The organism is Streptomyces sp. NPDC037100, from assembly GCF_055606225.1.
In genome coordinates, this window is sequence record NZ_JBVJSX010000002.1 from 952,186 (window position 1) to 1,050,120 (window position 97,935).

The following is a 97,935-nucleotide window of genomic DNA, read 5'->3' on the forward strand; positions in this document are numbered from 1 at the left end:
GCTAACCAAGAGCGATGACGAAAGCGGCAAAAGCCCGACCCGCAGGGTTGAGAGGTACAGTTCGATGCCGCCGGCCTGATAGGCGTCCTTCGCTGTCCTCTGCAGCTCACGCATCACTTGCTCCTTGAGCTGAGGAGCGTTGTCGATGCCGCGGAACTGTTGCTCAGCCAGAGCGATAATGCTGCGGTCACGGTGGTCCGGGTCGAGGGACAACTTGAACCAGCCGTCGGGGACGACCAGGTTGTAGTCCTTCGGCGGCGTGGTGGTGTCTGCGTCCACCCAGGATTCAGGCATCCGGGGTGTCTCCGTCCGGGATCGGATTACCTGCTGCGTCGAGTGGCACGAAGCGCAGAGTCGGCATCAACGCATCCATCTCCTCGGAGAGTTGATCGCTGTGCTCCATGGCGCTCCAGTTCATCGTCGCCAGAAGCACGTCGGAGGTCTGGGGGACCAGAAGGGCATACGAGACGGCCTCTGAAAGCTTCTTACCGAACCCCAGTACACCCTTGGACTGATACATCGCCTGCAACCGCACTGCCGTCCCTGCGGGCAGGTCGACCCTGCTCGCCTCCGGCTCCCCAGCGATCTCCTTGTGGCCTCGCAGCCTGCTCTCCACCTCGTCCAGGGAAAGAGTGACCCCGTCCTCACCGAAGATCTGGACATCGAAGGTGGCGTAGTGGGCTCCGCCCAATGCAAAGAAGGCAGCAGCGAGAACTGCCTGGTTCTTCTCCGCCGCTCGCGCAAGGTGAACCAAGTCCTTCTCGATGGACTCTTTCGAGGCAACCAGGTCTAGCGGGTTGAAGGACTCCACGACCTCCCGAGCCCAGGCAGCCTTCCCCTCGGGGTCCAGTCCAGTACCCTGCGTCAGGTCTACCCAACCGTCAGTGAATTCCAGCCGACAGGTCCAGTCGTCGATTTCAACTGTCATGCCGATCTCCTAAAACGCCGGTCGGGTATTTTCATCGAGGTAGATGTTCCCCCCGGTCACAGCATATCCGATGCCCGTCAGAACATTGACCGTGGTTTTGACACCGTTAAGTCCAGGGATATTGGGGAAGTTGGCTGCCATGGGCTTGATCGACTTGAGGCTGGCGGCCACTTCGGCGTCCACGAGCGACACCGACTTACCCAGTCCGCCGTTAGCGGAAATTGCTTCCTTCGCCCCCCGCCAACTGTTCATATTGAAGACGGTCTTGGCGTTGTCGGCGAACCCCTTCCATCCACTCTTGGTGAACAACTCGGTAAAGGGACTGGCCATCGTCTTACCGAGCTCCTTAGGTGTCATCGAGAACACCTTTGTGAAGCCCTGCGAGCCGAGCTTGTTCAGTTTCTGACGGTCACGCTTGAAAGCTCTACCGATCCCCGGCGTCTTGCTCGACTTCATCCTGGTGAGACGCTTGAGCACAGACCCGGCATACTTGCCGGCAAGCTTCGAGAACGCCTTGCCGACCCCGATCATCATGAAGCCCAGCGCCGCCTCCCCTAGGTCCATTAGGTCGGCGTTCCCGCGCATGTAGAGCACTGCCGTACAGATGAAACCGACCAACGACATGACCAGGGCGATGGTGCCGAGAATGCCGGCCAGCGCCTGTCCGATCACCGGAATCCAGCCGACCATCAGGGAGAGAACTCCGCAGACTGTCGCGATAAGACCGGTGATGTTTGCGATGTCGTCCAGGAGGCTGTCCCAGAACCCATCCTTGAGGGCATCGTCGGAAATGACTTCGTCAATCGCGTCGCATGCCCGCTTGGCTGCCGCGTCGCGGATGCGCTGCGCCTCTTCTATCTTCTCCTGGGCAGCCTTGACCACGTCTTCGGCTGCTTTCTGCTGATCTTCGAGCTCCTTCTTCTTCGAGTCGTCTTCCGCGTCCGCGAGCTTTGTCCCGGCAGAACGTTTGTCGTCTTCCGCCGACTGAGCCTCCTTGAGGGCCTGGTCGGCGATTTGTTGTGCGCGGTTCAGGTCAGAGGCGTAGTCCTTCGCTGATGCGTGGACTTTGTCCGCATAACCACCCCCGACGTCAACGACCTTGTCTCCAAGTGCAGCCGCTGCTGTGGCGTAGCGCTTTCGTGCCGCTTCCAGCTTTCCAGTGGAACCTTCGGCCCGCTTCCGGAATTCCCTGCCCGCGTCACTGTCCCAGGAATCGACTTCAGAGATCGCCTTGAGGTTCTTTACCTGACGCTCAAGCTCCTCAGCAGTCTTTTTTAGTTTCTTCCCCAGGCTCGCCACCCTGTCGGGATCTCCGGGAACAGGGTCGAACCAGCACAGTGGCGACCAGTCGCGCGGTCGTCCCCCCACAGTGACTCACTTACCCTTCTTGCCGGAGGCCTGGGCGTCTCGGATCGCCTTTGCCAACTCATGATCCATTTTGTTGTATGCCTTCGCCGCAGCCAGGGCGTACTCCGAAAGGAACTTGAGCTCTTCCTGGAGTTTGTCCCGATTCAGGTTCCAGTTCGACTCGAAGTCCTCAAACTTGTCAGACAGGTCATCATGCCCGAAGTCTTCACCGTACGATTCAACGATGTCAGGCAGGCCTTCGAATGCCTTATGGATCCTTCCGAGCCCCTTGCCCATCTCCCGGATGACCTCAAGGTCGTCGATTCGCGCACGGTCAGCCATGAGCCACCACCGCAAGCAAATTCAACATCACGTCAATCCCCCGATTAGGCTGTTCCACACTCTGCCATCTGAAGCGCCGATACTTTACTAAGCCTTGACACTTCGTGCCAGTCTCTCCTTCGGCAGTCGCGGGCAGGGGGTACAGCAGCTTCTGGACGCAGCGACCGCTCATTGGTCGCGGCACAGCTCACGACAGACGCTTGTCTGATGCGCGCTGTCGCGGCCGGCGCGCATCAACCTCATGGGGTCGGGCGGCGCAGCGGCGTCGCACGCCACCTCGCCGCACCGCCCCGCGACCTCAACGGGAGGTCACTTGCTCCGAGCCTGCTTCGCCAGCTCCTCGTCGATCTGCTCGAACTTGTCCGCAGCCATGGTCAGGTAGTCACCCATGCCGTCCAGACCGTCCAGCGTGTCCTTCATGCCGCGCACGAACTCGTCGAAGTTCTCGTCGAACGCCTTCGAAGAGCTCTTCGTGACGTAGCCGCCCTGGACGAGGTTGTTGATGTACTTCTTCAGGCCCTCGAGCTTCTCCTGGAGCTTTTCCTTCTCCTTCACGACATGCTTCGCCGCATCCCGCATGTCCTGATATGTGACATCAAGGTCCTTGGCCATGAAGCCGCTCCCTCTCACAACGCCGCAGGGCCAACCCCCGTGGCTCCCTGTTTGCGGACTCGTCGGCCCTGAAGCCGAGTTGCCGATCGCACGTGGCAACCGGTGTGATCGTCCGCTCTTGCGTCAGCAGCTTACGGGTGCGGCCTGTGGTGCCCCATACCCGCCTTGTGAACGAGCCGTCATGAAAGCGTGTACGACGTTGCCATCGGGAACGTCACGGCGCCTCCCCATTGCCCCGCCGTCGTACCGAGCGGATATCGTCCCTGTACCACTGTGACCCGCGTGACTGAAGCGAGCCGGACAGCGAGCGAAAAGTCCCGGCAAGCGATCAGCACAGCGGCAACCAGCGACACACACCACAGCGGCCACACCGGCCCAGTGGCACGGGGAGGACAAGTCGTGCGCCTGACTCTGACCGTCGTCGACCCGTACGGCGGTGGCACCGCCGACGTCGTGCTCGATGCCGATCCTGAGTCCACCGTGGGGGACATTGCGCAGGAGCTGGCCAAGCAGGTGGGGCACAGCGGGGCGCAGGTCATCCCGCTCGGGCAGCACCGGCACGCGCCGGCCAACAACGCGCCCCTCGTCTACGTGGACGGGTACGCCGTCGACCCCAGCGCCACTGTCGTGGGCTCGCCCCTGCGTGAGGGCGCCGTCGTCAGTCTTCAGGATCCCTCCGGGTGTCTGCCCGGCGAGCCCACCGGGTTGGTCGAGTTGCGGGTGGTCGGCGGGCCCGCGGCCGGCTTCGTGCACCGGCTCGGGGTCGGGCGGTACGACATCGGCAGCGGGGCGGCGTCGTACGTCCGCGTCGACGATCCCGAGGTCGACGCCCGGGCCCTCACCCTCTCCGTGGCCACGGACGGCACCTGCCAGGTCGCCGTGCACATGGACAAGGAGCACGTCACCCTCGACGGCACGTCCCTCGCCGAGAACGACGCAGCGGACCAGGGCAAGAAGAGCGACAAGAAGAGCGACAAGAAGGGCGACAGGAAGAGCGGCAGGCGGAACGGCAGGAAGAAGGACCAGGAGAAGGCGGACGAGAAGAAGAACGGTCCCACCGAGTGGCCCCTCGGCGCTCAGATCGGGCTCGGGAACACCCTTCTCGAACTCACCCGTTACACACCCCCGAACGCCGCCCTCAAGTGGTCCGACGACGGCGTCGGTCTCGACTACAACCGGCCCCCGCGGCTGCGGCCGCCCGAGCGTCAGACCAGTTTCCGGCTGCCGTCGCGGCCCCGTGACTACGAGGCCAGGCCACTGCCCTGGCTGATGGCGCTGACCCCGCTGGTCGGTGCCGTCGTGTCGGTGATGATCTTCCAGCGCTGGTACTACCTGATCATGGCGGCCCTCAGCCCGATCCTGCTCTTCGCCAACTACTACAACGACAAGAAGCACGGGCGTAAGTCGCACGCCAAGCAGGTCGAGGAGTACCAGGAGCAGAAGGAGCGGATCGAGAAGGACGCCCAGGACGCGCTCGTCGCCGAGCGGAACGACCGGCGGCAGGCCATACCCGACCCGGCGACCGTCCTCGCCCTCGGGACCGGGCCGCGTACCCGTCTGTGGGAGCGGCGGCGCACCGACCGCGACCACCTTCTGATCCGTTTCGGCACGGGGCAGTTGCCCTCCGAGGTGGTGCTCGACGACCCCGAGCAGGACGACCACCGCCGCCAGGTGACGTGGAAGATCGAGGACGCCCCGGTCGCGTTGCACCTCCGTACGCTCGGTGTCGTCGGCATGGCCGGGCCCGGCGACTCCGCCCGTGCCCTCGGGCGCTGGGCCGTCGCGCAGACGGCGGCGCTGCACAGCCCGATGGACGTGCAGTTCTACGTGCTCAGCGACAACGCCGCGCGGGAGTCCTGGGACTGGGTGCGCTGGCTGCCGCACGCCCGGCCGTCGGGCGGGCAGGACGTCAACGCGCTCGTCGGAACGGACGCCGAGACCGTCGGCGCCCGCATCGGCGAGCTGACGCAGATCCTCGACGCGCGCAAGAAGGCCGCCGAGGAGAACAAGTCACAGGGCAATTCGAGCTTCAGCGACCCCGACATCGTCGTCGTGTGGGACGGGTCGCGGCGGCTGCGGTCCCTTCCCGGCGTGGTACGGCTGCTGCGCGAAGGGCCGTCCGTGTCGATGTTCGCCATGTGCCTGGACGCCGAGGAGCGGTTCCTGCCCGGCGAGTGCCAGGCGTACGTCGTGGCCGAGCCGAAGGCCGAGGAGTACCAGCCGGCCGCCCAGCAGGTGCAGCAGCAGTCCCAGCAGGCCGCCGGCGCCTTCCCTTCTTTCCAGGCCTGGCACACCACCGCGCAGCAGTCCGAACAGGCCGAGCGCACCGAGCAGTTGCGGCTGCGCGTCGAGGAGGCCGGTGCGGAGCGTCTGAAGGACGTACGGCCCGACTTCGTCTCCGCCGCCTGGTGTCTGCGCCTGGCGCGGTCGCTGTCGCCGCTGCGGGACATCAGCGGCGAGACCGAGGACTCGGCGCTGCCCGGGTCGAGCCGGCTGCTCGACGTGCTGCAGCTGGAGCCGCCGACCAGTGACGCGATCGTGGCCCGGTGGAGGATGGGTGGGCAGTCGACGCTGGCCGTCATCGGTGAGTCGTACGACGGGCCGTTCGGCATCGACATCCGCAAGGACGGTCCGCACGGTCTGATCGCCGGTACGACCGGTTCGGGTAAGTCGGAGCTGCTGCAGACCATCGTGGCGGCGCTGGCGGTGGCGAACACGCCCGAGAACATGACGTTCGTGCTGGTCGACTACAAGGGTGGTGCGGCCTTCAAGGACTGTGTGCATCTGCCGCACACGGTCGGCATGGTGACCGACCTCGACGCCCACCTGGTGGAGCGCGCCCTGGAGTCGCTGGGTGCGGAGCTGCACCGGCGCGAGCACATCCTGGCCGCCGCCGACGCCAAGGACATCGAGGACTACCAGGATCTCGTACGCCGTGATCCGTCGCACCAGCCGGTGCCCCGACTGCTCATCGTCATCGACGAGTTCGCCTCGATGGTGCGTGACCTGCCCGACTTCGTGACGGGCCTGGTGAACATCGCCCAGCGTGGTCGTTCCCTCGGTATCCATCTGCTGCTGGCCACTCAGCGGCCGAGCGGTGTCGTGTCTCCCGAGATCCGCGCCAACACCAACCTCCGTATCGCGCTGCGGGTGACGGACGGCGGCGAGTCGTCCGATGTCATCGACTCGCCCGAGGCGGGGCACATCTCCAAGAACACTCCGGGTCGCGCGTATGCCCGGCTCGGGCACGCCTCGCTTGTGCCGTTCCAGTCCGGCCGCGTCGGCGGCCGCCGGCCCGGTGCCGCCGACCCTGCCGTGCTGATGCCCTGGGTGGGCCCGCTGACCTGGGAGGATCTGGGCCGGGCGGCGTTGGTCAAGCCGAAGGCCGAGTCCCGTGAGGACGAGGAGATCACCGACCTGAAGGTCCTCGTCGACACCATCCGTGACGCCAACAGCTCACTCGGCATCCCTCCGCAGCACAGCCCGTGGCTGCCCGCTCTGGACGAGACGCTGCTGCTGGACGACGTCGAGTCGCCCGCGTTCGCCGGCGGCCCCGGCAGGCTGCCGCCTGCGCCGTACGGCATCGAGGACCTTCCCGCGAGCCAGTCGCGCCGCCCGGTCGCCGTGGACTTCTCGTCCTTCGGCCACCTCATGATCGGCGGCGCCCCGCGCAGCGGCCGCTCCCAGGTGCTGCGCACCCTGGCGGGTTCGATCGCCCGTACGCACTCGGTCGCCGACGTGCACCTCTACGGCATCGACTGCGGCAACGGCGCGCTCAACGCCCTGACGCGGCTGCCGCATTGCGGTGCGGTCGTGAGCCGTAACCAGACCGAGCGGGTCGTACGGCTGGTCAACCGGCTCAAGGGCGAGATGAGCCGCCGCCAGGACGTGCTGGCGGACAAGGGCTTCGCGGACATCGGTGAGCAGCGGGCCTCGGTCGCCGAGGACGAGCGGCTGCCGCACATCGTGGTGCTGCTGGACCGCTGGGAGGGCTGGGTGCCCACGCTCGGGGAGGTCGACCACGGGTCGCTGACCGACGAGTTGCAGACGATGATGCGCGAGGGCGCGAGCGTCGGCATCCACCTGGTCCTCACGGGTGACCGCACCCTCCTGGTGGGCCGTATCGCGACGCTCACCGAGGACAAGTACGGGCTGCGGCTCGCCGACCGCAGCGACTTCTCCGCCCTCGGCATCCCGGCGCGCAAGGTGCCCGAGGAGATTCCTCCGGGTCGTGCGTTCCGCAACGAGTTCGGTACGGAGACGCAGTTCGCGCTGCTCGCGGCGGACACGACCGGTCAGGGGCAGGCCGCGGCGCTGGCGGCGATCGGTGAGGCGGCCACGGCCCGCGATGCCTCCGTCCCGCGCTCGCGCCGTCCCTTCCGGGTGGACAGCCTGCCCAGCCGCATCTCCTTCCCGGAGGCGTGGGAGATGCGCGACCCGGAGGCGTCCCGTTCACGGCTGTGGGGTCTGGTCGGGATCGGCGGCGACGAGATCGTCGGCTTCGGCCCCGATCTGGCGCAGGGCGTACCGGCGTTCGTCATCGCGGGTCCGGCCAAGTCGGGCCGCTCGACGGTCCTGCTGAACTTCGCGCACTCGTTCCTGTCCCAGGGCACCCGCCTGGTCATCGCGGCCCCGCGCCAGTCCCCGCTCCGCCAACTCGACGGTACGGACGGCGTGCTGAAGGTCTTCACCGGTGACGACATCGACGAGGACGAGTTCGAGGAGCTGATCGACCAGGCGTCCCTGGAGGAGCCGATCGCGGTCCTCGTCGACGACGGCGAGCTCCTGGAGGACTGCGACGCCGAGAGCCAGATGAAGAAGCTGGTCTCGCGCGGCGCCGAACGCGGGCTCGCGCTGGTCATCGCCGGTGACGAGGAGGACGTGTGCAGCGGCTTCTCGGGCTGGCAGGTCGACGCGAAGAAGGCCCGCCGCGGCATCCTCCTCTCCCCCCAGGAGTCGTCCAGCGGCGACCTCGTCGGCGTCCGCCTCAACCGCGGCATGGTCGGCGGCCAGGTCGCCCCGGGCAAGGGCATGCTGCATCTCGGCGACGGGGAGCTGCGTACGGTGGTCATTCCGGGGTGAGGCGGTGAGCGGGGGTTCGGCGTCTCGTCCCTCGCGGCGGCCGCACTGCTGATCGCCTTGTTCGTCAAGCTCAGCCGCAAGGCACCTCCTACCGAACCCTCGACATCCGGGCCTGAGGCCGCCCCGACTCCTCGCTCTCCGACCGGTACTGGAGGTCGTCGCCCACCGGCTTGAGGTGAACGGTCGTCCTCGCCGGGTTGCAGCCGCTGTGGTTGGTCGTCGCGCCGACCGACGTCGCGACGAGTTCCGTCTTCGTCACCTGCTTCAGGGTGAGTACGTCGACGCAGACGCCGCCGATCTGGTCGGTCTGGCGGAGCTTGCCCAGCTCGCCGCCGACGGCGGCCTGTCCGACGGTGATGCGGAACGTGCCGAGGGGCAGTCTGCCGTCGAGGGCGACGCCCTGGCCCTCCCAGGTGCCGAGGTAGGCGGCGGGCACCGTTCCGGAAGGGGCGGTGCTCGCGCTCGCCGCGGGGGGCGAGTCGGAGCCGCTGCCCGAGTCCGCGTCGTCCTGGCCGCCCCGGCCCGGCAGCAGGTCGAACACGAACACCAATCCGATCGTCACGGCCGCCATCGCCCCCGCGACCGCCAGTGCCACGGAGCAGCTCAGCCGCCGCACCCGCCCGCCGCCCTCCGGCGCGGAGGTCGCCGTGACGGAGACGGAGACTTTGCCGGGGCGTCGCCCGGAGGCCGGGGCGGTGTCTTGCGGGTGGCCGCCGTCCCGCGGTTCGGGTACGGCGGCGAAGGGGGGAGCGGGTGACGTCGCCTCGGAAGGGGGCAGGACCGACGGCGTCACCCCGTGCGGTGTCGCCGCCGACGGCATCACGGGCGGCGGTCCGAACACGCCGAGCCCCTCGCTCCCGTCCGCTTCCGGCACCCCCACCGACGGGCTGCTGAACCCCACCGGGCCCGAAGGCGCCCCGGCCGCCGCCCCCTGCCCCGCTCCCGCCCCCGTCACCTCCAGGTTCAGCAGGTGCACAGCACTGCGGCTCACCTGCTCCACCAGTGCCCCCGGCAGCCATCCGCCCGCCACCAGCCGGGCCGCGCCCTCGGGGGCCAGTCGGCGGGCCAGCTGCGCGGGGGCGGGCCGTGTGTCCGGGTCCTTCGCGAGGCACTCCGTTGTCAGGCTCCGCAACTCCCCGTCCAGCAGGCCGAGCTCCGGCTCCTCGTGGACGACCTTGTAGAGCAGGGCGGCGGAGGAGTCGCCGGGGAAGGGCGGTTCACCGGTCGCCGCGTACGCGAGGACCGCGCCCAGGGAGAAGACGTCGGCCGCGCCCGTGACGCCCTTGCCCAGGATCTGCTCGGGGGACATGTAGCCGGGCGAGCCGATGGACACGCCGGTGGAGGTGAGGGACGCCGTGCCGTCCGTGGCCCGGGCGATCCCGAAGTCGATCAGCAGGGGTCCGTCCAGGGTCAGCAGCACGTTCGACGGCTTCACGTCCCGGTGCACCAGCCCCAGCTCGTGCACCGCCGCCAGCGCCTCGGCGAGTCCCGCCCCGAGGGCCCGAACGGTGTGGGCCGGCAGGGGCCCGCCGTCGGCGATCGCGGCCGACAGCGACGGACCGGCCGCGTACGCCGACGCCACCCACGGCACCCGCGCCTGCGGGTCGGCGTCGAGGACGGGTGCCGTCCAGGCGCCGCCCACCCGGCGCGCGGCCTCGACCTCGCGCCGGAAACGGGCCCGGAACTCCTCGTCCAGCGCGAGGTGCGGATGCACGATCTTCACGGCGACCGTGCGGCCGCCGGCGCTGCGGCCCAGGTAGACCCGGCCCATGCCGCCGGAGCCCAGCCGGCCCAGCAGCCGGTAGGGCCCCACGACGGTGGGTTCGTCGACGTCGAGCGGCCGCATGGGCGTCACCCCTCCCCCGAAGGCAAGCGGGGACGTCCCCGGTCCCGGTGCGCCTGCACTCTCCAGCAGAGTAGTGCGGGAGCACCGCCCGGCTCACGGCTGGAGCAGATCCACCTTCACGTCCGCCGGGAAACCGGTCGTCGGGCCGACCCGTCGTGCGAACTCGGCGACCGCGGCCAGCTGCGGGCCGCCGAAACGGAAGTCGAGGGTCGTGAAGTAGCGGGCCAGGGTCTCCTCGTCGAAGGCCTCCCAGCGGGCGGCCTGCTCGGCGACCTTGCCGACCTCCTCCAGGGAGAGGTTGCGGGAGTCGAGGAAGGCCTCGTGCACCCGGCGGGTGATGACCGGCTCGCGCTCCAGGTAGTCGCGGCGGGCCGCCCAGACCGCGAAGACGAACGGCAGGCCCGTCCACTCCTTCCACAGCGCGCCCAGGTCGTGCACTTCCAGGCCGAAGCGGGGCCCGTCGAGCATGTTCGCGCGCAGTGCCGCGTCGCCGATGAGGACGGCGGCGTCGGCCTCCTGCATCATCAGGCTGAGGTCGGGCGGGCAGGTGTAGTAGTCCGGCTCGACGCCGTAGCGCTCGGCGAGGAGCAGCTGGGCGAGGCGGACGGAGGTGCGGGAGGTCGACCCGAGGGCGACGCGGGCGCCGTCCAGACGGTCCAGCGGGACCTGCGAGACGATCACGCAGGACATGACCGGGCCGTCGCAGCCGACGGCGATGTCGGGGAAGGCGACCAGATCGTCGGCGTGCCGGAGAAACTCGACGAGGGTGATCGGACCGATGTCGAGTTCGCCCTGCACCAGCTTCTCGCTGAGCTTCTCCGGGGTGTCCTTGGAGAGCTCGAAGTCGAGGAGCGTGCCCGTTCTCGCGAGCCCCCAGTACAAGGGCAGGCAGTTCAGGAACTGGATGTGGCCGACGCGCGGCCGGGTGCGAGGATTGTCCACATCGTGAGGCTAGCCCTCACGGCGTACGGACCGGCGCGCGACCCCGCCGTCGGGGTGCGGGCCCGTTGGGGGCGCCCCCTCCGCCAGTCGGCGGAGGGATGTTCAAACATTCGGGTGACGTGATCTTGACCCCTATTGCATTCCACGGCCTGCGTGCTAGGCTCGTCGCAAGTTGCAGTTTGGTTTCCCTTGCAGTACAGAGCCTGCGGAGCATGTGACCGCGGGCTCTCGTCATTCTCAGACATATGCACTTGTGCGGAATTCATCTTCACACTTGCTGGTTCTGGAGCAGGGCAACCCTTTTGAAGCCCAAGGAGGGCTTATGGCTACCGGAACCGTGAAGTGGTTCAACGCCGAAAAGGGCTTTGGTTTCATCGCCCAGGAGGGCGGCGGCCCCGACGTCTTCGTCCACTACTCCGCGATCAACGCGAGCGGCTTCCGCTCGCTCGAGGAGAACCAGCAGGTGTCTTTCGACGTCACGCAGGGTCCGAAGGGCCCGCAGGCTGAGAACGTCACGCCGGTCTGATTTGTAGTACCCAAGGAGCCCCGCGCCTCAAGGCGACGGGGCTCCTGCCCTTTCCGGGCCCGGGCGGCCGATGAATTCACGGTGAATTCCGGCCGTGGAAGGATGGGCGGGTGCAGAACGATCCGGAGAACAGCGGGGAGGCCGGCGGCACGCCCGCCGACAAGGCCCTGGCCACCGGCCTGTCGGTCGGCCTGTCCCTCGGCACGGCCATAGGGCTCGTGCTCGGCCTGACCGTCTTCGACAATGTCGCCCTGGGCCTGGCCCTGGGCCTCGGTTTCGGCACGGCGATCGGAGCGGGGGCGGGAATCGGCGCCAGGCGGGGCCGCCCCTGAGGGACGGCGCCGCGCTAGGGTCTGCGGCCATGACCGAGCCCGCCGACTTCGTGACCGAGACCCGCACCTTCTACGACACCGTCGCCGAGGACTACGCCGTTCACTTCGACGACCTGCGGCCCGGGTCGCCACTCGACCGGGGCGTGCTGTACGGCTTCGCGGAGCTCGTGGGTGCGGGCGGCGAGGTCGCGGACCTGGGGTGCGGGCCCGGGCGGGTGACGGCGTACCTGGCGTCGCGGGGGCTGTCGGTGTTCGGGCTCGACCTGTCGGAGTCGATGCTCGCGATCGCCCGCCGTGAGCACCCGGGCCTGCGGTTCGTGCAGGGCTCGATGCTGGAGCTGGACCTGCCGGACGGCTCGCTCGACGGTCTCGTGTCCTGGTACTCGATCATCCACACGCCCGAGGAGCACCTGCCGGCCCTCTTCGCCGGTTTCCACCGCGTCCTGCGGCCCGGCGGCCATCTGCTCCTCGGCTTCCAGTGCGGTGACGAGCCCCGCCGCTACGAGGAGGCCTTCGGCCACCCGGTCTCCCTGACCTTCCGCCGCCGCCGGCCGGAGCACGTCGCCGCCCTGCTGGGCAATGCCGGCTTCACCGTCCGTGCCACGACGGTACGGGAGCCGGACGAGGCACAGGGCGAGCCGGTCGCCCAGGCGAGCCTCGTGGCCCGCAAGCCGGTGGAGTAAGCCGGTGGAGTAAGCCGCCTGGCGCATCGCCGCAGCCCCACGCGCGACGCCCCCGGGCGGCTCCGTGACCGGCCCCGGCTGCCCCCAGGCGCACCGCGGCCGGCTCACGCTCAGACCTCGAAACGCCCTCCGGCCAAGAAACACACGGCTAGAGCACCCCCGCGGCATCCCTCGCCGCGATGTACCCGAACGTCATCGCCGGGCCGATCGTCGACCCCGCGCCCGCGTAGCTGCGGCCCATCACGGCCGCGCTCGCGTTTCCCGCCGCGTACAGGCCCGGGATCACCGAGCCGTCCTCCCGCAGCACCCGGGCCCGGGCGTCCGTGCGGAGGCCGCCTTTGGTGCCGAGGTCGCCGGGGACGATGCGGAAGGCGTGGTACGGGGGGAGCCAGAGGGGCGCCAGACAGGAGTTGGGACGGACCGACGGGTCCGTGTAGTAGTGGTCGTAGGCGCTGTCGCCCCGGTGGAAGTCGGGGTCCTCGCCCTGGAGGGCCTGGGCGTTGAAGCGGTTCACGCTGGTGCGCAGGGCCGCCGCCGGGACGCCGATCGAGGCCGCCAGCGCATCCAGGGTCCACTCCTTGTGCGCGGCCCCTGAGTCGTACCAGGCGTCGGGGAAGGGCAGGGTCGGCAGGACGTCCTTGAAGAGGTACCGGTTGCGGTAGTTCTGGTCGGTGATCAGCCAGGACGGGATCGCCTCGTGCTCGTCGTACATGGTGTGCACGACGTCGCTGTAGGGCGCGGCCTCGTTGACGAAGCGCCGGCCCGAGCCGTTCACCAAAAGTCCGCCGGGCAGGGTGCGTTCGGCGAGGCAGAAGTAGGGCTGTCCGGGGATCGGGATCGCCGGGCCCCACCAGGCGTCGTCCATCAGGTCGAGCGCCGCGCCCAGCCGCTCCCCCGCCCGGATGCCGTCGCCGGTGTTCTCCTTCGCCCCGACGGTCCACTCCGTGCCGATGGGCTGCCGCTGGAAGCGCTGCCGCATCGCCGCGTTGTGCTCGAAGCCGCCCGATCCGACGATCACGCCGCGGCGGGCGCGGAGCAGTCCGGGTGCGCCGTCGCGGGTGACGACGGCTCCCGTCACCGTGCCGTTCTCGACGTGCAGGTCCGTCAGCGGCGTGTTCAGCCAGACCGGGACGCCGGCCGAGCGCAGGCCCGCCCGCAGGCCCGCGGCCAGTGCCTGGCCCATCGTCAGGGGCTTCTGGCCGAGCGTCGCCGCCTTGGCTCCGCGCGCGAGGCACTGGGCGGCGACGGCCGCGCCCCGGGCGTTCACGGCGGCCAGGGCGACCCACTTGTAGTCGGCGCTGAAGACGACCATGCCGGCGGGGACGTCCATGTACGGCGGGTTGAGGTGTGCCAGCTCGGCTCCCAGGAGGTTGCCGTCGAGCTGGTCCGGTTCGATGGAGCGGCCGTTCGGCAGGCCGCCGGGCAGCTCGGGGTAGTAGTCGCTGTAGCCCTCCATCCAGCGGAAGCGGAGGGGGCTGTTCGCCATGACGAAGGAGATCGTCGCCGGGCCGTGGGTGAGGAAGGCGCGCTGCCGGTCCGCGGGGACGTCCGGGCCGACGACCGCGGCGAGGTAGGCGGCGGCCTTGGCGGGGGTGTCCGGGACCCCGGCCGCGAGGATCACGGAGTTGTTGGGGATCCAGATCCCGGCACCGGAGCGGGCGGCCGAGCCGCCGAAGGTCGGGGCCTTCTCCACGACGACGCAGCTCAGGCCTTGGCGCGCGGCCGTCAGCGCCGCGGTCATGCCGGCGGCACCGGAGCCGATGACGACGACGTCGTACGTGCCGAGCGGGGGTAAGTCGGCCGCCCGGGCGCCTTGTTGCACTCCCGCGGCGACCGCGAGTCCGGCACCGGCGGCCCCGGCCAGCAGTCGTCTTCGGGAGGGGGCTCCGGCGGTGCCCGGGGTGTCCGTGCGTGTGGTCATGGCCGCTCCAGCCCGACGAGAACGCGAAAGGGGTGGGGAATGTCGCGCGGGGCTCTTGCGAAGTCAAGACCCGTGCGGCACCCACCGCGCGTCCCCGGCGGCGCGGACCGGTCCGCGAAGGCCCCTCCCGCACGACCCGACGGCCGCGCGCCGCCCCCGCCCGGACCCGCCAAGGCCCCTCCTGCACGACCTCGCGGCGGTGTACCGCCGTCGACCGGACCGCGAAGGCCCCTCCCGCACCACCTCGCGGCCGCGCGCCGCCGACCGGACCCCGCCAAGGCCCCTCCCGCACGACCTCGCGGCGGTGTACCGCCATCGACCGGACCGCGAAGGCCCCTCCCCCGCCGCCTCGCAGCCGCGCGCCGCCCCCGACCGGACCCGCGAAAGCCCCTCCCACGCGACCCGGCGGCCGCGACCGCGACCGTCCCGACGAGCGGGAGGCCCGGACGCTAGTCGAGGCCGATGGCCGCGCAGTCCGCCTTGTACTTCGAGGTGCAGATGTCCTTGACGGTGTACACGCCGTCGGTGATCACCGTGTCCTTGATGTTGTCCTTGGTGAGGGCGACCACCGGCACCAGCATGGCCGGGATGTTCTTCTGCGTCGGGCTGTCGACCGTCTCCCGGGTCAGCGCGGCGAACTCGATCGCCCGGCCCTGAACCTTGGCCACCGCGATCTTCGCGGCGTTGGTCGCCTCCAGCAGGAAGGACTTGTACACGGTCATGTACTGCTCGCCGGAGACGACCCGCTGCACCGCGTCGAGGTTGGCGTCCTGCCCGGTGACCGGCGGCATCCTGGTGGCCCCGGCCTCCTGCAGTGCCTCGATGGCGGCGCCGGCCATGCCGTCGTTGGCCGAGTAGACGGCGGCGATGTTGTTCAGCCCGACCTTCTGGATCGCCTTCTTCATGTTGGCCTTGGCGATCGCGGGCTTCCACTCCTTGGTGTCGTACTGCGCGACGATGTCGACCTGGCCCTGGAGTTCGCTGAGCGCGCCGTCCTTGAAGCGTGCGGTGTTGGGGTCCGCGGGGTCGCCGTTCATCATGACGACCTTGCTCTTCTGGGCCTTGTCGCCGAGTTCCCCCATGATGGCGCGGCCCTGCACCTGGCCGACGAGTTCGTTGTCGTGGGAGACGTAGGCGTCGATGGGGCCTTCGGCGAGCCGGTCGTAGGCGATGACGGGGATGCCGGCGTCCTTGGCCTTCTGCACGTCGGGGGCGATGCTCTTGGAGTTCAGCGCGTCGACGAGGATGACGTCCACCTTGTCGTCGATCATCTTCTGGAACTGTTCGCTCTGTCTGGCCACGCTGGCCTCGGCGTTGGCGTAGCGGACCGTGCCCTTGTTCTCGGTGAGGGACGCGACCTCCTGCTTGATCAGCGGGTAGTCGAACTTCTCGAAGCGTGCCGTGTCCCGGTCGGGCAGCAGCAGGCCCACCGTGATGTCGTTGCCCTTCTTGGCGGCGGCGTCGTCACTCCCGCCGTCGCTGCAGGCGGCGAGGGACAGGGCCGATACGGAGACCGCCAGGGCGATGGAGATGCGCCGCACGGCGACCTGACGGGTGTTACGCGGTATCACTGGTGGTGCCTTCCGAGGGGGGAGCATCGTGACGAGATGGTCGAAAGCCAACGGGCAGACGCCGTGCGTCGTCAAGAAAGACGTGTGAAGACATCGCAAAGGTGAATCACGGGGCGTACAGACCCTCCACTTCCGTGGCGAACGCGCGCAGCACGGCCTCCCGGCGGAGCTTCATCGACGGGGTGAGATGGCCGGCCTCCTCCGTGAAGTCCTCGGGGAGGATGACGAAGCGGCGGATCGACTCCGGACGGGAGACCATCTTGTTGGCCTCGTCGACGGCGCGTTGCAGGACGGCGCGCAGTTCCTCGTCGTCGACGAGGAGCGTGGGCGGCACGGGGTGTTTGCCGTTCATCTGGCGCCAGTGGGTGACGCCGTCCGGGTCGAGGGTGATCAGGGCCGAGACGAAGGGGCGGCCGTCGCCCAGGACCAGGCACTGGGAGATCAGCGGGTGCGAGCGCAGCCAGTTCTCCAGCGGGGCCGGGGCGACGGACTTGCCGCCGGCGGTGATCAGCAGTTCCTTCTTGCGGCCGGTGATCGTCAGGTAGCCCTCGTCGTCCAGTTCGCCGAGGTCGCCGGTGGCGAGCCAGCCGTCGGGGGCGGCGGGGACGACGCCGCCGGCCTGCGGGTCCCAGTAGCCGCGCAGCACGTGGTCGCCGCCGACGAGGATCTCCCCGTCGGCGGCGATGCGGACGCGGGTGCCGGGCAGCGGCCAGCCGACGGTGCCGAGCCGGGGCTTCAGGGGCGGGGTGACGGTGCTCGCGCCGGTGGTCTCCGTCAGGCCGTAGCCCTCGAAGATCTCGATGCCGGCACCGGCGTAGAACGCGGCGAGGCGGCGGCCGAGCGGGGAGCCGCCGCAGATGGCGTAGCGGACTCTGCCGCCCATGGCGTTGCGGAGGCGGCGGTAGACCAGGGGGTCGTAGAAGGCCCGGGCGGTCTTGAGGGCGCGGGAGGGGCCGGGTCCGGTGCCCGTCTGCTGGGCCTCCAGGGCCTCTCCGTAGCGCTGTGCCACGGCCACCGCGCGGTCGAACGAGGTGGCCCGGCCGCCCGCCTCGGCTTTGGCGCGGGCCGAGTTGAAGACCTTCTCCAGCATGTACGGGATGGCCAGCAGGCAGGTCGGCCGGAAGGCGGCCAGGTCCGGCAGCAGGTGGTCGGCCTTGATGCTCGGCGTGTGGCCGAGCCGGACGCGGGCGCGGATGCAGGCGATGGCCACCATGCGGCCGAAGACGTGGGACATCGGCAGGAACAGCAGGACGGAGGCCTCTTCGCTGGTCTTGGCCCGGAAGACGGGGTAGAGCAGCTCGATGGCGTTGTCGACCTCGGCGAAGAAGTTGCCGTGGGTGAGCGCGCAGCCCTTGGGGCGGCCCGTGGTGCCCGAGGTGTAGACGAGGGTGGCGAGGGTGTCGGGGCCGAGCATGCCGCGACGCACCTCGACCTCCTGGTCGGGCAGGTGTGCCCCGGTTTCCGCGAGCCGGTTCACGTGGCCCTTCTCCACGACCCACATGTGCCGGAGGTCGGGCAGCCGCTCCCGTTCGGGGCCGAGGGCGGCGGCCTGCGCGGCGGTCTCGGTGACCAGGGCGACCGCGCCGGAGTCCTGGAGGATCCAGCGGGTCTGGAAGACGGAGGAGGTGGGGTAGACGGGGACGGTGACCAGTCCGGCCGCCCAGGCGGCGAAGTCCAGGACGGTCCATTCGTAGATGGTGCGGGCCATCACGGCGATCCGGTCGCCCGGCATCAGGCCCTCGGCGATCAGGCCCTTCGCCACGGCCCTCACCTGGTCGGCGAACTGTGCCGCCGTGACGTCGCTCCAGTTGCCGTCGGCGTCCTTGCGGCTGAGTGCCACGGCGTCCGGGTGCGCGCTCGCGTTGTCGAACGGCAGGTCGGCGAGCGACCCGTGGGCCCACGGCGGGGCCAGCGGCGGCACGGAGGCCTCCCGTACCGCCCCGTCCAGCCGCCGTACCTCGGGCTCGACGAGCCTCGGCCCCCCGTACGCGTCGCCGTAGGCGGAGGAGGGATACGCAGTGGACACGGGCGGCTCCTGGGGCGTGCAGCGAAGGACTGCTTGCTGCATGACGTACGTGCCTCGCACGCCGAGGCGCTCAACCGGCTCAATCCCCCCTGAGTGGTCCTTAAGGGGTTACTGGCGGTAGGAACGGGATCGTACGGCGCCGACGTGGCGGGTTTGTGCGGGTTCGGGGATGGTCCGGAGCCAGGCCTGTGCAATCTCGGGGATTACGTGAGGGGCTTTCAGGTTCTGCGCACCGAGCCTCAGGCGCGCTCCAGGACGGCCGTCACCCCCTGCCCGCCCGCCGCGCAGACGGAGATCAGCCCGCGGGCCGGGGCGTCCCGTTCGGTGAGGAGCTTGGCCAGGGTGGCGACGATCCGGGCGCCGGTGGCGGCGAAGGGGTGGCCGGTGGCGAGGGAGGAGCCGGCGACGTTCAGCCGGGCGCGGTCCACCGTGCCGAGGCCCCGCTTCTCCCAGGCGGCGAGCGTCGCCAGCACCTGGGAGGCGAACGCCTCGTGGATCTCGACGAGGTCGAAGTCGTCCAGGCCCAGCCCGGCCCGCTCCAGCATGCGCGGGACCGCGTACGCGGGCGCCATGAGCAGTCCGTCCTCGCCGCCGGCCACGTCACCGCCGACGAAGTCGACCGCGGCCGTCTCGTACGCGGTGAGGTACGCCAGCGGCTCCAGCCCGCGCTCGCGGGCCCAGTCCTCGCTCGCGAGCAGGACGGTGGCGGCACCGTCCGTCAGCGGGGTGGAGTTCCCGGCCGTCATGGTCGGGTCGGGGTGGCCGAGCCCGAACACCGGTTTCAGGGCGGCCAGTTTCTCCACCGTCGAGCCGGGGCGCAGGTTCTGGTCGCGGGCCAGGCCGCGGAAGGGGACCACGAGGTCCTGGAAGAAGCCGCGTTCGTACGCCGCCGCCAGCCGCCGGTGACTGGTGGCCGCGAGTTCGTCCTGCGCCTCGCGGGGGACGCCCCAGGCGCGGGCGGTGACGGCGGCGTGTTCCCCCATGGACAGGCCGGTGCGCGGCTCGGCGTTGCGGGGGATGTCGGGGACGAGGTGACCCGGGCGCACCTTCGCCAGGGCCTTCAGCCGGGCGCCGGGCGACGTGGCCCGGCGGACCTCCAGCAGGATGCGGCGCAGGGAGTCGTTGACGCCGAGGGGTGCGTCGCTGGCCGTGTCGGCGCCGCCCGCCACGGCCGACTCGGTCTGGCCGAGGGCGATCTTGTTGGCGGCGGCGATGACGGCCTGGAGTCCGGTGCCGCAGGCCTGCTGGATGTCGTAGGCGGGGGTGCGCGGGTGGAGCCCGGAGCCGAGCACGGTCTCGCGGGCGAGGTTGAAGTCGCGGGCGTGCTTGAGCACGGCCCCGGCGACGAACTCACCGACGGCGCCCGGCTCCTGGAGCCCGTACCGCTCGACGAGGCCGTCGAGGGCGGCGGTGAGCATCTGCTGGTTGGAGGCGGTGGCGTAGGGGCCGTCGGAACGGGCGAAGGGGATGCGCGCTCCGCCGACGATCGCCACGCGCCGCACCGACGGCGACGACTGCCGGCGGCTCATCTCGACCAACTCCTCTCGACCAGCCCGTTCGACCAGCTCATCTCGACCAGCCCGCTCAACCAGCTCATCTCGATCAGCCCGTTCAACCAGCTCATCTCGACCAGCCCGCTCAACCAGCTCATTTCCACCAGCTCATCTCGACCTGCTCCTCCTCCGTGACGTAGCCTTACCTCCGGTAACCTTACTCCAGAGTAAGCAGGAGTGGGGCTTCAGCGAACCGTCCTCGGGAACTGGGAGTCGTCCATGGCCGACCGCTATCTGCGCTTCACCGGTACCGCGCCCGGCCGCTTCCTCACGCGTCGGCTGGGACTGCCGCAGCCCGCGGCGCTGACCCGCTGGTCCGCCGAGCGGCCCGTCCTGGACGGCGGGCTGCTGCACCTCACCGCCGGCCGGTCCGCCCTCGGCCCGGCGCCGGTCCCGGCCCGTACGGGACTCGGCCCGGCGGGCTCCGACCGCACGGCCGCCGTCGTCCTGGACGCGACCGGGGTGCGGGACGTCGAAGGCCTGGCGGAGGTGCACGCCGCCCTGCATCCCGTCGTACGGTCGGTCGCCTCGAGCGGACGCGTGGTGGTGCTCGGCGCGCCGCTCGACCCCACCGATCACCATCAGGCCGCGGCCCAGCAGGCCCTGGAGGGATTCACGCGCTCCCTGGGCAAGGAGATCGGCCGGGGCAGGACGGTGAACCTGGTCCGGCTCACGGACGCCGCCGCCGCGGAGTCCACCCTGCGCTTCCTGCTGTCGCCCAAGTCGGCCTATGTGAGCGGGCAGGTCATCGAGGTGGGTCCCACACGGGAAACGACCGCCGCCGACCCGGAACGCCCCCTGACCGGCCGCACCGCCCTGGTCACCGGCGCCGCCCGGGGCATCGGCGAGGCGGTCGCCGAGACCCTCGCGCGGGACGGTGCCCGGGTCGTGGTGCTCGATGTGCCGCAGGCCGAGCAGGACGCCCGGCGGGTCGCCGAGCGGCTCGGCGGCACCGCGCTGGCGCTCGACATGACGGCCGCCGACGCGGGCGCCCGGATCGCCGAGGCCCTGCCCGACGGACTGGACGTGCTGATCCACAACGCGGGCATCACCCGTGACCGGCGCCTGGTGAACATGCCCGCCGAACGCTGGATCTCCGTCCTGGAGGTGAACCTGGCGAGCGTGCTGCGCACCACGGACGCCCTGCTGAAGGACGGCACGCTGAAGCGCGGCGGCCGGATCGTCGCCACCGCCTCGATCGCGGGGATCGCCGGCAACGCCGGCCAGACCAACTACGGCGCGAGCAAGGCGGGCGTCGTCGGCCTGGTCCGCTCCCTCGCGCCGCGCGCGCTCGACGAGCACGGCCTGACGGTCAACGCGGTCGCGCCCGGCTTCATCGAGACCAGGATGACCGCCGCTGTCCCGCTGTTCATCCGCGAGGCGGGCCGCCGGATGAACTCCCTCGTCCAGGGCGGCCTCCCGGCCGACGTCGCCGAGACCACCGCCTGGCTGGCCCACCCGGCCTCGGGCGCGGTCAACGGCCAGGTCGTCCGCGTCTGCGGTCAGAGCCTGCTGGGGGCGTGATGGCCGACTCCCCCGCTCTCACCCTCACCCGGTCCCCCTCCCTCGCCCCGCTCCTGGCCCGCGGTGCCCTGCTGTCCCCCCTCAAACGCCCCGGCCCCGACGCGGAGTTCCCCCGTACCCGGCTCGTCCTGCCCGGCGTGCGCGTCGACCTCGCGCGGCTCGCGGCGTACGAACGGGTCTGCGGGTTCCCCGTCGGGGAGGACGCGCTGCCGGTGACGTATCCGCACGTGCTCGGATTCCCCCTGGCCATGCGGCTGATGAGCGGCCGGGACTTCCCGCTGCCGCTGCTCGGCCTCGTCCACACGTCGATCACCGTCACCCGGCACGAGCGGATGTCGCCCGGCGGTGGGTACGAACTCTCCGTGCACGTCGAGGGGCTGGTCCCCCACCGGCGCGGTACGGAGGCCACGGTCGTCACCGAGGTGCGCCGCGGTGGTGCCGTCGTCTGGGAGTCGAGCAGCACGTACCTGGCCCGGCACCGCACGCACCGGCTGACCGCGGTCCCCCGGGAGCCGGAGGCGCGGGGGCCGCTGCCCCCGGTGGACGAGTGGCGGCTCGCCGGGGACGTCGGGCGCCGCTACGGGGCCGCGTCCGGGGACCGCAACCCGATCCATCTGCACCCGCTCACGGCCCGGCTGTTCGGCTTTCCCCGGGCCATCGCGCACGGCATGTGGACCGTGGCCCGCTGCCTCGCGGCACAAGACGTCCCCCAATGCTGCCATCTGCGCGCGGAGTTCAGGGCTCCGGTCCTGCTGCCCGGGACGGTGACGTACGCGGCACGGGACGGCCGGTTCGAGCTGCGCGGCCCGCGGGACCGGCTCCATGTGACGGGGGAGGTCTACCCGACGTGAGGGCCCGGCGGCTCCTCCGGAGGCGCCCAGGGCCGCCCCTCCATCAGGTCGCCGAGTCCCGCCCAGGCGAAGTTCATCAGGGTGGCCGCGGCCTGGCGGGCCGTGACGCCCGGGGTGGCGTTGGCCCACGCGGCGAGTGACTCGGCGGCGCCGACCAGGGCCTCGGCGAGGCCGGCGACCTCGCGCTCCGGGAGGTCCGGGTCGTGGGGGTACCTCCCTGCTCGAGCGCAGCCGAGAGCTTGGGGGAGGGCCTCCCGGGCACCGGCGAGGATCAGCTGGGTGACGAACGCGACGATCTCCTCGCGCATCGCGGTGACCTCGGCGGCGAACGGCTCGCCGTGCGTACGCGCCTGGAGGTGCAGGACCGACCACGCGTCCGGGTTCTCGCCGGTGTGCGTGAAGAAGGCGCCGAGCCCCTCCCACAGTTGCCGGGCGGCGGGCAGATCGCGGCGGACCCCGGCCCGTACCGCCTCGACGAGGGCGCCCGCCTCGCGGCGGATGCAGGCGGTGAAGAGGTCTTCCTTCGAGTTGAGGTACAGGTACACCAACGGCTTGGACACGCCCGCGAGTTCGGCGATCTCGTCCATCGACGCGGCCATGTAGCCCCGCTGGCCGAAGATCCGCACGGCGGCGTCCAGCATCTGCTGTTCACGGACCGCGCGCGGCATCCGCTTGGTCTTCACGGCACCCATAGCGCTTAGCGTACGGGCCCCCTGGACGGCCCTCTCCCGGGAAACCGGGGAAGGACCGCTCAGGGGGCCCGTGAACGCGTGCGGCAGGTCCGGCCGTCAGGCGCTCGCGGTGACCGGCTCGGTCCGGTCGCGCGGCTCGTCGCGGGGCTCGTCGAGCGGCTCGTCCAGGGAGGAGCCGTCGGCCGTGGCGTACGCCGTGCGGTCGAGCAGGTTCTCGCGGGCCGAGACCAGGACCGGGATCAGTGCCTGTCCGGCGACGTTGGTCGCGGTACGGATCATGTCCAGGATCGGGTCGATCGCGAGGAGCAGACCGACGCCCTCCATCGGCAGGCCGAGGGTGGAGAGGGTGAGGGTCAGCATGACCGTCGCACCGGTGAGACCGGCGGTGGCGGCGGAGCCGACCACCGAGACGAACGCGATCAGCAGGTAGTCGCCGACGCCCAGCTGGATGTCGAAGATCTGGGCGACGAAGATCGCGGCGATGGCCGGGTAGATCGCGGCGCAGCCGTCCATCTTGGTCGTCGCGCCGAACGGCACGGCGAAGGAGGCGTACTCCTTCGGCACGCCGAGCCGCTCGGTGACCTTCTGCGTCAGCGGCATGGTGCCGACGGAGGAGCGGGAGACGAAGGCCAGCTGGATCGCGGGCCAGGCGCCCTTGAAGAACTGGACCGGGTTGACCTTGGCGACGGTCGCGAGCAGCGTCGGGTAGACGCCGAACAGCACGATGAGGCAGCCGGCGTAGATGTCGGCGGTGAACGTCGCGTACTTGCCGATCAGGTCCCAGCCGTAGGTGGCGATGGCGTTGCCGATGAGGCCGACGGTGCCGAGCGGGGCGAGCCGGATGACCCACCACAGCGCCTTCTGGAGGAGGCTGAGGACGGACTCGCTCAGGGTGAGGATCGGCTGGGCCTTCTCACCGAGCTGCAGGGCCGCGATGCCGGCGACGGCGGCCATGAAGACGATCTGCAGCACGTTCAGCTCGGTGAACGGCGTGATGACGTCGGTCGGGACGATGCCCGTCAGGAAGTCGATCCAGGAGCCGGTGTCCTCGGGCTTCGCGCCGTCCTTGGGCGTGAGGCCGGTACCGGCGCCGGGGTTGGTCAGCAGGCCGATGACCAGGCCGATGCTGACCGCGATCAGCGAGGTGATCATGAACCAGAGGAGGGTGCGCGAGGCCAGGCGGGCCGCGTTGTTGACCTTCCGCAGGTTGGTGATCGAGACCAGGATCGCGAAGAAGACGAGCGGGGCGACCGCGAGCTTCAGCAGCCCGATGAAGGTGTCGCCGACCTTTTCCAGTGTCGTGGTCAGCCAGGACAGGTCCTGGTCGCGGGCGAGCCAGCCGAGCAGCACACCCAGGACGAGACCGGCGAGTATCTGGGCCCAGAAGGGCACCTTGAAGGACTTCGTGTGTGAGGACACGGACTGACTCCGTTGGGGGGACGCGTAGGGGAGCTGACGTGGGAGGGGCGGTGGGGGGTTGCGTTACGTCAGGAACGACAGAAAGCGGACGCGCACCGACAGAGATCCACGTGCAGCCGCGCCACGAGCGGAACGCTCGGGGGCAAGGAGGGCGCGACTGCTGACTTCATACCATGACCTTAACACCTGAACTTTGAGGACCCCAAAGCCTTTCTTTGACAGGTGACGACGCACACATGCCCATACAACGCAATGCGCCCCGTTTCCGTGCATGTACGGAAACGGGGCGCTGTGAGCGTGCGAAGGGCCTTACGAGGTCTGCCCCTGGGTGCGGGGCGTGTCGTCGACGGCGTCCTCCTGGCTGCGGTGGGCGTCCAGGTTGGCCTTCATCCGGTCGACGCGCTGCGCGACCTGCACGGACGCCCGGTCCCGCTCCTTGCGCAGCACGACGAAGCTGATCGGCGCGGAGATCAGCAGGGCGAGGAGTACGACCCACAGCCCGTTGCTGTTGCCCAGCCCGCGGGGGGCGATGCCGGAGTAGACGGCGCCCCAGACGACCACGAGGCAGCCCACGAAGACTCCGAGGCGCATCAGTGTGTAGCGGAGCATCTCAATCCACTCTTCCGTTTCGAACGGCCGGAACGCACCCAAAGGGGCACCGTCCAGTGAAGCACGCCGAGCGGCCGATCTTGCAGGGGGGTCTTCGACGGTCAGACGAGGGGCAGCAGCATGATGATGTCCTCACGGTCCTCCCCCGGGGCCACCCGGATCGCGCCGGGGATCCGCCCGACCTCCTTGTACCCGCAGGACGCGTAGAACCGCTCCAGCCCGAGACCGCCCCGGCAGGTCAGCCGGATCGCCTCGATCCCGTCCATCTCCCGGGCCGCGGCCGCGGCGGCGCCCAGCAGGTCCCGCCCCCAGCCCTTGCCGTGATGCCTCGGGTGCACCATCACCGTGTACAGCCACAGCCAGTGCGTCATCAGATGGTGCGTGTTGAAGGTCAGGAACGCGGTCGCCGCGACCCGCCCCTCCGCGTCGTGCCCGACGAGCAGTTTGGCCCGCCCCTCCGCCATCGACGCGAAGTGCTGCACGAGCGCGGGGCGGATCTCCTCCCGCGTCACCGGCGGCACGTATCCGACGGCTCCGCCGGCGTTGGAGACATCGGTCCACAGGTCGAGCAGGCCGTCACGCAACTCCGGGGTGACGGCGGGACCGAGCGTGAAGGTAAGGGGCATGGCTGGATTGTAGCTATTACGACAGCGCGTCGGCCGCCACCTTCAGGTCCGACACCAGCCCCCGGTACGCCGCCTCCCGGTCGTCGGACCGCAGCACCGACGACGGATGCACGGTCGGCACCAGCCGCTCCGGCCGCCCGTGGATCTCCTCCTCCAGAACCGTCCCCCGCACCTGCGTGACCCGGAACGAGGACCCGAGCAGCGCCTTCCCCGCGGTTGCCCCCAGGACGACGATCAACTCGGGCTCCACGACGGCGAGCTCAGCGGCCAGCCAGGGCCCGCACGCGGTCATCTCGCGCAGGTTCGGCGCCTTGTGGATCCGCCGCTTCCGGGGCTCGGCCTGCGTGAACTTGAAGTGCTTCACGGCATTGGTGACGTAGGCCTCGGAGGGGTCGATGCCGGCCTCCCCCAGGGCCCGGTCCAGCAGCTTCCCGGCAGGCCCGACGAAGGGCTTCCCCTGCCGGTCCTCCTGATCCCCGGGCTGCTCCCCCACGAGCATGACCCGGGCGTCCTGGCTCCCGGCCCCGAACACGGTCCGGGTGGCGTCCCGGTGCAAGGGACACCCCCGGCAGCCGGCGGCGGCCTCCCGCAGAGCGGCAAGCCCGCCGCGACCAGGAACAAAAGGCTCAGCGGTGTAGGCGTCCTCGGACGCCTCGGTCCTGACCATGCCCCCCGGGTACCCCACCCGGGGGCGCGGGGAACTGCGCGAGCAACCCCCGCGCACCCGCACGCGCCATCACACCCGCATAGGCTGCGGCGACTCGCGAAGCAAGGGGTCGGGCCCCTCGTACTCCCGGATGATCTCGTACCGGGTGTTCCGCTCCACGGGCCGGAACCCGGCATCACGGATCAGATCCAGCAGATCCTCACGCGTCAGCTTGTTCGGCGTCCCGTAGTTGTCCGCGTCATGGGTGATCTTGTACTCGACGACCGACCCGTCCATGTCGTCCGCACCGTGCTGCAAGGCGAGCTGAGCCGTCTGCACGCCGTGCATCACCCAGAACACCTTCACGTGCGGCACGTTGTCGAACAGCAGCCGCGACACGGCGAAGGTCTTCAACGCCTCGGCCCCCGTCGCCATCTGCGTCCGCGCCTGAAGGCGATTGCGCACCTTGCCGTCCTGCAGGTCGACGAAGTCGTGCTGGTACCGCAGCGGGATGAAGACCTGGAAGCCGCCGGTCTCGTCCTGCAGCTCACGCAGCCGCAGCACGTGGTCGACGCGGTGACGGGGCTCCTCGATGTGCCCGTACAGCATCGTGCACGGGGTCTTCAGACCCTTCTCGTGCGCGAGCCGGTGGATCCGGGACCAGTCCTCCCAGTGGGTGCGGTGGTCCACGATGTGCTGCCGGACCTCCCAGTCGAAGATCTCGGCGCCGCCACCGGTGAGGGACTCGAGCCCGGCGTCGATGAGCTCGTCGAGGATCTCCGACGCGCTCATCCCCGAGATGGTCTCGAAGTGGTGGATCTCCGTGGCCGTGAACGCCTTCAGCGAGACGTCCGGCAGCGCGGCCTTCAGCTCCCGCAGCGACCGCGGGTAGTAGCGCCACGGCAGGTTCGGGTGCAGCCCGTTGACGATGTGCAGTTCGGTGAGGTTCTCCGACTCCATCGCCTTCGCGAGCTTGACGGCCTCCTCGATGCGCATCGTGTACGCGTCCTTCTCCCCCGGCTTGCGCTGGAAGGAGCAGTACGCGCAGGAGGCCGTGCACACGTTCGTCATGTTCAGGTGCCGGTTGACGTTGAAGTGCACGACGTCACCGTTCTTGCGGGTCCGCACCTCGTGCGCGAGGCCGCCGAGCCAGGCCAGGTCGTCCGACTCGTACAGCGCGATGCCGTCCTCACGGGTCAGGCGCTCACCCGCCCTGACCTTCTCCTCCAGCTCGCGCTTGAGCCCGAGATCCATGCCCACACCTTTCTACGACGACGTCCCAACCGTACGCCCCCATCTTTCGGGCGGGAGGCGCCCCCATACGGCCCTTCGGGCCTACCGCTCTACTCCTCTTCGGGCAGCTCCCCGACCCGGTTCTCCCACTTCGTGGAGAGCACGATCGTCGTACGCGTCCGGGAGACGCCCTCGATGCCGCTCAGCCGCCGGATCATCTTCTCCAGACCGTCGACGTCCGCCGCCCGCACCTTGAGCATGTACGAGTCGTCACCCGCGATGAACCAGCAGTCCTCGATCTCCGAGAGGTCCTTCAGCCGCTGCGCCACGTCCTCGTGGTCGGTGGCGTCGGAGAGTGAGATGCCGATCAGGGCGGTGACGCCGAGGCCGAGCGAGGCGGCGTCGACGGTGGCCCGGTAGCCCGTGATGACCCCGGCCGCCTCCAGCCGGTTGATGCGGTCGGTGACACTGGGTCCCGACAGTCCGACGAGGCGTCCCAGCTCCGCGTAGGAGGCCCGGCCGTTCTCCCTCAGGGCCTGGATGAGCTGCCTGTCCACCGCGTCCATTGCGATCGAAGCCTTCCGCTGAAGTTGTCGTTGAGTCCGATGAGGTTCGGGTGCTGCTCAGCCGTCGCGGTGCGCACCGCCGCCGAGTTCACCCTGCCAACGGCGGTAGAGCCGGTGCGGCACGCCCGCCGCGTCGAGTACGCGTCCGGCGACGAAGTCCACCAGGTCCTGGATGTGCGTCGCGCCCGCGTAGAAGGCGGGTGAGGCGGGCACGACCGTCGCGCCCGCGTCGTCGAGGGTGACCAGGTGCCGCAGGGTCTGGCCGTTCAGCGGGGTCTCCCGCACGGCCACGATCAGCTTGCGGCCCTCCTTGAGGGTCACGCTCGCGGCCCGTTGCAGCAGATCCTTCGACAGCCCGAGCGCGACCCCGGCCACGCTCGCCGTCGAGGCGGGCACGATGAGCATGCCCTTGGCGGGGTACGACCCCGAGGAGGGCCCGGCGGCCAGGTCGCCGGCGCTCCAGTGCCGTACGGCGCCGATGTCGACGGAGAAGGTGCCCGGCTTGCCGTCGGCACCCCGGGAGAGCCATTCCCGCAGGTCTGCCTGCCAGTGGGCGTCCCGGAAGGAGATCCCGGTCTCGTCCAGCAGGGTGAGCCGGGAGGCCCGGGACACCACGAGATCGACGCTTTCGCCGGCGTCCAGCAGCGCGCGCAGCACGGCGGCCGCGTACGGCGTGCCGGAGGCCCCTGAGACCCCCACGATCCAAGGCGTACGCGGCATCTCGCCTGGCTTGACTGGGTTCACAACCCCGAGCCTATCCGGCGTCGCAGAGTGGGAACCGGCCAAGGGGTGCGGGCCGTTGCACGGAGGGGACGAGCGAGCACTGGGGGCCGCCATGTCGGATCCGCAAGCGGGGTGGTCACAGGGCGATCGTGCGCTGGCCGCGGGCAAGCTGATGCTGGCCTGGGTGGCGCTGCTGTGGCTGCTGGAAGTGGTGGACGTGGCCACGGGCCACGCGCTGGACGGTTTCGGCGTCACCCCGCGCGACCCGTCCGAGCTGGTCGACGTCGTCCCCTCGTCCTTCATCCACTTCGGCTTCGCCCATCTGGCGGCGAACACCGTGCCGCTGCTGGTCCTCGGCTTCCTCGCCGCGCTCGCCGGCCTGCGCCGGTTCCTGCTCGTCTGCGCGCTGATCATCGTCGTGGACGGTCTGGGCGTCTGGCTCATAGCTCCGGCCCACACCAACACCGCGGGCGCCTCCGGCGTGATCTTCGGCCTCTTCGGCTTCCTCCTGGTCAGCGGCTTCGTCGAGCGCCGCCCCTGGGGCGTCCTGGCGGGCGTCCTGATCGCCGCGATCTGGGGCGGCTCGATCCTGGCGGGCCTGGCCCCGACCCAGACGGGCGTCAGCTGGCAGGGCCATCTGCTGGGCCTGCTGGCCGGGGTGGCCGCGGCGTTCGTGTTCCGCCGCGGCCGGGCGGCTCCGCCCGCGCTCACACGGTGAGGCCACGCACCAGCAGGTCCAGCAGCGCGCACACGAACAGGGCGATGCCGATGAAGCCGTTGACGCTGAAGAAGGCGCGGTTCACGCGGGACAGGTCGTGGGGGCGCACGATCGAGTGCTCGTACAGGAACGCTCCGGCGACGATCAGCAGGCCCAGCCAGAAGAAGGCGCCGGCGCCGGTGGCGAGGGCGTACCAGACGAAGAGGGCCGTCGTGAGCGCGTGGCAGACGCGTGCGCCCCAGATCGCCGTCGGGATGCCGAAGCGGGCCGGGACGGACATGACGCCGATCTCGCGGTCGGTCTTCACGTCCTGGCAGGCGTAGATCAGGTCGAAGCCGCCGATCCAGATGCCGACGGCGAGACCGAGGATCACCGCGTCCCAGGACCACTCCCCCGAGATCGCGAGCCAGCCGCCGACCGGGCCCATCGCCTGGGCGAGGCCGAGGATGGCCTGCGGGAAGTTCGTGAACCGCTTGCCGTACGGGTAGACCACCATCGGGATCACCGCTATGGGGGCCAGCGCCAGGCACAGGGGGTTCAGCAGGGCGGCGGAACCCAGGAAGACGGCCAGGGCGATCAGGGCACCCGTCCAGGCGTGCTTCACCGACATCGCGCCGGTCACCAGCTCGCGCTGCGCCGTGCGCGGGTTCCTCGCGTCGATCTCCCGGTCGATGATCCGGTTGACCGCCATCGCGAAGGTGCGCAGCCCCACCATGCAGACGGTGACCAGCAGCAGCCTGCCCCAGTGGATGTTCTTGTCCCACTGGAACATCGCCGTGAGCGCGGCGATGTAGGCGAAGGGCAGGGCGAAGACCGAGTGCTCGATCATCACCAGCCGCAGGAACGCCTTGGTGCGTCCAGGCTGGGGGATCGCGGCGGAAGCGGAGGTCACAGCCCGTACTCCTTCCAGCGGCGGTCGACCTTCGCCGCCGTCTCCGGGTCCGACTCGACCATGTCGGGCCAGCCGCCGTCGCGCGTGTAGCCCTCCTCGGGCCACTTCTTCGTCGCGTCGATACCGGCCTTGCCGCCCCAGAACTGCTGGTAGGAGGCGTGGTCCAGGTGGTCGACAGGGCCCTCGACGATGCTCAGGTCCCGGGCGTAGTCCGTGTTGCCCAGCGCCCGCCAGGCGACCTCGTGCAGATCGTGCACGTCGCAGTCGGAGTCGACGACCACGATGAGCTTGGTCAGCGACATCATGTGCGCGCCCCAGATCGCGTGCATGACCTTCTGCGCGTGCTTCGGGTACTTCTTGTCGATCGAGACGATCGCGCAGTTGTGGAAGCCGCCCGCCTCCGGCAGGTGGTAGTCCACGATGTCCGGCACGATGATCTTGAGCAGCGGCAGAAAGAAGCGTTCCGTCGCCCGGCCCAGGGGCCCGTCCTCCGTCGGGGGGCGTCCCACGACGATCGACTGGAGCAGGGGCCGCTTCCGCATCGTGATGCAGTCGATCTTCAGCGCGGGGAAGGGCTCCTGCGGAGTGTAGAAGCCGGTGTGGTCGCCGAAGGGCCCCTCGGGGAGCATCTCGCCCGGCTCCAGCCAGCCCTCGATGACGACCTCGGCCTGCGCCGGGACCTGGAGCGGCACGGTCTTGCAGTCGACCATCTCGATCCGCTTGCCCGCGAGGAACCCGGCGAACAGGTACTCGTCGATGTCGCCGGGCAGCGGCGCGGTCGAGGCGTACGTCACGGCGGGCGGGCATCCGAAAGCGATCGCGACGGGCAGCCGCTCACCGCGCCGCGCGGCCACCTGGTAGTGGTTCCGGCTGTCCTTGTGGATCTGCCAGTGCATGCCGATGGTGCGCTTGTCGTGCCGCTGGAGCCGGTACAGCCCGAGGTTGCGGACGCCGCTCTCCGGGTCCTTGGTGTGGGTCAGTCCCAGGTTGAAGAACGACCCGCCGTCCTTCGGCCAGGTGAACAGGGCCGGGAGCCGGTCCAGGTCGACGTCGTCGCCGGTCAGGACGACTTCCTGCACGGGTCCGTCCTTCACCTTCTTCGGCGGGACGTGGGTCATCGCGCCGAGCTTGCCGAAGGCCTCGCGGACGCCGACGAAGCCGTGCGGCAGCTCGGGCTTCAGCAGCCCGCCGATCCGCTCGGAGATCTCGGCGTACGACTTCAGGCCCAGGGCCTTCAGCAGCCGCCGGTCCGTGCCGAACACGTTCATCGCGAGGGGCATGCTCGACCCGCGCACGTTCTCGAAGAGCAGGGCGGGGCCGCCGGACTTCTGCACCCGGTCGACGATCTCCCCGACCTCCAGATACGGGTCTACCTCGGCCTTGATGCGCTTGAGGTCGCCCTCGCGCTCCAGCGCCCTGAGCAGGGAGCGAAGATCGTCGTAAGCCATGGGGTCCAGTATCCCCGAGCGGCTACGCTGGCCAGGAACCACCCACCGCTTTGCTGAGAGGCCGCGCATGCTCCGGGTACTGATGTTCCTCGTGCCGCTGGCGCTGAGCGTGTACGCGTTCATCGACTGCATCAGCACCAAGGACGACGACATCCGCCACATGCCCAAGCCGCTGTGGGCGATCCTGGTGCTGCTGTTCCCCCTCGTCGGGTCGATCTCCTGGCTGATCGCCGGCAAGAAGCGGGTGCCCGCGGCGGAGCGTCCGCGGCAGTGGGTCGCGCCCGACGACAACCCCGACTTCCTGAAGTCGCTCGACGAGGACAAGAAGAAGGACGACGACCCCAGGCGCGACGAGTCCTGAACCCGGCGGTTTTCCCACCGGCCCGTGAAACGACTTGCCCATCGGCACACGCATAGTCGTCAATGGTGTTCACGCAGTCACGACTGCCCCACCGCACACGCCGTCGTTCAGGGGGACCACATGGAGACACAGCAGCCACCGGGCCAGTACGACGTACCGCCCCCGCCCGCCACGCCGCCCCGGTCGGTCACCGACGTCGAACTGCGTGTGGGCAAAGGGCTGTTATGGGTCGGCGGAGCGGCCTACCCGCTGCGCAACATCGCCCGGGTGTACACGTTCACCCTCCACCCCAAGCGCAAGGAGGCGGTCATCCGCTTCCTCGCCCGCACCGGAATCATCCTGGCCGCGGCGGTCGGCCTGTCGATCATCGCCGGCCTGACCGTCCTCGCGGACGAGTCCACGGCCGGCGGGCTCCTCGTCTTCGTGTGGCTCGTCGCGGGCGCGGCGCTGATCTACTCCTTCGTCGACATGCTCTCCGTGCTCACGGCACAGTCGCACTACGTCCTCGCCGTCGAGACGGCCGGCCCGTCCACGGCGATGGTGACCAGCGGGAATCCGCAGCACCTGGACCAGCTCGTGGGCTACGTCGCCGGTGCCCTCGAGAATCCGGACACCGAGTTCCGGGTGACCGTGGAGCGGCTCACGATCAGCTCGCCCACGAACTACTACTTCGGCGACAACGTCAACATGTACGGCGGCAGCGGGAACACGGGGATCGCGGCATGAGCGGCAACAACTACTACTACGGCGACAACGTCAGCATGCACGGCGGCAGCGGCAACACGGGCATCGTGAAGAACGGGGCCACGGGCGACACGGACCCCGCCCTGCGGCTGGCCCTCGCCGAACTGATCCGCGAAGTCCGGGAGTTGCGCGACCGGCTGCCGCAGCCGAGCGCACAGCTCATCGACGAGTCCCTGCCGGTGCTGGCCGCGGACGCGGCGCCCGCGCAGGAGCGGCACCGTGCGCTGTTGGCTGTCGCCGCGATCGCCGCGGCCGTCGGTGCCGTGGGCCAGCCGGTCGCGGAGGCCGCCAACCGGATCCTGCAGATGGTGAGCGGGCAGTAGTCAGCGTACGGAGCGCACGAACGCGGACCAGGCGGACCGGGTGACGACCAGAACCGGTCCGTCAGGGTTCTTGCTGTCGCGGACGGGGACGGTTTCGGGGTAACCGGGGGCTATTTCGATGCAGTTGCCGCCGTTGGCGTCGCTGTAAGTGCTCTTGATCCACGTGGCCGCGCTGAGTTCGGGCTCGGTCATGATGCTCGTACCTCTCCATCACGTCGCTGATCAGAGCGGCGGACTCGGGGGCTGACAGAGCGTCCGCCCTGAGCACATCATAGGTGTGACTATGGCGCGCGAAGAGGGCCGGATCGTCGTTGAAATGACCGCGATCAAGCGATTCCGAGTAGACCCATTCGTGCCCGTCGGGCAGCTTGATCAGCGACATGGACCCACTGGGACGGAACAGGCCGAGGCGTTCGGCGGGGGCGACCTGGATCCGGATGTTGGGCCGTCGTCCGGCATCGAGCAGGTGCGCGCACTGGTCCCGCATCACAGCCGGGCTACCGATCATGTTGCGCAGGCAGCTCTCGTCCAGGACAACGATGTACAGCGGGCCGCCTTCCGCCAGGAAGCGCTGCTGGCGACTGAGTCGCGCCCGCACTCGCTCCTCCAATTCCTCACCGTTGACGAGCAGAGAGAAAAGCGACTGCGCGTAGTCCGCGGTCTGCAACAAACCGGGGATCACCCGCTCCTGGTACTCCCGAAGGGTGACGGCCACCTCGTCCATCTCCGCCCGCCGGCGGAACCAGTCCGGATGCTCCACCTGCGGATACCAGTCGATCCGGCCCCACAGCCGAAGCAACACCCCACCCGTGCCCAACAGTTCGTCACAGGTCTTGGCGAAGGTGTCCTGCGGAACCCTCGTACCGGCCTCCACCCGCGCCACATGCGAACGGTCGCACGGGATCTGCCGCGCCAGCGCCTCCTGCGTGAGCAGCGCCGCCTCGCGGAAATGCCGGAGCACCTCCCCGAACACGGCGGCCGTGCTCGCCCCCGACTCCGCTCCGCCGTTCCGTCGGCTCACGGCTCCCCCCTCCGTGACAGTGCACCGGTGTCACACGCCAAGCATTGATCCGGACTGTGCCCGTGCGCAACGCTCGGTACACCCAGAGTGACGGAGGTGCACGGAATGGAACCGGGAACGCTCGTCTACGACCCGCAGACGCGCAAGGTCGGCGAGTACCAGGACAGAACCGGCCCGTATGTGATGCTGCGCCCGGTCGGCGGCGGCCGGGAATGGCAGGCCGACCCCGCGAAGATCCGCGCGGCGACCCTGGACGAGCGGCTCAGCGCGGGCGTGCGCGCGCTCAACGACCGTTCCAGGGAAGGCCTGTCGGCCGATCCGACCCGGCCGCCCTCCCCGGTGCCCGGGTGCGCGAGCTGTGAGGAGCTGGCGCTGCGGCGGGACAGGGCGCGGGCGGCGTTCGACGGCAGCGCGGTGACGGACGCGAACGTGCTGCTGCGCCAGCATCAACGGGCGGAGCACGGTGGGGAGTCGACCGGCCGCAGGATCTTCCGGTACGTGCCGTACACGATCGTGCAGGACGCGTCGGCGCAGCCCGAGTACGAGGCGCGGTGCGTCTCGGGCGAGGAGGCGGACTGCGGGGCCGGTTCCGGGCTGTGCTCGGCACCGGCCGAGGTCGAGGAGTGGCAGCGCAGGCACACCCAGGAGACCCTGCACCTGCGCTACCGCCGCTGCTTCGCCGACTACGCGGTGCTGGAGCGGCAGGGCTGACGCCTCGGCCGGTGCCCGTCAGGAACGGTCGATGACCTTCCTCAGCTCCGGCGGGAGTTCCTTGACGGAATCGGCGACGACGAGACGGTACTCACCGGGGTCCTCGGCCACCGCGACGGCGACGGCCGGGTCCACCCCCCGCACGGCGAACGCGGTCATCAGGGCCGGGCCCTCTCCGTCGTCGCCGTCGCCGGGGGTGTCGTCGCACGCCGGGCGGGTGGCGGCGCCGAGCGACTTGCCCACGGGGGCGTCGGTCTCCGCCCTGCCCAGGTAGGTGCGGCCGCCGTACTCGACGACGTAAGCGCAGGACGGCGCGGGCCGCGCGTCGTCGGTGTCGTCGTCCGGCGACGACACCGACGTGCAGCCCACGGCCAGCGAGGCGAGGGCCGCCGCCAGGAGAGCCGCCAGGAGAAGTGACGCCTTCATCGGTGGGCCTCCTTCGGGAGCCTGGGCTCCGGTGCGATGGATACGCAACGAAGACGTCCGGGAGTCGGGATCGGTTCAGTTCCCGGGCACCCCCTGCGCCACCAGCCGCCCCCCGCCCACCCCGCCTTCCGGGCCCAGGTCGATCAGCCAGTCGGAGGCGCGGACGACGTCGAGGTTGTGCTCGATGGTGACGACCGAATGGCCGGCGTCGACGAGGCGCTGGAGCACGCCGAGGAGGCGGGCGGTGTCGGCGGAGTGCAGGCCCGTCGTCGGCTCGTCCAGCAGGTACAGGGCGCGGCCCGTCGTCCGCCGGCCCAGTTCCTTCGCGAGTTTCAGGCGCTGTGCCTCGCCGCCGGAGAGCGTGGTGGCGGGCTGGCCGAGGGGGAGGTATCCGAGGCCCACGTCGGCCATGCGCCGCAACCGGGTGGCCACCGCCGGGACGCCCTCGAACACCGTCAGTGCCTCGTCCACCGTCGCCTGGAGCACCTCGGCGATGTCGTGGCCCTCGTGCCGGACCGACAGCACCTCCGGCCGGAAGCGGCGGCCCTTGCAGGCCGGGCAGCACACCTCCACCGCCGGGAGGAAGTGCATGTGGACGGTGAGGACACCCGCGCCCTCGCAGCGTTCGCAGCGTCCGCCGGGCACGTTGAAGGAGAAGTGGCCGGCGGTCAGGCGGCCCTGGCTGCGCGTCGCGAAGACCTCCCTGATCGGGGTGAAGACGTCCGAGTACGTCGCCGCGTTGGAACGGGGCACGCGGCCGACCGGCTCCTGGTCGATGAGGACGGCCTTGGACAGGTGCTCCCAGCCGTCGACGCCGTCGTGCTCGGCGGGCAGCTCGCCGGCCCCGTCGAAGTGCCGCCGGGCCGCCCGCCCGAGGATGTCCAGCAGCAGTGTCGACTTGCCCGAGCCGGACGGGCCGGTGACCGTCACCAGTCGCCCCAGCGGGATCCGTACGGTGACGTCCTTGAGGTTGTGGGCCCGGGCTCCCCTGATCAGCAGCGCCGTATCGCCGTCGCCTCGGCCGCGTGAACGGGGTGCCGGGAGCCGTCCCGAGAGGTACGCGCCGGTCACCGACCCCGCCGTCCCCGCCACCTCCTGCGGGGTGCCCGCCGCCACGATCCGCCCGCCGTCCCGTCCCGCCCCCGGGCCGACGTCCACCACGTGGTCCGCCGCCCGCAGCACCTCCAGGTCGTGCTCGACGACGAGGACGGTGTTGCCCAGATCGCGCAGGCGGCGCAGGACGCCGATCAGGCGGGCGGTGTCCGAGGGATGCAGGCCGATGGTCGGCTCGTCCAGCACGTACAGGACGCCGGTCAGGCCGGAGCCGAGCAGGGCGGCCAGCCGCAGCCGCTGGGTCTCGCCGGCGGAGAGGCTGGGTGTGGCCTGGTCCAGGGTGAGGTAGCCGACCCCGACGTCCAGCAAGCGCCGGACCCGCTCCTCCAAGTCGGCGACGACCGGCTCCACGAGCAGCCACTCGTCCCCGTCCGACCGCTCGCGCAGGCCGCTCAGCCAGGTGCCGAGGTCCTTCAGCGGGAGCCGGGCGGCCTCGACGATGCCGAGGCCGTGCACGGTCACCGCCCGTGCCTGGGCGCCCAGCCGGGTCCCGTCGCAGTCGGTGCAGGGCTGCTTCACCAGGCCCTGCCGCTCGGCCCGTTCGCGGTACTCGGGGTCGTCGGCGCGCTCGCTGTAGCGGCGCAGCAGGGCCGTCGCCACCCCTTCGAAACGGCCGGCCGCGACGGTCGCCGGTGGGGCGGTGCCGGGGAAGTGCCTGCGGAACTCGGGGCTTTCGACGCCGTACAGCAGCAGGTCCCGTTGCCTGTCGTCCAGTTCGCCGACCGGTGTGTCCGCCTCGAAGGTGAAGCCGTAGTGGCCGGCGGCGGCCCGCAGCACGGGAAGGCTCCAGTCGGTGAACTTGGCGTTCCAGCCCTTCACCGCCCCTTGCGCGACCGGCTGCGCGTCGTCGAGCAGGCGCCGTGTGTCGGGCCGGATCACCTCGCCCAGGCCGGTGCAGGACGGGCAGGCTCCGGCGGGCTTGTTGAAGGAGAAGGAGCCCATGACCGGTTCGGACACGGGCGTGCCGCAGTGCGGGCAGGGCCGCTGCTCCGCCTCGGCGTCCTCGTCGGCCTCGGCGCCGTCGGTGTGGGACGGCGGGATGTCCTCGCCGCAGCCGGGGCAAGGGCGGATGCCGATGCGGGACCACAGCAGGCGCAGGTAGGTGAAGACCTCGGTGACCGTGCCGACCGTGGAGCGGGGGCTGCGGTTGGTGTGGTGCTGGTCGACGCTGATGGACGGGGACAGGCCGGTGATCGAGTCGACGGCGGGCTTGCCGACGAAGCCGGTGACCATGCCCAGCGACTCCAGGTACTGCCGCTGGCCCTCCTGGTGGAGGGTGTCGAAGGCGAGGGTGGACTTGCCGGAGCCGGAGAGGCCGGTCAGGACGACCAGCTTGTTCTTCGGCAGGGAGAGGGAGACGTTCCTGAGGTTGTGGAGGCGTGCGCCGGTGACGCGGATGCAGTCGTCCATTCCTTCAAGTCTTCCATTGAAGTGCGGTGTTGAGACTTGAGAGGGTTCTGCGGCCTGTTTCCTGCCGTAACCTTCAAATCGATGACGAACGACCGCCGCCTCCGCCCCGTCGACCTGGCCCGGCTCGCCGGTGTCTCGACGCAGCAGATCCGCAACTACGAGGACGCCGGTGTGCTCCCGCCGGCCGCGCGGACCGCGTCCGGCTACCGCGTCTTCGGCGAGGTGCACCGCGGCGCGCTGCTGGCGTACCGGACGCTGATGCGGGGGTACGGGCCGGTGACGGCGTCGAACATCATGCGGACCGTGCACGAGGGGGACGTGCCGGGCGCGCTCGCGCTCGTCGACGCCGCGCATGCCGCGCTGCACGAGGAGCGGGTGTCCCTGCGGGCGGCGAGCGAGGCCCTGGAACTGCTCGCGGCCGAACCGCCCGCCCCCCTGCCGCGTTCGGGCGGGCTGCGCATCGGGGAGGTGGCCGTGCTGCTGGGCGTACGGACGTCGGCGCTGCGGGTGTGGGAGGAGGCCGGGCTGCTCACTCCGGGCCGGGAGCGCGCGACGGGCTACCGGGTCTACGAGCCGGCCGATGTGCGCGATGCCCGGCTCGTGCACACCCTGCGCCGCAGCCACTACTTGTTCGACCAGATCAGGCCGGTGCTGGACGGGCTGCGGCGGGAGGGCAGCAGTGCGGCGCTGCGGGCTGCCGTGGCAGCGCGCGGCGAGGCGCTGACGGCCCGCACCCGGGTCATGATCGAGGGCGCGGGCGCCCTGCACGCCCACCTCGACCGGCTCACCGCGGCCGGGCCGGGTTACGGAGAGGCGGGGCGGGGTCATGGATGAGGTCATGGACCGGGCACAGGCACGCACATGGCTCACGACCGCCGTCGAGGAGGCCCGCACCGGGCTCGCCGAGGGCGGCATCCCGATCGGTGCGGCGCTCTACGGCGCCGACGGCACCCTGCTGGGCCGTGGCCACAACCGCCGCGTCCAGGACGGCGATCCGTCGCTGCACGCGGAGACGGCGGCCTTCCGCGCGGCCGGGCGGCAACGCTCCTACCGGGGCACGACGATGGTGACGACCCTGTCGCCGTGCTGGTACTGCTCCGGCCTGGTGCGGCAGTTCGGCATCTCTCGCGTCCTGATCGGGGAGGACGTGACCTTCCACGGCGGCCACGACTGGCTCGCCGAGCACGGTGTGAAGATCGTGCTGCTGGACGACGACGAGTGCATCGGCCTCATGCGGGACTTCATCGCGAGCAACCCGGCCCTGTGGCACGAGGACATCGGCGTCAACTGAGCGCACCGGCCGGGGTTCGCATCACCGTTCGGGAAGCCATCCGTTCCATTGAAATGTAGCGACACCCGGTGTCGCCGGTGGCGGGTTCGCCATTCCTTTGGTCGGGTCTATCCCACCTGCGAACGGAGACGCCCTGTGCGAATGACTGACATCCAGCGCTGCGAGGTACGACCAGGGCGACTCGTCGAATGGACGCTCAGCCCGGCCACCGTCGCGACGGCGAAGGCCCTGCCGGAGGACTCCAGGCCGCCCGCCTACATCCAGGAGTCGCATCTGCGGACGGCGCGGTCCGTGCGCGAGGACGGTCTGTTCGTACCCACCTGGCTCGGCGCGGCGTTCGACATCCCGGGGCCGGTCGACCTCGACGCGCTGGGTGAGGCGCTGCGCGGCTGGACGCTGCGGCACGAGACCCTGCGCAGCGGTTTTCGCTGGGCGGGCGGGCCGGGCGACTCGATCCGCCGTTTCACCCTCGACCCGGCCTCCGTCTCCCTGCACCGCGAGGACGCCGGCGAGTTCACCGACCCCGAGGCCCTGGCCCAGCACCTCCAGGACCGCTTCGACACCACCGCCGACGCGCTGCGCTGGCCGAACCTCATCTACACGGCCGTCGTCCGGGACGACAGCACCAGCGTGTACATGGCTTTCGACCACAGCAACGTCGACGCGTTCTCCATCTACCGCATCCCGGCGGAGATCCAGGAGCTGTACGCCGCGCATCTCACCGGGCGTGCCCCGGAGCAGTCGCCGGTCTCCAGCTACGTCGACTTCTGCGAGGCGGAGCGGGCCGACGCGGACCGGCTCGACGCGGACCACGAGATCGTCGCCCGCTGGCGGGAGTTCATCCGGCGCTGCGACGGGCGGCTGCCGAGCTTCCCCGTGGACCTCGGGCTGGACCCCAAGGCAGGGCTGCCGACGCAGAAGCTCATGCGCGAGATGCTCGTCGGCGCGGACGCCGCCGCCGCCTTCGAGGCGTACTGCCGCCCCTACGGCGGTTCGCTGGTCGGGGTCCTGGCGGCGACCGCCCTGATCGTCCACGAGATCGGCGGTGAGCCCGTCTACCGGACGGTGGTGCCCTTCCACACCCGGGCGAAGTCCGCGTACTCGGACTCGGTGGGCTGGTACGTCGGCGGCGCGCCGATCGAGGTGCCCGTCGCCCAGGCGCCCGACTTCCCCACCGCGCTGAAGACCGTACGCGCCGCGCTGCACGCCACCCGGCCGCTGGCCCGGATGCCGCTGGCGCGGGTGCTGCGGCTGCTCGGCGCGGACTTCCGGCCGACGTCCCCCGACATGTACTCGATCGTGTCGTTCGCCGATGCCCGCGGCATCCCCGAGTCCACGAGCTGGACCGAGCGCAACGCCTACGGCCTGATCCGGGTGTCGTACGGCGACCAGGTCTGCGCCTGGGTCACCCGGCTCCACGAGGGGCTGTGGTTCGCGGCCCGCTACCCGGACACCGATGTCGCGCACAAGAACCTGCGGCTGTACGCCGACCGGCTGCGCGACATCATCGTGTCGGTCGCGGACCACGCCCCCGCCGCCCGGCGGTGAGGTGCCCCGCCGGGACTACACGCCCGCGTAGGAGTGCTTGCCGGAGACGAAGATGTTCACGCCGTAGTAGTTGAACAGCCAGCAGCCGAAGGCGATGAGCGCCAGGTAGGCGGCCTTGCGGCCCTTCCAGCCGGCGGTGGCGCGGGCGTGCAGGTAGCCGGCGTAGGCGACCCAGGTGATGAAGGACCAGGTCTCCTTCGGGTCCCAGCCCCAGTAGCGGCCCCAGGCGTCGCCGGCCCAGATGGCGCCGGCGATGATCGTGAACGTCCACAGCGGGAAGACGGCCGCGTTGACGCGGTAGGAGAACTTGTCGAGGGAGGCGGAGGAGGGCAGCCGCTCCAGGACGGAGGTCGCGAAGGTGCCGGGCGTGCCGCCGCTCGCGAGCTTGCTCTCGTAGGAGTCCTTGAAGAGGTACAGGATCGTGGCGACCGCGCCCACGTAGAAGACCGCGCCGCAGAAGATCGCCGTCGAGACGTGGATGTACAGCCAGTACGAGTGCAGCGCCGGGACCAGCTGGTCGCTGGCGGTGTAGAGGACCGTGACCGCCAGGCCCAGGTCGAGCAGGACCGAGGTGATCAGGAACAGGCCGAGCCAGCGCACGTTCTTCTTCAGGGCCAGCAGGCCGAGGTACACGCCGACCGCGACCGTGGAGAACGTGATGTTGAACTCGTACATGTTGCCCCACGGGGCGCGCTCCACCGACAGGGCGCGGGTGAGGACACCGCCGAGCTCGACGAGGAAGGCGAGGACCGTGAGGGAGATGGCGATCCGGCCGTACAGGTCGCCCTGCTCGTCCCCGCCGTGCGCCCCGGGGCCGTCGGGCACGTCGCGCTGACCGGTGGCGGCCCGCACGGTGACCTTCGGCCGCTCCAGCACGGCGGTGCCGCCGGCCTGGTTCACGGTGACGGCCGGCGCCTTCTCGGCGCCCGGCTTGCCCGTGAGCGCGGCGGCGGTCCTGGCGACCTTGCTGCGGCTGCCGAAGAGCCATTCGGCGATGTACGCGAAGAAGGCCAGGGTGTAGACGGCCATCGCGGAGTAGATCAGCACATTGCTGATCTGCGCGAGGTTTTCGTTCGTGGCGGCGGCGAGAGTCACTGCTTCTCAGCCCCTTCGGCAGGTACGGGGGGTTCGGTACCCGGCTCCTGATCGGGGTCGGGGGAATCTGCGGGGTCGTCGGGACCGGGAGCACCCGGTGCCTGCTCGTAGAGGTCGCCGGCGAGGTGCCCCAGTTCCTCGGGGACCTTGGCGGACTCGCTGCGGCCGAGGCCGGCCATCTCGACGACGGTGACGCCGTCGGCGCCCTCGACCGCGCGCACCCAGACGCGGCGGCGCTGGATGAACAGGGAGGCGGCGAGGCCGCCGATGGCGGCGAGGGCACCGGCGAGGGCCCAGCCGCTGCCGGGCTGCTGGACGACCTGGAAGCCGGCCCACTCCTTGATGTCCTTGCCGAAGGTGACCGAACCGGCGCCGTTCGGGAGCTTCATGGTCTCGCCGGGCTTCAGCAGCTTCTTGAACAGCTTGCCCTTCGAGTCCTTGAACTCCTTCATGTTGGTCCGGTCCATCTGGTACACGCTCTGCGGGATGCCGGAGTCGGCCCCCAGGTCGCCGTGGTAGGCGGACAGCGCGAGCAGCGGATTGTCCAGCGCGGGGAACTGCGACAGCATCGTGCCGCTGGCATGGCCGCCGAAGGTCGGCACCAAGAACGCGTTGAAGCCGAGCTGTTCCTTCTCGCCCTTGGTGTTGCGGTAGCCGTCGAGGACCTTGACGACACCGGAGGAGGTGACGTTGGCGTCCAGCGGCAGCAGCGGCACGGCGTCGTCGAAGACGACCTTGCCCTGGGCGTCGCGGACGGTGATGACGGGCGCGTAGCCGTGGCTGACGAGGTAGACCTTGGAGTCGCCGATCTCCAGGGGGTGGTTGACCTCGACGGTGGTCTTCTCGTCCTTGCCGTAGGGGCCCGCGCTGTACGTGAGGTCCGCCTTGTAGACACGCGGGGTGCCCTTGTTGGGGCCGGTGCGCTCGTAGCTGCCGGTGAACTTCTTCAGGTTGAAGCTGAACGGCACCAGGTCGTCGGAGGTGAAGAGGTTGCCGGACTTGAAGTCGTCGTACTGGGTGAGGGTGTTGGAGAAGCCGTCACCCTCGACGACCAGTTTGTTGCCCTCGGACTTGTACAGCTGGCCCCAGGCGAAGGCGGTCAGCATCACGATGAGGGCGATGTGGAAGACGAGGTTGCCCAGCTCGCGCAGGTAGCCCTTCTCCGCGGCCACGGCGCCCCCGGTGAGGTGGGTGCGGAAGCGGCGCTTCTTCAGCAGGGCCAGGGCGGCCTGGTGGACCTGCTCGGGTTCGGCGGTGGTGCGCCAGGTGGTGTGGGCGGGCAGCCGGTTCAGCCGCCGGGGCGCGCCGGGCGGCAGGCCGCGCAGCTGGCCGACGAACTGCCAGGTGCGGGGCACGATGCAGCCGATGAGCGAGACGAACAGCAGGATGTAGATCGCGGAGAACCACACCGAGCTGTAGACGTGGAACATGCCGATCTTGTCGTAGACGTCCCCGAGGGTCGGGTGGGCCTTGCGGAAGTCGGCGACCTTCGTCTCGTCGCTGCCGGACTGCGGGATGAGCGAGCCGGGGATCGCGCCGAGGGAGAGCAGCAGGAGCAGCAGCAGGGCGACCCGCATGGAGGTGAGCTGCCGCCAGAACCAGCGGGCCCAGCCGATGACGCCCAAGGACGGCAGGCTGGGCGCCTCCTCCCTGGGGGCGGTGGACAGCTGGGAGCCGGCCTCGCCCAGCTCCTGGTCCTCGGCGGCGGTCGGGGCCGGGTCGGAGGCGGTGGTCTTGCTCATCGATCAGATCCCCACAGTGAAGCCGTCGGACCAGACCTGCATCTCCTGCACGATGCGGTCCCACGCGCCGGTCAGCAGCAGCAGACCGGTCACGATCATCATGGTGCCGCCGATCCGCATCACCCAGACGTAGTGGCGCTTGATCCAGCCGAAGGCTCCGAGGGCCTTGCGGAAGGCGACCGCGGCGAGCACGAAGGGCACGCCCAGGCCCAGACAGTACGCGAAGGTGAGTATCGCCCCGCGACCGGCGGTTCCCTGTTGCCAGGCGAGTGTCTGCACGGCGGACAGCGTCGGGCCGATGCAGGGCGTCCAGCCGATACCGAAGAGGGCGCCGAGGACGGGGGCTCCCACCAGGCCGGTCGCCGGCTTCTTGTGGAAACGGAACTCGCGCTGGGTGAGCCAGGGCATCAGGCCCATGAAGAAGACGCCCATGAGGATCATGAGGACGCCCAGCACCTTGGTCAGTACGCCCCGCTCCTCCTGGAGCGTCTGGCCGAAGTACCCGAAGAGGGCCCCGCCGGAGACGAACACCGCCGTGAAGCCCAGGACGAACAGGGAGGCACCGGCGACCATCCGCCCCCGCCGGGCCTCGGCCAGGTCGGTGCCGCTGACTCCGGTGACGTAGGACAGGTAACCGGGCACCAGCGGCAGGACGCACGGCGAGAAGAAGGAGACGAGTCCGCCGAGCAGCGCGATCGGCAGGGCCACCAGCAGGGCGCCGTTGAGCACCGTGCCGTTGGGGTCCGCCACCGCGGCGAGCGTGGTGACTGCGCTCACGTCGCTACTCCGCTCACTTCTCGGCGACGACCGGCTTGAGCATCTTCAGCAGCCGTTCCTCGCTGAGCGCGGACAGGGAGCGGGCCGCGATCTTGCCGTCCCGGTCGAGGATGAGCGTGGAGGGGATCGCCTGCGGGTTGAGCGTGCCCTTCTTGAAGCGCAGCAGCAGCTTGCCGGTGGGGTCGTAGAGGCTGGGGTAGGTGATGCCCCAGTCCTTCTCGAAGGCGAGGGCGGCGCCGGTGGAGGTGTCCCGGGTGTTGATGCCGACGAACTGCACGCCCTTGCCGGCGTAGTCCTTGGAGACCTTCGCGAAGTACTTGGCCTCGGCGCGGCAGGGGTTGCACCAGGAACCCCACACGTTGAGGACGACGACCTTGCCCTTGTAGTCGGCGACGTCGAGGGTCTTGCCGGCGATGGTCTTGCCGGACAGGTCGGGTGCCGGGGTGCGCTTGCCCTCGGCGACCGTGGCGACGCCGTCGGTGCCGGTGACGAAGTTGGTGTTGCCGCCCCCGCCGGAGGTGCCGCCGGAGCCGCACGCGGAGACGAGCAGCGCGGTCGCGGCGAGACCCGCGGTCAGGGCGGCACTACGGCGGACACGTCGGGTGCGCTCGGCGGCACGGGTCGTGCGGTTCGAACGCTGGGGGGCGCTGTCGGCACTCATGTGAAAAGTTTCGCATGCCCGTTCTGGGGGTCTCGCCCACCCCCCTTGCGGGCGGAAAAACCGCATTTCAGGCAGCGTTCCGCGAGGCCTCTCCGCCGGAGGTGGCAGCCCGGCCGGTGAACTCCCGCCAGCCACCGGCCGGCTGCTGCCCGACCCCGAGCGTACGGAGCTTGTCGAGCACCTCGGGCTTCTGCACGTCCAGCCAGTCGGCGAACTGCCGGAAGGAGACGAGGCGCACATCCGCGCCCTTCTCCTTCTCGCGCGCGATGTACCGGAAGGCCTCCTCGACGGCGTCCATGTAGATGCCGCCGTTCCACTGCTCGAAGTGGTTGCCGATGAAGAAAGGCGCCCGGTTTGTCTCGTATGCTCGCTTGAATCCCTGGATGTACGCCTGCGCCGACTGCTTTCGCCAGCCCGGGTAGTTGTGGGCGGGTGCCTTCGTGGTCGCGAGGGACTGGTTGGCCAGCATGTTGTAGTCCATCGACAGGACCTCGAAGCCGCGGCCGGGGAAAGGTATCTGCTGCAGGGGCAGGTCCCATATGCCCTGGCGCTTGCGGGGCCAGACCTGGAGGCCGCCCGGCGAGGAGGCGTCGTAGCGCCAGCCGAGCTCGCGGGCGGTGGGCAGCAGGTTGTCCTGGCCGAGCAGACAGGGCGTACGACCGCCGACGAGCTCCTTGTCGTAGTCGAACGGCAGCGACGGCAGGTCGGTCCAGCCGGTGTTGGTGCGCCACTCCTTCACGAAGGACTTCGCCTGGTCGATCTCGCTGCGCCACTGGCGGGGCGTCCAGTTCTTGACCGAGCCGTGGGACTCGCCGCAGAAGTGCCCGTTGAAGTGGGTGCCGATCTCGTGGCCCTCCAGCCAGGCCCGGCGGACGTTCTTCAGGGTCGCCTTGACGTGGTCGTCGGTGAGGTAGCCGATGTCGGAGGCGCCGCGCGGGTTGTTCGGCGGGTTGTACAGGCGCTTCTTCGACTCGGGCAGCAGGTACAGCCCGGACAGGAAGAAGGTCATGCTCGCGCCGTGCTCCTTGGCGAGGTCCAGGAAGCGCGGGAAGAGGCCGTTGCCGACCTCGCCGGCGCCGTCCCAGGAGAACACCACGAACTGCGGCGGGGTCTGACCCGGCTCCAGCGGCTCCGGCTTCGCGGGCTGGTGGGGCTGCTTGCCGGTGTGGGCGGTGGATCCGTCGCCGATGGGGCGGGCGGCGGGCTTGGGCTTCGATCCGCCCTGAGCGGAGTCGCCGCCGGAACCGTCGGCGTGGCCGGAACCGTCCGAGCCCGTGAGACCGCCGCATCCGGCGAGTGAGACGGCGGCGGCGGCTCCCGCGCCGAGTCCGAGCATTCCCCTGCGGGAGAGAGCGCGCATGGCATCCCCGATTCGTACGTCGTGCTGGTCACCCCGTGAGAGGACGTGACGAACGAAGAGGTTCCGCTGAAATACGCAGATTCCGTAACGAAGTAGTCGTAAGCGATCAGAAGTTCGCGTATGCTCGCGCTGCAGGAGTCAACCGGCTAAGGTGGTTCCATGGCGGTGGTTCATTTCCCTGAGTTCCGTCTGGGCAAGGTGCTCGCGACCAGCTTCACGGGGACCCTGTCGGAGCGTTACGGCGAGGCGCTGGAGCGTATTCCTGTGCCATCCCGGCTCGCGGACTGGCTGGCAGTCCACGGACTCGCCGTCGACTCCTGCAGCCAATCCCAGCTCGACCACGCCCGGGAGCTACGGGAATCGATTCACGCAGCCGCCACCGCGGTCGCGAACCAGGACCCGCTGCCCCCTTCAGCTGTCCAAGTCATCAATGACTGCAGTACTCACGGTCTGGCCTCGGCGATCTTGACGCCCCAGGGCAGCCGGGAGTGGCGGCTGGGTTCTGCTTCCGCGGAAGACGCGTTCAGCGTGATCGCCGCCGATGCGATCAGCATCCTCGCGGGAGAACGAGAAGGAAAGATCTCGTTGTGTGCATCGCCGACGTGCCGAGCCGCGTTCTTCGACACCAGCCGCGGCTCCACCCGCAAATGGTGCGACATGAACACGTGTGGGAATCGTGAGAAAAAGGCACGCTTCCTCGCCAACAAGCGCACGAAGTCGAGCCTTGTCGACTGACCGTGCCGTCCGATCGCCGGTCATCGTGATTTCGTAGCAGCGAAACTTCCGTGCTCCGTGGTCCCGGACCGTATCGACCTCGACGCCGACCGCTCGCCTCATTTCGCGCTCGGTGGCGGCCTACATCATTGCCTGGGGCACTTCGTCGCACGGGCGGACATGAATGTGGCCCTCTCGGCGATGGCTACGCGGATGACTGATCTGCGTGTAGGGGAAGGCGCTGAGTGGTTTCCTGACTCCGGAAACACCGGCGCGAGGAAACTGCCGATCACATTCACCCCGCGTTCCCGATTTCTGCGAACGACGAAGCTCCTGGTGGATGGGTCCACAGGCAAGATCACCCATTCTGCTGTCTTGATCGTTACAACACAGCAGCGGATCGTGTCCTGAGCTACGGCCCCCTTTGCCCTCGTCGCCGTGGCGAGGACAGCACCCTGGCCGCGGTCCGCATCCGAGGCACGATCCGACCGCGCAGCGATGAGCGTCGGCCGTCGGCCGTGGCTTGCCCGTGGGTCGGTCGCTCCGGCAGCCGACCCACGGGCCACGCGCTACGCGCCGAAAGCCTTGGCCTGCCCCTTCACCGGCTTGGCACCGGCGAGGAGATGGGCCGGGACGAGATCGCGGGCCGGTTCGGTGTAGCCGACGGAGACGATCCGGTCGCCCTGGTACGTGAAGGTCGTCAGCGAGGCGAGCGTGCACTGACGCTTGCGCGGGTCGTGCCAGAGGCGGCGGCGCTCGACGTACGACCGGACGATCCAGATGGGCAGCTGGTGGCTGACCACGACCGCCTCGTGCCCGCGGGCCTTGTCCTTCGCCGCGCTCAGCGCGCTCATCATGCGGACGACCTGGTCGACGTACGGCTCGCCCCAGGACGGCCGGAACGGGTTGACCAGGTGCTTCCAGTTGCCGGGGTTGCGCAGCGCCCCGTCCCCGACACCGAAGGTCTTGCCCTGGAAGATGTTGTCGGCCTCGATCAGCCGCTCGTCGGTCGCCAGGTCCAGCCCGTGCGCCTTGGCGATCGGCTCGGCCGTCTCCTGGGCCCTCTCCAGCGGCGAGGCGACGACATGCGTCACATCGCGGCCGGACAGGTGCTCGGCGACCCGGTCGGCCATGCGGCGCCCCAGGTCGGAGAGGTGGTAACCGGGGAGGCGGCCGTAGAGGATGCCGTCCGGGTTGGCGACCTCGCCGTGCCGCATGACGTGGACGACGGTGATGTCCTCGGCGCCGCTGTTCTGCTGGTCGCTCATGCCGTGGCCTCCGCAGCCGCCCGGGCCGCCGCCGGAAGGGCGTCGGCGATCCGCTGCACGGCCCGCTCGTCGTGCGCGGTGGAGACGAACCAGGACTCGAAGGAGGACGGCGGCAGGTAGACGCCGTCGGCGAGCAGCGAGTGGAAGAACGCGGTGAAGCGGAAGGACTCCTGGGTCTTGGCGTCTTCGTAGTTGCGCACGGGCCGGTCCGTGAAGAACACGGAGAACATGTTGGAGGCGTTCTGCAGCCGGTGTGCGACGCCCTCCTTGGTCAGAGCGTCGGTGACCAGGCCCTGGATCTGCCGCGACACCGCGTCGACCTTGGCGTAGGCCGCGTCGTCGAGGAGCCGCAGCTGGGCGAGCCCGGCCGCGGTGGCGACGGGGTTACCGGAGAGGGTGCCGGCCTGGTAGACGGGCCCGGCCGGGGCGAGGTGGGCCATGACGTCCGCGCGACCGCCGAAGGCCGCCGCGGGGAAGCCGCCGCCCATGACCTTGCCGAAGGTCATCAGGTCCGGGACGACGCCGTCGACCCCGAACCACCCGGCGCGGCTGGTCCGGAAGCCGGTCATGACCTCGTCGGAGATGTAGAGCGCCCCGTTCTCGGCGCAGAGGTCCTTCAGGCCCTGGTTGAACCCGTCGGCGGGCGGTACGACGCCCATGTTGCCCGGGGAGGCCTCGGTGATCACACAGGCGATCTCGCCGGGGTGGGCCAGGAAGGCCTCGCGTACGGCGTCGAGGTCGTTGTAGGGCAGGACGATGGTGTCGCCGGCCTGGGCGCCGGTGACGCCCGGGGTGTCGGGCAGCGCGAAGGTGGCCACACCGCTGCCGGCCGCGGCGAGCAGCGAGTCGACGTGCCCGTGGTAGCACCCGGCGAACTTGATCACCTTGGTGCGCCGGGTGAATCCCCGCGCGAGCCGGATGGCGGACATGGTCGCCTCGGTCCCGCTGGAGACGAGCCGCACCTGCTCCAGCGGCGCGACGCGGGCGACCATCTCCTCGGCGAGCGCGACCTCGCCCTCACCGGGCGTGCCGAAGGACGTGCCGCGGGAGACGGCGTCCTGCACGGCGGCGATGACCTCGGGGTGGGAGTGTCCGAGGATCATGGGCCCCCAGGAGCACACGAGGTCGACGTACTCCCTGCCGTCGGCGTCGGTCAGATAGGGGCCGGTGCCGGACACCATGAACCGCGGCGTGCCGCCGACGGCTCGGAAGGCCCGCACCGGTGAGTTCACGCCGCCGGGCGTGACGGCCGCCGCACGGTCGAACAGAGCCTGCGAGGCCGGTGCTTCATACGGATATGCCAGTTCACTCATGACCTGCGACTTCTCCGACCTTCTCCGACGCTGTCGGGCTCCGGGTGCCAGTGACCTGTTCAGGGTAGGCCAGGGGCGCGCGCGGGCGGGGCGCGGGACAACCGGCCCCGTGGTCCCCGTCGTCTGCGAGACTGGACCCTGATACACACAGCTCGCACGGCCCGGGTGGCCGGAGGCTGCGGACATCCCGCGGTAGTTGTTTCGGCGCACGTTTCGGCGGGCGGCCGTGGGGGAGGTCACTGACACGATGATCGGGTTGCGCGGCGGGGGCGACGCGTTCTGGAAAAGCAGTCGGGTGGAGATATGCATCGCGGTGGCGGACTGGGCGAGGGGACCGATGACCTGGGTCCTCGGCGTGCCCGGCGGGGACGACACCGGCGCGAGGCGGAGGACGCTCAGGAGCCGCGTCGGACACAGAGTTCACCGAGTGAACCGGAGCGGGCCGCCGGACGTACTGAACGTCAGGTGGACGATCTTCGGGCCGGGAGCAGCGGGAATGGTGGTCGGGTGGGGGTGACGTACAAGTACTTCGGCGCGCCCGACGGTGCGACTGCGGCCCGCGTCCCGATCTCGATGCGCCCCGAGGAGCTCGGCGGCGACGAGCTCGGCATGAACGGCATGTTCACGAAGATCAAGCCGGAGACCATGGCGGCGATGGTCCTCACGGGCATCGAGGGCATTCCCCTGCACAAGGTCCCGCCCCTGGAGCTCGTCGTCCTGCACCCCGACTACGCCGTGGTCAAGCTCCCCATGACGGTCGTCGACCCCCTGCGTGGCATCGGCGAGGAGGCGGTGGGCGCGGCGGCCTTCATCTGGTCGACGGTCCCGGACCGGGGCGGCCCCCGGGACGCGTTCAACGTCTACCAGCTGCTGCACGAGTGGCAGGACTTCTCGCATCGGTTGCATGAGGCGGGGCATCAGCCTTATTGCCTGGTGTGGCCCTGAGCTTGGGTTTCACTGGTTTCGGGCGGGGTTTTCGGACCCCGCCTTCTTCATGTGCGGGGAGGGGCCGTCAGGCGGCCAGGGCACATTGAGGGCACACGCGTTTCTCTGGGGGCACTGATGTGCCCTGAGCTTCTTCTGCCGGGAAGCCGAACAGGCCACGGCCTCAGCCACCGACGTCTTCACGATCATGGATGGCGCCCCACTGCCCGGCCGTATGCGCACCCTCATGGGCGATTTCCACCGGGGCCTGTTCGTCATGGCCCCCTCCGCGTCCTACGCACGAGACTGGGCAGACCGCATGCGAACCGAATGGAGCCGAGCGTGACCGACCTGCGTCACTTCCAGCACGGAAACCTTCCCGACGTGCATGACCCGGGCCTGAGCGACCCGCCGCGCTCTCTCCTCGGCGGGCGTCAGCGCTTGAGAGGCCCGCCCCGGAGCCAGGGTTCTGGTCGTCGCCCGCGGCGGCATCGGCCTCTACGTCTGCGACATCGCCCGCGCGCTCGGCGCCTCCGACGTGCTCTACGTCGACCCCGATTCCCAACACCGGGAACTGGCCCGCGGTTTCGGGGCCGCCACCACCGAAACGCTGGACTCCGTCCCGCAGAGCTACGACATCGCCGTGGAGGCCACCGGACGGGTCGACCAGCTCGCCCTGGCCCTCAAGTGCCTCACCCCTGAAGGGATCTGCGAATCGGCGGGCAACCACTTCCGCCCCGGCGAACTGCCCCTGCTCGACATGTACCTCACCGGCGTCACCCTGCGCATCGCCCGCGACAACGTACGGACCACATTCCCGACGCCCTCGAACTCGCCGCCTCCGGCAAGGTCGCCCCCGGAAAGGTGGTCTCGCACGTCATCGACTGGGACGGCCTGCCGAACGCCCTCCCGGAAAAGCATCTGAAACCGGTCTTCGTCCGAGCAGACGGCTGACCACTCCCGGATGCCACCCCAGCCCAGCACACCGAGAAACCCGATGCGCACCTCCCTCACCAGCCCGCCGGCCACCGGCACCGCGGAGCCGGAAGACCAGAAGGCGGCCATCACCCGCCTCGGCGACGAACTGCGTGCCTTGGTGGAAGCCACCGTCCGCACCGCCGCCTCCCCCGCGGCCCTCCACCGTATGGCGGACGGCGTGCGCGCCCTCACCGGACAGCTCACGGGGCGCCGACGCGCGAGGGGTGAGATCCCCGAAGTCGACGAATTCCCCAGCGGCACGCGGATCTACAGCCCGGTCACCGGAGCCGGCAGCCCGCTCGCCCCACCGATGCAGGTCGAGCCCGCCGACGACGGCCTGATCGGCGAGTGCACCCTCGGCATCGCTCACGAAGGACCGCCCGGCTGCGGCCACGGCGGCGTGAGTGCGATGCTTCTGGACGAACTCGTGGGCCGCGCCTGCGCGGCAGCCGATATGCCCGGCCCGACCGTCTCCCTCCAGCTGCGCTATCACCGCCCGGTCCCGCTGGAAGCACCCCTGCGCATCCTCGCGCGCGTCACCGGCACAGACGACCGCAAGATCTTCGTGAGGGGTTCGATCACCGGCCGGGCGGATCCCGGCACGGAACTCGTCACGGCTGACGGAACCTTCGTCGCCCCCGACCCGCACCGCGCCCGCGCCCTGTTCCCCGGCATGCGGCCGTCCTGAGCAGTACCACGTGGCCGGGCCGGCCAGCCTATGATCAGCCGCCATGGACTGGCTGGAGCGGATCGCCGAGCTGAGGCAGTGGACCAAGGGTGGAACGCGCGCTCCGCACAAGCCGCTGCTGCTCCTGTACGCCCTCGGCCGGTTCCAGCAGGACGCCGACGACGGTTTGCGGTACACCGACGTGGAGCACGACCTGAAGCGCCTGCTGACCGAGTACGGTCCACCGAACAGGACGACACCCGCCTACCCCTTCCACCACCTGGTCAGCGACGGCGTATGGGAAGTCCGCACCGATCGCGGGCCCGGCAGCCCTGGCAGCGGGGTGCGGGACCTCCGCGAGACGGGCGCCACCGGGCGGCTGGCGCCGGACTTGCGGGCGGCGCTGCGACGCGAACCGGACCTGCTCGGCAGAATGGCGCGATTACTGCTCGATCTGCACTTCCCGCCCTCCCTGCACCAAGACCTGTGCGAAGCCGTCGGCCTGGAACCGGAGCCGGCGGAGGCCGAGCAGCTCTCGGCCGTACGCAGGCAGCGGGACCGCAGGATGCGGGAGCTGGTGCTGACCGCCTACGAGTACCGGTGCGCCTTCTGCGGATACGACGGCAGGATCGGCGCGGTACCGGTCGGGCTGGAGGCCGCCCACGTGCGCTGGTGGGCGTTCGGCGGCCCCGACGACATCGAGAACGGGCTCTGCCTGTGCTCGCTGCACCACAAGCTCTTCGACAAGGGCGTCCTGGGAGTGGGAGACGACCAGCGCATCCTGGTCTCACAACGCTTCGTCGGCCACAGCCCCGCCGCCCGCGAACACGTCACAGCCCTCGCGGGCCGCCCGCTCATCGGCCCCCAGCCCGGCGCGCGCCCTCCTGCCGCAGTTCACCGCGACTGGCACGCCCGACAGGTCTTCCACGGCGAACCGCGCCCTGCCACGGTTGCCTGACCCCGGCAACCGTCCACGAGACACCCTCTTCACGGAAACGTGCGTCCGGCCTGAAAGAGGGGCACGCAAGGCTGATGGCCCGGGCAGTAAGAACCCTCAGGCGATCGCACAGTCACCGATGGCCGGTTCGAGGAGGTCGAAGGCGTGTGCCGCTTCCTTCGCGAGCGTCTTGGCGATCTCGTCGTTGGTGTGCCCGGCCAGGGTCAGGTCCTGGATGCGTTGGAACAGGACGCGGTGCACCGCGCCGAGCAGCCCCGCGACCGTGCGGACGGTGATGTCGTCCGGCCGCGCGCCGACGGCCTCGGCGATGGCCTCGGCCAGCGCCTGCTCACGCCGGTCGTGCAGGGTGCGCAGGCACGCCGACAGGGTGGGGCTGTCGGTGATCATGCGGGAGAAGTCCGGGCCCGCGAATCCGGCGACCGGGTCCTGCGCCGCGACGGCGGCCTCGAAGGCACGGCGAAGCGCAGCGAGGGCGGACTCCCCGGGGCGGCGTGACGTCACGACCCGCGCCAGCGAGGCTGCGAACTCGTCCTGGTGGTCGAGAGCCAAGTCCTCTTTGCGCGCGAAGTAGTTGGTCACCGTCTTCTTCGCGACGCGGGAAGCCGCTGCGATCTCGGCGATGGTGGTGTTCTCGAAGCCCTGCTCGAGGAAGAGCCGTGTCGCATGGTCGGAGATCAGCTGTCGCGTCTCCTGCTTCTTCGCCTCCCGCAGGCCCAGCGGGGCGGTGACGCCGGCTGTCGCGGCACTCGCTGGGGCGCTCATCTCGGTTTCCATGAGCAGAATCTTACTCCCGTGGCAAAATTACGTTTACGGCACTGGGGGTATGGAGTTAATCTTACTATCGACGTAAGATCACTGAAGGAACATCGCCCCGACCCCGCAGCCCGGACAAGGAACCCATTTGAGGATCACCGCCTCCACCGTCTCCCTCACCGTCGAGGACCTCGCGGCCTCCCGCAGCTTCTTCACCGAGCACCTCGGCTACCGGGAGCAGGCCGCGGCCGAAGGATTCGCCTCCCTCGCCCGTGACGATGCCGCCGTCGACATCGTCCTGCTCCGCAGGGGCACCGATGTCCTGCCGCCCGACCAGCGCGACCGGCACGCCGGCGGTCTGATCCTCGCCTTCACCGTCACCGGCCTCGAAGCCGAGGAGAGACGACTGCGTTCCGAAGGCGTCGACATCACGATGCCCCTGCGCGAAGAGCCGTGGGGGGAACGCCTGTTCCAGGTCACCGACCCCAACGGGGTCGTCGTCCAGCTCGTCGAATGGGCCACGCCGGCCTCCTCCTGATCCCCTCGCCCATCCAGCAGACCCGGAAGAGAGAGCACCGCATGCGAAAGCTCGTGTACTACATCGCCACCACGCTGGACGGTTTCATCGCGGGCCCGGACGGGGCCGACCCCACGGGTCCGGACGGCTTCTGGCCGATCCCCGGCGACTACATCCAGCACCTCGTGACGGAGTACCCGGAGACCTTGCCCGCCCAGGCCCGGGCGGCTTTGTCCGTCACCGCGCAAGGCACGCACTTCGACACCGTCCTGGAAGGACGGCGCAGCTACGAGATCGGCCTCAAGGCCGGCATCACCGATGCCTACCCCCACCTACGTCACCTGGTCTTCTCCCGGACCCTCACCGAGGCCCCGGACCCGGCCGTCGAACTGGTCGCCGGGGACGCCGTGGAGAAGGTCCGGCAGTTGAAGCAGGAGGACGGCAAGGACATCTGGCTGCTGGGCGGCGGGGAGCTGGCCGGAGCCCTGTACAGCGAGATCGACCAGCTCATCCTCAAGATGGCACCGTTGACCATCGGCGCCGGGATCCCGGTCTTCTCCCACAAGGCCGCCTTCGACCCGCGCGGCTGGGAACTCACCGGCCACACCGTGCTCGACAGCGGCGCGGCCGTCGTCACCTACACGCGCGCCACCGGGAACTGAAGCCGGGCGAACCGCGGTTCCGGTGCCGGCGCCTTCCGGGGCCCCGGCACCGACACCGTCCGTGCCGCTCCCCACGGCCCATGCTGCAAGGCCGGAGCGGGATCGGCCTTGCCGGTTCCCGGCAGAGTTCATCAGGGTCTGCATGCCGGTGTCCGTCAGGAAGCCGTCGACGGCACGCGGAGCATGCGGGAGGAGCAGGGTGGTCTTTCATGCCGGGCTCCGGCGCATGCTCTGCGCCGGACCGCCGCCCGCGGGCCAGGACTTCGGCCACTTACCGGCCACGACCGACTCCCGGGCCGGACGGGGGGGATGAGCCGGGCCGCTGACGGGCAGGACCGGTGCGGTGGCAGTCGGGTCGCAGGCCGGCGCCCGCCCGAGTCGCGCCGCAGCGCAGCCGCCGGACGTACGTCGCGTGACGCCGGGGTCGCGGGCCGGCGGCACCTCACCGCAGGCCCGTGGCGTCAGTCGATCCCCCCGCCCACCGTGAACCCGGTCACCGTGCCGCCGCCGTCCCGCCGGAACGCGAACGGCGCTCCGCCGTGGGCGAGGGCGACCTCGCGGACGATGGACAGGCCCAGGCCGGAGCCCGGAAGGGAGCGGGCGTCGGCGGCGCGGTAGAAGCGGTCGAAGACCCGGGTGAGGTCGCCGTCGGCGATGCCCGGGCCCCGGTCGAGGACCTCGACCCGGATGCGGCCGGGCCGGGCGGGTCCCGAGACGACGATCTCGATGGGGGCCCGGCCGCCCTGGTCGAACTTGATCGCGTTCTCGACGAGGTTGGACAGCGCCCGGGTCAGCATCCCGTGCCGCCCGTCGGTCGTGGTGTCGCCGCTCGTGCGCAGCAGGATCTCCCGGCCGCTGCGGCGCCGGGCCGCCCCCGCGACCTCCTCGGCGATGTCGGCGACGTCCACCCGCCGCGGCGGCTCGGTGTCGGACTGCCCGGCAGCAAGATCGACCAGCTCGTTGACCAGGTCGGTCAGCTCCCGGGCCTCCTGCCCCAGGTCGGCGACCAGCTCCTCGCGGGCCTTCGGCGGGAGCTCGTCGATCCGGCGCAGCAGGGAGATGTTGGTACGCAGCGAGGTCAGCGGTGTGCGCAGCTCGTGGCCCGCGTCCTGGACCAGGCGGCGCTGGTCCTCCTCGGACTGCGCGAGCCGGCCCAGCATGCGGTCGAAGGCCCGGCCGAGGCGGCCCACCTCGTCATGGCCGGCCACGGGCACCTGGATGCCCAGCCGGCGGGTGCGGGCGACGTCCTCGGCGGCGTCGGTCAGCACGACCAGGCGGCGCGTGATCCGCCGGGCCAGCCACCAGCCGAACAGCCCGGCGCCGATCACCACGGCGGCCATCAGCAGCAGGGTCCGCTGCTGGAGCGCCCGCAGCAGGTCCTCGACATCGCTGAACTCCTGCGCGACCTGCACCGCGCCCCGGCCGCCACCGAGGGAGACGGTGGCGACGCGGTAGACGTCGTTGCCCACGTCGACGTCCTTGTGCTCGGCCACCTGCCCGGACAGCGCCTCGGCGGCGATCCGCGCGTCGATGCCGGTGACCGGCAGTCCCGGATTGCCCGCGTCGACGACGTGCCCGTCCGGGCCGAGGACCTGCACGTCCGTGCGGGCGGGCCGTACGAGGTCGTGTCCCGGCGCGGCGGACGAGAAGTCGCCGGGCGTCATGTGGTTCTGCCGCACCTCGTCGCGCAGGTCCTGCACGACCTCGTCGAACACCGTCTGCTGGTCCACTCGCACCAGCCGGGCGGCGGCGCTGTAGGACAGGATGCCGACCAGGATCGTCACGGCCGCCGTCACCGCCGCGAACGACACGGCGAACGTGGTGCGCAGCGAGACCAGCTTCGGCCGCCGCCCGGCCGGCAGGCGACGGAGGCGGCCCACTCAGTCCTCCCGCAGCACGTAACCCACGCCGCGCACCGTGTGGATCAGCTGCGGTGCGTCCGGCTCGTCGAGCTTGCGGCGCAGATAGCCGACGTAGACGGCGAGGTTCTTCGAGCCGGGCCCGAAGTCGTAGCCCCAGATGCGGTCGTAGATCGTGGAGTGGTCGAGGACGATGCCCGCGTTGCGCACCAGCAGCTCCAGCAGCTCGAACTCGGTGCGGGTCAGCTCCAGCTCGCGCGCGCCCCGCCAGGCCCGGCGGGCCTGGGGGTCCATACGGATCCCGGCCGCCTCGAGGAACCGCTCCGGGAGCGGCCTGGGCGCCTCGGCCGCCGGTGCGCTGCCGGCGTCGACCGGGCTGGTGCGGCGCAGCAGGGCGCGCAGCCGGGCGAAGACCTCCTCCACGTCGAAGGGCTTGACCACGTAGTCGTCGGCGCCCGCGTCCAGGCCGGCGATCCGGTCGGCCGTCTCGACGAGGGCCGTCAGCATCAGCACCGGCGTGCGGTCGCCCTCGGCGCGCAGCACCCGGCACACCTGGAGCCCGTCGATGCCGGGCATCATCACGTCCAGGACGAGCACGTCCGGACGGTTGCGGTGGGCCTGCGCCAGCGCCTCGACACCGTCGGCGACCGCCATGACCTGGTAGCCCTCCAGGGTCAGGGCACGCTCCAGGGCGTTGCGGATGGCGCGGTCGTCTTCGGCGAGCAGCAGGGTGTGGGGCACGCGTCCAGTGTGCCAAGCCGCCCGGCCGCCCAGGCCGTATGCGCTGCGCCGTAGCGTCCTTCTTACTCCCCTCTCACCAGCGGCCGGGCAACCTGGGAGCCGGGCCCTACCGTCCCCTCACCCTCGGTGCCGGGCGAGCCGGGCCGCATGCGTCGGGGCGTCCGGGACGTCCGCCGGTCGGTCCACGGCGAACTCCTTGCGCAGCACCGGCACGACCTCCTCGCCGAGCAGGTCGATCTGCTCCAGCACCGTCTTCAGCGGCAGCCCGGCGTGGTCGATCAGGAACAGCTGGCGCTGGTAGTCGCCGGCGTACTCGCGGAAGGCCAGCGTCTTCTCGATGACCTGCTGGGGAGAGCCCACGGTCAGCGGCGTCTGTTCCGTGAAGTCCTCCAGCGACGGCCCGTGCCCGTACACCGGGGCGACGTCGAAGTAGGGGCGGAACTCACGTACCGCGTCCTGCGCGTTCTTCCGCATGAACACGTGCCCGCCGAGGCCGACGATCGCCTGCTCGGGAGTGCCGTGCCCGTAGTGGGCGTACCGCTCGCGGTACAGCTCGACCATGCGCTTGGTGTGGTCGGCCGGCCAGAAGATGTTGTTGTGGAAGAAACCGTCGCCGTAGTACGCAGCCTGCTCGGCGATCTCCGGGGAGCGGATCGAACCGTGCCAGACGAACGGCGGTACGCCGTCCAGCGGGCGGGGCGTGGCCGTGAAGCCCTGCAGGGGCGTGCGGAACTTCCCCTCCCAGTCGACGACGTCCTCGCGCCACAGGCGGTGGAGCAGGGCGTAGTTCTCGACGGCGAGGTTGATGCCCTGCCGGATGTCCTGCCCGAACCAGGGATAGACCGGGCCGGTGTTACCGCGCCCCAGCATCAGGTCCACCCGGCCGTCGGCCAGGTGCTGGAGCATCGCGAAGTCCTCGGCGATCTTCACCGGGTCGTTGGTGGTGATCAGGGTCGTGGCCGTGGAGAGGATCAGCCGCTCGGTGCGGGCCGCGACGTAGCCGAGCATCGTCGTGGGGGACGAGGGCACGAAGGGCGGGTTGTGGTGCTCACCGGTGGCGAAGACGTCGAGGCCCACTTCCTCGGCCTTCAGCGCGATGGCCACCATGGCCTTGATCCGCTCGCGCTCCGTGGGCGTCCGGCCGGTGGTGGGGTCGGGCGTGACGTCGCCGACGCTGAAGATCCCGAACTGCATGCTCGCTCACCCTCCATGTTGTTTACCGTTCAACGATATCGCGAGAACGGCGACCCGCGTGGGGCTATTCCCAGGAGGGGCATGCCGGCCCGACGCCCGCGCCGGGACCCGCACGTCCACCGCGGGCCGCGAGAACGGCGACCCGCGTGGGGCTACTCCCAGGAGGGGCATGCCGGCCCGACGCCCGCGCCGGGACCCGCACGTCCACCGCGGGCCGCGAGAACGGCGGCCCAAGTGGGGCTACTCCCAGGAGGGGCATGCCGGCCCGACGCCCGCGCCGGGACCCGCACGTCCACCGCGGGCTCCGGCACCGCCATCCAGCACCCCACCGTGTACCCCCCGGGGAGGTCCGGCACCGGCGGCGAGGACCCGGGCCGGACACCGGGGCCCGGCCCGGCCGTCAGGGCACGAGCACCAGCCGCCCCCGCACACCGCCCTCGTCGAGCCGGGCATGCGCCTTGGCGGCATCCTCCAGCGCGAACGTCTCGGCCACCCGCGTCGTCAGCACCCCCTCGTCCACCAGCCGCACCAGCTCCGACAGCTGCGCCCCGTCCGCACTCACCTCGACCGCGCTCGTCCGCACCCCCCGGACGGAGGCCGGCTCCGCCTGCGGAATGACCCCGACGTACCGGCCCCCGTCGCGCACCGCGGCCAGGGCCGGCTCACCGAGAACGGCGGCGTCCAGCACCGCGTCGAAGTCCCGGTCAGCGACCGCGCCGCTGACGAAACGCCCGGCACCCAGGGACCGTACGAACGCCTCGTCCCCTTCCCGGGCCAGCCCGGCCACCGGTATCCCCCGGTGCGCGGCCAGCTGGACCGCGTACCCCCCGACAGCCCCCGCCGCACCCGTCACCAGCAGAGACCGATCCGGCGTCAACTCCAGCAGATCCAGGGCCTGCAGGGCGGTCAGCGCGTTCAGCGGCAGGGTCGCCGCCCGGACGGCGTCCACCGTGACGGGCGCCAGGGCCACCGCGTCGGTGTCCACGACGGCGTACTCGGCGTGGGTGCCCAGCGGCTTGACCATGCCGTAGTCGAGCGCCACCACCTCGTCCCCGACGCTCCACGCACTGGCCACACCCACCGCGTCCACCGTCCCGGCGACGTCCCAGCCGAGCCCGATCCGCTTGCCCGCACCCCCGAAGACACCGGCCCGCACGCCCGCGTCCACGGGATTCAGCGAGGCCGCCGCGACCTTGATCCGCACCTGACGCGCACCCGGCTCCGGCACCCCGGCCTCCACGACCTCCACGACCTCCGGCCCACCGAACGAGTTCACCACAACAGCACGCACAGCGACGCTCCTTGGATTGTCGGTATCCGGGACGTCCTCCCGGCCCGCACAACCCTAGGAAGAGCTACTATCCATCAGTAAGTAGTTACCTACGAGTGCGTACGTACCCCGGAGGTGAGCCATGACCACCATGACGGCGGCCCAGCGGCGCGAGCGGGCCCGCATCGAGTACGACGCCTTCCTCAGGAGCTGCCCCACCAACCAGCTCCTGGACCGCATCAGCGACAAGTGGGTCAGTCTCGTCGTGTCGGCCCTCGCCCCGGGCCCCCTGCGCTACAGCGACCTCGGCCGCAAGATCGCCGGCGTCAGCCCGAAGATGCTCACCCAGACCCTGCGCTCCCTGGAACGCGACGGCCTCCTCACCCGCACCGTCACCCCGTCCGTCCCGGTCCGCGTCGACTACGAGCTCACTCCCCTGGGCCACAACCTGGCCCTGCTCCTGACCGCCGTGAAGGACTGGGCGGAGAACCACTTCGACGAGGTCAGGGACGCCCGCGAGCGCTACGACGCCGACAGGTCCGGCGACTGACCGGCGGCGGCACCGGGAGGGACGTGCGGGCGTGCGAGGCTGACCGCCATGTTCGTACTCCGCTCCGCCGCCCTCTTCGTCCTCGCCGCCCTGCTGGAGATCGGCGGCGCGTGGCTGGTCTGGCAGGGCGTACGCGAACACAAGGGCTGGCTCTGGGCGGCCGGCGGCGTCCTCGCCCTCGGCGCCTACGGCTTCGTCGCGACGTTCCAGCCCGACGCCCACTTCGGCCGCGTCCTCGCCGCGTACGGCGGGATCTTCGTCGCCGGTTCGATCCTGTGGGGCGTGGTCGCCGACGGCTACCGCCCGGACCGCTGGGACATCACGGGCGCGCTGGTCTGCCTCGCGGGCATGGCCGTCATCATGTACGCCCCGCGAGGAAACTGATCCGACCCCTCGGGCGGCTCAGAACGGCTCGTCGGGCGGGAGCAGCCCCAACTGCCCCAGGAAGTCCATCTCGTCGAAGTACAGCCGGTAGTCGACGATCCGCCCGTCCTTCACGGTGGCGATGTCCACCCCGCGGATCCGGACCTCCTTCTGCGTCGGCGGCAGCGTCTCCCCGTTGGGCAGCTCCAGCGGCCCGGTGTTCCGCCCGCGGTAGATGCCCTCGTCGATCGCCGTGTCACCGGCCTCGTAGGAGTGCAGCGTCCGGAACGTCGCCTCGGGAACCGCCTCCGTCATGGTCCGCCAGTACTCGACGATGGCGTCGCGGCCGCGCAGCTCGCCCTCGTCGGGGGTGAAGGCGACCGCGTCCTCGGCGTACAGATCGGCGATGACCTTCAGATCGGCGTGTCCGGTGACCGCGTCGGTGAGCCGGTCCATGACCTCACGTGCCTCACCCATGATCCACCTCCAGGAGAACGGGGGATCACCCAGCCTCATTCTCCCACTGCGAGCCCCTTCTATCCTGGCCGCAGGTCCCGGCACAGACGCCGACCAGCCCACGCACCCGAGGAGCTCCCATGGCCACCGCCGCCCCGTCCGCAGCCTCCCGCATCGCCGTCGTCACGGGTGCGAGCAGCGGGATCGGCGCCGCCACGGCCCGGCAACTCGCCGCGGCGGGCTACCGCGTCGTCCTCACCGCCCGCCGCAAGGACCGCATCGAGGCCCTGGCCGAGGAGATCAACACGGCGGGCCACCAGGCCACGGCGTACGCCCTCGACGTCACGGACCGGGCGGCGGTCGACGAGTTCGCCACGGCGTTCAAGACGATCGGCGTGCTGGTCAACAACGCGGGCGGCGCGCTCGGCGCCGACCCGGTCGCCACCGGCGACCCGGACGACTGGCGCCGGATGTACGAGACGAACGTCCTCGGCACCCTCAACCTCACCCAGGCCCTGCTGCCGAAGCTGATCGCGAGCGGCGACGGCACGGTCGTGGTCGTCTCCTCCACCGCCGGCCACGGCACCTACGAGGGCGGCGGAGGCTACGTCGCCGCCAAGCACGGCGCCCACGTCCTCGCCGAGACCCTGCGCCTGGAGATCGTCGGACAGCCGGTCCGCGTCATCGAGATCGCCCCCGGCATGGTCAAGACGGACGAGTTCGCCCTGACCCGCTTCGGCGGCGACGAGGAGAAGGCGGCCAAGGTCTACCAGGGCGTCGCCGAACCCCTCACGGCCGACGACGTGGCCGACACGATCACGTGGGCGGTCACCCGCCCCGCCCACGTCAACGTCGACCTCCTGGTCCTGCGCCCCCGCGCCCAGGCGTCGAACACGAAGGTGCACCGGGAGCTGTAGAGCCGGCCCGGTCAGCCCTTCACGCAGACGACCTGCTTGATCCGCGCCACGACCTCCACCAGGTCCCGCTGCTGGTCGATGACCTGCTCGATCGGCTTGTAGGCGCCGGGGATCTCGTCGACGACACCGGAGTCCTTGCGGCACTCCACACCCTGGGTCTGCTGCTCCAGGTCCTTCGTGGAGAACCGGCGCTTGGCCGCGTTGCGGCTCATGCGCCGGCCCGCGCCGTGCGAGGCCGAGTTGAAGGACTTGGCGTTGCCGAGGCCCTTCACGATGTACGAACCCGTGCCCATGGAACCCGGGATGATCCCGTACTCGCCTGAGCCGGCCCTGATCGCGCCCTTGCGGGTCACGAGCAGGTCCATCCCGTCGTAGCGCTCCTCGGCCACGTAGTTGTGGTGCGCGCTGATCTCCGGCTCGAAGGTGGGCTTGGCCTTCTTGAACTCCTTGCGGATCACGTCCTTCAGGAGCGCCATCATGATCGAGCGGTTGTGCTTGGCGTACTCCTGCGCCCAGAACAGGTCGTTGCGGTACGCCGCCATCTGCGGGGTGTCCGCGACGAAGACGGCGAGGTCCCGGTCGACCAGCCCCTGGTTGTGCGGGAGCTTCTGGGCCACACCGATGTGGTGCTCGGCCAGTTCCTTGCCGATGTTCCGAGAACCGGAGTGCAGCATCAGCCAGACAGAATCAGTCGTATCCGTGCACACTTCGACAAAATGATTGCCTCCGCCGAGTGTTCCCATCTGCTTCGTGGCGCGCTCCTGACGGAACTTGACCGCTTCCGCCACCCCGTCGAACCGCCCCCAGAACCCGTCCCACCCCGCGGTGGCCAGTCCGTGGAAGCGTCCCGGATCCACCGGGTCGTCATGCATCCCCCGCCCCACCGGAATCGCCTGCTCGATCCTCGACCGCAGCCGGGACAGATCGCCGGGCAGGTCGTTCGCCGTCAGGGACGTCTTCACCGCCGACATTCCGCAGCCGATGTCCACGCCCACCGCCGCCGGGCACACCGCACCCTGCATGGCGATGACCGAGCCGACCGTCGCGCCCTTGCCGTAGTGCACGTCGGGCATGACGGCCAGGCCCTTGATCCACGGCAGGGTGGCGACGTTCCGGAGCTGCTGGAGTGCCGAGTCCTCGACCGAGGCCGGGTCGGTCCACATCCGGATCGGTACCTTCGCACCCGGTATCTCTACGTACGACATAACACCCTCAATCCCCCGTAAACGAACAGAAGTCTTCAACAGCAAATACCGGAGCCAAGGTCGACGAAAAGGAAATCGGACCGGCATCCACGGCAGTGCGTGCGATACACATTGTGTCCATCGCCCGCTGTACGGCGGCAAGCCAATATCCGTGTCGAGAGGAGCCACCACGTGCAACGGAAGGCGTGGGTACCCGGGATCGCCGCGCTCCTCGCGGCGGCACTGGCCGGCTGCACCGGCGGCTCGGCCGACGGCGGCCCGACGGACGACTCCAACCCCGGTGACACCGGCACGGCATCTCCCGCCGCCGAGCCCGGCCGCTACCGCACCCTGCCCGAGCCCTGCGCCGCGGTCGGCGAGAGCATGCTCGACGAACTCCTGCCCGGTATCCGGCAGATCAGCGACGAGGAGCAGCGCGACAAGGCCTACGAGGGTGAGCCGACGAGCACGTTCGACACCGACCGCAAGGTCGGCTGCCGCTGGAAGGTGGACTCCCCGACGGCCACCGACCATCTGCTGATCGACTTCGAGCGGGTCGTCTCCTACGACAACGCCGTCAGCGACGACAGCCAGGCCGAGCAGCTCTTCGCGGAGCGGGAGGCCTCGGCCCATCTCCCCGAGCCGACCGCCACTCAGACGGCGGCCTCCGGCAGCACCCCGGCGGGCGGTGCGGCGGCACCGGCGAGCGGCTCCCCGGCCCCTTCCGGCTCCTCCTCGCCCTCGGCTCCGCCCTCCGCGGCCCCGACCGATCTGCAGCCCCGGGTGTTGGAGGACCTCGGCGACGAGGCCTTCCTCGACGACGGGCTGAACAGTTCCGGTTCGACGGCCAAGCAGCGGACCGTGACTGTGGCGTTCCGCACGTCCAACGTCATCGTGACCATCGAGTACGCGGAGCAGCCGGCGACCGTCGGTGTGGTCCCGGACAGCAAGGAAATGCAGGACAGGGCGCAGAAACTGGCCTCGCAGCTGGCGGATTCGCTGGGCGACTGAGGCCCCTTCACGGCCCCTTCACCCCCACCCGCAAAGCGCGCGAAGGAAGAACACACCGCTGCCTCACCGCGTACCGTGACCACTCGGACCCGTTCCGACCGCAGGGAACCACGAGCGTCATGAGTGAAGGAACCATGCAGCGACGAGCACAGCGAGTAGAGCGAGACCAGCGAGCGAAGCGCCTCGGCCGCGCCCTTGTCTGCGCGGCCGCCGTCCCCGTGATGCTGGTCGCCGCCGGCTGCTCCTCGGACTCCGGCTCCGGCGACAGCACGGACAAGGCCGCCAAGGCGGCGGCGTCGGCGTCCTCGAGCCCGTCACCGACCGTGCAGGCGGCGGCGTACGACAAGCTTCCGGAGCCGTGCAAGGCGCTCTCGAAGAAGACGCTGAAGACCCTCGCGCCGAAGAGCAAGTCCGGCAAGGAGGGCAAGTCGGACGACATCTCGACGCGCGCCAGCTGCTCCTGGAACAGCCTCGACAACAACGGTGTGAAGGGCTCGCAGTTCCGCTGGCTGAACGTGTCGATGCTGCGTTTCGAGTCGGACGTCGCCCGCGGCCCGGCCGACAAGCTGGCCCAGGAGTACTTCGAGAAGCAGGTCCAGGAGGCGCAGGCCGCCGAGGGCGCGAAGAGCGTCAAGACGGAGCCGGTGGCCGGTACGGGCGACCAGGCGACGGCCGTGCACTACGACCTGAAGAAGAAGGAAGGCACCTTCAAGCAGCAGACGATCGTGGCGCGCGTCGAGAACGTCGTGGTCACGCTCGACTACAACGGCGCCGGTCTGGCCGGCGACAAGACGCCGAGCGGCGGCGACCTGCTGAAGGACGCGAAGAAGGCCGTCAAGGAGGCCGTGGACGCGGTGTCGACCGCGAACGGCGAGGGCGGTGGCACGGCGGACAGCGCCCCGTCCGCGTCGTCGAAGCCGTCGAAGTCGCCCTCGAAGTCGGCGTCCGAGGAGGCCTCGGACGAGCCCTCGAAGGACGCCTCGGCCTCGCCGTCGAAGAAGCCCGCGTCGAAGAGCTGAGCAGGTCCGACAGGAACCGGCCACCCGTTCCCCGCACACATGTGCCACCCTGTTGCGCGCAACAACACGCAAGGGGAGGGGAGTACGGGTGGCCGCGCCACTGCAACTGACTCGGATGCACCGCGTTCTCATCGGCGTGGTCGTGGCCGGCGCCGTGATCATCGCCGGCATCGGCTTCGCCGGTTCGTACGCGGCGGTCCGCGAGTTGGCCCTGAAGAAGGGCTTCGGGAACTTCTCCTACGTCTTCCCGATCGGCATCGACGCGGGCATCTGCGTCCTGCTGGCCCTGGATCTGCTCCTCACCTGGATCAGGATCCCGTTCCCCCTGCTGCGTCAGACGGCCTGGCTGCTGACGGCGGCGACGATCGCCTTCAACGGCGCGGCCGCGTGGCCGGATCCGCTCGGTGTGGGCATGCACGGGGTGATCCCGATCCTGTTCGTCGTCTCGGTCGAGGCGGCCCGGCACGCGATCGGCCGCATCGCCGACATCACGGCCGACAAGCACATGGAGGGTGTCCGCCTCACCCGCTGGCTCCTCTCCCCCGTGCCCACGTTCCTCCTGTGGCGCCGCATGAAGCTGTGGGAGCTCCGCTCCTACGAGCAGGTCATCAAGCTGGAGCAGGAGCGGCTGGTCTACCAGGCGCGGCTGCGGTCGCGGTTCGGGCGGGCGTGGCGCAGGAAGGCGCCGGTGGAGTCGCTGATGCCGCTGCGGCTGGCGAAGTACGGGGTGCCGTTGGCGGAGACCGCACCGGCGGGGCTGGCGGCCGCGGGGATAGAGCCGGCCTTGATACCGCCGGCCCCGCAGCAGGCTCTGGGCGCGGCGGAACCGACAACGCTCGCGGCGGAACCGACAACGCTCGCGGCGGACGCCGCCCTCGCTGCGGCCGGTCGCGCCGCCGGGGCGGCCCAGGTGGGCGCGGCGGCACCGCGCGGCGGGGAGCGTCCGGAGAGCGACAGCGCCCCCCGCGCACAGCAGCCCGACCCCGCACCGGAACCGGAACCGGAACCGGACCAGAGCCCCTGGTTCAACATCCCTCGCGAGGTCGAGTACCAGGGCGGCTACGACCCGGCCTTCGACCCCGACCGGTACGCCCAGTGGATCGCCGAGCCCCCGCAGGCCGAGCAGCACCTCGACCAGTCGCAGGAGGTCCTCTCCCCGGAGGACACCGGCAGCTTCCCCATCCCGGTGGGCCCGAACCGCACGCGCGAACTGGGGGACGGCGGCGGCACACCCCCCGCTCCGGGGCCGGACGAGGAGGCGTACTACCAGATCTTCCGTGAGTCGATAAAGAGCGGGAACGGAGCGCCCACCCCGCGCGGGTTCATCGCCGATGTCGAGACGACGTACGGCGTCACGCTGGACGAGGCCGAGTCCAAGCGCATGGTGAACCGATTCTCCAACCGCCTCAACGCGGAGCTGACGGACGAGCACATCGCCTGACCCGCACCCGCACGCGGAAAAGGGGCCCTCACCCGAGGGCCCCTTTGCGTCGTTACGGCGACGGTTCCCTACGCCGCGAGCAGCGCCCGCACCCGGTCCTGCCCGACCGCCAGCAGCAGCGTGGGCAGCCGGGGCCCGGTGTCCCGGCCCACCAGCAGGTGGTACAGCAGCGCGAAGAAGGACCGCTGGGCGGTCTTGATCTCCGGCGGCAGCTCCTTCGGCGTGGCGTCGGCGGAGAACCCGGCCTGCACCTTCGGCACGCCGTAGACCAGGTGCGTCAGCCCGTCGAGCGACCAGTGGTCGGCCAGCCCGTCGAGCAGCAGCCGCAGCGACTGCTGGGAGGCCTCGTCGAGCGACTTCAGCAGCTCGGCGTCCGGCTCGTCCCGCACGATCGTCCGCTGGTCGGCGGGGACGTGCGTGTTGATCCAGGCCTCGGCCTTGTCGTAGCGCGGGCGCGCCTCGTCGAGCGAGGTCAGCGGCTGGTCGGGGTCGAGCTCGCTGAGGATGCGCAGCGCCTGGTCCTCGTGCCCGGCGGTGATGTCGGCGACGGACGCCAGCGTCCGGTACGGCATCGGCCGGGGCGTCCGGGGCAGGTCACCGGCGGCCGTGCCCACGGCACGCGCGTGCGCGGCCACGTCGGCCGGCAGGGCGCTGCCGTCGGCGACCTTGGCGTCCAGGCGGTCCCACTCGTCGTAGAGCCGCTGGATCTCCTGGTCGAAGGCGACCTTGAAGGACTGGTTGGGCCTGCGGCGCGCGTACAGCCAGCGCAGCAGCTGAGGCTCCATGATCTGCAGGGCGTCGGCCGGGGTGGGCACGCCGCCCTTCGAGGACGACATCTTCGCCATGCCGGAGATGCCGACGAAGGCGTACATCGGCCCGATCGGCTGCTTCCCGCCGAAGATGCCGACGATCTGCCCGCCGACCTGGAACGACGACCCCGGGGAGGAGTGGTCGACACCGGAGGGCTCGAACACGACCCCTTCGTACGCCCACCGCATCGGCCAGTCGACCTTCCAGACCAGCTTGCCGCGGTTGAACTCGTTCAGCCGGACCGTCTCCGAGAAGCCGCACGCGGTGCAGGCGTACGTCAGCTCGGTGGAGTCGTCGTCGTAGGACGTAACGGTGGTGAGGTCCTTCTCGCAGTTGCCGCAGTACGGCTTGTACGGGAAGTACCCGGCGGCGGTGGAGCTGCCGTCGTCCTCACCGGCCGCGCCGGAGCCCTCGGCGGCCTCCAGCTCGGCCTCGTCGACCGGCTTCTGCCCCTGCTGCTTCTTCGCCGGGGCCTTCTTCGTGCGGTACTGGTCGAGGATCGCGTCGATGTCGCCGCGGTGCTTGATCGCGTGCAGGATCTGCTCGCGGTACACGCCGGAGGTGTACTGCGCGGTCTGGCTGATGCCGTCGAACTCCACGCCCAGCTCGGCCAGTGACTCGATCATCGCGGCCTTGAAGTGCTCGGCCCAGTTCGGGTGCGAGGAGCCCTTGGGCGCCGGGACGGACGTCAGCGGCTTGCCGATGTGTTCCTGCCAGGCCTCCTCGTCGACCCCGGCGATGCCCTTGGGCACCTTGCGGTAGCGGTCGTAGTCGTCCCAGGAGATCAGGTGCCGCACCTGGTGGCCGCGGCGGCGGATCTCGTCGGCGACGAGGTGCGGGGTCATGACCTCGCGCAGGTTGCCGAGGTGGATGGGGCCGGACGGGGAGAGCCCGGACGCGACGACGACGGGTTTGCCCGGGGCCCGGCGCTCCGACTCCTCGATGACCTCATCCGCGAAACGGGAGACCCAGTCGGTGGTCTCGGTGCTCTGAGCCACGATCGGCACGTCCTTCTTTCTGCATCGGGCAGCCGGTACGGTCGCACGGCTGACCGCACCATTGTCCCAGACCATGTCGCGCCCGGAAAAACGGCTTTACCCCCATGGGATACTGGCCGGGTCCATCGATTTCCCCTAGGAGAACGGCACCCTCGCCCATGGCCTCGGTCACGTCCCTCAGCGACTCCGTCCACCAGCGCCTCGCGGCGGCCCTGTCGGCGGCTCTGCCGCAGGCCGGCTCCGCGGACCCGCTGCTGCGACGAAGCGACCGGGCCGACTTCCAGGCCAACGGGATCCTGGCCCTCGCCAAGAAGGAGAAGGCCAACCCGCGCGAGCTGGCCACGCAGGTCGTCTCCCGGGTCGAGTCGGGTGAGCTGATCAAGGACGTCGAGGTCTCCGGCCCCGGCTTCCTGAACGTCACGATCACCGATCGGGCGATCACCGAGACCCTCGCCGCGCGCTACGCGGACGACACCGGCCGCCTCGGCGTGCCGCAGGCGCAGCAGCCGGGCACCACGGTGATCGACTACGCCCAGCCGAACGTGGCCAAGGAGATGCACGTCGGCCACCTGCGCTCCGCGGTGATCGGCGACGCGGTGACGCGGCTGCTGGAGTTCACCGGCGAGTCCGTGGTCCGGCGCCACCACATCGGCGACTGGGGCACCCAGTTCGGCATGCTCATCCAGTACCTGGAGGAGCACCCGCACGAGCTGGACCACAAGGCCGACGAGGTCTCCGGCGAAGAGGCGATGTCGAACCTCGACCGCCTCTACAAGGCCGCCCGCAAGTTCTTCGACTCCGACGAGGAGTTCAAGACCCGCGCCCGGCGCCGGGTGGTGGACCTCCAGGCGGGCGACCCGCAGACGCTGGCCATGTGGCAGAAGTTCGTCGACGAGTCGAAGATCTACTTCTTCTCCGTCTTCGAGAAGCTGGACATGGAGATCCGCGACGCGGACATCGTCGGCGAGTCGGGTTACAACGACATGCTCGCCGAGACCTGCCGCCTCCTGGAGGAGTCGGGTGTCGCGGTCCGCTCCGAGGGCGCCCTCTGTGTCTTCTTCGACGACATCAAGGGCCCGGACGGCAACCCGGTCCCGCTGATCGTGCAGAAGTCGGACGGCGGCTACGGCTACGCGGCGACCGACCTCTCGGCCATCCGCGACCGGGTCTTCAACCTCAAGGCCGACAGCCTCATCTACGTCGTGGACGCCCGCCAGTCGCTCCACTTCAAGATGGTCTTCGAGACGGCCCGGAGGGTGGGCTGGCTGGGCGACGACGTGAAGGCCTACCAGCTGGCCTTCGGCACGGTCCTCGGCAAGGACGGCAAGCCGTTCAAGACCCGTGAGGGCGAGACGGTCCGGCTGGTCGACCTCCTCGACGAGGCGATCGACCGTGCCTCGGCGGTCGTCCGCGAGAAGGCCCAGGACCTCTCCGAGGAGGAGATCGCCGAGCGTGGCGCCCAGGTGGGCGTCGGCGCGGTGAAGTACGCGGACCTGTCGACGTCGGCGAACCGCGACTACAAGTTCGACCTGGACCAGATGGTCTCGCTCAACGGCGACACCTCCGTCTACCTGCAGTACGCCTACGCCCGTATCCAGTCGATCCTGCGCAAGGCCGGCGAGGTCCGCCCGGCCGCGCACCCCGAGCTGGAGCTGCACGAGGCGGAGCGCGCGCTCGGCCTGCACGCGGACTCGTTCGCCGCGACGGTGGCGGAGGCGGCGACGGAGTACGCCCCGCACAAGCTGGCGGCGTACCTGTACCAGCTGGCGTCGCTGTACACGACGTTCTACGACAAGTGCCCGGTCCTCAAGGCCGAGACGCCCGAGCAGATCGAGAACCGCCTGTTCCTCTGCGACATCACGGCCCGCACGCTCCACCAGGGCATGAAGCTGCTGGGCATCCGGACACCCGAGCGCCTCTGAGCCCGGGCTCCGGCCGACGGCCCCGAGGGCGGCACTCCCCTGTGGAGTGCCGCCCTCGGGCGTTACGGAACAACCTCAGCACCGACGGGCCAGGCGTGGCCGGCCACATGAGGTTGGTGACGCTCGCGCGGAGGCGTGAGGCCGGAGGACGGTTTCCGGCGGCGGTGTGAGGCCGGTGGTGGTTGGAGTGGACGTTCCAGACCGTGATCGCCCGAGCTCGTAATGCTTCAGAGGTCCACTGTCCGGCGTACACCGGCCTCGGCGGCGACGTGCGTGATCGGACGGGGTCGGCAGCGCTCCGCGAGGCTTCGGCGTCCCTCGATGTTCAAGGGGACGTTCGCATGTGTCACCGGAACACCTCGGTGCTCCGGCCTGCAGTGATGGCGGTGAGGAGGGGGAGCGCGATGAGCGGCGCGACCGCGACGAGGAGTCCGCTTGCCCAGAGCGGCCCGAGGTCCCCGGCTTTCGGCCGGCGCACGTCCCTTCTTGTCGGGTGAGACCAGCGTGGCGGCAGCCGTCAGAGCGACGGCAAGGAACCCTGCGTTCGCGAGCGCGGCGACGACCCAATGTCCCGCGACAGCCGGGGCCGTGAGCGCTTCGACGCCCGGGTCCGATGCCGCCCCGGGTCAGCGCCGGGCCGTGGTGTTCGCGCCGTCCAGGGCCTCCCGGATGATGTCCGCGTGCCCGGCGTGCTGGGCGGTCTCCCTGAGCAGATGCAGCAGGATCCGGCGCACGGACCAGTGCCCGGGGTCCGGCGGGGACCAGGGCGTTCGCGGCAGCGGCACGCTCACGTCCAGGTCCGGCAGCGCGGCCACTGCCTCATCGGTGGCCCGCGCGGCCGACTCGTAGCGCTCCAGCAGCGCGGCCAGCGTGTCGCCCTCGGCCATCCGGTACTGCGCCATGTCCAGCATGCCGTCGGGCAGTTCGCCGTCGGCCTTGGTCATCAGCTGCGTCCACGTCTGCTCTCCCTGGGCCAGGTGCTTCACGATGCCGCCGAGGGTCAACTCGCTCACGGTCGTACGCTCCGCCGCCTGCGCGTCGGTGAGTCCCCGCACGGTGAGCAGCAGCAGGGCGCGCTGCTCCGCGAACGCCGTCAGCAGGTCCGTCTTCTCCGAGGAAGTGGTCATGCCCCGAACGGTAGGGCGCCAATAGGTCAGCTCCTGTCCGCTATGACGGGCACGGGGCAGGCCGGGATGTCAGTGGCCGGCTCTACAGTCACCACCATGGCGACTCTTCCCAACCCCCTGCCGACGCTGGCGGCAGACCCGAGCGGCGGCTCGCTCGGCCTTCGGCTCCCCGCCGGGACGCTCCTCGACACCACCGACGAGGGCCCCTGGCACGAGCCGCTGCTGTGGTGCGCGGACGGGCGGGCCCTTCCGGGCGGCTGGGCGGCACTGGAGCCGGCCCGCCGGGCGGGACTGCTGCCCCTCGTGCTGGAGACTGGCGACGGCCATGGCGGGCCGGACCGCTGGGAGTTGACGCCCGGCGAGGTGTCCTACCCGGGGGACCACGACGCGGAGGAGGTGCTCGCCGGGTACTGGGAGGAGCACGCCGCACAGGACGAGGCATGGCCCGGACCGGCCGGGCCGCTCGACCAGGGCCGGGACCCGGACGCCCTGGCCGCCGACGTCGCGGGCACCCTGCTCGGCGACGGCGGCCCGTTCAAGGAGCCCCGCCTCGCCCTGGTCCCGGCCCGGCGCAGCGCGGACCTCCCGACGGCGATCGGCTGGACGGGCCCGGCGAACCACGAGGGCGACACGGCCCGGCTCAGCGCGGTGCTCCGCTCGTGGGAGGACCGCTTCGGCATACGCGTCGTAGCCCTGGGCTTCGATCACGTGCTGGTGTCCGTGGCGAGCCCGCCCACCACCCCGGCCGCCGCACAAGCCGTCGCCGCCGAGCACTTCGCGTTCTGCCCCGACAACATCCACCAGGGCACGGACCCGACCCTGCGGGCCTACGCCGATCACCAGGTCCTCAACCAGCGGACGTGGCACTTCTGGTGGGACTGAGCCCCTCCCCCAGCCGGCGCAGCCCCTCCCCGATCTCCTCGGGCGTCTGCGTCACGAAGCACAGCCGCAGGGTCGTCCGGTCGGGCGTGCCGGCGTAGAAGGGCGCGCCGGGGACGTAGGCCACGTTCTGCCGGACCACCTGCGGCAGCAGGGCCGTCGTGTCGTACGGCTCCGGCAGGCGCGCCCAGAGGAACATGCCGCCCTCGGGCCGGTTCCAGGTTGACCCCTCGGGCAGTGCCCCGGCGAGCCCGGAGAGCATCGCGTCGCGGCGTTCGCGGTACACGCCGGCGACGCGGGCGACATGGGCGTCGAGGTCGTTGTCGGCGAGGTAGCGGGCCGCGGCGAGCTGGTTGACGGTCGGGGTGTGCAGGTCGGCGGCCTGTTTGGCGACGGCACAGGCGCGCCTCGGCTCCCCGGGCGCCCGCAGCCAGCCCAGCCGCAGCCCGGGCGCCATGACCTTGGAGAAGCTGCCGAGCAGCACGGTCCGGTCCTCGGCGCCCGGGTGGGCGGCGATCCACGGCACGCGCTCACCGTCGTAGCGCAGCTCGCCGTAGGGGTCGTCCTCGATGATCCACAGGCCGCGCCGGGCGGCGACGGCGGCCACGGCGGCGCGGCGTTCGGCGGGCAGGGTCCGGCCTGTGGGGTTCTGGAAGGTCGGCACGGTGTAGAGCAGCTTGGGCCGCTCCCGCACGACGAGTTCCTCCAGTGCCCCGGGGTCGACGCCGTGTTCGTCGCCGGGCACGGCCACGATCCGCGCCCCGGCGAAGCCGAAGGCCTGAAGTGCCGCCAGATAGCAGGGGTTCTCGACGAGGACGGTGTCCCCGGGTTCGAGGAGCGCGGTGGCCAGGAGCGAGAGGGCCTGCTGGGATCCGGTGGTGACGAGCAGGTCGTCGGGGCCGGTCGGCAGACCGCGCGCGGTGGTGCGGGCGGCGAGCGCGTCCCGCAGTGCGGGTTCGCCCTCGGTGGTGGAGTACTGCAGCGCCCGCGCGGGCTCCTCGGCGAGGACGGCCTCGTACGCGGCGGCGATGCCCCGGGCGTCGAACAGCTCGGGCGCCGGGAGCCCGCCGGCGAAGTTGATCACCTCGGGGCGGGCGGTGACGGCGAGGATGTCCCGTACCGGAGAGCCGCCGATGGCCCGAGCCCGCGCGGCCAGGGGCGGCACGGGAGAGTGGGTGGGCAGGGGCTCGGCGACGGTCATGACACGGCTCCTTCGGCTGCGGTGACGCCTGGTGCCCCGCAGCCTAGGGAAATACGTGCCACCTACAAGCAGGTTTCCGGGATCCGGACGCCGGGCGCGCACGGACGCGGCGCCCGGAACCCGCGGCTCACCCCTTCGCGCCGATCGCCGCGTACACGTTGATGTCCGCGTCCGTGACGTCGTTGATGTCGCGGTACCGCACCTTCTCGATCTCCTCCAGCCCGGCGAGGAAGGACTGCTCCGGCTGCTCGGGGACCGGAGCGGCGTGATCGGGCCGCCAGCGGTGCGCGGGGACGACTCCCGGGTCGGCGATCTCCAGCTGGTTCTCGGTGAAGAACCGCTCGACGTCGGCCCGGGAGCGCAGCACGAAGGTGAAACCGCGTTCGGTGTAGGTCCGTTGGACCGCGCGGATGTTCTCGGGGTTGAGGTCCTCGGTGAGGTGGCTCAGCACCAGCCGGCTGCCGACGGGCAGTTCGTCGAGCAGCCCGCTCACCAGCGGATAGGCCTCCTCGTCGGCGACGAAGTGCAGGATCGCCACCAGGCAGAGCGCGACCGGCTGGTCGAAGTCCAGGGTCTTGGAGGCCTGTTCGAGGATGCGGGCCGGGTCCCGGAGGTCGGCGTCGATGTAGTCCGTACGCCCCTCGGGGCCGCTGGTCAGCAGGGCGCGTGCGTGCGCGAGCACCACGGGGTCGTTGTCGACGTACACGACCCGCGACCCGGGTGTGATGCGCTGCGCGATCTGGTGCACGTTCTCGGCGGTGGGCAACCCGGTCCCGATGTCGAGGAACTGCCGGATGCCGTCCTGCTCCACGAGCGTGGTCACCGCGCGCCGGAGGAAGTCGCGGTTGTGCCGGACGTCGAGGTACCCGCGCGGGTTGGCGGCCAGCGCGGCGGCCGCCGCGTCCCGGTCGGCGGGGTAGTGGTCCTTGCCGCCGAGGAAGACGTCGTAGACCCGGGCCGGGTGCGCCTTGCTGCTGTCGATCCTCCTCTGCAGCTCGGCGGGATCCTGGCTGAGGGCGTCACCGGACATGGACGGCTCCCTGAAGAGTGTGTAGTTCAATCAACAACCACTACGACGGTCAACAACCCAACGGTTCAACTGATGTGATGGTGCCCGTGCAGAACGACATCCGAGCGACGACGACCCTGTGGCGCCCCACCGGCCCCAAGGAGCTGGACCTGGTCCGGGGCCTCGACTGGCGCGCCTGGCCGCCCCGGCTCCCCGAGCAGCCGATCTTCTACCCGGTCCTCGACGAGGACTACGCCATCAAGATCGCCCGCGACTGGAACGTCAAGCACGACGGCGCCGGCTTCGTCACCCGCTTCGAGGTCGACACCGAGTTCCTGACCCGCTACCCGGTCCAGCAGGCCGGGGGCCGCACCATCCTGGAGCTGTGGGTCCCGGCCGAGGAACTCGACGAGTTCAACGCCCACATCGTCGGAAAGATCGAGCTGGTCCACGAGTTCCGCTGAGCCGCCCCCGCGCGGCTACTGCGTGGTCCCCTCCTCGACCCACTTCTCGCCGCCCAGCGGGAACTCGTAGGCCGGACGCCCGTTGTTGCCGCTCGTACGGAAGGGCCGGCCGTGGTCGTCCACGGTCAGCGTGCCCGTCCGGCCCCCGCTGGACCAGGTCAGCTCCAGGTACCAACTGACGTCGTACGCGGAGGCGTCGGCCCGGATGTAGTACATCTCGGGGTCGCTCTCACTGACCTTGAAGGGGAAGTTCGCGTGCCCCGCGTCCGGCACGACCCCGGGGCGCGCGGCGTCGAGGGCGACCGTGAAGAACCTGGTCGGCACGCCGCCGCCGCAGCCGACGCCCGGATACCCCATGGCGTAGTCGTTCCACGCGAGCGGCGCACGCTTGCCGGCCATCCGGACCGTCAGCGCCTTGACGACCACGGTCTCCTCGCCCCTCCCCTGCACGGTCAGCTTCAGGAACTGCTCCCCCGACGGCACGGCCCCCATCGCCGCCACCCAGCCGGGCGCGCCCGGCTCCGACGGTGGCGGCTCGACCTGCCCCGGCGGCAGATTCACCAGATAGCGCTGGGAGCAGGGGCTCTCCCAGGCGTGCGGCTCCGTGGTCACCGTGAGGGGAGCGGCGGCGGGGGCGGTGTCACGGCCCGGGCGGCGGGCACCGCTGGTGGCCGAGGCCGAGGCGGGAGGCGCCGAGGCACTGGCCTTCTCCTCCTTCTCCCTGTCCTTGCCCAGGGTCTTGTCCTCGCTGCTCTTGGAGGGCGAAGGTGCCGAGGGCGACACGGAGGCCGCCCGGCCCTCCCTCTCCGGCGCTCCGGCACCACCGGAGGCCACCGCCGCTCCACGCCGCCCCTCGTCGTCGGCCCCGCCCGAGGGAACGGCCACGGCGAGACCGACCCCACCGAGGGCCACGACTGCCGCGACACCGGCGAGGACGGCACGGCGGCGGCGCCGGCCCGCGGGCTGTTCCGGCGCGGGCGCGCCGGGGTCCGGGGACACCTCCGGCGCGGGTGCGCCGCCGTCCGGGGACACCTCCGGCGCGGGTGCGCCGCCGTCCGGGGACACCTCCGGCGCGGGTACGTCGGCGTTCGCGGACACCTCCGGCGCGGGTGCGCCGCCGTCCGGGGACACCTCCGGCGCGGGTACGTCGGCGTTCGCGGCCCCGGCCGCGCCCGGCGCCAGGACGTCGGCACCCGCAGCAGAGGTCACCTCCCCAGCGCCTCTCCCTGCACCGCCGTTCCCCGTGCCAGCGCTCCCTGTACCGCCGCTCCCCGTACCAGCGCTCCCTGTACCGCCGCTCCCCTTGCGCGCCCGCCCGGCATCCGCCAGCACCCACCGTCGGTGCAACTCGACAAGCTCCGTGGGCGACGCCTTGCACAGCCGGGCGAGCCGCTCCACCGGTGCGTAATCGGTCGGCACGGCATCCCCGTTGCAGTACCTGTGCAGCGTCGACGTACTCATGTGGAGCCGCTTGGCGAGCACCCCGTAGCTCAGCCCCGAGCGCTCCTTCAATTCCCCCAACAACGCGGCGAATTCCGCCGCAGTCGTGCCTTCCGACACTGCTCCTCCATGCCCCGTGTCCCGTTCCCCCGTTCCAGGGAATGACTGTTCTCCCTGGTCAGAGCATGCGCGGGCGTTCCAACGTCCCTGATCTCCCGCCTGGTCTGGCGGCCGGGACGGATCCCCGCACAAGCTCTGGTCATCCAAGCACGCCGCTCCCGGCCCACCGGCCGCGCGACCCACCCGGGCCTGCTTACCCACAGCCTTTGTCCGAAAGGAAACGCAAGCATGCGCAAGTACCGCGCCCTCCCCGTCGCCCTCCTGGCCGCCCTCACCCTGACGGCATGCCAGGACGGCACGGGCACGAAGGACGAGGGAGCCGCCCACCCCGAGCCGGCCTCGGCGACCGTCACGGCGACGCAGCCGGCCCAGGGCGGGAACAGCGGGCAGGACGACGACGGCACCGCGGACACCGCGGACACCGGCGGCACGAGGGACACACAGGCGACGGACACACAGGCCGCACAAGCCGCACAGGCCGGCCGGAAGGGCACGAAGGACGCGAAGGGCGCGAAGGGCACCACCGCGACCCGTGTCTCCTGCAACGGCTCCAACACCACCGTCACTGCCCGGCCGATCCGCCGCCCCGTCAACCACATGCTGCTCACGGTGAAGAACACCGGCTCGAAGCCGTGCGACCTCACCTACTACCCGATGCTGCGCTTCGACGAGATGCAGTGGGCGCCGCAGCCGATCGAGGACTCCCAGCCGCAGGCGGTGGTGACCCTGGCCCCCGGCGAGTCCGGCTACGCGGGCGTCTCGCTGTCGGCGGCCGACGGCAGCGGCGAGTGGGGCACCACCGGCCACAAGCTCACGGTCGGCTTCCAGGGCCGCACGCCGAACAGCGACGGCGGCCCCTCGGCGGTCCCGGCCCTGCCGGCCAAGGGCGTGTACTACGACAGCACGCTGACGGTCACCTACTGGCTGCGCGAGATGGACGACGCGCTGTCCTACTGACGCCCGGGACCGACTGACATCCGGGACCAAATGACCCTCGGAACCGGCTGACGCCCGGGACCGACTGACCCCTGGAACCGGCTGACGCCCGGGACCAACTGACCCCTGGAACCGACTGACGCCCGGGACCGACTGACGCCCGAGACCTACTGACCCCTGGGACCGGCTGACTCCCGAGCCCTACTGTTCCTTGAGCTTCTGGGCCACTTCGGTGGCCCAGTAGGTGAGGATGCTGCGCGCACCGGCCCGCCGGATGCCGGTCAGGGTCTCCAGGATCGCCCGGTCCCGGTCGATCCAGCCCTTCTCGGCGGCGGCCTCGATCATCGAGTACTCGCCGGAGATCTGGTAGGCGGCGACCGGCACGTCCACGGCGTCCGCGACCCGGGCGAGGATGTCCAGGTAGGGCCCGGCAGGCTTGACCATCACCATGTCGGCGCCCTCCTCCAGGTCCAGGGCGACCTCGCGCAGCGACTCCCGGACGTTCGCGGGGTCCTGCTGGTACGTCTTCCGATCCCCTTGCAGGGACGAGCCGACGGCCTCCCGGAAGGGCCCGTAGAAGGCGGAGGCGTACTTGGCGGTGTAGGCGAGGATGGCGACGTCCTCCCGCCCGATCTGGTCGAGGGCGTCGCGGATGACCCCGACCTGCCCGTCCATCATCCCGCTGGGCCCGACGACATGGGCTCCGGCGTCGGCCTGCACCTGGGCCATCTCGGCGTACCGCTCCAGGGTGGCGTCGTTGTCGACCCGCCCCTGCTCGTCGAGCACGCCGCAGTGCCCGTGGTCGGTGGTCTCGTCGAGGCACAGGTCGGACATGACGAGCAGGTCGTCCCCCACCTCGGCCCGCACGTCCCGCAGCGCGACCTGGAGGATCCCGTCCGGGTCGGTCCCGGGCGTCCCGAGCGCGTCCTTCTTCGACTCCTCCGGCACGCCGAACAGCATGATCCCGGAGATCCCCGCCGCGACCGCCTCCGCGGCGGCCTTCTTCAGACTGTCCCGGGTGTGCTGCACGACCCCCGGCATGGCCGTGATCGGCACGGGCTCGTCGACGCCCTCCCGCACGAAGGCGGGGAGAATGAGATCGGCGGGGTGCAGTCGGGTCTCGGCGACCATCCGACGCATCACGGGGTTGGTCCGCAACCGCCGCGGCCGAGTACCGGGGAAAGATCCGTACGTCGTCATGCCCTCTACGCTACGCCCGCCCCAAACGCCCCGATGCCGACGTCCTGTCGGCCCCGCCGCGCGCACGCGTACCACCTCCCGCGATGCGCCCGACAGCCCCCAGGTCCATCCTGAAACAGCAAGGACACGGACCCCGACGGCCCACCCCCGGCCGCCGCCGTCCCTCCGTACCCGCCCCACGGAGGACGCGATGACCGCCCCCCACCACACGCCCGACCTCTTCGCCCTCTCGGAGATCAACGGTCCCGTCCTGCGCCCCGGCGAACCCGCCTACGCCGACGAGGTCACCGGCTTCAACCTGGCCGCCCTGCACACCCCGGACGTGGCCGTGGGAGCGACGGGCCCGGACGACGTCGTCACCGCCATGCGCTGGGCGAACGCCACCCACACCCCCGTGGCCGTCCAGGCCACCGGCCACGGCGCCAACTTCCCGATCGAGCAGGGCCTGCTCATCAACACGGCCCGTATGACGGACGTGGACGTGGACCCCGCCACCCGCACCGCCACCGTCGCGGCGGGCGCCAAGTGGAGCCACGTCATGGCCGCGGCCGCCCCCCACGGCCTGGCGGGCCTGTGCGGCACCTCCACGGACGCGGGCGTCGTCGGCTACGCCCTCGGCGGCGGACTCCCGGTCCTCGGCAGGGCCTACGGCTACGCCGCCGACCTGGTCCGCTCCTTCCAGGTCGTCACCCCGGACGGGCACCTGCGCGAGGCGGACTTCCAGCACGAACCGGAACTGTTCTGGGCACTGCGCGGCGGCAAGGGCAACGTAGGCATCGTCACCTCGCTGGTGACCGAACTGCTGCCCCTGCCACGGCTCTACGGCGGCGGCCTGTACTGCCACGCCGAGCACACGAAGGCCCTGCTGGGCACCTGGAAGGACTGGACCCTCACCGTCCCCGACGCGATGTGCAGCATGTTCTCCGTCCTGCGCCTGCCGCCGATCCCGCAGATCCCCGAGCCCCTGCGCGGCGGCTTCTGGGCCCGGGTCGCGATCGCCTGGCCGGGCGACACGGCCGAGGGCGAGGCCCTGGTCGCACCACTGCGGGAAGCCGCCCCCGTGGCCGTCGACCTGATGGAGGAGATGGACTGCGCGGACATGGACCGCATCCACATGGAACCGCAGGACCCGCTCCCGGCACGGGAGTGCTGCATGCTCCTGAGCGACCTGCCTCCCGAGGCCGTCGACACGTTCCTGGAGCAGGTCGGCCCCGCGGCCGGCGCCGACCACCCGCTGCTGGTCGCCTCACTGCGGCACATGGGCGGCGCACTGTCCCGCCCGTCCGCCGTGGAGGACGCCGTCTGCGCCCGCGACGCCCGCTACTTCATGGAGTCGGTCGGGATCATGCCCGCCCCACCCGTGGCCGAGGCCGTCGAACGGGCCACGCGCAGCCTCTACACGGCCATGGCCCCGTACGGCACGGGCCGCACCATGGTCAACATCCACGGCACCCCCGGCGACGACCAGGACCGCGCCCGCGCCTGGACCCCGGAGGTCTACGAACGCCTACGCCACGACAAGGCCGTCTACGACCCGGACAACCTGCTGCGCTACGGCCACGCGGTGACACCCGCGTAGCCGCAGCAGTAGCAGTGGCCGTAGCCGCAGCAGTAGCAGTGGCGCAGCCGGCACCGCTCAGGTCGTCGACCGCCGCCGCCGAGCCCCCGGCCGCCGCTCGCTCGGCCGCGTGACCGGGTCCCCGGCCTCCACGGCCGCCACCCGGCGCTTCGCGCCGAAGTCGGCCAGGGCTTCCGCCAGCTTGTGGACGGACGGCTCGGGAGCCATGACGTCCACCCTCAGCCCGTGCTCCTCGGCGGTCTTCGCCGTGGCCGGGCCGATACAGGCGATCACCGTGACGTTGTGCGGCTTGCCGGCGATGCCGACCAGGTTCCGCACGGTGGAGGACGACGTGAACAGCACGGCGTCGAACCCGCCGCCCTTGATCGCCTCACGGGTCTCCGCCGGCGGCGGCGAGGCGCGCACGGTCCGGTAGGCCGTGACGTCGTCGACCTCCCAGCCGAGCTCGATCAGCCCGGCCACCAGCGTCTCCGTGGCGATGTCGGCACGCGGCAGGAACACTCTGTCGATCGGGTCGAAGACCGGGTCGTAGGGCGGCCAGTCCTCCAGCAGACCGGCGGCCGACTGCTCGCCGCTGGGCACCAGGTCCGGCTTCACACCGAACGCGATCAGCGCGTTCGCCGTCTGCTCGCCCACGGCCGCGACCTTGATGCCCGCGAAGGCACGCGCGTCGAGCCCGTACTCCTCGAACTTCTCCCGCACGGCCTTGACCGCGTTCACCGAGGTGAAGGCGATCCACTCGTAGCGGCCCGTCACGAGCCCCTTGACCGCGCGCTCCATCTGCTGGGGCGTGCGCGGCGGCTCGACGGCGATCGTCGGCACCTCGTGCGGCACGGCCCCGTACGACCGCAGTTGGTCGGAGAGCGACGCCGCCTGCTCCTTCGTACGCGGCACGAGCACCTTCCAGCCGAACAGCGGCTTGGACTCGAACCACGCGAGCTGGTCGCGCTGGGCGGCGGCGGAACGCTCACCGACCACGGCTATCACCGGCCGGCCGCCCTCCGGCGAGGGCAACACCTTGGCCTGCTTCAGCGTCTGCGCGATCGTGCCGAGCGTGGCGGTCCAGGTGCGCTGCCGGGTGGTCGTACCCGCGACGGTGACCGTCATCGGGGTGTCCGGCTTGCGCCCGGCGGAGACGAGCTCGCCGGCGGCCGCCGCGACGGAGTCCAGCGTCGTGGAGACGACGACCGTGCCGTCCGACGCCCCGACCTCCGTCCAGCACCGGTCCGACGCCGTCCGCGCGTCCACGAACCGCACGTCCGCGCCCTGCGCGTCCCGCAGCGGCACACCGGCGTACGCGGGCACACCAACGGCGCTCGCGATACCGGGGACGACCTCGAAGGGCACCCCGGCGGCGGCGCACGCCAGCATCTCCTCGGCGGCGTACGTGTCAAGGCCCGGGTCCCCGGACACCGCACGCACGACCCGCCTGCCGCCCCGCGCGGCCTCCATGACAAGATGTGCGGCATCCCGCACCGCGGGGACAGCGGCGGTGGTTGACGTGCCGTCAACTACCGTCAGCTGGGGCGCTCCTGTGCCCGGAGCCGGATCCTGGGAAGGACCCGGGTCCGTGTGCACCTCGGAGACGCCCTGCCTGGCGTGCTGACGTACGACGTCGAGCACCTCGTGCTCGGCGACGAGGACGTCCGCGCTCGCCAGCGCCTCCACGGCGCGCAGAGTAAGCAGTCCCGGATCTCCGGGTCCGGCACCCAGGAAGGTGACGTGCCCGTGTTCAGGACCGGCGGAAAGGGTGGTGGGGCTCAATGTGCTCGCTCCCCCATCAGACCGGCCGCGCCCTGGGCGAGCATCTCGGCCGCGAGTTCGCGACCGAGCGCCATTGCCCCGTCGTGCGTCTCGGGCACGGGACCGGTGGTGGACAGCTGCACCATGCGCGTGCCGTCGGTGGTCCCGACGACGGCGCGCAGGCGCATTTCCTTGACAATCTGCCCGTCGGCCAGAAGGTCGGCCAGCGCGCCCACAGGGGCGCTGCAGCCGGCCTCCAGGGCGGCGAGCAGTGACCGCTCGGCCGTCACGGCGACCCGCGTGAACGGGTCGTCGAGCTCGCCGAGCGCGGCGATGAGGTCCGCGTCACGCGCGGCACACTCGATCGCCAGGGCCCCCTGGCCGGGGGCGGGCAAAACCGTGTCGACCGACAGGAAGTCGGTCGCTTCGTCGCCACGGCCGATCCGGTTCAGTCCGGCGGCGGCCAGCACGACGGCGTCGAGCTCCCCGCTGCGCACGAACCCGATGCGGGTGTCGACGTTGCCGCGGATCGGGACCGTCGCTATGTCCAGGCCGTGGCTGCGGGCATACGCGTTGAGCTGCGCCATGCGGCGCGGCGAACCCGTACCGACGCGGGCCCCGGAGGGCAGGTCGGTGAACTTCAGGTCGTCCCGGGCGACGATCACGTCCCGCGGGTCCTCGCGCACCGGCACGGCGGCCACGACCAGTTCGTCGGGCTGCGTGGTCGGCAGGTCCTTCAGCGAGTGCACCGCGAAGTCGACCTCGCCCTTGAGCAGCGCGTCGCGCAGGGCGGTCACGAACACGCCGGTGCCGCCGATCTGGGCGAGCTGCTCACGCGAGACATCGCCGTACGTGGTGATCTCGACGAGCTCGACGGGCCGCCCGGTCACCCGGCTCACGGCTTCCGCCACCTGCCCGGACTGGGCCATGGCGAGCCTGCTGCGCCGGGTGCCGAGCCTCAGCGTCTTGTCCTTCATGCCGGCCCTCGGTCTCTCTGGGTGGTGCTTTCCTCGGCCCGGGAGACGGCGGCCACCGTCTCGGGGTCGAGGTCGAACAGGGTCCGCAGCGCGTCCGCGTACCCGGCGCCGCCGGGTTCGGCCGCGAGTTGCTTGACCCGCACGGTCGGCGCGTGGAGCAGTTTGTCGACCACGCGCCGCACGGTCTGGGTGATCTCCGCTCGGTGCTTGTCGTCGAGACCGGGCAGCCGCCCGTCCAGCCGGGCGATCTCGCCGGCCACGACGTCGGCGGCCATGGTGCGCAGGGCGACCACGGTCGGCGTGATGTGCGCGGCCCGCAGTGCTGCCCCGAAGGCCGCGACCTCGTCGGAGACGATACGCCGGACCTGGTCCACATCGGCAGCCATCGGAGCGCCCGCGGAGGCCTCCGCCAGCGATTCGATGTCCACCAGCCGTACCCCGGCCAGCCGGTGCACGGCCGCGTCGATGTCGCGCGGCATCGCGAGGTCCAGCAGGAAGAGCACGGGCTCGGGCCGCTGCGGCTCCTCGACCGGCTCGGGCCGGCGCCGCTCGGGGATCCGGCCGACGGTGGCGGCGGTCGCGGCGAGCGCGGCGATGGCGTCGGTGTCCGCGGCGGGGTCGAGCGTGGCGGCCGCTGCGGGCCGGGCGGGGCCGCCCGCACGCCGGTCGCCGCCCGCCGTGCCGTTGTCCACCCACGCCGCGTGCTGTTCGAGGTCGGCGGCGGCCATCCCGGCCACGGCGGCCTCGCCCAGCACGGAGAATCCCGCGGTGCCCTGCACGGCGGACAGGTCCAGCGGGCAGCCGTCCTCGCCGCCGAGGCCGGCGCCCGACGCGCCACCGCGCTGCGCTGCGGCCGCGGGGCCGGACGCGCCGCCCGGCGCCCCCGGTCCGTCCTCGCCGGGCGCGGTCCGCGGTGCGGGGTTGCGGCCCTCGATCGCTTCGGCGACCGACTCGGCCGTCAGGACCAGGCCCGTCGCACCGGTACAGGAGACGGTGACGTCGGCACGTGTCAGCTCGGCCGGCACCGACTCCATCGGTACCGCGCGGGCCGCCACGTCCGTGTCGTCGCCCTCCATGAGGATCTGGGCGAGGCGCTCGGCCCGGTCGAAGGTGCGGTTGGCGACGACGATCTCGGCGACCCCGGCCCGCGCGAGCGTGGCCGCGGCCAGGGAGGACATCGACCCGGCCCCGATGACCAGGGCCTTCTTGCCCCGCGCCCACTGCTGTACGTCTCCGCCCCGGGCCAGCTGCTCCAGACCGAAGGTGACCAGGGACTGGCCGGCGCGGTCGATGCCGGTCTCGGAGTGGGCGCGCTTGCCGACCCTGAGGGCCTGCTGGAACAGGTCGTTCAGGAGACGGCCGGCGGAGTGCAGCTCCTGCGCCCGGGCCAGGGAGTCCTTGATCTGGCCGAGGATCTGCCCCTCGCCGACGACCATCGAGTCCAGCCCGCAGGCCACCGAGAACAGGTGGTGGACGGCCCGGTCCTCGTAGTGCACGTAGAGGTAGGGAGTGAGCTCCTCGAGGCCCACCCCGCTGTGCTGGGCGAGCAGCGTGGACAGCTCGGCGACACCGGCGTGGAACTTGTCCACGTCGGCGTAGAGCTCGATGCGGTTGCAGGTGGCGAGCACCGCGGCCTCGGAGGCCGGCTCGGCGGCGACCGTGTCCTGGAGCAGCTTGACCTGCGCGTCCGCGGTCAGCGCGGCCCGCTCCAGCACGCTGACCGGGGCGCTGCGGTGGCTGAGTCCGACGACGAGGAGGCTCATGCCGGCATCACGGCGGGCATGTCCCCGTCGGGTCCCTGGTCGGCGGAGTCGGTGCGGGCGGCGGCGGTGGTGGGGACGCCGCCGTCGGAGGCGGCCTCCTCCCCGGCCTTGCGCTGCTCGTGGAAGGCGAGGATCTGCAGCTCGATGGAGAGGTCGACCTTGCGCACGTCGACGCCCTCGGGGACGGACAGCACGGTCGGCGCGAAGTTCAGGATGGAGGTGACGCCGGCGGCCACGAGCCGGTCGCAGACCGCCTGGGCCGCACCCGCGGGGGTGGCGATGACACCGATCGACACGCCGTTGTCCTGGATGATCTTCTCCAGGTCGTCGGAGTGCTGCACCGGGATCCCGGCGACGGGCTTGCCGGCCATGGCCGGGTCGGCGTCGATCAGCGCGGCGACCCGGAAACCACGGGAGGCGAAACCGCCGTAGTTGGCGAGGGCGGCGCCGAGGTTGCCGATACCGACGATCACGACCGGCCAGTCCTGGGTGAGCCCCAGTTCGCGGGAGATCTGGTACACGAGATACTCGACGTCGTAGCCGACACCCCTGGTCCCGTAGGAGCCGAGGTAGGAGAAGTCCTTGCGCAGCTTCGCGGAGTTGACCCCCGCGGCGGCCGCGAGCTCCTCGGAGGAGACCGTGGGCACCGAGCGCTCCGACAACGCGGTCAGAGCGCGGAGGTACAGCGGAAGCCGGGCGACGGTGGCCTCGGGAATCCCTCGGCTGCGGGTCGCCGGTCGGTGAGTTCGGCCAGTTGCCACGGTGCTCCTGCGGGTAGAGCGGGGCTGTAGGCGGTCATACGTCCCTACATGACCGCCCCGTCGAATGCAGGCTATGTCTTTGTGAACGCGTGCACAAAGATGGTGTCCGATTTGCCCGGCCAACGTGACCGGGGTCACGCGCCCCCGGCGCACGCGCAGGGAACCGGCGCCTGGGCGCCACCGTTCCTTGTCTTCCGGGGGCAAAACCGCACACTCTCCTCAGTGAATCCCGCCCCCGAGACCAAGCCGCCATCGATCCTAAGCGACCTGGCGACCACTTTGGACTGGTCGGTCAGTCGCTCACCGGGCGGGATCAGTCGGTCAGCGCCTTGCGCAGGCGGCCCTCGTTCACGCGCCAGAACGTGTGCTGCCTGCCGTCCACCAGCACGACCGGGATCTGCTCCCAGTACTGGTCGTGCAGTTCCTGATCCTCGGTGATGTCCTTCTGCTCCCAGGGGACTCCCAGATCACCGCACACCTTCTCCACAACGACCTGTGCGTCATCACACAGATGACAGCCGGGCTTGCGGATCAGGGTGACGAGCCGGTCACCGGAGGGCCTGCGTCGGAAGAGGGAACTCATGCCGGCCATTGTCGCGCGCCCGCGGTCGAGCGGAACCCCCGCGAAAGCCCCGGCGGACACGCCGAGCGCGTCCGTCACCCACGCCGTCTTTTGACGACATGCTTGCCGAGAGTTCACACGCCCCCAACCTTCCGACTCCGGAACCCCCGAACAGACTGGCTATGCTCACGCCATGGCCGCTCTCGGATGGCTCACTCCCCGTAGGCGCTCCGCCACGGCGCGGAGCGTTTTGGCAGGCGAGGCCTCGGCGGAGGCAGCCCGCAAGTCCACACAGGAAGTCGCCGGCACGACCGAGGAACCGCAGTTCCCGGTGCACGGCGACGACCAGGCCGCCGCCTTCTTCGACCTGGACAACACCGTCATGCAGGGCGCGGCCCTCTTCCACTTCGGGCGGGGCCTGTACAAGCGGAAGTTCTTCGAGACGCGCGACCTCGCGAAGTTCGCCTGGCAGCAGGCGTGGTTCCGCCTCGCCGGGGTCGAGGACCCCGAGCACATGCAGGAGGCCCGCGACTCGGCCCTGTCGATCGTCCAGGGCCACCGCGTCGCCGAACTGCAGTCGATCGGCGAGGAGATCTACGACGAGTACATGGCCGAGCGCATCTGGCCCGGCACCCGCGCCCTCGCCCAGGCCCACCTGGACGCCGGCCAGAAGGTGTGGCTGGTGACGGCCGCCCCCGTCGAGATCGCCACGGTCATCGCCCGCCGCCTCGGCCTGACCGGCGCACTCGGCACGGTCGCCGAGTCCGTCGACGGCGTCTACACCGGCAAACTCGTCGGCGAACCGCTGCACGGCCCCGCGAAGGCCGAGGCCGTCCGCGCCCTGGCCGCCGCCGAGGGCCTGGATCTCGGCCGTTGCGCCGCCTACAGCGACTCGCACAACGACATCCCGATGCTCTCCCTGGTCGGCCACCCCTACGCCATCAACCCGGACAGCAAGCTGCGCAAGCACGCCCGGCAGCTGGACTGGCGCCTGCGCGACTACCGCACGGGCCGCAAGGCGGCCAAGGTCGGCATCCCGGCCGCGGCGGGCGTCGGCGCGGTCGCGGGCGGCACGGCGGCCGCCATTGCCCTGCACCGCCGGCGCCGCTGACCACCCGATCAAACCGGGACACGGATGTTTGCGGCCTGACAATCGCCGTAAATCCAACTGGCGTACCCCCACAACCTCCTCTCCAGTCCTCTTGGCTGCACACGGCCACAACACGCCCTGCACCCAGCCGCAATCCGAAGCTTTCCGATCAACAACCGGTCAGGGTCCGGAACTTGATTCGGCGTCAATCGGTTACGGAAGCGACGTAACCGATGATTTGAGCAACTCGGTGTAGCAGCGCCTGCACGAAGCGTTATTCTCCTCAGACGCAAACCGGTACCCCTCCGTCGCTACGACGGGTGAAAGGTCCCGCACTGCACGTGATGGAAGCTCTGCCTCTGGGAGTCCCGTGTACCCACACGTCGGGGTTGACGCCTCGGGCCTGGCTACGCTGCGCGCAACGGTCCAAGACCTGTTGAGCGGCTTCGTCCCCACCGCGTACGCCGTCCCCGCATTCGCCACCGCCGCGCCCGTAGGCCCTTGCTACGCACTGGCCGACGGCAGCGCCGCGGTCGGCAGACGAGGGCGCCCCTCCGGCGCGGCCACCGCACGCCGGCCTGCCGCGGACAGCGACAGCGCCCGGATGATGGACCTCGTGGAGCGCGCCCAGGCCGGCGAGTCCGACGCCTTCGGCCGCCTCTACGACCAGTACAGCGACACCGTCTACCGGTACATCTACTACCGGGTCGGAGGAAAGGCGACCGCCGAGGACCTCACCAGCGAGACCTTTCTGCGTGCCCTGCGCCGCATCGGCACCTTCACCTGGCAGGGCCGCGACTTCGGCGCCTGGCTCGTGACCATCGCCCGCAACCTCGTCGCGGACCACTTCAAGTCCAGCCGGTTCCGTCTGGAGGTCACCACCGGCGAGATGCTCGACGCCAACGAGGTCGAGCGCTCCCCCGAGGACTCCGTCCTGGAGTCCCTCTCCAACGCCGCCCTGCTCGACGCCGTACGGCGGCTCAACCCCCAGCAGCAGGAGTGCGTGACGCTCCGCTTCCTCCAAGGCCTCTCCGTGGCCGAGACCGCCCGGGTGATGGGCAAGAACGAGGGCGCCATCAAGACCCTCCAGTACCGGGCCGTCCGCACCCTCGCCCGGCTGCTCCCGGACGACGCCCGCTGACCGGCCGGCACACTCCGCGACACCCAACTCACGCAACGTGAAAGTCCGTTGGCTTCGGCATCCGATCAGCCGGAGTCCGTAACCCAAGTGCCACACCGCTCGTTGTGCGGAATGCAGGCTCCCTGTGGTCACCCCCTGACCGGCTCGGTCACTCGATCGTGTGGTCGCGGTCAGGGTGTGCAACCCTCAGGACCCCCTGGGGAGTCGACCGTCATGACGAGAGGAGGTGCCGCCAGTGATCGCGAACGTATCGGCACACCGGCGGGCGAACGCCTTCGCCCAGGCCCTGGAGGAGCAGTCCGAGCAGGGCCCGGCGGCCGAGCAGCCCGAAGGATCGGCACCGGCCCCGGCCACCGCGGAAACGAGCGAACAGGCCCGCCATCTGGCGCTCGCCTCGGGGCTCGGCGCGTTGCCCAAGCCGGAGCTCGACCCGGAGGTCAAGGTCGTCCAGCGGGCCCAGCTGGTGGCCGCCTTCGAGGCCATGCTCCAGGAGGGCACCGCGGGCGGCGGGGCGACGGACAGCGCGGTCCCCGAACAGCGGTCCCGGTCCCGCGGGGCGCACCGCGCGGATTCACTGAAGAAGTTCCGGCCGCGTTCCCGGCTCGCCAAGGGCCTCACCGCGGGCGGACTCAGCGTCGGAGTCGCCGCGAGCGCCTTCGGCGGGGTCTCCGCCGCCAGCTCGGACGCCCTTCCCGGCGACTCGCTCTACGGCCTCAAGCGCGGCATCGAGGACGTCAAGCTCGGCCTCGCCGACGGGGCGGACGAACGCGGCCGCGTCTATCTCGACCACGCCTCCACCCGGCTCAGCGAAGCCCGCCGCCTGATGGAGCGAGGCCGCAGCGGCCCCCTGGACCACGAGTCCCTCGGCGAGATCCGCCGCGCCCTGTCCGGCATGCGGCACGACGCGTCGGAGGGCCACCGGCTACTGAGCGAGGCGTACGAGCGCGATCCGGACTCACTCGGCCCCATCCAGGCCCTGTCCGCGTTCTCCCGCTCCCACCGTGAGGCCTGGGGCGAACTGCGCGATCGACTGCCCGTCCAGCTCGGGGACGTCAGCCGGGAGGTGTCGTCCGTCTTCGACGCCATAGAGGAGGACGTCGCCCCGCTGCGCTCCCTGCTGCCCGAGCCCCCGGCCACCGGCGGCGGCGACGGCAAGCGGCGGGGTGCCTCCGAGTCGGCTCCCAGCGGCTCCTCGGGCACGGGCCGCTCGACCCGTCCCAGCGACAGCGGCGGCAGGCACAGCGACGAGCACAGCACCGGCAGCGGCGGTGGCAGCCCCAGCCGCTCGGCCGGCTCCGGTGACGACAGCGACGGCCTGCTCGGCGGCAACACCGGCGGCCTGCTCGACCCGCCGAAGGACAGCGAGACCAGCACCTCCCCGTCGACGGAGGGCAACACACCCGTCCCCGAGCCGGATGTGACGCTCCCGCCCCTCCTGCCCGGTCTGCTGCCCGGCCTGGGCATCGACGGCGAGGACGCGGGCTAGGCGACGCCATGACAGCGGGGGCGCCCCTTCGGCAGGGGGCGCCCCCGTCGTCGTACGCGGACAGCGGCAGACCGGCAGACGGCCTGAGAGAACGCCCTCAGAAGAACACCGACCGCCGCTGCACCAGCAGCCTGGCCCCTCCTGTCTGCCGCCCTCGCACTGCTCCGCAGGCTTCGGACCGCTGCGCCGACTCCGTCCGCCGGCTCCCAGCGACCGGCAGGCGGTTGCGAACGTCGGCCTCAGAAGAACACCGACCGCCGCTGCACCAGCAGCTTGGCCCCTCCTGTCTGCCGCCCTCGCACTGCTCCGCAGGCTTCGGACCGCTGCGCCGACTCCGTCCGCCGGCTCCGAGCGACCGGCAGGCGGTTGCGAACGTCGGCCTCAGAAGAACACCGACCGCCGCTGCACCAGCAGCTTGTACAGCGTGTGCTGGATCTGCTCCCTGACCTGGTCGGTCAGGTTGAACATCAGCATCGGGTCCTCCGCCGCCTCCGGCGGATAGCCGTCCGTGGGGATCGGCTCACCGAACTGGATCGTCCACTTGGTCGGCAGCGGAATCGCCCCGAGCGGTCCCAGCCACGGAAACGTCGGCGTGATCGGGAAGTACGGGAAGCCCAGCAGCCGCGCGACCGTCTTGGCATTGCCGATCATCGGGTAGATCTCCTCCGCCCCGACGATCGAGCAGGGCACGATCGGCGTCCCCGCACGCAGCGCCGTCGAGACGAAACCGCCACGGCCGAAGCGCTGCAGCTTGTAGCGGTCCGCGAAGGGCTTGCCGAGGCCCTTGAACCCCTCCGGCATCACCCCGACCAGCTCGCCCTGCTCCAGCAGCCGGGAGGCGTCCTCTGCGCACGCCAGGGTGTGACCCAGCTTGCGGGCCAGTTCGTTGACCACCGGCAGCATGAACACCAGGTCCGCGGCGAGGAGCCGCAGATGCCGGCCCGCCGGGTGGTTGTCGTGCACGGCGACCTGCATCATCAGGCCGTCCATCGGCAGGGTGCCGGAGTGGTTGGCGACGATCAGGGCACCGCCCTCGGACGGGATGTTCTCGATGCCCTTCACCTCGACCCGGAAGTACGTGTCGTACAGCGGGCGCAGCAGCGACATCAGGACCTGGTCGGTGAGCTCCTCGTCGTAGCCGAAGTCGTCGACCTCGTAGTCCCCGGTGAGGCGGCGGCGCAGGAAGGCCAGGCCGCCCGCGATCCGCCGTTCCAGCCCGCTTCCGCCGTCCGGGGAAGGCTCCGGCGGCTGTTCCTCAGAAGTCACAGGAACATCATCCTGCGGAACAGCCCTGGTGGGCAGGGGCTGCACCTCACGTACCGGCACGTTCTCCGCGCCCGGGCGGCGGTTCCCGGCGCTCCGGCGCCGCTGGGGACGCTGCGCGGCGCTCCCCCGGGACCGGTCGTCGTCGAACGGAATGACCTTGGCGTCCGCCATCGTTGATGCGCTCCTCAGTTGGCGCTCTGCGTCGGGGAGTGTCCGCCGCCCGCGAGGGGCAGGCCGGCGATCCGGTCGACGGCCCCCTCGAGGGCCTCCGGCGGAAGGAGTCCGGGGCCCTGGCTGCGGGCGAAGTCCGCGAACGTCTCCGCGGTCGTGTACTTGGGCTGGAATCCCAGCGTCTCGCGCATCTGGCCCGTGGCCACCACCCGGCCGTGTGTGAGCAGCCGGATCTGCTCGGGCGAGAAATCCGTCATCCCCAGCGTACGCACCAGCGAGCCCGCCCAGGTGACGGCCGGGAGCAGCAGGGGCACCGTGGGGCGGCCGAGGCGCCGGGAGCACTGGGAGAGCAGGAGCACACCGTCGCCGGCGATGTTGAAGGTGCCGCTGTTGAGCGTCCCCCGCCGGGGTTCGTGCGAGCCGAGCCGCAGCACCTCGATCACGTCGTCCTCGTGCACGAACTGCAGCCTGGGGTCGTAGCCGAACACGGTCGGCAGGACCGGCAGGGCGAAGTACGAGGCGAGCGGGGTGTCCGCGGTCGGGCCCAGGATGTTGGCGAACCGCAGCACGCACACGGCCACGTCGGGCCGGCGGCGCGCGAAGCCGCGGACGTAGCCCTCGACCTCGACGGTGTCCTTGGCGAAACCGCCGCTGGGCAGGGACTTGGGCGGGGTCGTCTCGGTGAACACGGCCGGGTCGCGGGGCGCGGAGCCGTAGACGTTCGTGCTGGACTTCACGACCAGCCGCTGCACGGCCGGGGACTTCTGACAGGCACCGAGCAGCTGCATGGTGCCGATGACGTTGTTCTCCTTCAGGGAGGCCCGGTTGCCGCTGCCCAGCGGCGTGCCCGTCACGTCCAGGTGGACGATCGTGTCGGCGCCCGTCTCGGCGAGCACCCGCGCGATGCCCGGCTGGCGGATGTCGGCCTGGACGAAGTCCGCACCGCCCAGATGGTGCTCGGGCGGCACCGCGTCCACGGCGACGACCCGGTCCACTTCGGGGTCCCGCTGGATCCGCCGGACGAACCGGCCCCCCAGCTGGCGGGCCACTCCGGTCACGAGCACGACCTTGCCCAAGATCAGCGCCTTCCTTCCAGAACCTCTCGTCCCCGCCGCGTTCCCCCGTGAGGCCAACTTAGCGGGTTGCTGTTGCGCTGTGATGACCGCCCGATGCGCGAAGTGACCGAAGCCGGCCGGGCGCGGGAGCGGATATGCGTGTGGCCCCCCACCGGTGGTGGGGGGCCACAGCAACGCTCTCGCGGTGTCCGCGTCGCGAACTTACTTCTTGTTGCGACGCTGAACGCGCGTGCGCTTGAGCAGCTTGCGGTGCTTCTTCTTCGCCATCCGCTTGCGCCGCTTCTTGATAACAGAGCCCACGACTACCCTCGCTCACTTCTCATCACTCGGTGTTTGGGCGCCATGGGCCCATACGACCTACGAGGGGCCAGCCTACCCGTCCGAGCGCTGAGGTCGTAATCGAGGAGGCCGAGGGGGTCCCGAAGTGCCCTGTGGGGACCGCCCCGGCCCTTGCCGTCAGGCGGTTTCCACCCCCACGTAACTCTCGCGGAGGTACTCGTGAACCGCTTGCTCCGGGACGCGGAAGGACCGCCCCACACGGATCGCGGGCAGATGACCGCTGTGCACCAGCCGGTACACGGTCATCTTCGACACTCGCATCACCGAGGCGACTTCCGCCACGGTAAGGAACTGAACCTCGTTCAGAGGCCTCTCGCCAGCTGCAGCCATGACACACCTGAACCTTCCGCACTCGACGGCCACCGGCTTCCCCTTCCGGTGACTCTTCGTCGCTGCGTGCTCACTCCCCAATGTAGGTGCCAGTGATGCGAGTGGGGAAGAGGTGCACCCATCGGCGGCCTACTGTGACAGACACGCCCGATTGAGTACGTAGCGGGTAAGCGGCAGGTAGTAATCGGACCGCACGCCGTCATCAAGTGGAACGACCACGGACACCGACCCCTCGGCCTCCCCCACGAACAGCGCCGGGTCGTCCGTGTCGGCCGGCCCGATCGCCTCGAACCCCAGCTGACCTGCCCCGCAGACCCACCCGTGATCCCCGATCACCAGCTCGGGCAGAGGCCCGCCGGCCTCCGCGCAAGCGGCCAGTACGGTACGAACCGGGAGAGGTGAGTGCGTATGTGCGCCGGGCTCACAACCGGGGCGTTCGGGGCCCGGGGTCCGCACCAGCGCGACTCCTCGTACGTAGTCGAGGTTGTGCGTACGTAGACCGAACCGGGTCGTTATGTCGACACAGCGACCCTGCGCGGGGGTGAGAACGGCACATCCCGCCGCCGACAGGGCGTCTGCCAGAGCGCCGTAGAAACCGAGCAGCCGGTGCGGGTGCCCGGTGCCGAGAAGCACGGGAGCACCCCGCCGGGCGGCCTCGGCGAGGCGTTCCGCGAAGGCGTCCAGCGCCGCCAGGGTCCGCTCCGGATCGATCACGTCCTGGCCGGAAACCTGCCGGGAATCGGCCGAAACCCCACACCGGTCCGCCATCAGCTCGATCAACTCCCGCTGCCTCCAGGCACCTTCGGGATCGATCCCGAGCAGCACCCGGGGGTCCCTGGCCGCGAAGAGCCGGTAACTGCGCAGGCTCTCCTCCCGCGAGGTCGCCACGGTCCCGGCGAGCCGCGCGCCCACCAGGTGCGCACGCAGGGCTTCGGTGGTCAGCACATGGAGATCGTGCGTGACCGGATCTCCACCTGTCCCGAGAACCCGCGAACACCGCACGGTCGGCCTAAGGGCTAAGGGCCTGTCCGACGAGCCCGGGCTGTCTCCGGGCGACGACGGGGACTGTCAGCCGGGCCCGGGACCTGCCGCTCGGATCAGGTCGCAGATTGTCGGCGGTCCGGCGTCACCCTCTCACACCAGCAGCCCCCGCAGCGGGAACACCGCCCGCCGGGCCGCCAGCACCGCCTGGTCCAGCCGGTCCGCCGGGTCGTAGCCCTCGTCCCAGGCCGGCCAGGCCACGGGCCAGCGCCCGTCCGTCATCCGTGCCGGGGCCAACTGCCGCGTCCTCGCGAACACTTCCTGCCGCCAGCTCTCGGGGATCATCGCCTCGGGCTCCACGGCCCGGCCCGCGGCGATCGCCACCAGATGCGTCCAGGACCTCGGCACGACGTCCACCACCGCGTAACCGCCCCCGCCCAGGGCCACCCACCGCCCGTCGGCGTACTCGTGCGCCAGGTCGTGACAGGCCACCTGCACCGCCCGCTGCGCGTCCAGCGACACGGCCAGATGCGCCAGCGGATCCTCGAAGTGCGTGTCGGCCCCGTGCTGCGTCACCAGCACCTGCGGCCGGAAGTCGGCGATCAGCTCCGGCACGACCGCGTGGAACGCCCGCAGCCATCCGGCGTCCCCCGTCCCGGCCGGCAGCGCCACGTTCACCGCCGAGCCCTCCGCGGAGTCCGCCCCGGTCTCCTCCGGCCACCCGGTCTGCGGAAACAGCGTCCGGGGATGCTCGTGCAGCGAGATCGTCAGCACCCGCGGGTCCTCCCAGAACGCCGCCTGGACACCGTCGCCGTGATGCACGTCGACGTCGACGTACGCGACCCGCTCCGCCCCGAGCTCCAGCAGCCGCGCGATCGCCAGCGACGCGTCGTTGTAGATGCAGAACCCGGACGCACCGCCCGGCATCGCGTGGTGCAGACCGCCCGCGAAGTTCACCGCGTGCAGCGCCTCACCCCGCCACACCGCCTCCGCCGCCCCCACCGACTGCCCGGCGATCAGCGACGACACCTCGTGCATCCCCGCGAACGCCGGATCGTCCATCGTCCCCAGCCCGTACGACTGGTCCGCCGCCCCCGGATCCGCGGACGCGGCCTTCACCGCCGCGATGTAGTCCTGCCGGTGGACGAGCCGCAGCGTCGACTCCCCGGCCGCCCTCGCGGCGACCACGTCCACCTCACGGTCCAGCCCGAAGGCGTCGACCAGTTTCCGGGTCAGGGCGAGCCGGACGGGGTCCATCGGATGCCCCGGACCGAAGTCATAGCCCGTTACTGCCTCGTCCCACATCAGCTGTGCGCGGCCGCTCATGCCCGCCACCGTATCGGTCCGGTTGAGCCCCGAACGACCGGGCGTACACCAGCGTCACCAGCACCAACACCATCGGCACCAACATGGCCCCGCGGTAGCTCCACAGATCCCCGAGCGCCCCGACCAACGGCGAACCGATGAGGAACCCCACGTAGTTGAAGACATTCAGCCGCGCCACGGCCGCGTCCGAAGCCCCCGGGAACAGCCTGCCGGCCGCCGCGAACGTCTGCGGCACCAGCACGCACAGGCCCAGCCCCAGCAGCGTGAACCCCAGCATCCCGACCCACGCCCCGGGCGCGACGGCCACCACGGCGAATCCGCCCGCCGCCACGAGCGCACCGGCCCGCACCACCGCGACCGCACCGAACCGCCGCACCCCGAGGTCCCCGATCGCCCGCCCCAGCAGCGTGGTGACCATGTACACGTTGAACGGCACCGTCGCCATCTGCTCCGAGCTCCCCAGCACGTCCTGTAGATACTTGGCACTCCAGTTGGAGACCGTCGAATCCCCGATGTACGCGACCGTCATCACCAGACACAGCGGCAGCAGCCACTTGAAGACGACCGTCCCGCCCTGCCCGGCCTGGTCCTCCGCCACGGATGCCGCACCCCGGTCGTCGAGGTACCACCGGCTCCCCACCAGCACAGTCGGCAGCAGCACCAGCACGACCGGCAGATACGACACCCACAGCTGCAGATGCCAGTGCGCCCCCACCCAGGCCAACGAGGCCCCGACGATCCCGCCCAGGCTGTAGGCCGCGTGGAAGCTGAGCATGATGCTGCGCCCGTACGACCGCTGCAGGCTCACCCCGAGCATGTTCATCGAGGCGTCCAGGACCCCTACGGCAAGCCCGAACGCCGCGAGCGCGACCCCGAGTTCCACCATCCGTTCCCCGGCCCCGACGCCGAGCAGAGCCAGCAGCACCACGGGCTGGGACCAGCGCAGCAGCCGGCTCGGCGGTACCCGCTTCACCAGCCGCTCGGTGGTCACGCTCCCGACCCCGGCGAGGACCGGCACGGCGGCCAGGAACGCGGGCAGCAGCGCGTCGGAGACCCCGTAGCGGTCCTGGATGGCCGGGATCCTCGTCACGAGCAGAGCGAAGGCGACACCCTGCACCAAGAAGCTGAACGCCAACGAGGCCCTGCCGCGCCGCAGCACATCTGTCATGGCGGCGAGCGTAGGGCCCCGGCTTACCCGTGGGTAGATCCAGCCAAAGATGAATTTTCCTCAGCTTCGAAGGACCTGCTGGAGCGGTTCACACCAGCAGGTCGGCCAGCTCCTCCATGCCGGAGAAGAGCCGGTCTGCCCCCGACAGCTTCTGCGCCGGCGTCATCGCGGTGAACCCGTAGACGTCCATCCCCGCCGCGATGGCCGCCTGCACCCCCAGCGGACTGTCCTCGATGACGACGCACCGCTCCGGCGCGGCTCCCATCTTCTCGGCGGCGTGCAGGAAGAGATCGGGGGCCGGCTTCCCTCGCCCCACGTCCTGCGAGCTGAAGATCCGCTCCTCGTCGAACCACCGGTCGAGCCCGGTGGTCCGGTGCCCCACCCGGATCCGCTCATGACTCCCGGAGGAGGCCACGCAGTACGGCACCCCGTCGGCGGTCAGCTTCTCCAGCACCACGGAGGCCCCGGCCACGGCCACCAGTTCCTGCTCGAACGCCGCGAACACCCGCGCGTGGAAGACGTCGTCGAAGTCCTCCGGCAGCCGCTGTCCGGTCCGCTCGAGGACCAGCTCGTGAATCCGGTGCATCGCCGATCCCATGTAGTCCCGAATCGACTCTTCGTAGGAGGTGGGGTGCCCCAGTTCGGTGAGGTACGCCGCGAGCAACCGGTTGGAGATGGGCTCGCTGTCGACGAGCACACCGTCATTGTCGAAGATCACCAGGTCATAGCGCATGGCCTTGAGCCTAAACGCAGAAAACCCCCGCATCCGAAGATGCGGGGGTTTTCCCAAAAATTGTTCGGCGGCGTCCTACTCTCCCACAGGGTCCCCCCTGCAGTACCATCGGCGCTGTAAGGCTTAGCTTCCGGGTTCGGAATGTAACCGGGCGTTTCCCCTACGCTATAACCACCGAAACACTATGAAACTGTCAGCCGCACCACGCGTGGCAGCATGGGGCTGTTCGTGGTTTCAGAACCAACACAGTGGACGCGAGCAACTGAGGACAAGCCCTCGGCCTATTAGTACCGGTCAACTCCACACGTTACCGTGCTTCCATATCCGGCCTATCAAC

At 70.6% G+C, this 97,935-nt stretch carries 94 protein-coding genes, 1 rRNA gene and 2 pseudogenes (1 of these 97 only partly in view); 35 read left to right on the forward strand and 62 right to left on the reverse strand.

From position 1 onward, the window contains the following. The 5 genes from ACZ7EG_RS09560 to ACZ7EG_RS09580 form a co-directional block, all read right to left on the reverse strand. Positions 1 to 294, reverse strand: partial view of a hypothetical protein gene (locus tag ACZ7EG_RS09560; RefSeq protein WP_471074564.1) — the 5' end (the start) only. Its footprint begins 315 nt before the window's first position; 294 of the gene's 609 nt are visible here — the first part of the coding sequence; the start codon lies at positions 292 to 294; its stop codon lies off the left edge, out of view. Next, entirely contained in the window at positions 287 to 928 is a 642-nt protein-coding gene (locus ACZ7EG_RS09565) for a hypothetical protein (RefSeq protein WP_471074567.1), read from the reverse strand. Before ACZ7EG_RS09565 ends, ACZ7EG_RS09560 begins: the two co-directional genes overlap by 8 nt. A gap of 9 nt (positions 929 to 937) precedes the next feature. After that, positions 938 to 2,227 (reverse strand): hypothetical protein, encoded by a 1,290-nt coding sequence (locus ACZ7EG_RS09570; RefSeq protein WP_471074570.1) that lies wholly within the window; start codon positions 2,225 to 2,227, stop codon positions 938 to 940. Between the two features lie 75 nt (positions 2,228 to 2,302). Further along, on the reverse strand, positions 2,303 to 2,617 hold the full coding sequence (locus ACZ7EG_RS09575) for a hypothetical protein (protein ID WP_471074573.1): 315 nt from the start codon (positions 2,615 to 2,617) through the stop codon (positions 2,303 to 2,305). A 309-nt stretch (positions 2,618 to 2,926) separates the two neighbouring features. Continuing rightward, on the reverse strand, positions 2,927 to 3,229 hold the full coding sequence (locus tag ACZ7EG_RS09580; protein WP_033309092.1) for a WXG100 family type VII secretion target: 303 nt from the start codon (positions 3,227 to 3,229) through the stop codon (positions 2,927 to 2,929). Between the two features lie 399 nt (positions 3,230 to 3,628). On the opposite strand from ACZ7EG_RS09580, the gene ACZ7EG_RS09585 reads away from it, so the two are divergent. Next, the gene (locus tag ACZ7EG_RS09585) at positions 3,629 to 8,311 is read left to right on the forward strand and encodes an FtsK/SpoIIIE domain-containing protein (protein WP_471074576.1); all 4,683 of its coding nucleotides are present in this window, start codon (positions 3,629 to 3,631) and stop codon (positions 8,309 to 8,311) included. 88 nt (positions 8,312 to 8,399) lie between these two features. On the opposite strand, the gene ACZ7EG_RS09590 is transcribed toward ACZ7EG_RS09585, so the two are convergent. Continuing rightward, positions 8,400 to 10,157 (reverse strand): serine/threonine-protein kinase, encoded by a 1,758-nt coding sequence (locus ACZ7EG_RS09590; RefSeq protein WP_471074579.1) that lies wholly within the window; start codon positions 10,155 to 10,157, stop codon positions 8,400 to 8,402. Between the two features lie 93 nt (positions 10,158 to 10,250). Further along, positions 10,251 to 11,099: a menaquinone biosynthetic enzyme MqnA/MqnD family protein gene (locus tag ACZ7EG_RS09595; protein WP_471074582.1), complete on the reverse strand. Its 849-nt coding sequence runs from the start codon at positions 11,097 to 11,099 to the stop codon at positions 10,251 to 10,253. Between the two features lie 322 nt (positions 11,100 to 11,421). Here ACZ7EG_RS09595 and ACZ7EG_RS09600 point away from each other — a divergent pair, with 322 nt between their 5' ends. The 3 genes from ACZ7EG_RS09600 (at position 11,422) to ACZ7EG_RS09610 (ending at position 12,640) form a co-directional block, all read left to right on the forward strand. Then, positions 11,422 to 11,625, forward strand: a complete 204-nt coding sequence (locus ACZ7EG_RS09600) for a cold-shock protein (RefSeq protein WP_003992177.1) — start codon at positions 11,422 to 11,424, stop codon at positions 11,623 to 11,625. 110 nt (positions 11,626 to 11,735) lie between these two features. Continuing rightward, complete coding sequence (locus tag ACZ7EG_RS09605) at positions 11,736 to 11,957, forward strand: hypothetical protein (RefSeq protein WP_471074584.1); 222 nt, start codon at positions 11,736 to 11,738, stop codon at positions 11,955 to 11,957. Between the two features lie 29 nt (positions 11,958 to 11,986). Further along, complete coding sequence (locus ACZ7EG_RS09610) at positions 11,987 to 12,640, forward strand: class I SAM-dependent methyltransferase (RefSeq protein WP_471074587.1); 654 nt, start codon at positions 11,987 to 11,989, stop codon at positions 12,638 to 12,640. A gap of 148 nt (positions 12,641 to 12,788) precedes the next feature. On the opposite strand, the gene kstD is transcribed toward ACZ7EG_RS09610, so the two are convergent. The 5 genes from kstD to ACZ7EG_RS09635 form a co-directional block, all read right to left on the reverse strand. After that, positions 12,789 to 14,561, reverse strand: a complete 1,773-nt coding sequence (gene kstD / locus ACZ7EG_RS09615) for a 3-oxosteroid 1-dehydrogenase (protein WP_471074590.1) — start codon at positions 14,559 to 14,561, stop codon at positions 12,789 to 12,791. 449 nt (positions 14,562 to 15,010) lie between these two features. Next, positions 15,011 to 16,132 carry a sugar ABC transporter substrate-binding protein gene (locus tag ACZ7EG_RS09620; RefSeq protein WP_471074593.1) on the reverse strand — a complete coding sequence of 374 codons (1,122 nt, stop codon included), beginning with the start codon at positions 16,130 to 16,132 and terminating at the stop codon, positions 15,011 to 15,013. Positions 16,133 to 16,238: 106 nt separating this feature from the next. Further along, positions 16,239 to 18,158 (reverse strand): AMP-dependent synthetase/ligase, encoded by a 1,920-nt coding sequence (locus ACZ7EG_RS09625; RefSeq protein WP_471074596.1) that lies wholly within the window; start codon positions 18,156 to 18,158, stop codon positions 16,239 to 16,241. 239 nt (positions 18,159 to 18,397) lie between these two features. Next, positions 18,398 to 19,687 (reverse strand): acetyl-CoA C-acetyltransferase, encoded by a 1,290-nt coding sequence (locus ACZ7EG_RS09630; RefSeq protein ID WP_471074599.1) that lies wholly within the window; start codon positions 19,685 to 19,687, stop codon positions 18,398 to 18,400. Next, entirely contained in the window at positions 19,684 to 19,809 is a 126-nt protein-coding gene (locus tag ACZ7EG_RS09635; protein ID WP_471074602.1) for a hypothetical protein, read from the reverse strand. Before ACZ7EG_RS09635 ends, ACZ7EG_RS09630 begins: the two co-directional genes overlap by 4 nt. Before the next feature lie 121 nt (positions 19,810 to 19,930). Between ACZ7EG_RS09635 and ACZ7EG_RS09640 the strand changes: the two genes are divergently transcribed. Further along, on the forward strand, positions 19,931 to 21,235 hold the full coding sequence (locus ACZ7EG_RS09640; RefSeq protein ID WP_471074908.1) for a 3-oxoacyl-ACP reductase: 1,305 nt from the start codon (positions 19,931 to 19,933) through the stop codon (positions 21,233 to 21,235). Next, the gene (locus ACZ7EG_RS09645) at positions 21,235 to 22,086 is read left to right on the forward strand and encodes a MaoC family dehydratase (RefSeq protein WP_471074605.1); all 852 of its coding nucleotides are present in this window, start codon (positions 21,235 to 21,237) and stop codon (positions 22,084 to 22,086) included. The genes ACZ7EG_RS09640 and ACZ7EG_RS09645 overlap by 1 nt, the downstream gene beginning before the upstream one ends. Here ACZ7EG_RS09645 and ACZ7EG_RS09650 read toward each other — a convergent pair. From ACZ7EG_RS09650 to ACZ7EG_RS09690, 9 genes are all read right to left on the reverse strand, one after another. Then, on the reverse strand, positions 22,074 to 22,778 hold the full coding sequence (locus ACZ7EG_RS09650; RefSeq protein ID WP_471074608.1) for a TetR/AcrR family transcriptional regulator: 705 nt from the start codon (positions 22,776 to 22,778) through the stop codon (positions 22,074 to 22,076). The two genes, ACZ7EG_RS09645 and ACZ7EG_RS09650, sit on opposite strands and share 13 nt — an antisense overlap. A gap of 96 nt (positions 22,779 to 22,874) precedes the next feature. Beyond that, a complete protein-coding gene (locus ACZ7EG_RS09655) occupies positions 22,875 to 24,197 on the reverse strand; it encodes a dicarboxylate/amino acid:cation symporter (protein WP_471074611.1) in 1,323 nt (440 codons plus the stop codon). Between the two features lie 68 nt (positions 24,198 to 24,265). Then, the gene (locus tag ACZ7EG_RS09660) at positions 24,266 to 24,367 is read right to left on the reverse strand and encodes a putative leader peptide (RefSeq protein ID WP_471074614.1); all 102 of its coding nucleotides are present in this window, start codon (positions 24,365 to 24,367) and stop codon (positions 24,266 to 24,268) included. Positions 24,368 to 24,506: 139 nt separating this feature from the next. After that, complete coding sequence (locus ACZ7EG_RS09665) at positions 24,507 to 24,806, reverse strand: DUF4229 domain-containing protein (protein WP_471074617.1); 300 nt, start codon at positions 24,804 to 24,806, stop codon at positions 24,507 to 24,509. Positions 24,807 to 24,907: 101 nt separating this feature from the next. Continuing rightward, entirely contained in the window at positions 24,908 to 25,432 is a 525-nt protein-coding gene (locus tag ACZ7EG_RS09670) for a GNAT family N-acetyltransferase (protein ID WP_471074620.1), read from the reverse strand. 16 nt (positions 25,433 to 25,448) lie between these two features. Further along, complete coding sequence (locus ACZ7EG_RS09675) at positions 25,449 to 26,099, reverse strand: UdgX family uracil-DNA binding protein (protein ID WP_471074623.1); 651 nt, start codon at positions 26,097 to 26,099, stop codon at positions 25,449 to 25,451. Between the two features lie 69 nt (positions 26,100 to 26,168). After that, positions 26,169 to 27,332 (reverse strand): aminofutalosine synthase MqnE, encoded by a 1,164-nt coding sequence (gene mqnE, locus ACZ7EG_RS09680; RefSeq protein ID WP_471074626.1) that lies wholly within the window; start codon positions 27,330 to 27,332, stop codon positions 26,169 to 26,171. Positions 27,333 to 27,421: 89 nt separating this feature from the next. Next, the gene (locus ACZ7EG_RS09685) at positions 27,422 to 27,877 is read right to left on the reverse strand and encodes an Lrp/AsnC family transcriptional regulator (protein ID WP_033314055.1); all 456 of its coding nucleotides are present in this window, start codon (positions 27,875 to 27,877) and stop codon (positions 27,422 to 27,424) included. 57 nt (positions 27,878 to 27,934) lie between these two features. Continuing rightward, on the reverse strand, positions 27,935 to 28,597 hold the full coding sequence (locus ACZ7EG_RS09690) for a UbiX family flavin prenyltransferase (RefSeq protein ID WP_471074629.1): 663 nt from the start codon (positions 28,595 to 28,597) through the stop codon (positions 27,935 to 27,937). A gap of 115 nt (positions 28,598 to 28,712) precedes the next feature. Here ACZ7EG_RS09690 and ACZ7EG_RS09695 point away from each other — a divergent pair, with 115 nt between their 5' ends. Continuing rightward, complete coding sequence (locus ACZ7EG_RS09695; protein ID WP_471074632.1) at positions 28,713 to 29,318, forward strand: rhomboid family intramembrane serine protease; 606 nt, start codon at positions 28,713 to 28,715, stop codon at positions 29,316 to 29,318. Here ACZ7EG_RS09695 and mqnP read toward each other — a convergent pair. Both mqnP and ACZ7EG_RS09705 read right to left on the reverse strand, forming a co-directional pair. Further along, positions 29,308 to 30,210 (reverse strand): menaquinone biosynthesis prenyltransferase MqnP, encoded by a 903-nt coding sequence (gene mqnP / locus ACZ7EG_RS09700; RefSeq protein WP_471074635.1) that lies wholly within the window; start codon positions 30,208 to 30,210, stop codon positions 29,308 to 29,310. The two genes, ACZ7EG_RS09695 and mqnP, sit on opposite strands and share 11 nt — an antisense overlap. After that, on the reverse strand, positions 30,207 to 31,658 hold the full coding sequence (locus ACZ7EG_RS09705) for a menaquinone biosynthesis decarboxylase (protein WP_386635432.1): 1,452 nt from the start codon (positions 31,656 to 31,658) through the stop codon (positions 30,207 to 30,209). Before ACZ7EG_RS09705 ends, mqnP begins: the two co-directional genes overlap by 4 nt. Before the next feature lie 67 nt (positions 31,659 to 31,725). On the opposite strand from ACZ7EG_RS09705, the gene ACZ7EG_RS09710 reads away from it, so the two are divergent. The 3 genes from ACZ7EG_RS09710 to ACZ7EG_RS09720 all read left to right on the forward strand — a co-directional run bounded on the left by ACZ7EG_RS09710 (position 31,726) and on the right by ACZ7EG_RS09720 (position 33,086). Next, a complete protein-coding gene (locus ACZ7EG_RS09710; RefSeq protein WP_471074638.1) occupies positions 31,726 to 32,019 on the forward strand; it encodes a PLD nuclease N-terminal domain-containing protein in 294 nt (97 codons plus the stop codon). A gap of 120 nt (positions 32,020 to 32,139) precedes the next feature. Beyond that, positions 32,140 to 32,745, forward strand: coding sequence for a DUF6232 family protein (locus ACZ7EG_RS09715; RefSeq protein ID WP_471074641.1), 606 nt, complete (start codon positions 32,140 to 32,142; stop codon positions 32,743 to 32,745). Continuing rightward, the gene (locus ACZ7EG_RS09720) at positions 32,742 to 33,086 is read left to right on the forward strand and encodes a hypothetical protein (protein ID WP_471074644.1); all 345 of its coding nucleotides are present in this window, start codon (positions 32,742 to 32,744) and stop codon (positions 33,084 to 33,086) included. The genes ACZ7EG_RS09715 and ACZ7EG_RS09720 overlap by 4 nt, the downstream gene beginning before the upstream one ends. Here ACZ7EG_RS09720 and ACZ7EG_RS09725 read toward each other — a convergent pair whose 3' ends face one another. Beyond that, positions 33,087 to 33,200 carry a DUF397 domain-containing protein gene (locus tag ACZ7EG_RS09725; RefSeq protein WP_471074911.1) on the reverse strand — a complete coding sequence of 38 codons (114 nt, stop codon included), beginning with the start codon at positions 33,198 to 33,200 and terminating at the stop codon, positions 33,087 to 33,089. Beyond that, a complete protein-coding gene (locus ACZ7EG_RS09730; RefSeq protein WP_471074647.1) occupies positions 33,148 to 34,107 on the reverse strand; it encodes a helix-turn-helix domain-containing protein in 960 nt (319 codons plus the stop codon). The genes ACZ7EG_RS09725 and ACZ7EG_RS09730 overlap by 53 nt, the downstream gene beginning before the upstream one ends. 105 nt (positions 34,108 to 34,212) lie before the next feature. On the opposite strand from ACZ7EG_RS09730, the gene ACZ7EG_RS09735 reads away from it, so the two are divergent. After that, the gene (locus tag ACZ7EG_RS09735) at positions 34,213 to 34,818 is read left to right on the forward strand and encodes a DUF7848 domain-containing protein (RefSeq protein WP_471074650.1); all 606 of its coding nucleotides are present in this window, start codon (positions 34,213 to 34,215) and stop codon (positions 34,816 to 34,818) included. An 18-nt stretch (positions 34,819 to 34,836) separates the two neighbouring features. On the opposite strand, the gene ACZ7EG_RS09740 is transcribed toward ACZ7EG_RS09735, so the two are convergent. Beyond that, positions 34,837 to 35,244, reverse strand: a complete 408-nt coding sequence (locus tag ACZ7EG_RS09740) for a DUF6281 family protein (protein WP_471074653.1) — start codon at positions 35,242 to 35,244, stop codon at positions 34,837 to 34,839. A 75-nt stretch (positions 35,245 to 35,319) separates the two neighbouring features. Then, complete coding sequence (gene uvrA, locus ACZ7EG_RS09745) at positions 35,320 to 37,767, reverse strand: excinuclease ABC subunit UvrA (protein ID WP_471074656.1); 2,448 nt, start codon at positions 37,765 to 37,767, stop codon at positions 35,320 to 35,322. A gap of 81 nt (positions 37,768 to 37,848) precedes the next feature. On the opposite strand from uvrA, the gene ACZ7EG_RS09750 reads away from it, so the two are divergent. From ACZ7EG_RS09750 to ACZ7EG_RS09760, 3 genes are all read left to right on the forward strand, one after another. Next, positions 37,849 to 38,601: a MerR family transcriptional regulator gene (locus tag ACZ7EG_RS09750; protein ID WP_471074659.1), complete on the forward strand. Its 753-nt coding sequence runs from the start codon at positions 37,849 to 37,851 to the stop codon at positions 38,599 to 38,601. A 4-nt stretch (positions 38,602 to 38,605) separates the two neighbouring features. Then, positions 38,606 to 39,058: a nucleoside deaminase gene (locus ACZ7EG_RS09755; protein ID WP_471074661.1), complete on the forward strand. Its 453-nt coding sequence runs from the start codon at positions 38,606 to 38,608 to the stop codon at positions 39,056 to 39,058. A gap of 135 nt (positions 39,059 to 39,193) precedes the next feature. After that, positions 39,194 to 40,606, forward strand: coding sequence for a condensation domain-containing protein (locus ACZ7EG_RS09760; protein ID WP_471074664.1), 1,413 nt, complete (start codon positions 39,194 to 39,196; stop codon positions 40,604 to 40,606). Between the two features lie 15 nt (positions 40,607 to 40,621). On the opposite strand, the gene ccsB is transcribed toward ACZ7EG_RS09760, so the two are convergent. The 5 genes from ccsB to ACZ7EG_RS09785 form a co-directional block, all read right to left on the reverse strand. Beyond that, positions 40,622 to 41,701 carry a c-type cytochrome biogenesis protein CcsB gene (gene ccsB / locus ACZ7EG_RS09765; RefSeq protein ID WP_471074667.1) on the reverse strand — a complete coding sequence of 360 codons (1,080 nt, stop codon included), beginning with the start codon at positions 41,699 to 41,701 and terminating at the stop codon, positions 40,622 to 40,624. After that, complete coding sequence (gene resB / locus ACZ7EG_RS09770) at positions 41,698 to 43,443, reverse strand: cytochrome c biogenesis protein ResB (RefSeq protein ID WP_471074670.1); 1,746 nt, start codon at positions 43,441 to 43,443, stop codon at positions 41,698 to 41,700. Before resB ends, ccsB begins: the two co-directional genes overlap by 4 nt. Positions 43,444 to 43,446: 3 nt before the next feature. After that, positions 43,447 to 44,220: a cytochrome c biogenesis CcdA family protein gene (locus tag ACZ7EG_RS09775; RefSeq protein WP_358564217.1), complete on the reverse strand. Its 774-nt coding sequence runs from the start codon at positions 44,218 to 44,220 to the stop codon at positions 43,447 to 43,449. Between the two features lie 13 nt (positions 44,221 to 44,233). Then, positions 44,234 to 44,881, reverse strand: coding sequence for a TlpA family protein disulfide reductase (locus tag ACZ7EG_RS09780; RefSeq protein ID WP_471074674.1), 648 nt, complete (start codon positions 44,879 to 44,881; stop codon positions 44,234 to 44,236). 67 nt (positions 44,882 to 44,948) lie between these two features. Continuing rightward, on the reverse strand, positions 44,949 to 46,241 hold the full coding sequence (locus ACZ7EG_RS09785) for a polysaccharide deacetylase family protein (RefSeq protein ID WP_471074677.1): 1,293 nt from the start codon (positions 46,239 to 46,241) through the stop codon (positions 44,949 to 44,951). 159 nt (positions 46,242 to 46,400) lie between these two features. Here ACZ7EG_RS09785 and ACZ7EG_RS09790 point away from each other — a divergent pair, with 159 nt between their 5' ends. Then, positions 46,401 to 46,976 (forward strand): CGNR zinc finger domain-containing protein, encoded by a 576-nt coding sequence (locus ACZ7EG_RS09790; RefSeq protein WP_471074680.1) that lies wholly within the window; start codon positions 46,401 to 46,403, stop codon positions 46,974 to 46,976. 548 nt (positions 46,977 to 47,524) lie between these two features. Here the strand turns inward: ACZ7EG_RS09790 and ACZ7EG_RS09795 are convergent. Both ACZ7EG_RS09795 and hemL read right to left on the reverse strand, forming a co-directional pair. Further along, on the reverse strand, positions 47,525 to 48,223 hold the full coding sequence (locus ACZ7EG_RS09795) for a histidine phosphatase family protein (RefSeq protein WP_471074683.1): 699 nt from the start codon (positions 48,221 to 48,223) through the stop codon (positions 47,525 to 47,527). After that, positions 48,220 to 49,536: a glutamate-1-semialdehyde 2,1-aminomutase gene (gene hemL, locus ACZ7EG_RS09800; RefSeq protein ID WP_471074686.1), complete on the reverse strand. Its 1,317-nt coding sequence runs from the start codon at positions 49,534 to 49,536 to the stop codon at positions 48,220 to 48,222. The genes ACZ7EG_RS09795 and hemL overlap by 4 nt, the downstream gene beginning before the upstream one ends. 507 nt (positions 49,537 to 50,043) lie before the next feature. Between hemL and ACZ7EG_RS09805 the strand changes: the two genes are divergently transcribed. The 4 genes and pseudogenes from ACZ7EG_RS09805 (at position 50,044) to ACZ7EG_RS09820 (ending at position 53,063) form a co-directional block, all read left to right on the forward strand. Continuing rightward, positions 50,044 to 50,481 (forward strand): hypothetical protein, encoded by a 438-nt coding sequence (locus tag ACZ7EG_RS09805; RefSeq protein WP_149512092.1) that lies wholly within the window; start codon positions 50,044 to 50,046, stop codon positions 50,479 to 50,481. Between the two features lie 427 nt (positions 50,482 to 50,908). Further along, a pseudogene (locus tag ACZ7EG_RS09810) lies at positions 50,909 to 51,414 on the forward strand (zinc-binding dehydrogenase); the annotation flags it as partial. A gap of 43 nt (positions 51,415 to 51,457) precedes the next feature. Further along, positions 51,458 to 52,126 (forward strand): PaaI family thioesterase, encoded by a 669-nt coding sequence (locus tag ACZ7EG_RS09815; RefSeq protein WP_471074690.1) that lies wholly within the window; start codon positions 51,458 to 51,460, stop codon positions 52,124 to 52,126. A 43-nt stretch (positions 52,127 to 52,169) separates the two neighbouring features. Then, positions 52,170 to 53,063, forward strand: a complete 894-nt coding sequence (locus ACZ7EG_RS09820) for a phosphorothioated DNA-binding restriction endonuclease (RefSeq protein WP_471074693.1) — start codon at positions 52,170 to 52,172, stop codon at positions 53,061 to 53,063. 96 nt (positions 53,064 to 53,159) lie between these two features. Here the strand turns inward: ACZ7EG_RS09820 and ACZ7EG_RS09825 are convergent, their stop codons facing one another. Continuing rightward, a complete protein-coding gene (locus ACZ7EG_RS09825) occupies positions 53,160 to 53,837 on the reverse strand; it encodes a TetR/AcrR family transcriptional regulator (protein WP_471074696.1) in 678 nt (225 codons plus the stop codon). A gap of 127 nt (positions 53,838 to 53,964) precedes the next feature. Between ACZ7EG_RS09825 and ACZ7EG_RS09830 the strand changes: the two genes are divergently transcribed. Next, positions 53,965 to 54,354 (forward strand): VOC family protein, encoded by a 390-nt coding sequence (locus ACZ7EG_RS09830; protein ID WP_471074699.1) that lies wholly within the window; start codon positions 53,965 to 53,967, stop codon positions 54,352 to 54,354. A 41-nt stretch (positions 54,355 to 54,395) separates the two neighbouring features. Next, the gene (locus tag ACZ7EG_RS09835; protein ID WP_471074702.1) at positions 54,396 to 54,995 is read left to right on the forward strand and encodes a dihydrofolate reductase family protein; all 600 of its coding nucleotides are present in this window, start codon (positions 54,396 to 54,398) and stop codon (positions 54,993 to 54,995) included. A gap of 461 nt (positions 54,996 to 55,456) precedes the next feature. Here ACZ7EG_RS09835 and ACZ7EG_RS09840 read toward each other — a convergent pair whose 3' ends face one another. The 4 genes from ACZ7EG_RS09840 to ACZ7EG_RS09855 form a co-directional block, all read right to left on the reverse strand. After that, complete coding sequence (locus tag ACZ7EG_RS09840) at positions 55,457 to 56,875, reverse strand: sensor histidine kinase (RefSeq protein WP_471074705.1); 1,419 nt, start codon at positions 56,873 to 56,875, stop codon at positions 55,457 to 55,459. After that, complete coding sequence (locus ACZ7EG_RS09845; protein ID WP_471074709.1) at positions 56,876 to 57,595, reverse strand: response regulator transcription factor; 720 nt, start codon at positions 57,593 to 57,595, stop codon at positions 56,876 to 56,878. A 117-nt stretch (positions 57,596 to 57,712) separates the two neighbouring features. Continuing rightward, complete coding sequence (locus ACZ7EG_RS09850; RefSeq protein ID WP_471074712.1) at positions 57,713 to 58,789, reverse strand: LLM class flavin-dependent oxidoreductase; 1,077 nt, start codon at positions 58,787 to 58,789, stop codon at positions 57,713 to 57,715. A 400-nt stretch (positions 58,790 to 59,189) separates the two neighbouring features. Next, on the reverse strand, positions 59,190 to 60,080 hold the full coding sequence (locus ACZ7EG_RS09855; RefSeq protein ID WP_471074715.1) for an NADP-dependent oxidoreductase: 891 nt from the start codon (positions 60,078 to 60,080) through the stop codon (positions 59,190 to 59,192). Between the two features lie 121 nt (positions 60,081 to 60,201). Here ACZ7EG_RS09855 and ACZ7EG_RS09860 point away from each other — a divergent pair, with 121 nt between their 5' ends. Continuing rightward, positions 60,202 to 60,609, forward strand: coding sequence for a winged helix-turn-helix transcriptional regulator (locus ACZ7EG_RS09860; RefSeq protein ID WP_471074718.1), 408 nt, complete (start codon positions 60,202 to 60,204; stop codon positions 60,607 to 60,609). Between the two features lie 48 nt (positions 60,610 to 60,657). Further along, on the forward strand, positions 60,658 to 60,993 hold the full coding sequence (locus ACZ7EG_RS09865; RefSeq protein WP_351637858.1) for a YnfA family protein: 336 nt from the start codon (positions 60,658 to 60,660) through the stop codon (positions 60,991 to 60,993). Between the two features lie 18 nt (positions 60,994 to 61,011). Here ACZ7EG_RS09865 and ACZ7EG_RS09870 read toward each other — a convergent pair whose 3' ends face one another. Continuing rightward, positions 61,012 to 61,449 (reverse strand): ester cyclase, encoded by a 438-nt coding sequence (locus tag ACZ7EG_RS09870; protein WP_471074722.1) that lies wholly within the window; start codon positions 61,447 to 61,449, stop codon positions 61,012 to 61,014. 119 nt (positions 61,450 to 61,568) lie between these two features. Here ACZ7EG_RS09870 and ACZ7EG_RS09875 point away from each other — a divergent pair, with 119 nt between their 5' ends. Continuing rightward, positions 61,569 to 62,345 (forward strand): SDR family NAD(P)-dependent oxidoreductase, encoded by a 777-nt coding sequence (locus ACZ7EG_RS09875; protein WP_471074724.1) that lies wholly within the window; start codon positions 61,569 to 61,571, stop codon positions 62,343 to 62,345. Positions 62,346 to 62,356: 11 nt separating this feature from the next. Here ACZ7EG_RS09875 and ACZ7EG_RS09880 read toward each other — a convergent pair whose 3' ends face one another. After that, positions 62,357 to 63,550 carry an RtcB family protein gene (locus ACZ7EG_RS09880; RefSeq protein ID WP_471074727.1) on the reverse strand — a complete coding sequence of 398 codons (1,194 nt, stop codon included), beginning with the start codon at positions 63,548 to 63,550 and terminating at the stop codon, positions 62,357 to 62,359. A 171-nt stretch (positions 63,551 to 63,721) separates the two neighbouring features. On the opposite strand from ACZ7EG_RS09880, the gene ACZ7EG_RS09885 reads away from it, so the two are divergent. The 3 genes from ACZ7EG_RS09885 (at position 63,722) to ACZ7EG_RS09895 (ending at position 67,000) form a co-directional block, all read left to right on the forward strand. Then, the gene (locus ACZ7EG_RS09885) at positions 63,722 to 64,540 is read left to right on the forward strand and encodes a DUF3558 domain-containing protein (protein ID WP_471074730.1); all 819 of its coding nucleotides are present in this window, start codon (positions 63,722 to 63,724) and stop codon (positions 64,538 to 64,540) included. A gap of 119 nt (positions 64,541 to 64,659) precedes the next feature. Next, positions 64,660 to 65,559, forward strand: coding sequence for a DUF3558 family protein (locus ACZ7EG_RS09890; protein WP_471074733.1), 900 nt, complete (start codon positions 64,660 to 64,662; stop codon positions 65,557 to 65,559). An 88-nt stretch (positions 65,560 to 65,647) separates the two neighbouring features. After that, positions 65,648 to 67,000: a DUF2637 domain-containing protein gene (locus ACZ7EG_RS09895; RefSeq protein ID WP_471074736.1), complete on the forward strand. Its 1,353-nt coding sequence runs from the start codon at positions 65,648 to 65,650 to the stop codon at positions 66,998 to 67,000. 68 nt (positions 67,001 to 67,068) lie between these two features. On the opposite strand, the gene lysS is transcribed toward ACZ7EG_RS09895, so the two are convergent. Continuing rightward, positions 67,069 to 68,817 (reverse strand): lysine--tRNA ligase, encoded by a 1,749-nt coding sequence (gene lysS / locus ACZ7EG_RS09900; protein WP_471074739.1) that lies wholly within the window; start codon positions 68,815 to 68,817, stop codon positions 67,069 to 67,071. A 149-nt stretch (positions 68,818 to 68,966) separates the two neighbouring features. Between lysS and argS the strand changes: the two genes are divergently transcribed. Further along, on the forward strand, positions 68,967 to 70,730 hold the full coding sequence (argS, locus tag ACZ7EG_RS09905; RefSeq protein ID WP_471074742.1) for an arginine--tRNA ligase: 1,764 nt from the start codon (positions 68,967 to 68,969) through the stop codon (positions 70,728 to 70,730). Positions 70,731 to 70,836: 106 nt separating this feature from the next. Here the strand turns inward: argS and ACZ7EG_RS09910 are convergent. Both ACZ7EG_RS09910 and ACZ7EG_RS09915 read right to left on the reverse strand, forming a co-directional pair. Further along, a pseudogene (locus tag ACZ7EG_RS09910) lies at positions 70,837 to 70,983 on the reverse strand (IS481 family transposase); the annotation flags it as partial. Between the two features lie 373 nt (positions 70,984 to 71,356). Beyond that, entirely contained in the window at positions 71,357 to 71,857 is a 501-nt protein-coding gene (locus tag ACZ7EG_RS09915; RefSeq protein WP_471074745.1) for a DinB family protein, read from the reverse strand. A gap of 96 nt (positions 71,858 to 71,953) precedes the next feature. Between ACZ7EG_RS09915 and ACZ7EG_RS09920 the strand changes: the two genes are divergently transcribed. After that, entirely contained in the window at positions 71,954 to 72,739 is a 786-nt protein-coding gene (locus tag ACZ7EG_RS09920; RefSeq protein ID WP_471074748.1) for a DUF4253 domain-containing protein, read from the forward strand. On the opposite strand, the gene ACZ7EG_RS09925 is transcribed toward ACZ7EG_RS09920, so the two are convergent. Next, a complete protein-coding gene (locus ACZ7EG_RS09925; RefSeq protein ID WP_471074751.1) occupies positions 72,705 to 73,937 on the reverse strand; it encodes an aminotransferase-like domain-containing protein in 1,233 nt (410 codons plus the stop codon). The genes ACZ7EG_RS09920 and ACZ7EG_RS09925 overlap by 35 nt on opposite strands. 127 nt (positions 73,938 to 74,064) lie before the next feature. After that, on the reverse strand, positions 74,065 to 74,967 hold the full coding sequence (locus tag ACZ7EG_RS09930; protein ID WP_471074754.1) for an SAM-dependent methyltransferase: 903 nt from the start codon (positions 74,965 to 74,967) through the stop codon (positions 74,065 to 74,067). An 86-nt stretch (positions 74,968 to 75,053) separates the two neighbouring features. Here ACZ7EG_RS09930 and ACZ7EG_RS09935 point away from each other — a divergent pair, with 86 nt between their 5' ends. Then, positions 75,054 to 75,410 carry a hypothetical protein gene (locus ACZ7EG_RS09935; protein ID WP_471074757.1) on the forward strand — a complete coding sequence of 119 codons (357 nt, stop codon included), beginning with the start codon at positions 75,054 to 75,056 and terminating at the stop codon, positions 75,408 to 75,410. A 15-nt stretch (positions 75,411 to 75,425) separates the two neighbouring features. On the opposite strand, the gene ACZ7EG_RS09940 is transcribed toward ACZ7EG_RS09935, so the two are convergent. Then, the gene (locus ACZ7EG_RS09940; RefSeq protein ID WP_471074760.1) at positions 75,426 to 76,970 is read right to left on the reverse strand and encodes a helix-turn-helix domain-containing protein; all 1,545 of its coding nucleotides are present in this window, start codon (positions 76,968 to 76,970) and stop codon (positions 75,426 to 75,428) included. A gap of 228 nt (positions 76,971 to 77,198) precedes the next feature. Here ACZ7EG_RS09940 and ACZ7EG_RS09945 point away from each other — a divergent pair, with 228 nt between their 5' ends. Further along, the gene (locus ACZ7EG_RS09945) at positions 77,199 to 77,927 is read left to right on the forward strand and encodes a DUF4232 domain-containing protein (RefSeq protein ID WP_471074763.1); all 729 of its coding nucleotides are present in this window, start codon (positions 77,199 to 77,201) and stop codon (positions 77,925 to 77,927) included. Between the two features lie 180 nt (positions 77,928 to 78,107). Here ACZ7EG_RS09945 and hemB read toward each other — a convergent pair whose 3' ends face one another. Beyond that, entirely contained in the window at positions 78,108 to 79,106 is a 999-nt protein-coding gene (hemB, locus tag ACZ7EG_RS09950; RefSeq protein WP_471074766.1) for a porphobilinogen synthase, read from the reverse strand. Positions 79,107 to 79,296: 190 nt separating this feature from the next. Here hemB and ACZ7EG_RS09955 point away from each other — a divergent pair, with 190 nt between their 5' ends. Then, positions 79,297 to 80,685, forward strand: coding sequence for an FAD-binding oxidoreductase (locus tag ACZ7EG_RS09955; protein ID WP_471074769.1), 1,389 nt, complete (start codon positions 79,297 to 79,299; stop codon positions 80,683 to 80,685). A 57-nt stretch (positions 80,686 to 80,742) separates the two neighbouring features. Here the strand turns inward: ACZ7EG_RS09955 and ACZ7EG_RS09960 are convergent, their stop codons facing one another. The 5 genes from ACZ7EG_RS09960 to ACZ7EG_RS09980 all read right to left on the reverse strand — a co-directional run bounded on the left by ACZ7EG_RS09960 (position 80,743) and on the right by ACZ7EG_RS09980 (position 86,521). Continuing rightward, entirely contained in the window at positions 80,743 to 82,449 is a 1,707-nt protein-coding gene (locus ACZ7EG_RS09960; RefSeq protein WP_471074772.1) for a bifunctional uroporphyrinogen-III C-methyltransferase/uroporphyrinogen-III synthase, read from the reverse strand. Beyond that, entirely contained in the window at positions 82,446 to 83,405 is a 960-nt protein-coding gene (gene hemC / locus ACZ7EG_RS09965) for a hydroxymethylbilane synthase (protein WP_471074775.1), read from the reverse strand. Before hemC ends, ACZ7EG_RS09960 begins: the two co-directional genes overlap by 4 nt. Next, complete coding sequence (locus ACZ7EG_RS09970) at positions 83,402 to 85,168, reverse strand: glutamyl-tRNA reductase (RefSeq protein WP_471074778.1); 1,767 nt, start codon at positions 85,166 to 85,168, stop codon at positions 83,402 to 83,404. The genes hemC and ACZ7EG_RS09970 overlap by 4 nt, the downstream gene beginning before the upstream one ends. Further along, positions 85,165 to 85,929 (reverse strand): redox-sensing transcriptional repressor Rex, encoded by a 765-nt coding sequence (locus ACZ7EG_RS09975; protein WP_471074781.1) that lies wholly within the window; start codon positions 85,927 to 85,929, stop codon positions 85,165 to 85,167. Before ACZ7EG_RS09975 ends, ACZ7EG_RS09970 begins: the two co-directional genes overlap by 4 nt. Before the next feature lie 313 nt (positions 85,930 to 86,242). Next, positions 86,243 to 86,521, reverse strand: a complete 279-nt coding sequence (locus ACZ7EG_RS09980; RefSeq protein ID WP_471074914.1) for a glutaredoxin family protein — start codon at positions 86,519 to 86,521, stop codon at positions 86,243 to 86,245. Positions 86,522 to 86,684: 163 nt separating this feature from the next. Here ACZ7EG_RS09980 and ACZ7EG_RS09985 point away from each other — a divergent pair, with 163 nt between their 5' ends. The 3 genes from ACZ7EG_RS09985 (at position 86,685) to ACZ7EG_RS09995 (ending at position 90,208) form a co-directional block, all read left to right on the forward strand. Continuing rightward, positions 86,685 to 87,602 (forward strand): HAD family hydrolase, encoded by a 918-nt coding sequence (locus ACZ7EG_RS09985; protein WP_471074784.1) that lies wholly within the window; start codon positions 86,685 to 86,687, stop codon positions 87,600 to 87,602. Positions 87,603 to 87,951: 349 nt separating this feature from the next. After that, positions 87,952 to 88,722: an ECF subfamily RNA polymerase sigma factor, BldN family gene (locus tag ACZ7EG_RS09990; protein WP_471074787.1), complete on the forward strand. Its 771-nt coding sequence runs from the start codon at positions 87,952 to 87,954 to the stop codon at positions 88,720 to 88,722. A gap of 235 nt (positions 88,723 to 88,957) precedes the next feature. Beyond that, positions 88,958 to 90,208: a DUF5667 domain-containing protein gene (locus ACZ7EG_RS09995; protein ID WP_471074790.1), complete on the forward strand. Its 1,251-nt coding sequence runs from the start codon at positions 88,958 to 88,960 to the stop codon at positions 90,206 to 90,208. Between the two features lie 381 nt (positions 90,209 to 90,589). Here the strand turns inward: ACZ7EG_RS09995 and ACZ7EG_RS10000 are convergent, their stop codons facing one another. From ACZ7EG_RS10000 to rrf, 9 genes are all read right to left on the reverse strand, one after another. Continuing rightward, on the reverse strand, positions 90,590 to 91,645 hold the full coding sequence (locus tag ACZ7EG_RS10000) for a lysophospholipid acyltransferase family protein (RefSeq protein ID WP_471074793.1): 1,056 nt from the start codon (positions 91,643 to 91,645) through the stop codon (positions 90,590 to 90,592). 14 nt (positions 91,646 to 91,659) lie between these two features. Further along, entirely contained in the window at positions 91,660 to 92,721 is a 1,062-nt protein-coding gene (locus tag ACZ7EG_RS10005) for an NAD-dependent epimerase/dehydratase family protein (RefSeq protein ID WP_471074796.1), read from the reverse strand. Between the two features lie 201 nt (positions 92,722 to 92,922). Beyond that, complete coding sequence (locus tag ACZ7EG_RS10010) at positions 92,923 to 93,021, reverse strand: 30S ribosomal protein bS22 (protein ID WP_003948845.1); 99 nt, start codon at positions 93,019 to 93,021, stop codon at positions 92,923 to 92,925. 156 nt (positions 93,022 to 93,177) lie between these two features. Next, entirely contained in the window at positions 93,178 to 93,390 is a 213-nt protein-coding gene (locus ACZ7EG_RS10015) for a helix-turn-helix domain-containing protein (RefSeq protein WP_004984898.1), read from the reverse strand. Positions 93,391 to 93,519: 129 nt separating this feature from the next. Then, the gene (locus tag ACZ7EG_RS10020; protein ID WP_471074799.1) at positions 93,520 to 94,335 is read right to left on the reverse strand and encodes a phosphatase; all 816 of its coding nucleotides are present in this window, start codon (positions 94,333 to 94,335) and stop codon (positions 93,520 to 93,522) included. Between the two features lie 189 nt (positions 94,336 to 94,524). After that, positions 94,525 to 95,697 (reverse strand): acetoin utilization protein AcuC, encoded by a 1,173-nt coding sequence (locus ACZ7EG_RS10025; protein ID WP_471074802.1) that lies wholly within the window; start codon positions 95,695 to 95,697, stop codon positions 94,525 to 94,527. After that, positions 95,648 to 96,865 carry an MFS transporter gene (locus ACZ7EG_RS10030; RefSeq protein ID WP_471074805.1) on the reverse strand — a complete coding sequence of 406 codons (1,218 nt, stop codon included), beginning with the start codon at positions 96,863 to 96,865 and terminating at the stop codon, positions 95,648 to 95,650. Before ACZ7EG_RS10030 ends, ACZ7EG_RS10025 begins: the two co-directional genes overlap by 50 nt. A gap of 88 nt (positions 96,866 to 96,953) precedes the next feature. Beyond that, on the reverse strand, positions 96,954 to 97,598 hold the full coding sequence (locus tag ACZ7EG_RS10035) for an HAD family hydrolase (protein ID WP_471074808.1): 645 nt from the start codon (positions 97,596 to 97,598) through the stop codon (positions 96,954 to 96,956). Between the two features lie 62 nt (positions 97,599 to 97,660). Continuing rightward, a 5S ribosomal RNA gene (rrf, locus tag ACZ7EG_RS10040) occupies positions 97,661 to 97,777 on the reverse strand. Positions 97,778 to 97,935: the final 158 nt, after the last annotated feature.

Bases quoted from the DNA above. Each gene is read 5' to 3' on its own strand.
- ACZ7EG_RS09565 (WP_471074567.1), bottom strand. From the start codon at position 928: ATGACAGTTGAAATCGACGACTGGACCTGTCGGCTGGAATTCACTGAC.
- ACZ7EG_RS09575 (WP_471074573.1), bottom strand. From the start codon at position 2,617: ATGGCTGACCGTGCGCGAATCGACGACCTTGAGGTCATCCGGGAGATG.
- ACZ7EG_RS09580 (WP_033309092.1), bottom strand. From the start codon at position 3,229: ATGGCCAAGGACCTTGATGTCACATATCAGGACATGCGGGATGCGGCG.
- ACZ7EG_RS09590 (WP_471074579.1), bottom strand. From the start codon at position 10,157: ATGCGGCCGCTCGACGTCGACGAACCCACCGTCGTGGGGCCCTACCGG.
- ACZ7EG_RS09600 (WP_003992177.1), top strand. From the start codon at position 11,422: ATGGCTACCGGAACCGTGAAGTGGTTCAACGCCGAAAAGGGCTTTGGT.
- ACZ7EG_RS09610 (WP_471074587.1), top strand. From the start codon at position 11,987: ATGACCGAGCCCGCCGACTTCGTGACCGAGACCCGCACCTTCTACGAC.
- kstD (WP_471074590.1), bottom strand. From the start codon at position 14,561: ATGACCACACGCACGGACACCCCGGGCACCGCCGGAGCCCCCTCCCGA.
- ACZ7EG_RS09630 (WP_471074599.1), bottom strand. From the start codon at position 19,687: ATGAGCCGCCGGCAGTCGTCGCCGTCGGTGCGGCGCGTGGCGATCGTC.
- ACZ7EG_RS09635 (WP_471074602.1), bottom strand. From the start codon at position 19,809: ATGAGCTGGTTGAGCGGGCTGGTCGAGATGAGCTGGTTGAACGGGCTG.
- ACZ7EG_RS09640 (WP_471074908.1), top strand. From the start codon at position 19,931: ATGGCCGACCGCTATCTGCGCTTCACCGGTACCGCGCCCGGCCGCTTC.
- ACZ7EG_RS09645 (WP_471074605.1), top strand. From the start codon at position 21,235: ATGGCCGACTCCCCCGCTCTCACCCTCACCCGGTCCCCCTCCCTCGCC.
- ACZ7EG_RS09650 (WP_471074608.1), bottom strand. From the start codon at position 22,778: ATGGGTGCCGTGAAGACCAAGCGGATGCCGCGCGCGGTCCGTGAACAG.
- ACZ7EG_RS09660 (WP_471074614.1), bottom strand. From the start codon at position 24,367: ATGAAGTCAGCAGTCGCGCCCTCCTTGCCCCCGAGCGTTCCGCTCGTG.
- ACZ7EG_RS09665 (WP_471074617.1), bottom strand. From the start codon at position 24,806: ATGCTCCGCTACACACTGATGCGCCTCGGAGTCTTCGTGGGCTGCCTC.
- ACZ7EG_RS09670 (WP_471074620.1), bottom strand. From the start codon at position 25,432: ATGCCCCTTACCTTCACGCTCGGTCCCGCCGTCACCCCGGAGTTGCGT.
- ACZ7EG_RS09675 (WP_471074623.1), bottom strand. From the start codon at position 26,099: ATGGTCAGGACCGAGGCGTCCGAGGACGCCTACACCGCTGAGCCTTTT.
- mqnE (WP_471074626.1), bottom strand. From the start codon at position 27,332: ATGGATCTCGGGCTCAAGCGCGAGCTGGAGGAGAAGGTCAGGGCGGGT.
- ACZ7EG_RS09685 (WP_033314055.1), bottom strand. From the start codon at position 27,877: ATGGACGCGGTGGACAGGCAGCTCATCCAGGCCCTGAGGGAGAACGGC.
- ACZ7EG_RS09690 (WP_471074629.1), bottom strand. From the start codon at position 28,597: ATGCCGCGTACGCCTTGGATCGTGGGGGTCTCAGGGGCCTCCGGCACG.
- ACZ7EG_RS09695 (WP_471074632.1), top strand. From the start codon at position 28,713: ATGTCGGATCCGCAAGCGGGGTGGTCACAGGGCGATCGTGCGCTGGCC.
- ACZ7EG_RS09705 (WP_386635432.1), bottom strand. From the start codon at position 31,658: ATGGCTTACGACGATCTTCGCTCCCTGCTCAGGGCGCTGGAGCGCGAG.
- ACZ7EG_RS09710 (WP_471074638.1), top strand. From the start codon at position 31,726: ATGCTCCGGGTACTGATGTTCCTCGTGCCGCTGGCGCTGAGCGTGTAC.
- ACZ7EG_RS09715 (WP_471074641.1), top strand. From the start codon at position 32,140: ATGGAGACACAGCAGCCACCGGGCCAGTACGACGTACCGCCCCCGCCC.
- ACZ7EG_RS09720 (WP_471074644.1), top strand. From the start codon at position 32,742: ATGAGCGGCAACAACTACTACTACGGCGACAACGTCAGCATGCACGGC.
- ACZ7EG_RS09735 (WP_471074650.1), top strand. From the start codon at position 34,213: ATGGAACCGGGAACGCTCGTCTACGACCCGCAGACGCGCAAGGTCGGC.
- ACZ7EG_RS09740 (WP_471074653.1), bottom strand. From the start codon at position 35,244: ATGAAGGCGTCACTTCTCCTGGCGGCTCTCCTGGCGGCGGCCCTCGCC.
- uvrA (WP_471074656.1), bottom strand. From the start codon at position 37,767: ATGGACGACTGCATCCGCGTCACCGGCGCACGCCTCCACAACCTCAGG.
- ACZ7EG_RS09750 (WP_471074659.1), top strand. From the start codon at position 37,849: ATGACGAACGACCGCCGCCTCCGCCCCGTCGACCTGGCCCGGCTCGCC.
- ACZ7EG_RS09755 (WP_471074661.1), top strand. From the start codon at position 38,606: ATGGACCGGGCACAGGCACGCACATGGCTCACGACCGCCGTCGAGGAG.
- resB (WP_471074670.1), bottom strand. From the start codon at position 43,443: ATGAGCAAGACCACCGCCTCCGACCCGGCCCCGACCGCCGCCGAGGAC.
- ACZ7EG_RS09780 (WP_471074674.1), bottom strand. From the start codon at position 44,881: ATGAGTGCCGACAGCGCCCCCCAGCGTTCGAACCGCACGACCCGTGCC.
- ACZ7EG_RS09785 (WP_471074677.1), bottom strand. From the start codon at position 46,241: ATGCGCGCTCTCTCCCGCAGGGGAATGCTCGGACTCGGCGCGGGAGCC.
- ACZ7EG_RS09790 (WP_471074680.1), top strand. From the start codon at position 46,401: ATGGCGGTGGTTCATTTCCCTGAGTTCCGTCTGGGCAAGGTGCTCGCG.
- ACZ7EG_RS09795 (WP_471074683.1), bottom strand. From the start codon at position 48,223: ATGAGCGACCAGCAGAACAGCGGCGCCGAGGACATCACCGTCGTCCAC.
- hemL (WP_471074686.1), bottom strand. From the start codon at position 49,536: ATGAGTGAACTGGCATATCCGTATGAAGCACCGGCCTCGCAGGCTCTG.
- ACZ7EG_RS09815 (WP_471074690.1), top strand. From the start codon at position 51,458: ATGCGCACCTCCCTCACCAGCCCGCCGGCCACCGGCACCGCGGAGCCG.
- ACZ7EG_RS09820 (WP_471074693.1), top strand. From the start codon at position 52,170: ATGGACTGGCTGGAGCGGATCGCCGAGCTGAGGCAGTGGACCAAGGGT.
- ACZ7EG_RS09825 (WP_471074696.1), bottom strand. From the start codon at position 53,837: ATGGAAACCGAGATGAGCGCCCCAGCGAGTGCCGCGACAGCCGGCGTC.
- ACZ7EG_RS09835 (WP_471074702.1), top strand. From the start codon at position 54,396: ATGCGAAAGCTCGTGTACTACATCGCCACCACGCTGGACGGTTTCATC.
- ACZ7EG_RS09850 (WP_471074712.1), bottom strand. From the start codon at position 58,789: ATGCAGTTCGGGATCTTCAGCGTCGGCGACGTCACGCCCGACCCCACC.
- ACZ7EG_RS09860 (WP_471074718.1), top strand. From the start codon at position 60,202: ATGACCACCATGACGGCGGCCCAGCGGCGCGAGCGGGCCCGCATCGAG.
- ACZ7EG_RS09865 (WP_351637858.1), top strand. From the start codon at position 60,658: ATGTTCGTACTCCGCTCCGCCGCCCTCTTCGTCCTCGCCGCCCTGCTG.
- ACZ7EG_RS09870 (WP_471074722.1), bottom strand. From the start codon at position 61,449: ATGGGTGAGGCACGTGAGGTCATGGACCGGCTCACCGACGCGGTCACC.
- ACZ7EG_RS09875 (WP_471074724.1), top strand. From the start codon at position 61,569: ATGGCCACCGCCGCCCCGTCCGCAGCCTCCCGCATCGCCGTCGTCACG.
- ACZ7EG_RS09880 (WP_471074727.1), bottom strand. From the start codon at position 63,550: ATGTCGTACGTAGAGATACCGGGTGCGAAGGTACCGATCCGGATGTGG.
- ACZ7EG_RS09890 (WP_471074733.1), top strand. From the start codon at position 64,660: ATGAGTGAAGGAACCATGCAGCGACGAGCACAGCGAGTAGAGCGAGAC.
- argS (WP_471074742.1), top strand. From the start codon at position 68,967: ATGGCCTCGGTCACGTCCCTCAGCGACTCCGTCCACCAGCGCCTCGCG.
- ACZ7EG_RS09915 (WP_471074745.1), bottom strand. From the start codon at position 71,857: ATGACCACTTCCTCGGAGAAGACGGACCTGCTGACGGCGTTCGCGGAG.
- ACZ7EG_RS09920 (WP_471074748.1), top strand. From the start codon at position 71,954: ATGGCGACTCTTCCCAACCCCCTGCCGACGCTGGCGGCAGACCCGAGC.
- ACZ7EG_RS09925 (WP_471074751.1), bottom strand. From the start codon at position 73,937: ATGACCGTCGCCGAGCCCCTGCCCACCCACTCTCCCGTGCCGCCCCTG.
- ACZ7EG_RS09930 (WP_471074754.1), bottom strand. From the start codon at position 74,967: ATGTCCGGTGACGCCCTCAGCCAGGATCCCGCCGAGCTGCAGAGGAGG.
- ACZ7EG_RS09945 (WP_471074763.1), top strand. From the start codon at position 77,199: ATGCGCAAGTACCGCGCCCTCCCCGTCGCCCTCCTGGCCGCCCTCACC.
- hemB (WP_471074766.1), bottom strand. From the start codon at position 79,106: ATGACGACGTACGGATCTTTCCCCGGTACTCGGCCGCGGCGGTTGCGG.
- ACZ7EG_RS09955 (WP_471074769.1), top strand. From the start codon at position 79,297: ATGACCGCCCCCCACCACACGCCCGACCTCTTCGCCCTCTCGGAGATC.
- hemC (WP_471074775.1), bottom strand. From the start codon at position 83,405: ATGAAGGACAAGACGCTGAGGCTCGGCACCCGGCGCAGCAGGCTCGCC.
- ACZ7EG_RS09970 (WP_471074778.1), bottom strand. From the start codon at position 85,168: ATGAGCCTCCTCGTCGTCGGACTCAGCCACCGCAGCGCCCCGGTCAGC.
- ACZ7EG_RS09980 (WP_471074914.1), bottom strand. From the start codon at position 86,521: ATGGCCGGCATGAGTTCCCTCTTCCGACGCAGGCCCTCCGGTGACCGG.
- ACZ7EG_RS09985 (WP_471074784.1), top strand. From the start codon at position 86,685: ATGGCCGCTCTCGGATGGCTCACTCCCCGTAGGCGCTCCGCCACGGCG.
- ACZ7EG_RS10000 (WP_471074793.1), bottom strand. From the start codon at position 91,645: ATGGCGGACGCCAAGGTCATTCCGTTCGACGACGACCGGTCCCGGGGG.
- ACZ7EG_RS10015 (WP_004984898.1), bottom strand. From the start codon at position 93,390: ATGGCTGCAGCTGGCGAGAGGCCTCTGAACGAGGTTCAGTTCCTTACC.
- ACZ7EG_RS10025 (WP_471074802.1), bottom strand. From the start codon at position 95,697: ATGAGCGGCCGCGCACAGCTGATGTGGGACGAGGCAGTAACGGGCTAT.
- ACZ7EG_RS10030 (WP_471074805.1), bottom strand. From the start codon at position 96,865: ATGACAGATGTGCTGCGGCGCGGCAGGGCCTCGTTGGCGTTCAGCTTC.
- ACZ7EG_RS10035 (WP_471074808.1), bottom strand. From the start codon at position 97,598: ATGCGCTATGACCTGGTGATCTTCGACAATGACGGTGTGCTCGTCGAC.